This window comes from Streptomyces sp. NPDC014907 (genome assembly GCF_055562975.1).
Window position 1 is genome coordinate 2,842 of the sequence record NZ_JBVHEG010000010.1, and the last position, 98,133, is coordinate 100,974.

Below are 98,133 nucleotides of genomic sequence, written 5' to 3' on the forward strand. Positions count from 1 at the left end.
CCACCGGATTGTTCAGCGGAGCGGCAGTGGCCGGGCCGTCCTCACCGCCGAAGTCCGCCGCCCCGGTCCCGGCGACCGTGCTGATCGTCCCGTCCACCGCGACCTTCCGGACCCGGTTGTTGCTGCTGTCGGCGACGTAGAGGTTGCCCGCGCGGTCCACGGCGAGCCCCACCGGATTGTTCAGCGGAGCGGCAGTGGCCGGGCCGTCCTCACCGCCGAAGTCCGCCGCCCCGGTCCCGGCGACCGTGCTGATCGTCCCGTCCGCCGCGACCTTCCGGACCCGGTTGTTGCTGCTGTCGGCGACGTAGAGGTTGCCCGCGCGGTCCACCGCCAGGGCCTGGGGGCGGTTCAGCCGGGCCGAGGCCGCCGGCCCGCCGTCCCCCTCGGAGCCCGCGGTCCTGGTCCCCGCGACCGTGCTGATCTGTCCGTCGGCCGTGATCTTCCGGACCCGGTGACTGTTGTACTCGGCGACGTAGAGGGTGCCGTCGCCGTCCACCGCGAGCCCGAACGGGACGTTCAACTGGGCGGCGGTGGCGGGGCCGCCGTCACCGCCGAAACCCGTCCTGCCCGTCCCGGCGACCGTGCTGATCGTCCCGTCCACCGCGACCTTCCGGACCCGGTTGTTGTTGCTGTCGGCGATGTAGAGGTTGCCCGCGCCGTCCACCGCCACGTCCCGCGGCCAGTTCAGTTCCGCCGAGGCGGCGGGGCCGTCGTCTCCCCGTGGACCTGCGGTTCCGGTCCCCGCGACCGTGCTGATCGTCCCGTCGGCCGTGATCTTCCGGACCCGGTGATTGCCGTGGTCGGAGAAGTAGAGGGTGCCGGCGCCGTCCAGCGCGATCCCGTACGGATAGTTCAACCGGGCCGAGGTGGCGGGCCCTTCGTCCCCTTCGAATCCGCCGGCCCCGGTCCCGGCGACCGTGCTGATCGGAGGAGCGAAGCCCTTCTCACCGGTGGGCTCCGCGTGGGTGGTGCTCATCGTCGTCCCTTCGTCCGCCCCGCCGCAGAATGCTTCGTTCCGTCTTTTGAAACGCGCAGGAGCGCCCACAGGAGCACCGGCGGGAAGGGCCGCTCCTGAGTGATCCGCGCGACGCGCGTCGTCGGGGCACGCCGTACCGCGGTGAGCCGGTGCGTTCCGTGGCCGTCCCCGGCCGCGGATCCCGTGCCCGCTCCTGCCCCGGGCGGGAAAGGACCGGGCCGGGTGGTGGTTCCCGGCGCGCCGGGTCACCGGCCGGAGGCACGGGCGTCCGGTCAGAGGTTGTACCGGTCGATCCTCAGGACCCAGTTCTGGAAACCCGCCGTCGTGCCGGTCGATGCCTTTACCTTCACGCGGGCGGTGACGTCGCGTTTGGGGAAGGCCGGCTGGAACTCGGCGACACGGATCAGGGTGTGGGAGGACCACTCCGGGTTGCCCCGGGCCGTCACGAACCGGTGGTTGGTGCTGACCGGGGCGGCCTGGTCGTTGCCGAAGAACACGGTGGCGTTGACGACCGCGTTGTGATCGGGGTGGGAGGCGAGGGCCTCGGCACTGAACGTCGCCACGAAGATCGCCCCGTACGAGGCGGCACCCTGCCCGATCTCCAGGTGGATGGTGGCGCCGGGCAGGTCGGTCCAGGTGCCGACCATGGCCTCCCAGCGGGCCTCGTCCCAGACGAGGAGGGTGTCGTCCGGCGCCCGGTTGGTGGCCAGGGGGGTGCGGGCGGGAGCGGGCGTGCTCATGGGGGCGGTTCCTCTGTATCGGCGGCAGGAAGCGATGTCTCGTGCGGAGAACTCCCCATCGGGCAGAGCCGCGATTCCTCCTGCCGGAACGCGGAGCGCTTGAACGCAATCATTCGGCCAGGGAAACGGCGGAGGAGCCGCCCGGCGCCCTGGCCGAAGGGATCAAAAAATGGCGTACTTCATCTCAAGCGGCCCTTCGACGATCAAAGAATCGATTCGGCATTCGCCTCCAAGAACGGCGCGAAGGACGTCCTCCCGCCTCGACGGCCTACAAATCTGTCTCAATCTCCGCCGCCCAAATGGTGAGAGCGCCACTCCACTCATGAGCAGAACCGTCACTTCGAAACAAGACCTCCTGCTTCCACCAACCGGCTACCGGGCCACCGGGAATCACGACACCTCCGCCCGCCACGCCTGCAGAGAATTCCCGGACCACACACGATTCGCCCCCCGGGGGTTCGCACCGGGGCCCCGATGCCCTGTCGGGATCGTCGCAGCCCCGGTCTTCGGAGCCCGGGCCTGCGGTGGGCAGGGCGGGGCATGCAGCGCGGCGCACCGTGGTCCTTGTCGGGGCTTCGTCCTGTCACAGCCCCTATGGCGACGGATACGAAGGGGTGGTCCTGACCGGGTGGAACACCTCACGAGCAGCGTGACGTTCGAGGCACCGGACGATGTCGCGCCGGGTCTTGCCCTGTCGGGTACGGCCCCCGTCGTACCCCTGGGTGCGCGGGCCGAAGCGCGGGCGGATCCGCACGATCCGGCCCGGGGCGCGTTCTCCGCACGGACGGAGGGGGTCGACGCCGGGCCTCCTTCGTCTCGGACCCCGCCCAACCGGCGTCCCTCCTCCGACCCGGAGCGGGTCGCCGCGGGCGCCGGGATCGCGGACCCCGCCTTCCACGAGGTGTACCACCCCCTGCCTGGAGGCCGTCCGGGCCTACCGCGAGGCCGTCCGCGACGAACCGGAGGGCCCGGTCCTCGCCCCGGCCGACTTCGGCTGGTCCGCGCGGGACGGCCGCGAACGCTGCCCGCACCGCGCGGGAGGCGCGGACGCGGCGGGAGCCCGTACCGCCGGCCGCGCTCCCGGCCGACGCCGAGCGCGGGCGTCGCGGGTAGCGTGAGCGCCTGCCGCGGGGAAGGTCCGTGCGGCCGTCCGTGCGAGGGGACCGCGATGAGCGAACCGACGAAGCCCGTGGCCGAGGCCCCGGAGGGCGACCCGCCCACCGACCTGACCGTCCGGGACCTGGTGATCGGGGACGGGCCCGAGGCGCGGCCGGGCAGGGTCGTCCGGGTCCACTACGTGGGGGTCGCGTTCGCCTCCGGGAAGGAGTTCGACTCCTCCTGGGAGCAGGACCGGCCGTTCAAGTTCGCCGTGGGCGGCGGCAAGGCCGTCAAGGGACTGGACCGGGGGGTGAGGGGGATGAGGGCCGGCGGCCGACGCGAGATCGTCGTTCCCCCGCGCCTCGGTTACGGCAGGCAGTCGCCCTCTCCGCTGATCCCGGCGGGCTCGACGCTGGTCTTCGTCGTGGACCTGCTCACGGTCGTGGGCGGACCCGCCGGAACGGGGTCCTGAGGGGTGCCCCGTGAAAGGGGTGTGAGCCGTCGGACGGTTCGCCCGCGGAGGCTCGGTTCCGGTGGGGGACGACCGGCCGTTCCGTCCGGCACGAAGGCGTAATGCGTGAGGACCGACGACGTGACCGGCGGCATCTCGCCGCGTCCCTGACCGAGGACGACATCCCGGCGCTCCTCGAGATCCGGTTCGACGGGGCCGCCCGGCACCTCGCGGCCCTCACCGGCGCCGGGGCAGCCCGCGACGCCAACGCCTTCCGGCGGAAACACCGGGAGATCCCGGCCGACGACGCGATCGTCGACCGGGACGTCGAGACCCACGGTGGGATCGTCGGCAGCGTTCAGCTCGGCGAGCAGGAACCGGTGCGGCTGCTCGAAGGCGCCGGCGCCCGCAAGTCATCGTCCACGATCCACGGCCGGGAAGTCACGCCATCCCGAACGGCCGAATCGACACACCGGTCACGGCCGGCCAGGACCATTCAACAAGACCGTGTCACGAGCTCCGGGGGAGAACCCTCGTGACCGTGAAGACCATCCGGCCGTTCCACCACGCCTGCGGTCACCAGGACGACCGCGACCTGTCCGACCGCCCGGCCGCCGGGCGGGCTTCGCCGAGTGGCTCGCCGAGCAGAAGTGCACCGACCGCCGCGAGACACGAGCCGGCCTCCGTCCCGCACCGCTTCGACCCGCCTGCGGCATCATCTGCTGGCGACGGCTCCGCACCTCATTCGGAAACGATCAGTAAAAACAGCGGGGTTTTTACCGATGGCGGAAAGGCCGCTCTCGAGGACATCCGGTTCCAGGTCCGGGGCTCTGGCTCGGCTTCGGGGCCAGAGCCCCGGAAGGAGCAGCAGATGCTTACGCGACACCCGGAGGCGCTTCTGGGCCTGTGGGAATCGAACGAGGACAGCGCGGGCTGTCGCGGAGTACCCCGCGACTGGCACGGCCCGCGTCGTACCCCTGGGTGCGCGGGCCGAAGCGCGGGCGTATCCGCACGATCCGGCCCAGGGCGCGTTCTCCGCGCGGACGGAGACGAGCCGCAGGCGAACGCCACCACCGGGCATCCTCGCCCCCGCCCCCGTGGCACCGGACGAGGGCGACGGGAGGGAGCCGGCCGGATGACGCCGGTCCCCGTCGGCCGGATGACGCCTCCCGTGGCGGGCGCCGGGCGATTCCCCGCCCGGCGCCCGTTCCCGGCCCTACGGCCGGCGGGAACCCTTGCCCCGCGCGTCGACCGCCCGCGCCACTGCCGCGGCGAAGTCCCGGACGTCCTCTTCCGTGGTGTCGAACGAACACATCAGGCGCACTTCGTTCCGGTTCTTTTCGTCGGGGCGGAGGTCGTACCGTCCGGAAAGCGCGGCCAGGACGGTTCCGGGGAGGACGACGAACACGGAGTTGGCCTCGACCGGCCGGACGACCGTCACCCCTTCCACCCCTGCGAGGAGGGAGCCCAGGCGTTCCGCCATGGCGTTCGCGTGAGCCGCGTTGCGGTGCCACAGGTCTCCGCCGAGAAGCGCCTCGAACTGGACGGAGAGGAAGCGCATCTTGGAGGCGAGCTGCGTGGTGCGCTTGCGCAGGCGGGCCGTGCCCGAGACACGGGACGGGTCGAGGACCACCACGCACTCGCCGAAGAGGAGACCGTTCTTGGTACCGCCGAAGGACAGGACGTCCACCCCCGCGTCCGTCGTGCAGGCCGACAGGGGGACGCCCAGGGACGCGGCCGCGTTCGCGAGGCGTGCCCCGTCCATGTGCACGGCGAGACCGTGCGCGTGGGCGCGCGCGGCGAGATCGCGGACCTCCTCCGGGGTGTAGCAGGTTCCCCGTTCCGTGGCCTGGGTCAGGGAAAGAACCTGCGGCCGGGCGCTGTGCTCGTCCACCGAAGCCTCCAGCAGGGCTTCCACCGCCCGGGGCCCGATCTTCCCGTCCGCGGAGGGGACTCCGAGCAGTTTCAGTCCCGCGACGTGTTCCGGCCCTCCTCCCTCCTCCTGGTTCACGTGGGCCCGCTCGGCGCAGACGACCGCACCCCACCGGCTCGTGACGGCCTGCAGCGCGACGACGTTCGCTCCGGTGCCGTTGAAGACCGGGAAGACCTCGGCGGCGGGTCCGAAATGGCGGCGGAAGGTGTCCTTCAGGCGGGCGGTGTAGCCGTCCTGCCCGTAGGCCCCCTGGTGCCCCCCGTTCGCGAGGAGCAGTGCGGAGAAGACCTCCGGGTGGGCGCCCGAGCAGTTGTCGCTCGTGAAGCCGCGCCGCTCGGGGTCGTGGCGGAGGACCGCGCGGGTGGAGGGCGACGAGCGCCGTGCGGGGGGCGGCACGCGGGCCGGTGGGATGCTCCCGGCGGACGCGTCCCCTCTTCAACCGCCGTCGACGTAGTTCCAGTACGGGTCGACGAGCGCCCCGAGCTGCCGGGCGGTGTGGAGGATGCGCGCGGGCTCCTCCCCACGGGCCAGACCGTACTCGAGGACCTCCAGGGTTCCTTCGGCGACCTCCGGAGGTGGCCGGTCGCCCCAGGACTCCATGTAGGTGAGGACGGGGCGCGGGGCGTCCGGCAGCTCCCGGGAGGCGTCGACGATGCGGGAGAAGAGCGTGCACCAGGTCGAGAGGTCCGTGTGGAGGTAGAGGGCGGCTTCGGCGGGGCCGGCCTGGGTGCCCATCCAGGTCAGGTCGCGCACCACGCGGAAGAGCCCCTGGTCGACCGGCACCGGCGGGATGTCGGGACCGGAGACGCCGACGGACGGAGCCGCCTCGCGCAGCAGGCCGCGCGCGGTGGCGATGGTGTGCTGGACGAACGAGAACATGGTGGCCGGTATCTCGTGGCGGTGCCGGGCCACCAGGAGGGCGTAGGTGGACAGTTCGGCCTCCTGGCACTGGTACTCGGCCAGCAGGATCCTCCTGAAGTGCTCGGGACGGATCCGACCGGACCGCGCCAGTTCGACGAGCCGGTTGCCGCTGACGAACCGTTCGACGTCCGGTTTCGTCGCTTCGACGAGCTGTTCGGGTTCCACGGGGTTCTCCTTTGCCGGTGCGGAGGGGGAGGGAAGGGCCGGGGCGGGACGCGCGCCCGGCGTGATCGTGGCCGGTTCCCGGACCACCGGGCGCCCCCGCTGGATCACGTGCCGCACGCGGCCGACGGCGGTGATGTCCCGGAACGGATCGCCTTCGAGGGCGACGAGGTCGGCGGCGGCCCCGGGGGTGAGGGTGCCCAGGTCGGGCCGGCCGAGGAGGTCGGCCGCGACGCTCGTGGCCGCCCGCAGGGCGCGCAGGGCGGTGTACCCGTGGTCCATCAGGGTGGGGAACTCGCGCCAGTTCTCGGCGTGCGGGAACATCCCGGCGTCGGTCCCGAACGCCGTCTTCACGTCCGTCCGGGCGGGCCGGAGGAGTCCTTCGCGCAGCGCCTCGGCGTGTTTCCGGTAGTTCTCGCGGACGAGGGCGGTGGAGTCGTCCCAGAAGGCGTCGTCGTCGATCCGGTCGAGGAAGCGGGTCTGGACGTAGTGGGTGGGCACCAGGAACGTGCCCGCCTCCTCCATCGCCCGGTAGGTGGGCGGGGTGGCGAAGCAGCCGTGTTCCACGCTGCGCACCCCCGCGGCGACGGCCCGCAGGACGGCGCGGTCGGTGAAGACGTGGGCCGCGCAGGGCAGGCCGAGGTCGTCGGCGGTGGCGACGATGGTCTCCACCTCGACGCGCGAGTAGGAGGTGCTGGTGGGGCTGTCCACCGGTGAGGAGAATCCGCCGCCGCCGGCGAACTTGATCCAGTCGGCTCCCGCGCGGGACTGCTCGCGCACCGCGCGGCGCAGTCCCTCGACGCCCTGGGCCAGGGTTCCGATCCGGTGTCCGTAGCGCTGGGCGAGGTCGGGCTTCTTGTCGCCGTGACCGCCGGGCGGGGACAGGATGTTGGGGGCCGCGAGGATGCGCGGTCCCTCGATCAGGCCGTCCTCGACCGCGTCGCGCAGCGACACGTTGAGGGGCAGGTGGGCGCTGCCGAGGTCCCGGACGGTGGTGAAACCGTTGTGCAGCAGCGTGCGCAGGACGGGTACGGCGGTGAGGGTCTGGTACGCGGCGGGTCCGGTCTCCGCGCTTTCGTCGAGCAGGTGGACGTGGCAGTCGATGAATCCGGGCAGCAGCGTGCAGCCGGGCATGTCGAGGACGTCCGCCTCCGGTCCCGGAACGAGGTCGTGGGCGACGGCCGCGACACGGCCGTCCCTCAGGAGGACGGAGAGTCCTTCGACGGGGGCGTCCGCGACCGCGTCCCACACGCGGTCGGGACGCAGCAGGATCTCCCGGTCGGGGGGTGTGCGCACGAATGCCTCCGGATCGGTGGACACGGCGGGACGGGTACGGGGGGCGGCCTGCGGGCGGCGTGGGCCGGGCGGTGCCGTCGGAGCGCTTCAGGGAGCGAGGAGCGGCGTGTAACGGGGATCGCCCCAGACGTCGCCCGGCCCCGGGTTGCCGGGTTCGGGGCGGGCACCGAGCCGGCGCAGGACCCCCCAGGCGGCGTTGAGGCCCGAGGCGAGGGCGTGATCGAGCCAGCCCGGCGACCAGGAGGTGTCGTCGCCGGCCAGGTAGAGGGCGTTCGGCGGTTCGCCCGGTACGGCCGGTGTCCCGGTGAAGTCCTTGAGGAAGTGGGCGAAGAGGTCCCGCTGGTAGGGGTAGTCGCCCGGACAGGACCAGCGGCACAGGCCGCGGAAGTTCTTCTCGTTCTCCCACGACACCGTCACCGCCTCCCCCGCACGGGCCTGGGCGCGCAGTTCGTCCGCCATGCCGGGGTGGACGGCCGCGAGGTCGCGGACGAAGAGGGCGACCCTCTCCTCCAGGCCGGAAGGGGCGACCTTCACCGCGTCCTGGGCCCAGCTGAAGCTGAGGTCGAGCACGCCCCGGCGGCCCCCGGGGCCGCGCGCGGGTCCGTAGTCCATGGTGTAGGCGGCCCGTGGCAGCCGGTCGGTGAGGGTGACCCCGTCCATGGTCGTCGCCTCCCAGAACGGCCGCTCGACCACGAGGGCGGTCTTGGCGGACTGCCAGTAGGAGAGGCGGCGGACGGCCCTCCACAGCCGGGGGCCGAACACGGGAACGCCGGGGACGGTGGAACGCACCTCGACCCCGGTCTCCAGCAGGCGCAGTTGCGGGGTGAACACCACGGCCGCGAACCGCTCCTCGTGCCCGTCCGCGTCGTGCACCACCACACCGCGCGCCGCGTCCGGTTCGACCTCCAGGAGGCGTACGGCGGGCCTCGGTGCCCCTTCGTTGACCGCTTCCAGGCTGCGCGTCCGGCCGCGTGGGTCGGCGACGGGGCAGGTCCAGAATCCTTCGGCGAGCCGGCTGATGCCGTCGGGCGCGTAGAGGGTGCCGCTCCCCTCGGTGCACAGCAGCAGCCGGAGGATCTCGATCACGCTGATCTCGAAGAAGGAGTCCCACACGGCGGGCCCCACTCCCGCGGTTCCCAGGAGCCGTGCCTGGTCGTGGCTCAGGCCGGCGCCGCCGGGCTCGCGCAGGAAGCGGTAGAAGGACCAGGGTTCGAACCGGCCGAGCACCTGGTTCCAGCGGCGGTGCGCCGCGGTGAGGTCGCGCGCGGCCAGGTCCCGCTGGATCTGGGGGAGGCCGACCCGGGCGAGGGCGCGCCGCCAGCGCGTGTGCGCCTCGCGGAAGCCGTCGTGTCGGTCGTACAGGTCCTGGATCTCCCGGGCGGCGTACTGGACGCCGTCCACGTCCAGCACGGTCAGCGGAGTGACGGGGGCGGCGTAGTTGTCGCGGAACGGCTCCAGGCGGACGCCGAACGTCCGGGCGTACTGGCGCAGCAGGGAGGCGGAGTCGGGGAAGCGCATGCAGCCCAGCTCCACGACGGCGCTGTCCTCCTCCCGGAGGCGCCGGCTGTACATGCGTCCCCCCAGACGCCGGCCACCCGGCCCGTCCGCGCTCCGCTCGGCCTCGTACAGGACGGGGTGGCAGCCGGCCCGCAGCAGTTCGTAGGCGGCGGCCAGCCCGCTGCCACCGGCTCCGACGACGGCGACGCGCGCCCCGGGGGTCTCCTCGGGCAGTCGTCCCATGCGTCGGCCGCCGCCGACGTGCGCGGTGTAGTCGAAGGGGAAGTCGACCTGGAGATCGGTGGCGGGCGGGGGCGTGCTCGGGCTCATCGGTGGCTCCGGAGGGGAAGGGCGGGTGGTTTCCAGGTGTGCACCGGCGCGGCCCCCGCGGCGAGGCGCGCGTAGTGGACCGTCAGTTCCGCCAGTTCGGCGGAGTCCCGTTCGCGTGCGGGGGTCCGGGGGCCCGGCGGTCCGGGCCGTCCGGCTCCTCCGTCCGCCGCGCCGCGCCGCCGCAGCGCTTCGCGCGTCCGCTGTTGCCACCACGCGCCCGTACGGCCCGTCACGACCCGGTGGTGCAGCAGGTCCAGCATGGCGTCGGCCTCGCCGGCGTCCACCGAGAGGAGTGCCAGGCCCTCCCGGGCCCTCGGCAGCAGCTCCTCGACCAGGGTTCCGGCCCCGTACTCGCGCGGCGCCGTTCCGGGCGAGGGCCACCACAGGGAGGCGCCCAGGCCGTCGCGCGCGGCGCGGTAGAAATTGGTCCTGGCGAGGGCGAACGGGAGTTCCCGCGCCACGTCGCGCCCGCCGGCCGTCAGGAAGAGCGTGAGTCCGACGAGGAAGGCGGCGTTCGCGGCCATGTCCAGCGGCGTCGGTCCGGACGGGAGCGCCCGGAACTCGATCCGCAGGTGGCCGAGCGGGTCGTACACCGGCCGGTTCCACCACCACACCGTGCTCAGGTGCAGGCGGAGTTCCTCCAGCGCCGGCCAGTCGCCGGGCGCGTCGTGGCCGTCGGCGGGAGAGACCTCCGGCAGCAGGACGTCGTAATGGCGTACGGCCTCCTCGAACGCCGCGAGAGGACCGCCCCGCATCCATCCGGGACCGAATCCGACCCGGGGGCGCCGGGTGCCGGCACCGGGAGAGCCGCGGTCGCCGAAGCCGTGTTCGTACACCGGGATGCGGGCCTCCTGCCATCCGGGCCGGCCCAGCGGGAAGGGGGAGTTCCCCGCGGCCGCCAGGACCGGTCCTGTGGCGAGCTGGGCGGCGTTGAAAGCGCGGTGGAAGAGGTCCGGGGCGACCGTCAGGTGCACCTGCCAGGAGCAGGCCGCGCCCTGAACCGCCACGGACTCCGCCCTGAGCAGGCCCCGTTCCCCCACGGGCAGGTCGAAGGGCACGGAGCGGCGGTGGCTCCAGGCCCGCTCCAGCGCGTGGTAGCGCGGGAGGTCCGTCAGGGCCCGCGCGGTCAGGTCGGCCGGCGTCAGGGTGGGCAGGGTTCCGATCGGGATCGGTCCGACCCCCCGGTGCCGCGGCGTCGCGGCGGTGGTTCCCGCCAGCGTCCGTGCCGCCTGTGCGGCCAGGGCGGTGAAGGGGCGCCCTCGCGCCGGAACCGGCGTCAGGTTCGCCTCGAGGTTGAAACGGGCCACTTCCAGGGTGAGCGAGTCGTCCCGGGCGGCTTCGCGGACGGCCGCGTTCACCGGGGCCGGACGGCCGTCCGGCCCGATGAGGGAGAATTCGAGCTCGGCCCCCAGCGTGGGCGGAGCCGCCCCGAAACCGGGGTCCGTCACCGCTTTCCCCAGCGAGGAAACGCACTCTGCCAGGCGGGACCGGAACCGTGCGTGGTCCTGCTCCGTGAACGTCACCCGACCGACTTCGCGGCCCATGTCACTCCCCTGTACGGCCTTGTGTCCTTCTCCGGTCCGGTCGTGGTGCGGAGCCGTTCAGTCGAGCGCGGCGACCGCTCGCCACCAGTCCCGCAGCGCCGGTTCCATCCGCACCGCGCTGCGGGTGATCCATTCGTCGGGTTCGTGATGCCCCCTGCCGTACTCGATGACCTCCAGGACGCCGTCCGCCACCTCCGGCGGGTTGTCCCGGTAGGCGTCGACGTACGCCACCATGGCTTCCGGCACCTGTTCCGTCTCGGCGAGGACGTCGGCGAGGACCGCGCAGGAGTTGCACCACAGCGTGAAGTCGGTACGGGCCAGGAGGGCCGCTTCTCCCGCTCCGGCGTGCAGGGCGACCCACGAGATGAACTCGGTGAACCGCCGTACCGCCTCCCGCCGGGGCTCCCGGCGCATCCGGTCGACCGACATGCCCAGCGCGGGCGCGAGCCCGGTCACCATGCGCCGGCGCGCCTTCATCAGCTCGCGCGTGACGAAGGAGAAGAACCCGCCGGGGACCTCGTGCGGGAAACGGGAGATCAGCAGGCCGTAGGCGGTGAACTCCGCCTCCTGCGACTGAAACTCCGCCAGCGCGAAACTCCGCAGATGTTCTTTCTCGATCATCCCCTCCCGAACCAGCGACAGGAACTCATTGGCACTGAGGTGATCGGGAATGTTTATTCCCACGCGGTCGATGAACTCGGTGGCAGGCAAGAGGAAGACCCCCTCGAAGGGAAAATCGCGGCCGGCGACAGGAACGGCACACCGAAATCCACAGGTGGATACGGCCGACAAGGGCCACATTATCGATGCAGCTCTCGGGGCGCCCCGCTCGCACGACCAAGAATTGCCCCCGAAGAGGAGCCTGGCAAGCGGATCGGGTTGCTCCGTCACTAATCCGCTCCCCGGCCGATCACTCAAAACCTGTGGCGAACGGCGATGCGGAGCAGCTGAGCTGCGCAAACCCTCTCCCCTCTCCCTCCGCGCGCCCTCACGGAACAAGGAAGAGAAAAATCCACAGGTGTCCGAATTGCATTCTGCGCAAATTTCACATGGGCAACTTCCGCACCGCACTGCACCGCACCGCACCGCTCCCTCCCCTCCGCCACCCCCAAGAGCCGATTCACAACGAATGACATGCGGGGAACTTCACCCGCGCTCCGGGCATCGCCGTTTTCAGGACAACTTCAGGGAACCTGATTCCCCGGTCGACACCCGCGGCCGACCGCGGAATGCGACGGTGCCGCCCCGATCAAGGCTTCGGCACGGTCGCGTGACGTCCGGTGCGCGAGGACCGTCCGGACGCGGGACGCCCGCGCGGCGGCGGGAACGGTGTCCAGAATCATGGAATTCTCCATGCCCGTGATCCGGGCGGAGGACTGCGCCCGCCGGCGCACCCCTGTGGTTCCCGAACGCGGAGGCCGACGCCCACGGAACCGGGGCCCCAGGCGGCGATCACCTCGGTGCGGTCCAGTTGTCTCCGCCGTTGCGAGGCACCGACGAACCGCGCCGACAGGACGTGATCGAGTACTGCGCGCTCATCGGCGTCCGAGGAGCGCGGATCGACGGAAGGAGGAACCATGCGCCCGTTCCGAAGCGGAGGGGCGATCAGCGCCATGCCGACGGCGACTGCCGCCGAGGCCGCAGAACGGCACTGTGTGGTTGTTTCCGGTAGGGGCCGGAAGGAGGCAGCGGCCGGGAGTACCTCGCGACTGACACGACTTGGCGAAGCCTCGTCAGCACCCGAACACGACGAAGCCCCGGCCCGGTGGCGCCTCCCGGCCGGGGCTTCGTCCTGTCACGAGGTGCCGCGGTCCCCGCGAAGCGAGACGGACCGAGCGCCGCGCACCCTGCGGCATGCGCTCTTCATGGACTGTGTGGACTGTCCTGGAAGGGTCCTACGACCTGTGGAACGTGGCGCCCGGGGAGGGGGCCCCGGGACAAGGACCGGGGCCTGTTCCGGCCCGTCGACGCGGTGCTGCAGGGTGTTCGGCGGTGTCTCGCTCACCCGCCGGCCCCTCTCGTCGCCCACGATCCCCCACATCGCCGGGTCGGACCCAGGAGCGTGGGTCAGTAGACAAGTCCTGGGATGCCGCGCCGCGTGGTGAAGTGCGGCTGCCGAGCGCCGCTCTTGGAAAGGCGTGGCTGTCGGGCAGTCGCGATGCGAAAATCAGTCCGCGACTTGATCCACATCCGCGTCCCGGAGGTCCGCATGGACGTCGTCTCGCTGCTGCCGTTGACCACGTCCCGGTTGTCGCTGCGTCTGTTCGCTCCCGGCGACGCCGACGACCTGTACGCCTACCAGAGCCTGCCGAGCGTGGCGCGCTACCTGTACCGGCCGGCGCACACGCGTGAGCGCAGCGAGCAGGTTGCCGCCGAGCGCGCGGCGCAGACGGCCTGGCGCTCCGACGGGGACAAACTGGCACTCGCTGTCTGCCGACGCGACGAGCCCGGCGTCATGGGCGAGGTGAGCCTCGCCCTGGCCGATGCCCGCGCCGCCCAGGCCGAGATCGGCTGGACCCTCGACCCCGGTCACCAGGGGCACGGCTACGCGACCGAGGCGGCCGCGGCACTGGCCGGGTTTGCCTTCGACACGCTGGGCGTGCACCGGCTCTACGCACGGCTGGATGTGGAGAACACCGCGTCTGTGCGGGTCTGTGAGCGCCTCGGGATGCGCCGGGAGGCGCACCTGGTCGAGAACGACCTCGACGGGGATCGCTGGGGCAGCGAGTACATCTATGCGGCGCTGTCCGCGGATCTTGACATTCGATCAGGCAATTGAGCCCGGCGCCGCTTTTTGTTCGTGATCTTCCTCATGGGAGAGACGCGGCATGTCTGGCGGGGACGGCCTGTTCGAGGTGGATCCGGCGGCGGCGGTGAAGCCGCACGCATTGATCACGAGCGTTGTTGACACGCGGGGGTCTTGATCATGGCGAAGACCTCCGGTGTGGTGGAGATGTCCAGGGCGTCCCTTTCGGGGTTCGGTTCGTGGAAGGGCGTCTACACCCGCTTGCGAAAATGGGCGCTCGACGGCACCTGGGCGCGGGTGTTCACCGCTCTGCTCGCCCAAGCGGACGCCGAGGGGGATCTCGGTCGGGTCGTCGCGGTCGGCTCAACCATTGTCCGCGCCCATCAGCACGCTGCCGGCGCCCGCAAAAAGGGGCTCTGGACGGCGAGCCGGAAGACCATGCCCCCGGCCGGTCCCGTGGTGGGCTGACCACCAAGGCCCACGTGGCCGCGGATGACCACTGCCGGCCTCTCGCTTTCGCGCCAGCTCCCGGGCAGGCAGGTGACGCTCCCGCATTTGAACCGGTCATGGCCACGATCCGGGTGCCTCGCCCACTGGGGCGACCTCGGGCGAGACCGGCCATGGTCCTGGCGGACCAAGCCTGTTCCTCCCGCGCGATCCGTGACCACCTCCGCGGACGCGGCGTCCGGACGGTCATCCCCCAGCCGTCCGACCAGATAGCCAACCGAAAGCGCCGAGGCCGCCACGGCGGGAGGCCGCCCGGCTTCGACAAGGCTGCTTACAGGCAGCGAAACACCGTGGAACGATGTTGGGGGACGCATCGAAAGTGGCGACGGTTCGCTGCTCCTCGAAAAGATCAGTCGCAGTGATGGTCACGAAGGTTGCGGACTCCGGGCCGTGCCGTGGGCCAGGCCGGCCAGTCGTTCCGCGTCGGGGGTGCCGGGTTCGGCCGACCAGAGCACGAGTTGCTGTTCTGGTGCGCCGGCGTAGCGGAAGGTGTCCCAGTCGAGGGTGAGTTCGCCGACGCGGGAGTGGGTGATGCGTTTGCTGCCGAAGTCCTGGTGCGCGACGCGGTGCTCGGCCCACCAGACCCGGAATTGCTGATCGGCGACGGCCAGCTCGCCCACCAGGGCTGTGAGGGCCGGGTCCGTCGGATTCGTTCCGGCTTCCATCCGCAGGACTTCGACGCAGGTGCGGGCCACGTCCTCCCAGTCCGGGTAGATGTCGCGCATCACCGGGTCGGTGAAGACCATGCGGACGTAGTTGCGCTCGGGCTCGGGCACGGCCGAGAAGTCGCACAGCAGCTGTGCTGCCAGTGGGTTCCAGGCGAGGATGTCGAGGCGTGGGCCGAAGACGATGGCGGGGGTGCCGGTGAGCTGGCCGAGCAGCCGGGTCAGGTGCGGGTGCACTTTGGGGCGCGGGGACCGGCGCGGCGTCTTGCGGTGTCCGGCGCGCGCGGCCTGGTCGACCAGTCCTTCCACGTACGTCCTCTGGTCGGCGTCCAGCCGTAGTTCCCGCGCGAGGGACTCGAGTACCGGCGGCGACGGTGCCAGTCGGCCCTGCTCGATGCGTACGTAGTAGTCGGTGCTGATGGTGGCGAGCTCGGCCACTTCCTCGCGGCGCAGTCCCCGCACGCGGCGCTGGGTGTGGGTGCGCTCGGGAAGCCCGACCTGCGCCGGTGTGAGTTCACCACGGCGATGCTTGAGGAACTCACCGAGCTCACGAAGATGCGCGGAATCAGCCATTCCTCCAGCATGGCACCGAGGGAAAAGCTCTGCCTGGGAGAGATCCTTCCCAGGAAGCAGCCCGACCTTCCCGGGCCCCGGCCGTCGGCCGGACAGTGGACACAGGCCCGCAGATCGCCGGCCGGCACTGATTCCCCCAGGAGCAGAACATGAGGACCGACGTCCGGTTCCCCACCAACGGCCTGCAGCTCGCCGGCCACCTCTACCTTCCCGAGGACAGCGACGGCCCGCTCGCCGCCATCGTCATCGGCCACCAGACGACCGGGGTCAAGGAACAGTCCCCGGCGGTGTACGCCACACGCCTGGTCAAGGAAGGCTTCGCCGTCCTGACCTTCGACGCCGCGTTCCAGGGCGAATCCGGGGGCGTGCCCCGCGGCCTGGAGGACCCCTTCCAGCGCGCCGAGGACTTCCGCGCGGCGGTCTCCTACCTCACCACCCGCCCCGAGATCGACTCCGACCGCATCGGCGTGATGGGCGTGTGCGGCTCCGGCGCCTACGCGCCCTACGCCGCCCAGACCGACCACCGGATGAGGGCCGTGGCCGGCGTCTCCGGGACCGACGTTCCCAGCTTCTTCCGCGGTGCCGACCCCGAGGGCTGGCAGCAGATGGTGGCGAACTCCGGAAACCTCCGCAGCGCCGAAGCCGCCGGCGAGCCCGCGGCGACGTTCCCCGCACTGCCCGAGACGGCCGATGCCGACACCCCCGCCCCGGTCGCCGAGTTCATCGACTACTACAAGACGCCCCGCGGCAGGCACCCGCGCTCCACGGGAGACGTGGTCGTGCGCAGCGCGGACCTCCTCGACCAGTTCGACTCCTTCGCCGACGTCGCCAAGATCGCGCCTCGCCCGCTGCTCATGATCGCCGGCACCGAGGCGGTGACCCGCGGGTTCTCCGAGAAGGCCGTCGCCGACAGCCCCGGCAACGCCGAGCTGTTCCTCGTCGAGGGCGCCACCCACGTCGACCTGTACGACCGCGACCAGTACGTGACTCCCGCCGTCGCCAAGCTGGCCGAGTTCTTCAGCGAGCACCTCGGCTGAGCCGGCAAGCGCGAGCGGTCATCCAGCGGACGCCCCGTCCGCGCTGCGGGTAGATCCCCTTGGTCAGGGTGGAACGTCCCCGGCGAGGGTCAGGCGCCCGAGTGTCGCGAAGGTGCTGGTCACAGCCACTCTCCGATGGCTGCGACCAGCACCACGGCCTCGTGGCGAACGGCAAGCCTGTCGTATCTCGTGGCGACCGCGCGATGTCTCTTGAGGCGGTTGGTCCCACACTCGACCGCGTGGCGCTCGCGGTAGTCGACCGGGTCGAAATGAGGCGGCCGACCACCGCGGGGGCCGAGTTTTCGGCGGTTGCGCGCCTGGTCGGCCTTCTCGGGAATGGTGCATCGGATCCCTCGCCGACGCAGGTAGGCGCGGTTCCTGCGGGAGGCGTACGCCTTGTCAGCACGCACCCGATGGGGACGGATGCGTGGCCGGCCGGGCCCAATGCGAGGCACGCAGACCTTCTCCAGCACCGGTTCGAACCGCGGAGGGTCCCCGCGCTGCCCGGCCGTGACCACGAGTGACATGGGCTTCTGCCCCTGTTCGACGGCCAGGTGCAGCTTGGTGGTAAACGCGCCGCGCGAGCGTCCCAACCCGTGACCACGGGGTTGGGTGAAGACGCCACCTGGTGGTTCCTTCTGCAGGTCGCCCCGCTTGCGGGCCCCGGCCGCATGCTGATGGGCGCGGCACACCGCGGAGCAGACGCTCAGATCCCAAGTGATCGAGCCCTTCGCGTCGGCCGGGGACTGGAGCCGGGTGAGGATCCGCCGCCAGGTGCCGTTCCGCTGCCACCGGCGGGACAAGTCGTAGACCCGGCCCACGGTCCGTACTCGGCGGGCACGTCCCGCCACGGAACACCGGTCCGAACCCGGAACCGTATGCCGTCGGTCAACCGCCGCCGAGGCCAGACGGGCGGCCGCCCCGCCCTGCCCCCCCTTCGGCAACCACGGCCCCAGCACCGCCCACTGCTCGTCCGTGAGATCTCCCCGACCCATGAACCACGATCGTTCACAGCCCAAGATCACTTTCGACACACGGCCCAGCGGCTCCCGCCCCGGCCGGACGCCGTAGCCGGAACCTGACGCACCGGCGGTCCCCCGCGTACCACCGCGCCGGTTCCGGGCCGACATCACGTGCTTCGCGCACGCCCCGGTCACGGCGACGCTTCCCGGCGGGCCCTCCGCGTTGCCGTGCGTCGTGAGGTCCGGGCTCGTCCGTTCGCCGGAAGAGCCCGGACGGCCGGTGCCCGGTTACTTGCTGGTGCCGATCCAGGCATGGCTGGTTCCTGCCGGGTTGCAGGTCCACTGCACGGCGTGGGCGTCATGCGCGGTGCTGCCGTCGACGATCGTGGCGCAGAGGCCGCTGCCCTGGTTCACCATCAGCACGCCGCCCGCGGAGCCGGCCCCGGTGCGCCACTGCTGGGTCGCGTGACCGAGGCAGTCGAACTGCTCGAGCACCGCGTTGCCCGAACCGCTCCCGTTTCTCACGGAGAGACACCGCTTGCTCTGGAAGTTACGGATGGAGGACCCGTCCCAGTACCAGTCCTGCGCGTTCGTCCCGGAGCAGTCCCACTGCACGACCGTGGTGTTGTTGTTGAGGCCCGCGGAGTAGGGAACCAGGCATTTCTGGCTGTGGACGTTCTTCAGACGGAACGTACCGACCGGCTGGGCGGTGGGGCTGAAGTCGAACACCATCCGCTGGTTCTGCGCCTCCGAGGCCCGGTGCACCTCGTTCACTCCCCGCACGCGTCCGGCCGAAGCGTCCCAGTCCAGGTTCTGCGTCATGTCGGGCACACTGGTCAGCACGGCGGGCACGCCCCCGGGAGTGGCCTTGTGGACACAGGAGTTCTCGATGTACCCGTTGTTGTAACCGGTCGGGCACGTGCCGCTCAGGAAGAAGTGCCCACCGGTGAAGACGGCACCTTGCATGCTTCCGACCGGCGAAGTCCACGCCCCGATGGGCGTCGAGTCGCCGAAGTCGTCGCCGTCCGCGGAAGCGGGCAACCAGGTGTCCAGGTCGAACGGCCACAGGACGAGGCGACCGCCCGGCGCGGCCCTGTTGTACTCACTGGACAACAGGGCGCCGTGTTCCCGGTCGAAGCTCAGGGAGTTCACGCACGGCTCGACTCCGGTGAGGGGGGTACATCCGGCGCCCGCCGCCTTCGGCGTCCGGTACTGGAGGGTGCGTGGAATCACGTACTGGTAACCGAAGGTCGCCGCCGCGTTTCCGGACCGCTGCAGGTTGTCGAGGCTGTAGACCGCCAGGGAGCCGCCGGAGCCGACGATCAGGTTGTCGCCGTACCACACGACGCTGTCGCCGTGCCCGCCCACCGCCTTCATCGTTCCGGCCCTGTCGACGTTCACCAGCAGCACGTCCGTGTAGTACGGCGTGCTCCCGGCGCGGTCGACGAACCTGAACTTGAGCAGCGAACCGCTGTTGTGCATGGTGACGACTTCCCAGCGGCGGGGCGAGGCCTCGGGCCACCGGCCGTCACTCGTGACGGCCTTGCCGTGGGGAACGGAGAAGCCCTGGGGGTACCAGCCACTGGTACCGCTGTCGTCGCCCGGATCGTCCCAGCAGTACCCGCGGGCCCCCACGCCCGGATGAAAGGGCTCGGGATAGCACAAACCGCTCCTGCCGGCCGCACCCTTACCCGCCAGATCCCGCAGGTCGGCCGGGGAAAGGTCGGTGTTGAGTTCGAGTCCGGTTCTGACGTCGGCGCGGAGGTCCGCTTCCGCGGTCAGTTTGTACTGCGCGTAGGCGGCCGAGCCGATCGGCGAGACCGCCGCCACGTCAGCGTGCGCCGTTCCCGCGCCCGTGGTCGCACCTGCCAGGATCAGGAGGGCGGCCGCGGCAGCCTGTGCCACTCGCCGCGTCCGCTGGTGGAGTTTGACTTTTCCGTACATGCGGACGAACTTTGGCACCCCTGGTACGGCAGCGATCCGGCGGGGTGCCGCATACCTGCCTCCTCCGCGCGAGGGACGTGCCGACCTCGAAGGCCGGCTTCCCACGCCCCCGCCGGGGGCCCGGCCGGAACCGATGTGGTGGGTGCTCGCCCTCGGCCTGGAACTGGCGGACCCGGCCGGGCATCGCGTCATGCCCGGTCATGACCTGTTGACGGGGCGGCTCCTCCCGCCGTGGGTCCGCGCCCGCATCCACTCGGCCGCTCGTGCGCCTCGCACACGTGGCCGGCGCCCGGGATGACGAGGTCCGTCCGGATGTCGAGCGGTTCGCGCGGGCAGCTCTTCGCCCCGTCCCTCGTCCCGTGCGCCCGGGCGGCCCCGTCACCACCTCCGTCGGTGCCCCGGCGGAACGGCGTCGGGGACACCGGGTGGGCGGATGCGGGCGGTACGGGCCGTTCGCCTCCGGGACCGGGCGGCGGGGCGCGCGGCCGGCCGTCCCGTTACCCGTCGGCCGGGGTGGACGGGCGGAGCAGGGAGGCGAGGGAGGCCGCGAGGTCGACGGGGTCGACGGGGAGGGTGACGGCGGCGTCGGCGCGGCTCCAGGTGGCCAGCCAGGCGTCCTGGGGGCGTCCGATGAGCAGCAGGACCGGGGGGCAGTGGAAGACCTCGTCCTTGATCTGGCGGCAGACGCCCATGCCGCCGGCGGGTGCGGCCTCGCCGTCCAGGACGCACACGTCGACGCCGCCCTCGTCCAGGCGTGCGAGGAGCGCGGGCAGGGTGGCGCACTCCACGAACTCGACCGGGGGGACGTCGGCCGCGGGCCTGTTCCCGGCCGCGAGGCGCACCTGCGCGCGGGTGTTCGCGTCGTCGCTGTAGACCAGGACCGTGGCACTCGACCGCATCGTTCCTCCGTGGGGTGGCGGCCGGACCGGTGAGGAAGGGGCCGTCGGCCCGCTTTCGTTGCTCCGTCCGACCCCGCTTCCGTCACTCCGTCCGGGCCGGGCTCCGGCGCGGGGCGAGACGGGGCGCCGGGGGCGGGGAAGCGGTGTTCCGGCGGGGTTTTCCCCACCGTACGCCCCTCCGGGCGGGCGGCGCGGGGGTGACGCGGCGGGCGCGACGGCAGAGACGCGGGAACGGACGTTCAAAAATCTTCGTAGCGGGTATTCCGGACTGTTCGGCACCCGTCGGACGCCCGCGCCCTCCGGACGCGGGTACGCGACCGCGGCTTCACGGCGGTGAGAACCGATGACCCGCTGCAAGACACCCGACTACCGCACCGGTCACCGCGGCCGGCACTGGACCCACGCCCTGCGCTACGCGCAGAAGGCCGGTGCCGTCGTCGTCACCGACGACACCGGGGAACCCGTCACCTACGCCCCCGACCACTCGGGCCCCGGCCGTTTCAGGCCCTGGGTGACCGAGGCCGGTCTCCGGTACGACAGCCATGACGTCCATCCCGAGTGGTGACCGCCGCGTCCCGCCCCGCGCCGCGGCTCCGCCGGGCCCTCCCCGCCCGGCCGCACGCGTCGTCCCACCGGTGGCGCCCGCGTTCCCGTGCCCCGGGGGCTTCGGATTCCGCTGCGCGCCCGGAGGGCCGTCCACGGGACTCCGGGCGCCGGGAGGGGACGGCTGACCGGGCGGAGGCCGCCGCCAGGCGGTTCTCCGCGCCGGGGGCGACATCCGGCCACTCTCAGGAAAGCGCATTCCGCCATGCCCGAGACGACGATTTCCGCATGTCCGCCGCCGTAAAGCCTTCTGATTCTTTTGTCCCAAACGGTTGACGACCCGTCCGGGGTCGCTATTAAGTGTGCGACCAATAAGCACTGGTGGGTGACGAACCAACCGGAGGGCCCATGGCGTCCACGATTCCCGACCCGCAGCACGACGCCCGGCGGGAGCCCGGCGCACCGTCCCCCGACCGGGCGGGCCGCGTCGAGGCCCACGGCATCGACCACATCCCCGACGCGGAGCGCCACGGCAGGCCCCGGGAGCTGTTCTCCGTCTGGGCGGCGGCGGGCGTCAACTACCTGAGCCTGCTGGTCGGCGGCACCCTGATCCTCATGGGACTGTCGCTGTGGCAGGCCCTGGCGGTGATCCTCGTGGGCAACCTCTTCTGTCTGCTCACCGGGTTCCTCGCCGTCTCGGGGCCGGCCGCGGGCGTGCCGAGCGAGGTGGTCACCCGGGCGATGTACGGCGTCCTCGGCAACCGCGTGAACAACGCGGTCGTCGGCTGGCTGATCTCGGTCTGCTACTTCGCCCTCAACCTGTCGGCCGCCTCGGTCGCCGCCTTCTCCCTCGCCGGGAGGGCCGGCATCACGCCGACCACGGGCGTCAAGGTCGCCGTCGTCGTCGTCATCGCCGCGCTGACCCTGGTCATCAGCGTCTACGGGCACGCGCTGATCGTGAAGCTCTACCTCCCGATCACGCTGGTCCTGACCGCCGCCTTCGCGGTCGTCGCGTACGGCGTCCTCGGGCACGCCGACTTCTCGTACGCGCCCGCCGAGCCGCTGACCGGCACCGGCCTGTGGGCGGCCCTCGTCGCCGGGGTCACCCTCGTCGCCTCGGGCGCGCTGTCGTACACCACCAGCTCCGACTTCTCCCGCTACCTGCCCCGCACGGCCTCCGCCAAGGGAATCGCCGGCTGGACCGCCCTGGGCATGATGGTCCCCGGCACCCTCGTCTGCTTCCTCGGAGCGCTCGCCGGGACCGCGGTGGACATGAGCGACCCGCAGACCGCGCTCGAGGGGATGCTGCCCGGCTGGTTCGTCCCCGTCTTCCTCCTCTCCCTGGTGCTCGGCACGATCTCCATCAACGCCCTGACCGCCTACAGCGCCGGTCTCGCCATCCAGGCCGTCGGCATCCGCATCCGCCGCTCCTACAGCGTGGTCGTCGACGGGCTCGCCTCGGTCGCCCTGACCCTGTACGGGCTGCTGATGTCGAACCTCCTGGACACCGTGAACAACGTCCTGCAGCTGTCCGTCGTCCTGCTCGGCCCCGCCATGGCCGTCTACGCCACGGACATCGCGCTGCGCCGCAACCGCTACGACGGCGTCGCCCTCTCCGACGAGAGCCGCACCAGCCCGTTCTGGTACACCGGCGGCGTCAACCCGGCCGGCGTCCTCGCGCTCCTCGCGGGCGTCGCCTCCGCCGCCCTCTGCGTGAACACCCTCTACACCGGGCCGGTCGCCACCGCCCTGGGCGGGATCGACCTCTCCATGCCCGTGGGCATGATCGTGGCGTCGGCCGTCTACGCGGTCACGATGCGGCGCTCCGCCGGCGTCCCCGCCGTGCCGGGACGCGGATGAGCCGCCCCGCGGCCCCCCGGCCGGAGGAGGCGCCCCGCCCGGCCGGAACCGGGCGGGCCGGGACCGGCGGGGCGTCCCGTCGAGCCCGGACCGGCGGGGGGCGTCCCGCCGGTCCGGGCGGGGGTTCAGTCCTCCTCGGCCTCGAAGGCGCGCAGCAGGTCGGCCGCGACGCTCACGGCGATGGTCGCGGGTTCCTTGCCGGTGATGCCGGGCAGCCCGATCGGGGTCTTGATCCGGTCGATGACCGCCTCGTCGTGGCCGCCCTCGGTGGCGAGGCGCTTGCGGAACCGCGCCCACTTGGCCGCCGACCCGATCAGGCCGACGGAACCGAGGCCGGGGGTGCGCAGGGCGGCGTCGCACAGGGCGGCGTCCTCGGCGTGGTCGTGCGTCATGATCAGGACGTGGGTGCCGTCCGGCAGCTCCGCGAGGACCTCCTCGGGCAACAGCGGCGTGTGGTGCACCCGCACCCGGGCCACCGCGTCCGCGAGCACGGCGAGCCGTTCCCCGGCGAGGACGTCCGGGCGGCTGTCGACCAGATGGAGGTCGAGGTCCTGGCGCGCCAGGACGCGGGCCAGTTCCAGGCCGACGTGCCCGAGGCCGAAGATCGCCACCGCCCGCACCACCGGCAGGGGTTCGAGCAGCACGGAGACCGTGCCGCCGCAGCACTGCACGCCGTGCTGGTTGACCACCTTGTCGTTCAGGGCGAAGTCGATCAGTTCCGGCTCCGGCGCGGACGCCGCGATCATCTCCCGGGCCCGGTCGATCGCGACGGCCTCGACGTTGCCGCCGCCGACCGAGCCCCACGTCCCGGTCCGCCCGACCACGAGTTTCGCGCCGGCGTCGCGCGGGGCGTGGCCGCGCACGGCCGCGACGGTCACCAGTACGCCGGGCTCCCGGCGTGCCCGCAGCCGCGCGACCGCGGCGACCCACGTCATGTCAGGCACCGTTCAGCGCTTCGGCGCCGGCCCGGGTCCCGCCGGCGGCGGCGCGCCCGTCCGCGGGGCGGCCGGCGGCCCCCTCGCGGGAGGCGCCGGCCCGGCGGGCCTCCTGGATCGCCCAGTACACCGCCTCCGGCGTCGCGGGCGAGGCCAGTTCGACGCCGGTGCCGTCCGGCCCGAACGCGGCGGCGGCCTGCCGCAGCGCCTCCCGTACCGAGAACGCCAGCATCAGCGGAGGCTCGCCGACCGCCTTGGACCCGTACACCGCGCCCTCCTCGGTGGCGTTCTCCAGCAGCGTGACGTGGAACTCCTCGGGCATCTCCGAGAAGCTCGGCAGCTTGTACGTGCTCGCCGCCCGGGTCAGCAGCCGGCCGCGGTGCGGGCCGTCACCGGTGTCCCAGCGCAGGTCCTCCAGCGTCAGCCAGCCCGCGCCCTGCACGAACCCGCCCTCGACCTGGCCGATGTCGATCAGCGGGGACAGGCTGTCGCCGACGTCGTGCACGATGTCCACCCGCCGGATGCGGTAGGCGCCGGTGAAGCCGTCCACCTCCACCTCGGCCGCCGCGGCGCCGTGGGCGAAGTACTTGAACGGCGAGCCCCGGAAGGCCTTCGCGTCCCAGTGCAGCCCCTCCGTCCGGTAGTAGCCGGCCGCCGAGAGCTGGACCCGCTGGAAGTACGCGGTGCGCACCAGGTCGTCCCAGGCCAGTTCCGTGTCGCCGCCCAGGGCGCGCGCGACGCCCTCGACGATGCGCACGTCCGAGGCGTTGGCGCCCAGCTGGGAGGCGGCCACCCGCAGCAGCCGCTCGCGCAGCTGCTCGCAGGCGTTCTTGATCGCGCCGCCGTTGAGGTCCGCGCCGGAACTCGCCGCGGTCGCCGAGGTGTTGGGCACCTTGTCGGTGCGCGTCGGTGCCAGGCGCACCTTGTGCAGCGGGATGCCCAGCGCGGTTGCGGCCACCTGCATCATCTTGGTGTGCAGGCCCTGGCCCATCTCGGTGCCGCCGTGGTTGATCAGGACGGAGCCGTCCTTGTAGATCAGCACCAGCGCGCCGCCCTGGTTGAAGGCGGTGAGGTTGAACGAGATGCCGAACTTGATGCCGGTGAGCGCGAGCGCCCGCTTGGTGTGCGGGTGCGCGGCGTTGAACGCGGCGATCTCGCGCCCGCGGTCGGCGATGCCCGCGTTCTCCTTGACCTGCTCCCAGACGGCGGAGATCCGCTCGGGCTGCGTGACCGGCTGCCCGTACGGCGTCGTCTGGCCCTGGCCCGGCCGGTAGAAGTTGCGCTCGCGCAGCTCCATGGGGTCCAGGCCGAGCAGTGGCGCGCAGCGGCCCAGGATGTCCTCGATCACCAGCATGCCCTGCGGTCCGCCGAAGCCGCGGAAGGCGGTGTTGGAGACCGTGTTGGTCCTGGCGATGCGGCCGGCGACGCGCGCGTTGGGGATCCAGTACGTGTTGTCGATGTGGCACAGCGCGCGGGCCAGCACCGGCTCGGACAGGTCCAGGCTCCAGCCGCCGTCCGCGGTCAGGGTGGCGTCCAGGGCCCGGATGCGGCCGTCCGCGTCGAAGCCGATCCTCCACGCGGCGTGGAAACCGTGGCGCTTGCCGGACATGGTCAGGTCCTGGGTCCGGTTGAGCCGGAACCGCACCGGCCGGCCGGTGAGTTTGGCGCCGAGCGCGGCGACGGCCGCGAACCCGTGCGGCTGCATCTCCTTGCCTCCGAAGCCGCCGCCCATCCGCAGGCACTGCACGGTCACCTCGTGACTGGGCAGCCCCAGTACGTGCGCGACGATCTCCTGGGTCTCGGACGGGTGCTGGGTGCTGCTCTGGACGAACACCTGCCCGTTCTCGTCGATCTGGGCGAGCGCCGCGTGCGTCTCCAGGTAGAAGTGCTCCTGGCCGGCGAACTGGAACTCGCCGGTGAACACGTGCGCCGAGTCGGCGAAGCCCGCGTCGACGTCGCCGGCCTCCATCACGGGCCGGGCGCCGTGGTAGCTGTCGGCCTCCATCGCGTCCTGGAGGGTGACCAGGGCGGGCAGTTCGTCGACGTCCACCTCGACGGCCGCCGCGCCGAGCCGGGCCGCCTCCAGGGTCTCGCCGAGCACCCAGGCGACCGCGTGGCCGTGGAACATGACCTCGTCGGGGAAGAGCGGCTCGTCGTGCTTCATTCCGGCGTCGTTGACGCCGGGCACGTCGGCCTTGGTCAGGACGCGTACCACGCCGGGCACGGCGAGCGCGGGCCCGGTGCGCAGCGCGGTGATCCGGCCGTGGGCCTTCATGACCTGCACCGGGTAGGCGTGCAGCACGTCCTTGGTGCGGTGGACCAGGTCGTCGGTGTAGAGCGCGGTGCCGGTGACGTGCAGGGCCGCGCTCTCGTGCGGCATCGGCACGCCGACGACGGGCTTCTCGGGTCGCTCGGACAGCCGACTCATGACGACACCGCCTCACGGGTCTGTGCGTACAGCTTCAGCAGGCTCTGGCCGAGCATCGCGGTGCGGTAGCCGGCGCTGGCGCGGTGGTCGCTCATCGGGGTGCCCTGAGCCCGCAGCACCTGCGCCGCGGCCTCGACGGTCCCGGTCGTCCACGGCCTGCCCTCCAGGGCCGCCTCGGCGGCGAGGGCGCGAATCGGGGTGGCGGCCACGCCGCCCAGGCCGATGCGCGCCTTGCGGACGACGCCGTCCTCGATGTCGAGCGCGAAGGCGACCGCCACGCTGGAGATGTCGTCGAAGCGCCGCTTGGCGATCTTGTGAAAGGCCGTGACGGGCGACAGCGGCAGCGGGATCCGCACCGCGCGGATCAGCTCGCCCGGACGGCGCACGCTCTGCCGGTAACCGGTGAAGTACTCGGCCAGCGGGACCACCCGCTCGCCGTCGGCGTCGGCGAGCACCAGCGACGCCTCCAGCGCGAGCAGCACCGGCGGGCTGTCACCGATGGGAGAGCCGGTCCCCAGATTTCCGCCGAGGGTCGCGCTGTTGCGGATGAGCCGGGACGCGAACTGCGGGAACAGCTCCGCGAGCAGCGGGACGTCGCCGTCGAGACGGCGCTCGATCTCGGTGAGCGTCAGTGCCGCGCCGATCTCGATGTGGTCGGACTCGACGCGCAGCTCCCGGAGTTCGGGCAGCCGATCGACGGCGACGGCGCAATCGGCCCGGCGGGAGCCGATGTTGACCTCCACGCCCCAGTCGGTGGAACCGGCGACCACCACCGCGTCGGGACGCTCGCGCAGCAGCAGGAGCGTTTCGGCCAGGGTCTCCTTCCGCAGGAAGGACCTGCCGTCCTGGACGTACTCGGTGGTGACGGGCGGGGGCGGGGACTGCTCGCGGCGCCGTGCCAGCGGGTCCTCGTCGGTGGGCGTGCCGACGGCGAACGCGGCGTCGCGGATCGGGCGGTAGCCGGTGCAGCGGCACAGGTTGCCGCTCAGCGCGTGCAGGTCGAAGCCGTTCGGACCGTGCTCTGCGTCGGCGCCGCCGGCCGCGTCGGAGTCCGCGGGGGCGTGCGCGCAGCGGTCGGGCCGGTAGTACTCGGCGGCCATGCTGCAGACGAATCCCGGCGTGCAGTAGCCGCACTGGGAGCCGCCGCGCACCGCCATCTCCTCCTGCACCGGGTGCAGGACGGGTGCCGTGCCGGGTTCGCCGGCGGTGGCGAGGCCCTCGGAGGTGACGACCTCCTGGCCGTCGAGCGCCGCGGCCGGGACCAGGCAGGCGTTGACCGCCACCCAGTCGGTGGGCTTGTCCACCCCGGGGCGGGCCACCAGGACGGAACAGGCGCCGCACTCCCCCTCGGCGCAGCCCTCCTTGGTGCCGGTGAGGCCGCGCTCGCGCAGGAAGTCGAGGGCCGTGGTGTGGGGGGCGGCCGGCGCGAGGGGGGTTTCTTTTCCGTTGACCGTGATGCGCGCCGCTACCATGACGGGCCTTCGTTCCGGTCCGTGATCGGTCGATTCATCGTGTTCACCAATTTCAGGCAGATTTCTGTGTCCGGACGCGCCGCGCGAAAGAAGGGGGCGCGCGGGGGCACGCGGCGACGGCGTGCCGGGGCGTGGTGAAGGAAAAACCGGGACGTGCCGCGAACGGGCACGCCGGAACGGCGCTTTCAGCAGCCGTGCGCGATCCGGCCCGGCGCCCAGGCCGTGCGGCGGGCGAGGCGACCGAGGTCAGAGAGGGTGTACATCTGCCGGTCGCCTCCTTCCGGGAATCAGGGATCGACGTCCACCGCAAATTAATGGCCGGGAACACCGGGGTCAAGGGTCCCGGTCCGGCCTTTCGGAATCCGGGCGGATTCTTTCGTCAGTATTCGACGCGGTCGGACTTCGCGGTCCACGCCTCGAACGGCTCGGTGCGCTGGGGCATGTCCAGGCGGACGACCTCCATCGGCCACGCCTCCTGGTGCTTCTTCTCGAACAGGTCGTAGAACTTGCGGTCGTCGAAGCCGGCCGCCGCGGCGTCGTCGCGGTCGGCGGAGAACACCAGCCGGTCGACGCGTGCCCAGAGGGCGGTGGACAGGCACATCGGGCACGGCTCGCACGAGGTGATCAGGGTGCAGCCATCGAGGGTGAAGGTGTTCAGCTCCTTGCAGGCGGCGCGGATGGCGTTGACCTCGGCGTGCGCGGACGGGTCGTTCGTCGCGGTGACCTGGTTGTGCGCGGTCGCGACGACCCTGCCGTCCTTGACGACCAGGGCGCCGAAGGGGCCGCCGCCGCCGCGCGCGCTGTCGGTGGCGACGGCGATGGCCCGCCGCATCCATGCCTGCTCGTCCTGGTCGGTGGTCGCGGGGGTCGCGGTCACGATTGCTCCTTGTCGCATGCGGGGGGGGGGAGGACGCGGGGGCCGCCGGGAAGGAGTACGGCGTCCGCCCGCACGGGGGCCGGGTACGAACGGCACCTCCGGCGGGGCCTCCCGTTCGTTCTCCGCCGTCCGGGTTCGTGCGAGCAGTACACAGCCGGGCGGCGGGAACCGGCCAGGCGCCGAAGGCATGAAATACGGGCGGCACGGGGCCGACGCTTCATAGGTTCCTACGAGGGCCGGGGCGGGCCGGGGAACGCGGTGGCTCCGCCGGGGCCGAGGTCCGGGGTCGGCGTCCGGGGCCGGGGGCCGGGGGGCGAGGTCCGGGACCGGATTCCGAGGCCGGGGGCCGGAGTCCGGGGCCGGGGGCCGGGGGCCGCCCGGCCGTCGCGCGCGGTCCGGTGCCGCGTTCACCGCCCCGGGGTCACCCGGCGGACCGGTTCGGCCGCAGGAGCACCGGGCGCAGCCTCTCGTACCCGCGCACCGACACGGGGCGGAGCGCCTTGAGTTCGTACGCCGGCGCGCCCGCCAGTTCGCCCGCGAACGCCGTGTCGACCAGCACGGTGCCGGGGCGGGCCACCGCGGTGAGCCGGGCCGCGATGTTGACCGCCGCCCCGTAGACGTCGCCGAAACGGCTGAGGACGGGACCGTGGGCGAGTCCGGTCCGCACGCGCGGCAGGTCCGGCTCGGCCCCGGCGCGCGCGGTGAGTTCCAGGGCGATGCCGGCGGCCTCGGAGGCCGAGTCGCACACGAAGAGGACCTCGTCGCCGATGGTCTTCACCACCCGGCCCCGGCCCTCGGCGACCACGTCACCGGTCAGGTTCTCGAACAGGTCGATCACCCGGGCGAGTTCGGCGGCGTCCAGCCCGCGGGTCATCCGCGTGTAGCCGACCATGTCGGTGAACCCCACCGCCCGGTCGCGGACTTCGGCGCCCGCGCGGGGCGGTGTCCCCCCGCCCGCCGTCGCGCCTCCCGCGCCGTTCTTCCCCGGCCCCGGACCCGACTCCGGACCCGAGCCCGAACCCGGACCCGAGCCCGGACCGCCGGAGCCCTCCCCGGCCCCGGCGAGCAGTCTCGCGGCGTGCGCCGCGAGGTGCCGGCGCCACACGTGCCTCTGGAGCAGTTCCATCTCCGGCAGCAGCGTCGCGGCGTGGCGGACCAGTTCCTCCTCGTCCACGGGGTGCGCGGAGCCGTGGCCCGCCATCCAGGCCCAGAGGGTGTCGATCTGCCATTCGGCGAGCCGGGACAGATGGTGCCCCAGGGCCCGCGCCATCATCGTCTCGCTCTCCTCGGTGATGAGCCCGGTCCCGATGAGCCGTTCCCCCGCGCGCAGCGCGTCGGCGTCGGCGTCGGTGAACACCCGCGCCTCCTCGTCCGCCGCCGGGAACCCGAGCGCGCGCCAGATCCGCACGGTGCGCCCGGGGTCCACACCGGTCCGCTCGGCGATGTCCCGTCTCGTCCAGACGCGGCCGCCGCCGAGCAGCACCTCCTCGACGGTCCGCCGCGGCCGGCCGGCACCGGGCGGCTCCGCCGGCTCCCCGTCCGGTCGGGCCCCGCTCACGTGGTGTGCACGATCAGCACGTCGAGGCCCGATTTCCTGGCGATGTCGGCGGGCACGGAGCCGAGGATGCGTCCGGCGAGCGAACGCAGGCCCCTGTTCCCGACGACCAGGAGGTCGGCCGAGGCCTTCCGGGCGATCCGTACGAGCGCGGCGACCGGTTCGCCCTGCACGGCGACCGTCCGCACGTTCGCCGCGCCCTGCGCGCGGGCCCGGTCCCCGGCGGTCCGCAGGGTGTCCTCGGCGGGCGCGGAACCCACCACCTGGTACGCCTCGGCACCCAACTGGTCCTGAGCGAGGGCGAGTTCGGGTCCACGCATCGGCAGGTACGCGCAGGCGATCACGAGTTCGGCCTCGCAGACCGCGGCGAGCCGCGCCGCCGTCTCGACCGCCGCGAACGACGACTCCGAACCGTCCGTACCGACCATGACCGTCCGGTAGGCAGCCAAGGCAACCTCCTTACCACAGAGTAAACTTACTTCTAAGTAAGGTAGGCGGGGCCGCTTGGCCCGGCAAGAGGGCGGGGCCCCGGAAGCTCCGGCCCGGGCCCGGCCGTCCGGCCCCGAACCCGCCACGGGACCCTGTCGAACGCACGAGTGATTTGACTGCCACGTCACCCGGAGGGCGCCCGTCCGGTCCCCCCGGTCCCGTACGGGCGGGTTCGCTCGGCAAAGCTTCCGGGCGGGCGAACGGGCGCCGCGAAAGCGTCCCCACCCAGGGGTCGACGGCACCCGCAGGACGTCGACACCTCTTCCGGAGCGGCAGAAATTAGCTCCCGCACATTCGCTTTTTTCCCATCCGCACGAACCGATTCGCCCCGGTGCCACCCCTGAGCCCCCAGGGAGGAGAGGGAGGCGATCACCACAGGGTCCCACCTGGGACTTCTCTCTTCCGATCAAAATCGGTCAGATATGGCAGGTCGACAGCCCGTCTGTATCGCCAATATGCGGGCAGAGACGGATGACAATCTGACATCGGAAGGCCATAACCAGTCCCGCGCAAGAGGCTCGCAGAAGGGAATCGGCTTGCACGGCGGGAACGTCACGCCATGCGAAGCGAATACATCTGATCTGACGATATCGTGGCGTCACCGCACGCGATCCCTCGGCGACGGACCGTGATGCGCATGCCCCTGGACGGTACGCCCCGGGGCCCCGGCACCGTCCGTCGACGACCAGAAAGAAGTCGAGCATGACCCTCGGAGCAGCCAGGAGCCCGATACCGCTCCCCCGGTCGGTCCCCACGGGATCATCCCTTCCTCCCGCCGCGGCGAAACCCCCGGCCCCCCACTGACGGATCTCCGCCGGGTCCGAGCCCCCGGCCGGACGGAGGACGCCCCCGGGCGGCCCCGTCCGGCCCCGGCCGCCGGCGTCCCGGGCCGGCGGACGCCCGCACCCGGAACGGCGAAGGGAGAACCCCATGACAGTGCCACCGGAGGGAGCGCACCGCGAGCACCGCGGTGGCCCCGCCGAACCGAGGAAGAGGAACGGCCGCCCACCGGGCCACCGCGAACCGGCGGGCCGGCGACGGCTCCCGTGCCTCCGGGGCCGCGCCCGGAGCGGCGGCGACCGGACGGAGACCGCCGGGCCTGCCGGACCCGCCGGGACGAACGGAGCCGCCAGCCCCGCCAGCCCTGCCGGACCCGCCGGACCCGCCGGACCCGCCGGACCCGCCGGGACGAACGGCCCGGCGGCCGGGGCGGGGCGGCCGTGAACGGCCCCCCTGCCTCCCGTTCGGCCCTGGCCGCCCTGAGGGTCGGGTTCGAGGCGTTCCGCGAGGCGAACAGGGGCGCCTACGTCCGATACGCCGAGCAGTGGACCCGTGACCGGGTGGAGGCGGAACGGTGTGTCGAGGCGGTGCTCGTCGCCCTGGAACACCGCTGGGTCGGCGTGCTCGGCTCCCACTCCCCCGCCGCCCGGGTCTGGGGAGAACTGCGCGCCGAAGCCGCGCGCCGGGCAACGGACTCCGGCGGCCGGACGAGGCGGTTCCACACCGCCCTCCGGGACGACCAGGCCGACATCGTGCTCCTCCACCGCGACCTGGGGCTGTCCGTCGAGGACGCCGCCCACCTCATGGGCCTGGACGTCCCCGACGCGCGCGCCCTGCTGCGCGGCGCCGAACGGGACCTCCGCGCCGGAAGGGACCCCCGCGCGGAGCGCGACCGCTGACGCCCGGACGGCCGGACGCCCGGATGCCCGGACGGCCGCGCGGCCGTCCTCGCCGGACCGGTGCGCACCCCGCCCGCGGACCGCGCGCCGGCCGTCCTCCCGCCCGTCGCGCGGAGGCCGTCCGTTCCCCCGTACACCCTTCGGGGTGACTAGCCGTCAGCCGCGCGCGCTCCTAGGATGAGCCCTCGTGTCCGGGCACAGCCGGCCCGGACAGGGGTTCAGGGGAGCGTGTATGGCCAACGGGGAGGAATCCCGAACGCGCGTCATCGACACCGAGCGGGCCAGTGCCGCGCGCATGTACGACTGGCTCCTGGGCGGAACGGAGAACTTCGAGGTCGACCGGGACGCGTGCGCCGAGCTCCTCCGGATCGCGCCCAGCACGCAGCAGCTCGCCCGCAACAACCGCGACTTCCTGCGGCGCGTGGTGCGCTACCTCGCCGTCGAGAAGGGGATCACCCAGTTCCTCGACCACGGCAGCGGCCTGCCCACCCAGGACAACGTCCACCAGGTCGCCCAGCGCGTCTCCCGTGACGCCAGGGTCGTCTACGTCGACAACGACCCGATGGTGCTCGCCCACGCGCGGACCCATCTCGACGACAACACGAACACGATGGTCGTCGACCACGACATGCGGGACACCCGCAGGATCAGGGAGGCCACCGACGGCTTCCTCGACTGGGACCGGCCCGTCGCGGCCCTCTTCGTCTCCGTCCTGCACTGCATCCCCGACAGCGACGACGACAGGGACCCGGCCGCCGTCATCAGGGCGGTGTCCGAACTCCTGGCGCCGGGCAGCCACATGGTCATCTGCCAGCTCGTCAGCGACGATCCGGCCGTCCGCGACGGAGTCACCCGGCTCATGGAGGGCGCGACCGGCGGCAACTGGGGACGCGTGCGGGAACCCCACGAGGTGAGGCGCTACTTCGACTCCCTGGAGATCGTGGACCCCCCGGGCCTGGTCGACGTGATCGACTGGCTCCCCGACTCGCCGCCCCCGCCCATGGAGCTGCGGTCCACCGACTGGGTGGAGTGGGGCGGAGTGGGGCGCGTCCGGACACCCCGGTGACCCCACCGCCGCGGAGCGGGCGCGCCGCCTACTCCGGCCGCTCCGCGGCGGCCCGCTTCTCCCAGTACGCGATGGCGCGCTCCAGCGCGCGCACGCTGTCCGCGCGGTCGTAGATGTTCGCCCGGACGTTGAGCAGCAGCTTGCGCGTGCGGTCGAGCTGGACCTTCTGCGTGATGTAGTGCGCGCCGTCCGCGTGCTCCACGTACGCCAGCTCCTGGTGCTCCCCGTCGGCGAACGACAGGTGGAAGACGGGGGTGGGCGGGGCGATGACGTGTTCCGGCACGATGCGCACGTTGACCTTCTCGGTCAGGGTGGCCGTACGGAGGAAACGCATCTGCTCGACCATCATGCCGGCGGTGCCGTAGGGCTGGGAGAGCACCCGTTCGCCGATCAGGGCCGCCAGCCTGGGCATCCCTCCGTCGAGCATGAGCTGCCGCTGCATCCGGAGGGCGACGATGAGTTCGATGTCGCTCTCGGAACGGCCGATCTCTATCATCCGGACCAGCGCACGGGCGTACGCCTCGGTCTGCAGGAGGCCGGGAACGACGCGGGGTTCGTAGACCGTGATCTGCCGCGCGGTCCGTTCGAGCCGGATGAGGCGCCGGAGGAAGGCGGGGGTGACGTCGGCGAACTTGGCGAACAGGTCCTCGTTGCCCGCCTGCTGGTGCAGCTGGTCGAGGTGGGCGCGGTCCTCGCGGGAGACTCCGTAGAAGAGGGCGAGGTCGTTCAGGTCCCGGTACTTGACGGGGCTCTTGCCCAGTTCCATCCGGCTGATCTTCGACGTGGAGGCACGGATGACCCGCGCCGCGTCGGCCAGGGTGTAACCGCGCCGCTCGCGGTGGGAGCGCAGTTCGTCGCCCAGCATGCGGTCGCTCAGACGGTCGCCGGCGGTGTCCTGCAGGGAGACCACGGGCGCGCCGGAGTCGGACCGGTGCTTGGGGGCGGCGGGCATGCGGGCTCCGGGGTCGGGGAAATGCCGGTTCGCACGTCAGAATGCCCGAGGCGAGCCCGCCGCCACAAACCATGGCCAACGCTTTACGAGGCGCTCGCCCTAGACGGTGAGATCGTCGAACTCGTCCCCCTTGACCCCCTGGGTGAAGGCCCCCCACTCGGCCTCCGTGAAGACGAGGGCCGGGCCGTCGGGGTGCCGCGAGTTCCTGAGCGCGACCCCGCCGCCGGGCAGCCCCGCCGCCTCGACGCACTCGCCCGCCCCGATGCTCGCCCGCGCCTTCCGCCAGGCGACGCCCTCGATCGCGTTCCCGGGGACACCGTTCTCCAGCACCGACATGACCGTCCTCTCCGTTCGACGTCCGGGGCCTTCCGGCCACCGACGTGGCGCGTTCCCATATGGGAACCGTCCGCCCCGCACATGCAAGGGTAGGAGGGGGCGCCCGCACAGGCATGTCCCCGAAAGAGTGCACTTCGGGGCCTATTTTCCCCTCACCATCTCGCCATTTCGTCCTTCCGTAGGATTTACGGATGCGATGTCCTCCGGTGCTCCCGAGGAATCCGGAAAAAAGTCGGGCGGGCATGTCGAGAACCCGCGGCCGGCTCCGTCCCCGGGGTGAAGGCGACCACAATGGGTCGCACCAGGACCGAGGAGAGACACCATGGCCAAGTACCTGCTGCTCAAGCACTACCGCGGCGCCCCGGCGGCGGTGAACGACGTACCGATGGACCGGTGGACGCCGGAGGAGATCTCGGCCCACATCCAGTACATGCACGACTTCGCGGCCCGCCTGGAGGAGAGCGGCGAGTTCGTCGACGGCCAGGCGCTCGCCCCCGAGGGATCGTGGGTCCGCTACGACGGCGAGGGGCGTCCCCCGGTCACCGACGGGCCGTTCGCCGAGACCAAGGACCTCATCGCCGGGTGGATGGTGATCGACGTCGACAGCCACGAGCGGGCCGTCGAGCTGGCCGGGGAACTGTCGGCGGCGCCCGGGGCCGGCGGAAAGCCGATCCACGAGTGGCTCGAACTGCGCCCCTTCCTGGCGGCGCCGCCCACCGTCCCGGAATGCCCCCACGGATGAACGAGGCCCTGCTCCGGAACCTCACACCGGGCGTCCTCGCCGTCCTGGTCCGCCGCGGAGCCGACTTCGCGGCGGCCGAGGACGCCGTGCAGGAGGCGCTGATCGAGGCGGTCCGCGTCTGGCCGGCCGACCCCCCTCGGGACCCGAAGGGCTGGCTCGTCACCGTCGCCTGGCGCCGGTTCCTCGACGCGGCCCGCGCGGACACCGCCCGGCGGCGGCGCGAGGGCCTCGTGGACGAGGAGCCGGCCCCCGGGCCCGCGCCCGCGGCGGACGACACCCTCAGCCTCTACTTCCTGTGCGCCCACCCGTCGCTGTCGCCGTCGTCCGCGGTCGCGCTCACGCTGCGCGCCGTGGGCGGACTGACCACCCGCCAGATCGCCCGGGCCTATCTGGTGCCCGAGGCGACCATGGCGCAGCGGATCAGCCGGGCCAAGCGGACCGTCTCCGGCGTGCGGTTCGACCGGCCCGGGGACGTCGCCACCGTGCTGCGGGTCCTCTACCTGGTCTTCAACGAGGGCTACTCCGGGGACGTCGACCTCGCCGCCGAGGCCATCCGGCTCACCCGGCAGCTCGCGGCCGCGGTCGACCACCCGGAAGTGGCGGGGCTGCTCGCCCTCATGCTGCTCCACCACGCCCGGCGCGCGGCCCGGACCGGACCCGACGGCGCCCTGGTGCCGCTCGACGAGCAGGACCGGAGCCGGTGGGACACCGGACTGATCGCCGAGGGCGTCGCCGTCCTGCAGGCCGCCCTCGCCCGCGACCGCCTGGGCGAGTTCCAGGCGCAGGCCGCCGTCGCCGCCCTCCACGCCGACGCGCCCACCGCCGGGGAGACCGACTGGACGCAGATCGTCGAGTGGTACGACGAACTCGTGCGCCTGACCGGCAGCCCCGTCGTGCGCCTCAACCGCGCGGTCGCCGTCGGTGAGGCCGACGGGCCCCGCGCGGGTCTCGCGGCGCTCGCGGAGCTGGAGGGCCCGCTGCCCCGCCGTACGGCGGCGGCGGCCCACCTCCACGAACGCGCCGGTGACGAGGAGACGGCGGCACGGCTGTACGCCGAGGCGGCCCGCGAGGCGCCCAGCCTCGCCGAACGCGACCACCTGAACCGGCGGGCCGCCCGGCTCAACGCCCGCCGGGGCGGGTGACGCGTCCGCCCGGTCAGGGGCTGGTGGCGGAGACCGCGTACACCCGGGGGAAGGCGGGCTCGGTGAGGTCGACGGTGATGTCGGTGACCGGGCGCGGCTTCTCGCGCCCGACGGTCGTCCCCGCCCAGGCCGTGCCCTCGCCGAAGGACCAGCCGGCGATCTCCGCGTCGCGGTCGCCGACGGTGACCCGCCCCTGCGTGAGCCGCGCGCGGCCGGTGCCGGAGTCCGCGAGGAAGGCGTCGAGGCCGGCGGCGGTCGTCGTGAAGCGGACGTACAGCCGGCTGGTCTTCCAGTTGCTGGTCTCGTAGTAGGCGACGTCCCAGGCCCCGGTGGGGATCGGGACCTCGAAGATCCGGCGCTTCATCTGGGAGGGCCAGTTGGCCTGGAGGCCGGCCACCGAGGACTCGCGTTCCTTGTCGCGCCCGCTGTCCCGGCTCTGGCCCGCGGAGATCACGAGGTAGCCGGCCGGGATGCCGACGAGGAGCACGATGATGACGGCCGTCAGCCAGCGGCGGCGGATCATGTGCCGGCGGTCCTCGGGCAGCCCGTCGCGCGGCGGGCGCGGCGGGGCCACCGGGCGGGCCGGGGTCACGAGGGGGGGTCCTCGGGAGCCCGGGCGGCCCGGCCCGGAGTCCCGCTGCGCAGGGCCTGGGCGTAGCGCTCGTACCGTTCGTACCGCTCCACCCGGCGCCGGTTGGCGCGGCGGAAGCGGCGGGCGACGAGCCGGGCGAGGTCGGCGGCGCCGACCATGCCGGCCTCGGGGCCGAGCTGGGCGCGGACGAGACGGGCCTCGGGACGGTAGCCGCGGCCGGTGAGGTGGCGGCGGAAGGACTCCCTGGCGGGGCCGATGAGGAGGTCGTCGGCGGCGGAGACGCCCCCGCCGACGACGAAGCAGGAGGGGTCGAGGGCGGCGGCGAGGTTGGCGATGCCGACGCCGAGCCACTGTCCGATGTCCTGGAACAGCTCGACGCACATGGCGTCGCCCTCGCGGGCCAGCTCGGTGATGAGCGGGCCGGTGATGTCGGGGACGTGGCCCTTCACGCGCTCGATGATGTTGTACGCGACCGGCGAGTCGGCCGCGGCCAGCTCGCGGGCCTCGCGGACGAGCGCGTTGCCGGAGCTGTACTGCTCCCAGCAGCCGCGGTTGCCGCAGGGGCAGCGGTGGCCTCCGGGGACGACCTGCATGTGGCCGAACTCGCCGGCGACCCCGTACTTGCCCCGCTTGACCTGCCCGTCCTCCAGGATCGCGCCGCCGATGCCGGTGCCGAGGGTGATCATGACGAGGTGGTCCTCGCCGCGCCCGGCGCCGAAGCGCCACTCGGCCCAGGCGGCGGTGTTGGCGTCGTTGTCGACCATGACGGGGACGGCGAGGCGGCCCTGGAGGGAGTCGCGGAGGGGCTCGTTGCGCCAGGCCAGATGGGGGGCGAAGAGGACCCGGGCCCGGTCGGCGTCGACCCAGCCGGCCGCGCCGATGCCGACGGCGTGCACGTCGTGCCGGTCGGAGAGGTCCAGGACCAGCTCGACGATGGTGTCCTCGACGACCTTGGGGCTCTTGGACTTGTCCGGGGTCTCCGTGCGCAGCGTCTCCAGGATGTTCCCGTCCGCGTCCACGACGCCGGCCATCACCTTGGTGCCGCCGATGTCGATGCCGACGGTCGGCACCCGGGGCGCCGTCAGGTGGGAGCGCCGCTCCCGGGTGCCGACGGTCCGCAGCACGGTGCCCCGGGCGGAGCCGCGGTGGGCGAGGTCACGGTAGGTACTCATCGGCTTCGATTCTGCCAGGTGGGATGTGCGGAGCCGTTACGCGGCGGAGGGCCGTTCCAGTTCGTGGCGCAGGTCCTCCAGCTCGGTGCCGCCGGCCATCTGCCGGGTCAGCTCGTCCAGGGTGACGGAGCCCTTGGCGTGGCTGCCCGCCATGGCGCCCCGCTTGAGGAGGACGAAACGGTCGCCGACGAGGTGGGCGTGGTGCGGGTTGTGGGTGATGAGGACCACGCCGAGCCCCTGGTCGCGGGCGGCGGCCACGTACTTGAGGACCACCCCGGACTGCTTGACGCCGAGCGCGGCGGTCGGCTCGTCCAGGACGAGGACCTTGGCGCCGAAGTGGACGGCGCGGGCGATGGCCACGCACTGGCGCTCGCCGCCGGAGAGGGTGCCGATGGGCTGGTCGACGTCGCGCAGGTCGATGCCCATCCGCAGCAGGGCCTCGCGGGTGGTGGCGCGCATCAGCCCGACGTCGAGCCGCTTGAGGGGTCCCCTGCCCCTGGTGGGCTCGGAGCCGAGGAAGAAGTTGCGCCAGACCGGCATCAGCGGGACCACGGCGAGGTCCTGGTAGACGGTGGCGATGCCCCGGTCGAGGGCGTCGCGCGGGTTGGCGAGGGTGACCTCCTCGCCCTCGATGCGGAAGGTCCCGGCGTCGTGCCGGTGCAGTCCGGCGACGATCTTGATGAGGGTGGACTTCCCGGCGCCGTTGTCGCCGAGGACGCAGGTGATCTCGCCCGCGCGGACCTCCAGGGAGACCCCTTCGAGGGCCCGGATGTTGCCGTAGTACTTGCTGACGTCGTCCAGCTCCACGAGGGGAGGGGTGCCGGTCGTCACTTGGTCGCCTCCACGCGCTTGCGGATCCAGGCGTTCAGGAGGGTCGCGAGCAGCAGCATCGCGCCCAGGAAGAACTTGAACCAGTCCGGGTTCCACTCGGCGTACACGATGCCCTTGCTGGTCATGCCGAAGATGAGGGCGCCGACCGCCGAGCCGATGGCCGAACCGTAGCCGCCGGTGATCAGGCAGCCGCCGATGACGGCCGCGATGATGTAGATCAGTTCGTTGCCGACGCCCTCGCCCGACTGGACGACGTCGAAGGAGAAGAGCAGGTGCTGGCCGGAGATCCAGGCGCAGAGGGCCACGCCCGCGTAGAGGCCGACCCTGGTGCGGTGGACGGGGACGCCGACCGCGCGGGCCGCGTCGGCGCCGCCGCCGACCGCGAAGATCCAGTTGCCGAAGCGGGTGCGGAGCAGGATCCAGGTAGCGAGCGCGACGAGGCCGAACCACCACAGGATGGTGACCTTGAACTCGACGCCGCCGAGGGTCAGCTGCGAGGCGAAGAGCTTCCGCGCGGAGGAGAAGCCCTCCATGTCGGCGATGGTCTTGGTGGAGACGGTGCCGCTGATCAGCTTGGTGAGGCCGAGGTTCAGGCCGGTCAGCATGAGGAAGGTGCCGAGCGTGATGATGAAGCTGGGCAGCCTGGTACGGGTCAGCATGACGCCGTTGAAGACGCCGATCGCCAGCGTGACGAGCAGCGAGACGCCGACGCCGACCCAGACGTTGGCCGTCATCTGGTAGCTGAACATGGACGAGATCAGCGCGGAGCTGGTGACCATGACTCCGGCGGAGAGGTCGAACTCGCCGCCGATCATCAGCAGGGCGACGGGGACGGCCATGATGCCGATGGTGGAGGCCGCGTAGAGGACGGTGCCGAGGCTGGAGGCGCGCAGGAAGCTGTCCGCGAAGACCGCGAAGAAGACGAAGACGGCGACCGCTCCGACGACCGAGCCCAGTTCGGGGCGGGCGAGGAGCTTCTTCAGCGGGGTCGTGCGCAGCAGCCGCTCGTCCACGTGGTCGACGCCGGACGGGGCGGTGGGACTCATCGGGTGCCCCGATCCGCGTAGGCGACCAGCGCCGGGGCGTCGTCCTTCGTGATGATCTGGGGGCCGGTGAGGACGGGCCTGCCGCCGCCGAGGACGTCGGCGTTGTAGCGGTACAGCCAGAGCAGGTCGACGGCCTCGTACCCCTGGAGGTAGGGCTGCTGGTCGACGGCGAAGCCGAGGGTGCCCGCCTTGAGGGCCGCGGCGACCTTGGCGTTGAGGTCGAAGGTGTCGATCTCGGCCTTGCTGCCGGCGCTCTTCGCGGCCTGGACGGCGGTGTCGGCGAAGGGGGCGCCGAGGGTGACGACGGCGTCGATGTCCTTGTCGGACTGGAGCTTGGCCTCGACGGAGGCCTTGACGTCGGGCATGTTGGTGCCGTCGACGTACAGGTTGACGAGTTCGCCGCCGAAGGTCTTCTTCGCGCCGGCGCAGCGCTGCTCGTGCCCGACGTTGCCCTGCTCGTGCAGGACGCAGAGCGCCTTCTTCTTCCCCCGCTTGTCGAGCTCCTCGCCGACGGCCTCGCCGGCAACGGTCTCGTCCTGGCCGATGTGGGAGAGGGCGCCGTAGGCCTTGGACTGCTCGGCGCCCGAGTTCACGGTGATCACCGGGATGCCGGCCCTGACGGCCTTCTCCACGGCGGCCTTCATGGCGTCGGGCTTGGCGAGGGTGACGATCAGGCCGTCGACGCCCTTGGCGATGTACGAGTCGACCAGCTGCGCCTGCTGCTGGGCCTCGTCGTTGTGGGCGTAGAGGAAGTTGATGTTGTCCTTGACGGCGGCCTGCTTGGCGCCCTTCTGGACGATGTCCCAGAAGGTGTCGCCGTCGCCCGAGTGGGTCACCATGGCGAAGGTCCAGCGGGGGGTGTCGACGGCCGCCCGGCCCTGGGCCTGGGCGGCCTTGCGGGCGTCCTCGGCCCGCTTGCCGCCGGTGCTGCTGCATCCGGCGAGCGCCGCCGTCAGCGCGAGCGCGAGCACGGCGCCGACCGCGGCGCGTACCCCTCCTGTCCGAACCCTGGTCACGAGGCCGTGCCCTCCTTTGTGTCCTTCTGCGTGCATTGCAGTATCGGTCATGCGGGTCGTGGCGTTCGCCGCGGGGCACGTCAGGGGGCGCGGGCGGGCCGCCGGCCGGGCCGGCGCGGTCCGCCCGGGGCGGAGGAGAAGACCGGGGCGCGGGGCACGGAGGGAGCGTAGCCCGGGGCGTCGGCGACGGAAAGCCGTCGCGCCCGGCCGCGCCGCCGGGTCCCCGGCCGTGCGGACGGTACCGCCCGCGCCGGGGGCACGCGCGCCGGACCGGCCGGTACGGGGCGGAGCCGGCCGCGCTCCGGTCCCCCTACGTGTCCTCCGGTTCGTCCAGGAGGCCCGCGTCGTGGACGAGGAGGGCGATCTGGACGCGGTTGTCGAGGCCGAGCCGGGCCAGGACGCGGGAGACGTACGTCTTGACGGTCGGCACGCTCATGTACAGCCCGGCGGCGATCTCCGCGTTGGAACGGCCGTGCCCGACGGCGACGGCCACCTCCCGCTCCCGGTCGGTGAGTCCGGCGATCCGGCCGGCGGCCATGGCGCGCCGGGGCGGCTCCCGCCGCTCCGCGACGTGGGCCATCAGCCGGCGGGTGACGGCCGGGGACAGGACGGGGTCGCCCGCGGCGACCCGGCGGACGGCGGCGACGATCTCGGCGGGCGGGGTGTCCTTGAGGACGAACCCGGCGGCGCCGGCCCGCAGGGCGCGCAGAACCTGCTCGTCGGCGTGGAAGGTGGTGAGGACGACGACCTCGGGGGAGCCGGGACGGGCGCGGAGGAGTTCGGTGGCGGTGAGGCCGTCGACGTGGGGCATGCGGACGTCCATGAGGACGACGTCGGGGGCGTGCCGGGCGACGAGCTCGGGGACGTCCCGTCCGTCGGCGCCCTCCCCGACGATGACGAGGTCGTCGGCGCCGCCGAGCATGAGGGCGAGGCCCCCGCGGACGAGGGGGTCGTCGTCGACGATGAGCAGCCGGATGGTCATGGGGGCCACGGTAGCCAGGCGCGCACGGTGAATCCGCCGTCGGGGGCCGGACCGTGGGCAAGACGGCCCCCGGCGAGGGCGGCGCGCTCGGCGAGCCCGATGAGGCCCTGGCCGGAGCCGGGCACGTGCGGGACGGGTCCGGCGGGGGCCGGGTTGCGGACCTCGACGGTGAGGCCCTCGCCGGGGCGGCCCCGGACGGTGACGGTCACCGGGGCGCCGGGGGCGTGCTTGCGGGCGTTGGTCAGGCCCTCCTGCGCGATGCGGTAGGCGGTGCGGCCGGTGGCGGCGGGGACCGCGTCCGGGTCGTCGACGGTGGTGTCGAGGACGACCTCGGCGCCGGCCTCGCGGGATTCGCCGACCAGCGCGCCGAGGGTGGCGAGGGTGGGCTGGGGACGGTCGCCGTCGCCGTTCTCGCCGGGAGCGCGCAGGACGCCGATGATCTCGCGCAGGTCCTGGAGGGCTTCGTGGGCGCTGTCGCGGATGACGCCGGCGGCGCGGGCGACCTGCTCGGGCGGGGCGTCGGGCCGGAACTCCAGGGCTCCGGCGTGCACGCTGAGCAGGGTGAGCCGGTGGGCGAGGACGTCGTGCATCTCGCGGGCGATGGCCTCGCGGGCGAGCCGCTGCGCCTGGGCCGCGCGCAGTCCGGCCTCGGCCTCGGCGCGGCGGGCGCGTTCCCTGAGGGCTTCGACGAGCTGGCGCCGGGAGCGGACGAGCATGCCCCAGGCGATGACGAGCAGGGTGAGGACGAAGCCGAGGGCGAGGGAGAGCGCGAGGTCGGTGGTGGGATCGGGGCGGAGGAACGTCTGGGCGGTCGAGGTGGCCACGGCCAGCGCGCCGATCCGGGCGACCTCGCGGAAGGGGCGGCGCACGGCGACGCCGAACAGGCTCGCGAGGAGGGCTCCGGCGGCGACCGGCGCCACGGTGTTCACCAGGGAGAGGACGATCGCGAGCCCGGCCGGCCACCGGCGGCGCAGCCAGAGCGCGCAGCAGGCCGCGGCGCCGGCGAGCTGGTCGAGGAGGGTGACGGTCATGCTGGTGTACTGCGCGCTGGTGTCGGCGGCGACGAGGCCGAAGAGCGCGGCGAGCAGGAAGAGCGAGGCGTCCACGATCCAGTCGCGAACGGTACGGCGGGGCCGCCCCGCCCCGTCCCCGCCCGGTTCGGCCGGGTGGGAGGGGAGCGGCCGGCGCCGCCGGTCCGTACGGGTCATGCCCGCAATGTACGCAGCCGGGGCCGGCGCGGGGAGCGCGTGCGGCCGGGGCGGTACCGAAGTCGCGGAGGCCGGTACTTCGGTAGCGGCGGTCGTGGACCGGGGACGGACGCGACCGGTCCCGCGGTCCGGCCATGATCGGCGCGTGAAGAGATTTCTGGAGACCACCGGGTTCCTGCTGACCGTGTTCGGCGTCTGCGGGGTGGTCCGCGAGCTGACGGACGGCTGGTTCGGGTTCATGGGCCTGACCCGGTTCCTGACGGAGAACGTGGGGTTCCTGGAGGGCCGGGAGGTGTTCGCCAACCTCGTGATCGCCGCCCTCGGCGTGGCCGTCATGGTCGCGTCGGACCGGGTGCCGAAGTCCTGAACGGCCGGCGGGCCCGGGGGCGGGACGGCTCAGCGACGGTCGCGGCGTCGCCGTGATCCGAGCGGCCGCCGTGCCCGGGGGCGGGCCGGCTCGGCGACGGTCGCGGCGTCGCCGTGATCCGAGCGGCCGCCGTGCCCGGGGGCGGGCCGGCTCGGCGACGGTCGCGGCGTCGCCGTGATCCGGGCGGCCGCCGTGCCCGGGGGGCGGGTCGGCGGGCGCGGCGCTCTCCGGTGCGGACGGCCCCGCCGGGCGGAAGTCCCGTCCGGCGTCCCGGGCGGCCGCGCGGCGGCCCCACGCGGTGCCGGCGAGCACGAGGGCCGCGCCCGCGAGGCCGAGGGCGCCGGGGCGGTCGCCGGCGACGGCGATGCCCGCGGCGGCGGCCCAGAGGGGTTCCGTGCCCAGGAGGAGGCTGACCCGGGACGGGGAGGTGCGGCGGACCGCCCACATCTGCACGAAGAAGGCGAAGAGCGTGCAGAGGACGGAGAGGAAGAGCAGCCCGGCCCATTCGCGCGGGCCGAAGCCGAGGGCCACGGACCAGGGGGTGGCGCCGGTGCCGGGGAAGGCGGCGATGACGGCGAACACGGCTACGGCGGAGCCGAGTTGCACGGTGGTGAGGGAGAGCGAGTCGGCCGAGCGGATCGCCCCGGTCCGGGACATGGCCAGGACGTGGACGGTCCGGGCGAGGGCGGCGAGCAGCATGAGCAGGTCGCCGGCGGAGGGGGCGGTGAAGCCGCCGCCCTGGGTGAGCAGGACGACGCCCGCGACGGAGAGCGCGGCGGCGGCGAGGAAGGCGCGCGTCGGCCGGACGCCGGTGACGGCGGCCTCGGCGAGCGGGGTGAAGATCATGGTGAGGCTGATGATCAGGCCCGCGTTGGTGGCGGAGGTCCGGACGAGGCCGTGGGTCTCCAGGAGGAAGATCCCGCCGAGGACGAGTCCGAGGACGCACGCGCCGCGCCACTGGGCCCCGGTCAGGGACCGGAGCCCGTTCCACCCGGCGACGACGAGGGCGGGCAGCACCACCGCGAAGCGCAGGACGAGGACGGCGATGACCGTGTGGGTGGTGGTGATGCCCTTGGCCGCGAGGTAGCTGGCGCCCCAGACGGCGGCGACGAGGAGGACGGGCAGGTCGGTGGCCCAGGCCGGGCGCGGGGCGCCGAGGGGGACGGGGGCGGCGATCGGCGGAGCCGTCATGACGGGGTCTCTTCCACTCTCCGGGGGGGTGGAGACTTCGGCGGCTCGCACGTGGAGCGATCACCGTACCGGGCGGGGCGGGCGGTGACCACGCCTTTCAGTAGCTGCCGTACCGAGGACGCCCCTGGAGTTCGTAGGTGTGGAGGGCGACGCCCGCGCCGGTGGTGCGGGCTCCGGTGTGACGGAAGGCGGTGGGGCGGACCCCGTCGGTGAAGAGGCGCCGGCCGGTGCCCAGGACCACGGGGAAGACCAGCAGGTGGAGGGTGTCGACGAGGTCGTGGTCGAGGAGGGTGCGGGCGAGCCCCGCGCTCCCGTGCGTCTGGATCTCCCCCTCGGTGCGCTCCTTGAGGGCGGCGACCTCGCGGGGGACGTCGCCCCGGAGCAGGATGGTCCCGGCCCAGCCGGGCTCGGTGAGGGTGGTGCTGACGACGTACTTGGGGAGGCCGTTGAGCTTGCTCGCGATCGGGTCGTCGGGGTCGGTCCGCTGCGGCCAGTGGCCCGCGAAGATGTCGTAGGTGCGGCGGCCGAGGAGGAAGGCGGCCGGCCGGGCGAAGATCCCGGTCATGAACCGTCCGAAGTCCTCGTCGCCGTACGGCACGGACCAGCCGCCGTGCTCGAAGCCGTTGCCGGGGTCCTCGTCGGGGCCGCCGGGTGCCTGCTGGACGCCGTCGAGGGTGAGGAACTGGGTGAGACTGAGCGTGGCCATGGCGGTTTTCCTCCCGCTTCCGCGGAACGTGGTGTTCCGGAAGCTGTGACCGCTCCGCCGGGCGGAACTCATCGCTCCGCCGCTCCACCGCTCCACCGGCCCCTCGGCCCGCCGTTCCACCGGGGCCGGGGTGGATGTCCGATTGCCGCCGGTGTCCGGACGCCCCGCCGACTTTCATTGAACCCGAAACCACTCAGTACTTCTCGCGGAGGTTCGGGATGTCCACGATGAACGGCACGGCGGTCCTGGTGACGGGCGGCAGCCGGGGGATCGGCGCGGCGACGGCGGTACGGCTCGCCCGGGAGGGCGCCGACGTGGCCTTCACCTACGTCCGGGACGAGGCGCGGGCCGCGGAGGTCGCCGCGCGGATCGGGGCGGCCGGCCGGAAGGCGCTGCCCCTGCGGGCGGACGCGGCCGACGCCGGGGACGCGACGGGCGCGGTGGCCCGGGCGGCGGACGCCCTGGGGCGGCTCGACGTCCTGGTGAACAACGCGGGCGTCGGGCTCCTCGGCCCGCTGGAGTCGCTGGCCCTCGCGGACGTGGACCGGGTCCTCGCCGTGAACGTCCGGGCGGTCTTCCTCGCCTCGCAGGCGGCGGCGGAGCGCCTGCCGGAAGGCGGCCGGATCATCACGATCGGCAGCTGCGTGACCCAGCGGGTACCGGGCCCCGGCGCGACCCTCTACACGACGAGCAAGGCCGCGCTCGTGGGCCTGACGAAGGCGCTCGCCCGCGAACTGGGCGGGCGCGGCATCACGGCGAACCTCGTCCACCCCGGCCCCGTCGACACCGACATGAACCCGGCGGACGGCCCGTACGCGGACGGCCAGGCGGCCCTCACCGCCCTCGGCCGCTTCGGCACCCCGGACGAGGTGGCGTCGATGGTCGCGTTCCTGGCGGGTCCGGAGGGGCGGTACGTGACGGGGGCGGAGTTCTCGGTGGACGGGGGCCACGCGGCGTAGCTCCCGGCGGGCGGCATGGCCGGCCTGAACGGGGGCCCCGGGGCCGGCCGCGCCTCCGTCCGGACCGGGCGTCCCGTTCAGGCCGGCCGGTCCGCCGTGACCAGCCAGGACGTGCCGAGCAGCCGGACGGTGCCGTCCGCCGACTCGTGGGCGCGCAGGTGCTCCTCCAGGGTCCGGCGGGCGCGGGCCCGCACCTCCTCGCCGGCCCGCTCCTTCAGGTGGCGGCCGGGGCCCGTGCACAGGAGGAAGTCCGCCGCGTCCCCGGCCCCGCTCCCCCACGTCCCGTAGGCCCGCGCCCGTTCGACGGTGACGCCGGTGAACCCGGCCCCGGCAAGGACGCTGCGGATCTCGTCCGGGACGGCGAGCGAGAACATCCCGGGCAGGCCCGGCCGCCCGAAGTCACCGACCGGAAGGAGACCGCGCAGGGCCGTCATCGCCACGGCCCACTCGTTGAGCGCGGCGTCGGCCGGGCAGACGAAGGCCAGGCGGCCGCCGGGCCGCAGGGCCCGGCCGATGTTGCCGAAGGCCGCGACGGGATCGGCGAAGAACATCGTCCCGTAGCGGCTGATCGCCACGTCGAACGCGCCCTCACCGAAGGGGTGTTCCTGGGCGTCTCCCTGCTCGAAGGTGACGTTCGTGACGCCCTCGCGTTCCGCGCGGAGGCGCGCCTCGGCCAGCATCGGACCGGACAGGTCGAGGCCGAGCGCGCTCCCCCGGGGTGCTCTGAGCGCGGCGAGCCGCGTGGTCTGCCCGGCACCGCAGCCGACGTCGAGGACCCGGTGGCCGCCGGTGACTCCGGCGGCGTCGAGCAGCGGCGCGTCGAAGCCCTCGTTCACGGCGTTCCAGCGGTCCTGGTGGCGGGCCCAGTGTGCCCCTTCGGGACCGTTCCACGCCTGTGCCTGTTCGGTGTTGACGGTTCCGGACACGGATGCCTCCTGCGGGACGACAGAGAATGGGCGCGCGCCCAAACAGTATGGGCACACGCCCGTACTGGCAATCCCGGCTACGATCCGCCTGGTCGGACAACACGCCCGCCGGGAAGACCGGCGGCGGTACGGGGAGGGTTCATGTCACCGCGCGGAGTGGCGACGCCGGACGTGCGCGAGCGGCTGTTCGCGGCCGCGGAGCGGGTTCTGGCGAACGGCGGTCCCGGCGCGCTGACCAGCCGGGCGGTCACCACCGAGGCGGGGTGTGCCAAGGGGCTGCTGCACGCGCACTTCGCCGGTCTCGACGAGTTCGTCGCGGAGCTCTGTCTCGACCGGTTCGCGCGCACGGCCGCGAAGGCGGAGGGGCTGGCGGCGCTCGTCGGAGGGGGCACGGTGGAGGCGAACCTCGACGCCGTCGTCCTCGTGCTGCTCGGCCCCGGCGGTCCCGCGGTCTCCGGTCTCGCCATGTCCCGCCCCGCCGCCGCGCTGCGCGTCCGCGAGGCCCTGGAGGCGGGGGCGCCCGGTTTCGCCGCGATCCAGGAGGCCATCACGGCCTACCTGGAAGCGGAACGGCGTCTCGGCAGGGTGGCGGACACCGTGGAGCCGTCCGTCGTGGCCCTCGCCGTCGTGGGGACCGCTCACCACCTCCTGATGACCGGCCGGCCGGACGCACCCGATCCGCGCACCCTGATGACCGGGCTCGTGGCCGCCCTGCTGGGGAACTGACGCGGCGGTCCCGTCCCCCGGGGGACAGCGGGGCGCACCGCGCCGCACGGCCGCGCCTCCGGGGAGGGGTCCGCGACGGCCCGGCGGTACGGGCACGGGCCGGCCGGTCGCTCCCGGCGGCGGGAGAGGGCCGGGAGCACACCAGCGGGAGGGGGCCGGGGGCGCACCGGTGGTGCCGGGCCGGTGCGCCCCCGTGGGCCGGGCGGGGTGTCGTGTCCCGCCCGGTTCGTGGGGGGGGGCGGACGGGACGCCCGGCGGTGGGCGGGCCCGGGGTCAGCCGCCCAGTTCCTGGTGACGGGCGGTCAGCCGCGCCGCGCCGGCCTCCGTGAGGGAGCCGAAGAGGCGGAGGCGGGAGATGCCGCCGTCCGGGTAGATGTCGATCCGGACGCGGGAGCCGACCACCGGGGCGTCCAGGACGAAGCGGTGGTTGGTGTCGGGCTGGAGGCGGGTCCGGGGCAGGACCTCGGTCCACTCCTCGGAGCCCTCGGCCGCGACCGAGAGGGCGGCCCAGCCCGCGCTGTTGCCCTTGAGGTAGGCGGTGTCGATCTCGACGGCGCGGATCTCGGACTCGGCGGCCAGGCCGTAGCGGATCCAGTCGTTGCCCTTGTCGCGGCGGCGGCGGGTCTCCCAGCCGTCGTCCATCTTGTGGGAGCGGCCCGGCTGGATGGTGTGGGTGGCCGGGGAGTAGAAGCGGTCGGAGGCGTCCTCCACCCGGCCGCCGTTCTCCAGGGCCGCGAGGTCGAAGGTGCCGAGGGCACCCAGCCACGCCGGGTCGGGGGCGACCTCGCCGTACACGCGGAGGCGGGCGACGCCGCCGTCGGGGTGCTGGTTGACCCGCAGGTGCGTGAAGCGCTGCTCGACGTCGACGGCGAAGCCGTTGGCGGCGTGGCCGCCGACGGCGGTGCGCGGCACGAGCGTCGTCCACTTCACGTCGTCGGCGAGGAGTTCCCCGGGCGAGGGGGAGCCGGCCACGGAGGCGGCCTCGACGGAGACGGCCTGCGGGTAGTTGCCGCGGAAGTGGGCGGTGTCGACGACGACGCCGCGGATCACGCCGGGCGCGCCGAGCCGTACGAGGGCCCAGTCGTGGTCGTCCTCGGTGGGGTGGGGCTCCTCGGCGGAGACGCCGCGGCGGCGGCGGGTCTCCCAGCCGTCCATGACCTTGCCCTTGTGGCCGAAGTGCTCCGGGTCGAACTGGGCGGCGCCGGGCTTGAGCAGGTTCTCGCGCTCCGCGAAGAACTCGTCGTTGGCCGCGATCACGCCCGCGCCCAGACGCCGGTCCGCGAGGTTCGCGTACTGGGTGAAGGGGAAGTCGGCCGTGCGGTAGTCGGCGTACGGGTCGCCGCCGCCGTAGGGGCGGGCGTCGCCGGTGAAGGAGGGTATGCCGGTGCTCACGGGTCAGTTGTTCCTTTCGAGGAGGCGGCCGGAGGGCTCGGCGAGGACACCCCGGTGGGCGATCCGTTCGCCGCGCAGCCAGGTGGAGGTGACGACGCCGCGCAGGGTCCGGCCCGCGTAGGCGGTGATCCGGTTGCGGTGCTGGAGCTCGGCCGGATCGACGGTGAAGGTGGCTTCGGGATCGAGGACGGCGAAGTCGGCGTCGCGGCCGGCCTCGACGGCGCCCTTGCGGTCGAGCCCGGCGAGCCGGGCGGGACCGGTGGACATCCAGCGGACGACGTCCTCCAGGGTGTGGCCCCGGCGGCGGGCCTCGGTCCAGATCGCGGGCAGGCCGAGCTGGAGGGAGGAGATGCCGCCCCAGGCGGAGGCGAAGTCGGGCGTCTTGAGGTCGGCCGTGGACGGCGAGTGGTCGGAGACGACGCAGTCGATGACGCCGTCGGCGAGGCCCTGCCACAGGGCGTCCTGGTTGGCGGCCTCGCGGATCGGCGGGCAGCACTTGAACTCGGTGGCGCCGTCCGGGATCTCCTCGGCGGTGAGGGTGAGGAAGTGCGGACAGGTCTCCACGGTGACCTTCACGCCCTCGGCCCGGGCGGCGGCGATGACCGGAAGGGCGTCGGAGGAGGAGAGGTGCAGGACGTGGACGCGGGCGTCGAGCCGGCGGGCCTGGTCGATCAGGTTCTCGATGGCCGTGTTCTCGGCGTCGCGGGGGCGGGAGGCGAGGAAGTCGGCGTACGCGCCACCCGGCCGCTGGGGTGCGGCGGCGAGGTGGTGCGGGTCCTCGGCGTGCACGATCATCAGGCCGCCGAAGCCGGCGACCTCGGCCAGCGAGACCGCCAGGCGGTCCTGGTCGAGTTCGGGGAACTCCTCCACGCCGGAGGGCGAGAGGAAGCACTTGAAGCCGAAGACCCCGGCGTCGTGGAGCGGCCGCAGGTCCTTGACGTTGTCGGGCAGGGCGCCGCCCCAGAAGCCGACGTCGATGTGCGCCTTGGTCCGGGCGACGTCCCGCTTGACGCGCAGGTTCTCCACCGTGGTGGTCGGCGGCAGCGAGTTGAGCGGCATGTCGAGCAGGGTGGTGATGCCGCCGGCGGCGGCGGCGCGGGTGGCGGTCCAGAAGCCCTCCCACTCGGTGCGGCCGGGGTCGTTCACGTGCACGTGGGTGTCGACCAGGCCGGGCAGGACGACGTCGTCGCCGACGTCCTCCAGCCGGGCTCCGGCGGGGACCCCGGCGTCGTACGGCAGCACGGCCGCGATCGTCCCTCCGGAGACGGCGACCGACGCCGCGCGCGTCCCCTCGGGGGTGATGACGCGCGTCGAGCGCAGGACCAGGTTGACGTCCACCCGTACCCCTTCTTCCGGTTGTTCCCGTGCGGCCCCGTGCCGTCCCGTGCTCCGGGAGAGCGGCCCGGAGGGCGCGCGGGAGGACGCTCCGGGAAAGTGCCCCACGGAGAAATTCAACGAACTGTTGAAGGAGTCTTCACTTCCGGACGACGCGCCGTCAAGAGTCCTCCCCCGGTGCGGACGGCCGCCGGGACCGGCTTGTATCTTTCCACAAAGTGGAATGCAAATTTCGCAAGGCAGAACGTAGCTCCGCACGGACCAGGGGGCACCGGGCCACCGCCGACACCGGACGAACACCCCCTGACCGGCACCGACGCCGGGACCGGGGCCGTGTGCGCCGACCGTCGGCCCGGTAGGCTGCTGCCTTGCCCGCCCGCCCCGAAAGGACCGTGACGTGCCGACGTCCAGCGCCAGCACCACCGACGCCGCCAAACCCGCCGCGAGCGGAGGCGTCCAGTCCCTCGAGCGCGCCTTCGACCTCCTGGAGCGGATGGCCGACGCCGGGGGCGAGGTGGGCCTGAGCGAACTCTCCGCCAGCAGCGGCCTGCCGCTCCCCACCATCCACCGCCTGATGCGCACCCTGGTCGCCTGCGGCTACGTGCGCCAGCAGCCCAACCGGCGGTACGCGCTCGGCCCCCGGCTCATCCGGCTCGGCGAGTCCGCCTCCCGCCTCCTCGGCACCTGGGCCCGGCCGTACCTCGCCCGGCTCGTCGAGGAGACCGGCGAGACCGCGAACATGGCGCTGCTCGACGGCGACGAGATCGTGTACGTGGCGCAGGTGCCGTCCAAGCACTCGATGCGCATGTTCACCGAGGTCGGACGGCGGGTCCTGCCGCACTCCACGGGCGTCGGCAAGGCGCTGCTCGCGCACACCCCGGCGGAGGAGGTGCGCGCGCTGCTCGCCCGCACCGGCATGCCGGCCGCGACCGAGAAGACGATCACCACGCCCGAGGGCTTCCTGGACGCGCTCGCCGCGGTCCGCGAGGCGGGGTACGCGATCGACGACAACGAGCAGGAGATAGGGGTCCGTTGCCTCGCGGTCTCCGTGCCGGACTCCCCCACCGCCGCCGCGATCTCCATCTCGGGCCCGGCGGGCCGGGTCACCGAGGCGGCCACGGAGAAGATCGTCCCGGTCCTCCAGGAGGTCGCGCGCGACCTGTCCGCGGCGCTGGCGAACACGGTGGGCGGCGGGGCGGCGTAGCCTCCCGGGGCGACGCGTCCTTCCCGGGAACGGCGCCCCCGGCGAGCGGTGACCGCGCCGGTACCGGGTCCGTACGCGCCCTCGTGCCCACCGGTGGGACCGGCGGACACGAGGGCGGAGAAAACGGCGGACACGAGGGCGGAGAAGACGGAGGACGGGGCGGAGGAGGCGAAGGGCGGGGCGGGCCCGGAGGCCCGGTCTCAGCCCGTCGCCACCGGTTCCGCGAGCCGCCCGTCCCGGACCGTGACCGCGCGGTCCGCCCGGGACAGATGGGCGCGGTCGTGGGTGACCAGGACCGTCGCCGTGCCCCGTTCCGCCGTGAGGCGGACGAGGAGGTCCATGACCGCCGCTCCCCGCTCGTGGTCGAGCGCGCTGGTGGGCTCGTCCACCAGGAGGACGGACGGCTCGTTCATCAGCGCCCGCGCGATGTTGACGCGCTGCCGCTGACCGCCCGACAACTGGTGCGGCCGGCGGTCGGCCAGGTCCGCGAGACCCACCGCGCCGAGCAGGTCCAGTGCCCTTCCCCGCGCCGCCCCCGGAGAACGCCCCGCCAGGTGCGCCATCACCTGCAACTGCTCCGCCGCGCTCAGCGACGGCAGCAGGCTGGGCTGCTGGAAGACGATTCCGATGTGCTCGCGCCGCAGCTCCGCCCTGGCGGCCGGGGTGAGCGCCCCCGTGTCCGTACCGGCGACGGAGACCCGCCCCCGGTCCGGGGTGACGAGGGTGGCGGCCACCGCGAGGAGGCTGGACTTGCCGGAACCGGAGGGACCGACGACCGCCGTGAGCACGCCGGCGGGGACGGTGAGGGAGACGGCGTCGAGGGCGGTCAGCCGGCCGTCGCCGTCCGGATAGGTGAGGGTGACGTCGTCCAGGACGAGGCTCATCGGATGCTCCGGGGGGTGACGGGGAGCGCGGGGAGCGCGGGGCGGGCCGCCGGGCGCCGCGGAGGGCGGCGGCGGAGGGGAACGGTCGGGTTCACCGGACGCTCCCGAGGGCGGTGAGGGGGTCGACGGCGGTGATCCGCCGGACGGACAGGGCGGCGCCGAGGACGCCGAGGACCACGATGACGGCGGCCGGGCCGAGGACGGTGAGCGGTTCCAGGACGAAGGGCACGTCCCCCCCGCCGATCAGGGCGCCGATGCCGACCGCGAGCGCGGTGCCGAGCAGGGTGCCCGCGGTGAGCATGAGGACGGCCTGCCCGAGCGCGTCCCGCAGGAGGTACGGGGTGGAGGCGCCGAGCGCCTTGAGGACGGCGACGTCACCGCTGCGCTGGATGGTCCAGACGGTGAAGAAGGCCCCTATGACCAGGGCGGAGATGGCGAAGAGGAAGCCGCGCATGAGCTGGAGGGAGCCGTTCTCGGCCTGGTAGGACCCCAGGGCGGCGAGGGCGTCGTCGAGGGTCCGCGCCTCCGTGCCGGCCGCCTCGTCGCCGGCCGCCCAGTCGACCCCTCCTCCCCCGCTCAGGGCGATGACGGTGGCCTGTTCCCGGGCCGCGCCGCCGCCGTTCCCGAGCTTCCGCCAGTCGTCGAGGGAGGTCCACACCACGGGGGTGTGGCTGTACGAGGCGTCCCCTGAGACGGCCGCGACGGCGACCTCCAGGGGGCCGAGCCGTACGGAGTCGCCGGGGCCCGCGCCCAGCTCCCGCGCCGCCGACTCCGACAGGACCGCCTTCCCGGCGGCGACGGGACCGGGGGCGAGTCCGGACCCCGGTTCCGCGCCGAAGGCGGAGACGGCGGCGGTGCGGTCCCCGGCGACGGCGTTCAGGGTGCGGATGCCGAGCGGCGCCGCGCCCGTCACCCCGGGCCGCCGCGCCCACCGGCGCCACTGCTCCTCCGTCACCGCCGACTGGGTGAAGGAGGCCGACCGGCCGGCCGGCGGCGCGGCGAAGGCCAGCCGGTCGGCGGGCAGGCCGGTGATCGCGGAGACGTTCTCCCGCGCGAGCCCGGCCGTCAGTCCCGACAGCAGTCCCACGAGCAGGGTGATCAGTACGATCACCGTTCCCATGAGGGTGAAACGCCCTTTGGCGAATCCGATGTCTCTCCATGCCACGAACATGTCGACCAGAGTGGCCCGCGCCCCTCCTCCGGGGCATCGCGCCGCGGATGGCCCCGCGGTCAAACTTTCGGTTGAGCCGGGACCGCCTCCCGCTGTCTACGCTGGGGAATCATGGCTCCGCGTTCCCTCACCCCCGCCCCGCTCGTGCTGCGCCTCTGCCTGCACCTCCTGATGGCGGGCCTGCTCGTCCTGGCGGCGGTGCGGGCGCACTCGGCCGCCGGGACGGCCGCGGCGGCGGTGACGGGCGCGGTCTACGCGGCCGGGTCGCACCTGCCGCCGGTACGGAGCTCGCAGCGGGCGGCGGGCGTCTGGCTGGGGGCCCTGGGGGCGTCCTGGCTGGCGATGCTCTGCCTGACGCCCGAGGCGCTCTGGGTGGCCTTCCCGCTCTACTTCCTCCAGCTGCACCTGCTGCCCGCCCGCTGGTCGCTGCCCTCGGTGGCGCTGACGGCGGGCGCGGCGATCCTCTCCTACGTGGGGCACGGCGCCGCGCTCAACCCGGGGGTCTTCATCGGGCCGCTGCTCGGCGCGGGCGTCGCGGTGGCGACGGTCCTCGGCTACCAGGCCCTCTACCGGGAGAGCGAGCGGCGGCGCCGGCTGATCGAGGAGCTGATCGCGACGCGGGCGGAGCTGGCGGCGGCGGAGCGGCACGCGGGGACGCTCGCCGAACGGGAACGGCTCGCCCGGGAGATCCACGACACGCTCGCGCAGGGCCTGTCCTCGATCCAGCTGCTGCTGCGGGCGGCCGAGCGGGCGCTGCCGCCGGACTCCCCGGCCGCCGGGCACATCGACCGGGCGCGCCGGGCGGCGCAGGACAACCTGACGGAGGCGCGGCGCTTCGTGCGGGCGCTTTCGCCCTCGGACCTGGAGCACGGTTCCCTGGCGGCGGCCCTGGAGCGGCTGTGCGAACCGGGGGCGGGCTCCGGTCCGTACGGGCCGGGGGCGGGCCCCCGGGTCCGGTTCTCGGCGAGCGGCACGCCGGTGGAGCTGCCGACGCCGTACGAGGTGGCGCTGCTGCGGATCGCGCAGTCGGCGCTCGCGAACACGGTCCGGCACGCCTCGGCGTCGCGGGCGGAGATCACCCTGTCGTTCATGGGCGCGTCGGTGACGCTGGACGTGGTGGACGACGGGCGGGGCTTCGATCCCGGCTCCGTGCGCCCCTCGTCCGAGGGCGGCTTCGGGCTCCCCGCGATGCGTTCGCGGGCGGAGTCGCTGGGCGGCACCTTCACCGTCGAGTCCGCGCCCGGCCAGGGCACCGCCGTCGCCGTCTCGCTGCCCCTTCCCGCCGGAGGGCCCGGGGCCTCCGGGCACTCCTCCCCCGCCGGGGGCCCCGGGGCCCCCGCTTCCGCCGGAGGTTCCGCATGACCATCCGTCTCCTGCTCGCCGACGACCACCCGGTGGTGCGGGCGGGTCTGCGCGCGGTCCTCGACACCGAACCGGACTTCGCGGTCGTCGGGGAGGCCGCCACCGCCGAACGGGCGGTGGAACTGGCCGCCGCCGGGGGCGTGGACGTGGTCCTGATGGATCTGCAGTTCGGTTCGGGGGCGCACGGTTCGGAGGCGACGGCGGCGATCACGGCGGCGCCGGGCGGGCCGAAGGTGCTGGTCCTGACGACGTACGACACGGACGCGGACATCCTGGCGGCGGTGGAGGCGGGGGCCTCCGGCTACCTCCTGAAGGACGCGCCGCCGGAGGAGCTGGCGGCGGCGGTCCGGACGGCGGCGGCCGGGCAGTCGGCCCTCGCTCCGGCGGTGGCGCACCGGCTGATGGACCGGATGCGGACCCCGGCGGAGGCGCTGACCAAGCGTGAGCTGGAGGTGCTCCAGCTGGTCGGCGAGGGCCTGTCGAACCAGCAGATCAGCAAGGCGCTGTTCCTGAGCCAGGCGACGGTGAAGTCCCATCTGGTGCACGTCTTCGCGAAGCTGGGCGTGGACTCCCGCACGGCGGCCGTGGCGGCGGCGACGGCGCGGCGCCTGATCCGGCGGTAGGGGACGGCACCGCGACCGGCGGGCCGGCCGGCGTTCCCGGAATCCCCGGACCGGAATCCCCGGACCGGGAGTCCGGCCCTGGGGCCCGGTCCTGGGGGTCGGTCCTGGGGGTCGGTCCTGGAGGCCCGGTCCCAGGGGTCCGGCCCCGGGGGCCGATCGGCGGCTCTCCCGTCTCCGCCCGGCCCGGGGCCCACGGCTTCCGGCCGGCGGCTGACGTTCCGTCAGCCTCCGGTGCCCCGCTCCGGCGGCGGGCCGAAGAGCTCGACGGCCCGGCGGACTCCCGCGAGGCCGTCCGCGAGCGCGCTGACGGAGCCGACGCAGCCCGCGACGATCAGCAGGGAGCGGCGCAGCCGCCGCACCTCGGGAGCGCCGGCGAGCGCCATGGCGTCGAGTGCGGCCAGTTCCCCCTCGGCGATCTCCCGGTCGGCGAACTCGGCGCGGTGTGCCGCCAGTTCACGCCGGAGCCGGGACACCGCGATCCGCAGTTCGGCCACCCTGGGGTCCACGACCTCGCCGCCCACTCGCCTCTGCCCCGCGCTTCGCAACATGGCTCTCCCCCTCGCACGACCTTGTGCGCAGAACGACACACCCCGACCACCCGGCACGCTCGGGACCGGCCCGCGAAAAGGCGGCCGGGCGCCGCGAGTCGGGCCAGTAAACTCCTTCGCCACCCTCCGCGCCACCCCCCGCAAGGCTGATTCGGGGGCCCGCGCCGTCACGTCCGCCGGGGTATGCAGTTCCCGTGACGACCACAGATTACCGAACACACGATCGATTTTCTGACCGTTTCTCCGGGGTGGCCGGACTCCTGCTCGCCGCCGGGGGCGGACGCCGGCTCGGGGGCCGCCCCAAGGCGCTCCTCACCCACCGGGGCCGCCCCCTGGTGGAACACGCGGCGGGGGTACTGCGCGCGGCCGGGTGCGAGGTGGTGCACGTGGTACTCGGAGCGGCGGCCGGCACCGTGCGGGAACGGGCCGGACTGCCCGGATGCGTCCTGGTGGAGAACCCGGACTGGGCGGAGGGGATGGGCTCCTCGCTGCGGGCGGGGCTCGCGTCGCTCGCCGCCGATCCGCGCGGAGCGGACGCGGCGCTCGTCCTCCTGGTCGACCAGCCGGGGATCGGGGTGGAGGCGGTGGCCCGGGTCCGGGCGGCGTACGCCTCGCGGGACTCGCTGGCGGCGGCCTCGTACGACGGGCGGCGGGGCCACCCGGTACTGCTCGGCGCCGGGCACTGGGCGGGCGTCGCCGAGGCGGCGACGGGCGACCGGGGCGCGCGGGACTACCTGGCGGCGCACCGGGACGCGGTCACGCCGGTGGACTGCTCCGACGTGGCCGACCCCCACGACATCGACACCCGGGCGGATCTGGCGCGCCTGGAGTGAACCCGGGCCGGGCGCGCGCCCGGCACCGGGCGCCATGTTCTGTCGATCCGGAGAATCTCGACATCAACAAACGATTGAACTTCCACGATGAGGAAACTAGTATCCACTGATCAGAAGCGCCTGCTACCCCGGACGGCGCTCGCGGCCGCGTCCCGGCACCGGTGGCACTCCGTGCCGTCCGGTGGCGCCCGGCGGCCGCACGGCACCGCCCGCGAAGTCCGCCGAAGGAAGTGACCGTTCATGTCCGCACCAGCGCCGTCCCCCCTGGCCGTCGTCGACGCCGAGCCCCTGCCGCGCCAGGAGGAGGTGCTCACCGAGGCCGCCCTGGCCTTCGTCGCCGAACTGCACCGGCGGTTCACCCCGCGCCGGGACGAACTCCTCGCCCGCCGGGCGGAACGCCGCGCCGAGATCGCCCGCACCTCCACCCTGGACTTCCTGCCGGAGACCGCCGCGATCCGCGCCGACGACTCCTGGAGGGTCGCGCCGGCCCCGGCCGCCCTGAACGACCGCCGGGTCGAGATCACCGGCCCCACCGACCGCAAGATGACGATCAACGCGCTCAACTCCGGCGCGCGGGTCTGGCTCGCCGACTTCGAGGACGCCTCGGCGCCGACCTGGGAGAACGTGGTCCTGGGGCAGCTCAACCTGATCGACGCGTACACCCGGAACATCGACTTCACGGACCCGCGCTCGGGCAAGTCGTACGCCCTCAAGCCCGCCGGGGAGCTGGCCACGGTCGTCATGCGGCCGCGCGGCTGGCACCTGGAGGAGCGCCACCTCACCGTCGGGGGACGGCCCGTGCCGGGCGCGCTCGTCGACTTCGGCCTGTACTTCTTCCACAACGCCCGGCGCCTGATCGACCTCGGCAAGGGCCCGTACTTCTACCTGCCGAAGACGGAGTCGCACCTGGAGGCCCGCCTCTGGAACGAGATCTTCGTCTTCGCCCAGGACCACGTCGGCATCCCGCGGGGCACCGTCCGCGCCACGGTCCTCATCGAGACCATCACGGCCGCGTACGAGATGGAGGAGATCCTCTACGAGCTGCGCGACCACGCCTCCGGCCTGAACGCGGGCCGCTGGGACTACCTCTTCTCCATCGTCAAGAACTTCCGTGACGGCGGAGCCAAGTTCGTCCTCCCGGACCGCAACGCGGTCACGATGACCGCCCCGTTCATGCGCGCGTACACCGAACTCCTCGTGCGCACCTGCCACAAGCGGGGCGCGCACGCGATCGGCGGCATGGCGGCCTTCATCCCGTCCCGCAAGGACGCCGAGGTCAACAAGGTCGCGTTCGAGAAGGTCAAGGCCGACAAGGACCGCGAGGCCGGCGACGGCTTCGACGGCTCCTGGGTCGCCCATCCCGACCTGGTGCCGATCGCGATGGCCTCCTTCGACGCCGTCCTCGGCGAGAAGCCGCACCAGAAGGACCGCCTCCGCGAGGACGTCTCCGTCGCGGCCGGCGACCTGATCGCGATCGACACCCTCGACGCGAAGCCCACCTACGACGGCCTGCGCAACGCCGTCCAGGTCGGCGTCCGTTACATCGAGGCGTGGCTGCGCGGCCTCGGCGCCGTCGCCATCTTCAACCTGATGGAGGACGCGGCCACCGCCGAGATCTCCCGCTCCCAGATCTGGCAGTGGATCAACGCGGGCGTCGAATTCGAGCACGCCGGAGAAACGGTGAAGGCCACCCCGGAGCTGGCCCGCGAGGTCGCGGCCGGGGAACTGGCCGCGATCCGCGCGGAGATCGGCGAGGAGGCCTTCGCGGCAGGGAAGTGGCAGCAGGCCCACGACCTGCTCCTGCGCGTCTCCCTCGACGCCGACTACGCGGACTTCCTGACGCTCCCCGCGTACGAGCAGCTGGCCGGCTGACCGCACGGCGGCCGGACACTCCACCGGACGGGGCTCCGTCCCCGGTGCCCGCGCGGGCACCGGGGACGGAGCCCCGTCGCACGTCCCGCCTCCGCGCGGGTGCCGCGCCGGCGGAGGACGCCGTCCGCGCCCCTGACGACGGCGGTGACGGCGGTGACGAACGGGCGTACCGGAGCGGCGGCCGGGGCACGCGGGACCCGGCCGGGAGCCGGCGCCCCGGCGCCTCACGGCGGGGCGGCCCCGGCGGTGACCGTCACGGGAGCGTGATGCCGAGCGGCCCGAGGACCCGCCCGGTCTCGTGGCGGTCCGCCGCCGCCATCGCGCGGACCAGGGCGGCGGAGCCGCCGGGCCAGGTGGCCGCGGCCCGGTCGAAGGCCGCGCGGCGGGCCTCCAGGGGACCCTTCTTGGCGGGGAGCGAGTCGAGGACGCACAGCGCCCGCGCCGAGAGGGGCACCTGGATCGGATCGGCCTCCTCGCCCCGGGCCTCCAGGGCCCGGAGGGCGTACGCGCCGAGCACCGGATCGCGGAGGGCGGCCCGCAGCGCGTCCGGCGGGGCGGCGGAGGTGTCCAGTGCGGCGAAGAGCCGCCGGACGGCGGCCGCTTCGGAGGTGCCGGCGTGGACGGTGCCGAGCGCGCCGAGGAGCCGGGACCAGGCGTGGGCGGTGTTCGCGCGCGCGTGGAGCCAGGCGGCGAACACGCGCGCGGCGACGTGCGCGGGCCAGCCCGCGGCGGCGTCCACCAGGACGGGCGCGGACCAGGCGGCGGCCCCGGCGGCGTCGGGCGCGGCGACCCCGCGCACGCCGAGGAGGTAGCGCACGGTGCCCGCGCCGCGCGGGGTGAGCCCGAAGGCGTCGCCGGCGCGGAAGACCAGACCGGTGGCGGCGAGCCGGTCGAGGACGGCGGCCAGGTCCCGGGCCGGTCCTTCGAGCCGGGCCCGGCCGGCCTCGTCCAGGTCCGGCGTGCCGAGCAGCCGGGCCAGTTCCGGCACGGGCGGGACGGCGTACGCGCCGGAGACGCCGTCCGGCACCGCCACGGGCAGGTCCTCCAGGGCCGGGTCGACGTTCCAGTCCTCGTACTCGGCGGCCTTGCGGGCGACGGACTCCGCGGAGCAGCCGCGCCGGTAGACCACGTACAGCAGGTGCGGGGCCTCTCCCCCGTACGGTTCGAACTCCTCCTCGGCCAGCTCTTCGACGGCGGCGAGGAGGGCGTCCGCGTCGTCCTCGACGGGCCCCGGCTCGACGGCGGGCGGCGGGGGCACGGGGACGGCGGGGTCACCGTGGTGGTCGAGGTGTTCGTCGAGGAGGGCGTCGGCCAGGTCGAGGTGGGGGAAGGCGCCGGGTCCGGGCGCGTAGTGCGCGTACGGTCCGGCGAGCTGTTCGGCGAGCCCGGCGGCGGTCCACCGGTCCTGGAGCGCGGCGGCCACCCGCCCGATGCCGGCCGCGACGGCGTGGTCGGTGAGGAGCGGCCCCGCGGGCGGCGGCGCCTCGGCGTCCCGTACGTACGCGCGCGTCAGCGCCTCGGTGAGCAGGGTCTCCGCGAGGGCGGTCCGCCCCATGAGACCGGCCCGGTGCACGCCGTCGGGGAGGGGCGCGCCGTCGAGGGCGGGCAGCCTGCGCCGTACGTCCTCGGGGTCGGTGAGGTCGGCGCCGCAGGTCCGCAGCAGGGAGGCGTACCAGCGGTGCCAGGTGAGGTTCCCGGGGTCGTTCATGGCCCGTTCGAAGTCGGGCACGGCGTCCGCGACCGCCCGGGCGATCCGCTCGGCGCACTCCTCGTCGAAGCGGGCGGCGAGCGCTCCGAGCACGGCGGGACAGAGCGTCAGGTCACCGGGCGGCAGGTACACGAACGCCGGCAGGTCCTCCACGAGGAGCTGCCGCGCCAGTTCGGGCGTCGGCTCGGGCACGCCCGTCCCCCGGTCGGCCCCCCGGAGCGCGAGGAGTCCGAACACCGCCTCGGCGGCGCGCGCGAACGCGGGGTCGCGGCGCTCGGGCTGCCCGTCGAGGAAGCCGTCGAGCCCGGTGTTGGTGAGAACGGTCTCGGCCACGCCTACCAGGGTAGTTCCGGGCGGGCGGTTCCGGGCGGCAAGGACCGGGGGGCAGGTGTGTCGCGGGGACGGAGGAGCAACGGGGCGGAGGCGGGGGCGCGACAGGCGGAGGCGGGGCGGGGACAGGCGGAGGTGGGGGCGCGACAGGCGGAGGCGGGGCAGGAACAGGCGGAAGCGGGGCGGGGACAGGCGGAGGCGGGGACAGGAAGCGCGCGGGGCGGGGTGGGGACAGGAAGCGCGGCAGGCGGAGGGCGGGACACCGGGGATCGGGGGCGGGACACCAGGGGTCGGGGCCGGGGGCACGGGGGGGCGGCCGGTCCGGGCCGGTTCAGCGCACCACCACCGTCCTCGGTGCCGAGAAGTCGCCCCAGGTGCCGTCCGGGAGCCGGGCGCGGAGGGTGACGGTGTGGCGGGTGCCCGGGGGGTCGGTGACCTGGAAGGTGTAGGCGGCACGGCCCCGGGGCGGTTCGGTGCCCCAGACGATGGTGGTGGCGAAGCGGCCGTCGAGGTGGAGTTCGTGGTGGGTGACCGGGGCGCCCGTCTTCGGCGGGGTCCAGGCGAGGGTGATCCCGCCGCCCTTCGCGGCGGTGGCGGCGAGGCCGGTGGGGGCGGTGTTCGGGGGCGCGCCCGGAGCGGGGGCGGTGGTGAGGTCGACCGCGTCGCTGTCCGGGGAGGAGTTCTCGGCGGCGTCACGGGCCCGGACGGTGAACGCGTAGGCGGTGCCGGGGCGCAGGCCGGTGACGTGGGCGTCGGTGGCGGTGCCCGGGACCGTGTGGACGCGGGCGTCCGCCTGGTAGACGTCGTACGCGGTGACCCCGGTGTCGTCCCGGGCCGGGGACCAGCGGAGGGTGACGGCTCGGCTGCCGTCGGGGGCGGCGCGGAGGCCGGACGGGGCGGTGGGGGGCGTGCGGTCCTCGGCGGCGGCCGGGAGGGTGGTGGCGGTGACGGTGGCGCTGCTGGGCGAGGTGTGGCCCGCGGCGTCGCGGGCGCGGACGGTGAAGCGGTGGGAGGTGGCCGGGGCGAGTCCGGTGACGTCGGTCATGAGGGTGGTGGCGGGGAGGTCCTTGACCTTGCGGCCGTCGCGGTGGACCTCGTAACCGGTGACGGCGCGGTCGTCGGTGGCCGCGCTCCACATGACGTGGACGGTGCTCGCGCTGCCCGCCGTGGCGGTGACGCCGGTGGGTGCGGTGGGGGGCCGGGTGTCCCCGGGCTCGGGGGCGGTGGTGGAGCAGGCGGTGAGCGCGAGCGCGAGGAGCGCTCCCAGGGTCGCCGGGAGCCTGGTGGAGAGCGGGTGTCGCACGGGCGGGCCTCCGTCCGTCGGAAAGGTCCAGACCTATATCCCACAGCCTGACCGGGCCCGACAAGGGGGCGCCGTCGGGAAGGAAGCCGCGGACGGGAGCGCGCCCCACGGAAACAAGGCCGTCGGGGGCGTTGTCAGTGGCGTGCGCTTCACTTAATTCGTCACTCTCCGTAGTCGATCCTTGGGGGAAACATGACGGACCGTACGACCTATGTGTCGCTCGCCGGGGTGCGCGGGCGCGGCTGGACCGACGCGATGGTGCGGGACCTGCTCGGCACGCCCGACGTGCAGGGACGCGATCCGCGCCGCTGGTCCCTCGCGCCGGTGCGGCTCTACCTGCTCGCCCGGGTGGAGACCGTGGAGCGGACGCCCGAGTTCGCCGGGGTCTCGGCGCTCTCGCGGGCCCGTTCCGCCGCCGGGGCGTACGCCGAGCGGCGGCGGGCCGCCGTCCTGGCCGCGATCCGCGCGGAACCGATCGAGGTGCCCCGGCTCCCCCGCCCCGAACTGGAGCGGCGCGCGGTGCGCCACCGGCACGCGCTGGGGGCCCGGAGTCCGGGGGCGGGGGCCGGGAGGGAGGCGGGAGCGGCACCGGGCCGGGCCGGGGTGCCCGCCGGGGCGCTCGTGCGGTGGCAGGTGAGCTATCTGCGGCACGCCCTCTCCCGGTACGAGACGCTGCTCGACGGGCTGTACGGCGAGACCGGCCGCGGTGAGGCCGAACGGCTCCTGCGCCGGCGGCTGTACGAGGCGATCGCCGCCGCCTACCCGTCGCTGGCCCGGGAGTGCCGGCGGCGGACGGCGGTGGAGGGGTGAGCGCGCGGGCGCCGGGGGACGGTCGCGGCCCGGGGCGGACGGCGCGGCCCGGGCCCCGGTGGCGCGCGCCGTGGTCCCGGGTCCCGTCTCCCCGGCCGCCCCGCCTCCCCCGCCGTCCCGTACGCGCCCCGGCCCCGGGCCCCGTGGCGGGCGCGGGGACCGGGGTGGCCGGTGGGACGGTGGCCGGGACGGGGAGCGGGGTCAGTGGACGTGCGCCGCCTTCACCGCGCGGCTGCCGGAGATCTCCTCGCCGGGCTCCATCGGAGCGGTGACCTCGTCGTCGTTCTGGCGCCGGCCCAGGTGGTTGAAGACCACGTTGAGCAGGACGGCGGCGACGCAGCCGGTCGAGATCCCGGAGTCCAGGATGATCCGCGCGGTCTCCGGGAAGGAGTGGTAGAAGCCGGGCTCGGTGATCGGGATGATGCCGACGGCCAGGGAGACGGCCACGATCAGCACGTTGTTGTCCTTCTCCAGACCGGCCTTGACGAGGGTCTGGATGCCGCTGGCGGCGACCGAGCCGAAGAGGACGACGCCCGCGCCGCCGAGGACCGGCCGGGGGACGACCGAGATGAGCGAGGCCGCGACCGGCGAGAGGCCCATCAGGACCAGGAAGCCGCCGCCGCAGGCGACGACGAAGCGGCTGCGGATGCGGGTCATGGCGACCAGTCCGATGTTCTGGGCGAAGGCGCTGCACATGAAGCCGTTGAAGAGGGGGCTGAGCGCGGAGCCGAGGGTGTCGGCGCGCAGTCCGGCCGCGATGGTCCTCTCGTCGGCGGGCCGCTCGACGATCTCGCCGAGCGCCAGCATGTCGGCGGTCGACTCGGTCATGGAGACCAGCATGACCACGCACATGGAGACGATCGCGGCGAGGGCGAACTGCGGGGCGCCGAAGTGGAACGGCGACGGGAAGCCGACGATGTCCGCCCCGGTCACCGGGGAGAAGTCGGTGACGCCGAACGGTACGGCGATGAGGGTGCCGGCGACGAGACCGAGCAGGACGGCGATCTGCTTGAGGAAGCCCCGGGTGAAGCGGCGCAGGAGCAGGACGACGACGAGGGTGATGCCGGCGAGGGAGAGGAAGGTGGCCGAACCGTAGTCCGGGGCCTTGGGGTTGGGCCCCTGGGCCCAGCCGAACGCCACCGGGAGGAGGGAGACGCCTATGAGGGTGATGACGGTGCCGGTGACGACCGGGGGGAAGAACCGCACGAGCCGGGAGAACCAGGGCGCCGCGAGGAAGCCGAGGAGCCCGGCGACGATGATCGCGCCGAAGATCACGGGAAGCGCGTCGGTCTTGTTCTCGGTCGTGTCGATGATCGCGAGCATCGGGGCGACGCCGGCGAAGGTGACGCCGTTGACGAACGGCAGGCGGGCGCCGATCTTCCAGACCCCGAGGGTCTGGAGGAAGGTGGCGAGACCCGCGGTGAAGAGGCTGGCGCCGGTGAGGAAGGTGAGTTCGGTGCCGGAGAGGCCGACGGCCGCTCCGACGATCAGGGGCGGGGCGACGACGCCCGCGTACATGGCGGCCACGTGCTGGAGACCGCTGGTGAGCATCTTCAGCGGGGGCAGCGTCTCGTCGACGGGATGCCTCTCTCGGTCGTCGGGGGCGGAGCCTGCGTCTTGTGCGTTGCGAACCTGGGGCTTGGCGGCCACGGCGGTTCCTCCGGTCGGGTGCACGTCGGCGGTGACGTGGGTGTCAGGGAGGTGGTGCGGTGTGGTGCGGTGCGGCGCGGTGTGCGGAAGATGCGGCTCGTCGCGTACGGGGTGTCCGGCGGACGGTGCCTCGCGGGGTGGGGCGGTGCCGTCGCGGGAGGGGCGCGGCGGGCGGACGGGTGCCCGGTGGGGGTGCGGGCACGGCTCACCGTCCCGGGAGGCGCCGTACGTCTTCCGCGTACGGTGCCTCCCGGTCGGGCTGCCGCGGGCCCGTTCGGGTCCGCGGCGACCGGCCGGGGGCCGTCCCCCCTCGGCCGGATTCCGTGGGGAGGGTCAGGGCCGGGCCGCGATGCGGGCCAGGCGCCGTGCCTCCGTGCGCGCTTCGCGCGCGACGGCGTCCTCGTCGACCGTGAGCAGCCGGCCGTTCTCGACGATCTGCCGGCCGTCGACGAAGGAGGCGGTGACCGGGGCGGGCGCGCCGAGGACGAGGGCGGCGACCGGGTCGGCGATCGTGGAGTGGCCGAGGCCGTCGAGCCTCCAGAGGACGAAGTCGGCGAGCTTGCCCGCCTCCAGGGAACCGGTGTCGCCGGCGCGGCCGAGGACCCGCGCGCCGCCGTGGGTGCCGAGGCGCAGGGCCTGACGGGCGCTCAGCGCGGCCTCGCGGTGGACGCCGAGCCGGTTGACCAGGAGCGCGTTGCGCAGCTCCGTGTGGAGTTCGCCGGACTCGTTGGAGGCGGTGCCGTCGACGCCGAGGCCGACGGGGACGCCCGCCGCGAGCATGTCCGGCACGCGGGCGATGCCGGCGGCGAGGCGCGCGTTGGAGGAGGGGCAGTGGGCCACGCCCGTCCCCGTGCGGGCGAAGGCGGCGATGTCGGAGTCGTTCATGTGGACGCAGTGCGCCATCCACACGTCCTCGCCGAGGAAGCCCGTGGACGCGAAGTAGTCCGTCGGTCCCCTGCCGAACAGCTCGCGGCAGAACGCCTCCTCCTCCACGGTCTCCGAGCCGTGGGTGTGCAGGCGCACGCCCAGGCGGCGGCCGAGCGCGGCGCTCTCGCGGAGCAGTTCGGTGGAGACCGAGAAGGGGGAGCAGGGGGCGACGGCGACCTGGGTCATCGCGTCGGAGGAGGCGTCGTGGTACCGCTTCACCGTCTCCTCGGTGGCGGCGAGCGCGCCCTCGGTGGTCTCGACGGCGAAGTCCGGCGGCAGGCCGCCGTCCTTCTCGCCCCGGTCCATGGAGCCCCGGGCGAGGGTGAAGCGGACGCCCGTCTCGGCGGCGGCGGCGATGACGGTTCCGGAGAGGTCGCCGGAGCCCGCCGGATGGATGTAGTGGTGGTCCGTGGCGGTGGTGACGCCGCCGCGGGCCATCATCGCCAGCGAGCCCCGGGCGGCGGCGCGCACCATCGGCTCGTCGATCCGCGCCCAGGTCGGGTAGAGCGCGACCAGCCAGTCGAAGAGGTTGTGGTCGGTCGCGAGGCCCCGGGTGATCCACTGGTAGAAGTGGTGGTGGGTGTTGACCAGGCCGGGTGTGACGAGGTGCCCCGTGGCGTCGATCCGCCGGACCACGTTCTCCAGGCCCGCGGGGGCCGCGCCGGCCCCGACGGACTCGATCCTGTTGCCGGCGACGACGAGGTGTCCGGAGGCGTACTCGGTGTCCTCCGCGTCGACGGTCGCGATCGCCGCGTTCTCGACGACGATCCGCTGGGGAACTGTCGAAGGTGCTGCCATGACGGTGCTTCCTTCATTCCTCGGAAGTGGGGCGGGCACGGCGGGACCCTAGGAGGATTCGAGTGCCGGGGCCGTGCGGCTCCGGGCGCCGAGATGGTGGAAGAACAGGTTGAGCAGGACCGCGACGAGGGCGCCCGCGCTGATGCCGGAGCCGAGGACGGTCTGCGCCCAGGCCGGGAAGCCGGCGTAGAAGGTGGGGGCGGCGAGCGGGATGATGCCCGCTCCGAGCGCGACGGCCACCAGGACGATGTTGGAGCTGTCGTCCAGTCCGGCCTCGGAGAGGGTGCGGATGCCGCTGACGGCGATCGAGCCGAAGAGGACGATGCCGGCGCCGCCGAGGACGGGCATCGGGACCGTGGAGACGACGGCGCCGAGGACCGGGAAGGCGCCGAGGACGAGGAGGGCGCCGCCGGCGACGGCGACCACGTACCGGGAGCGGACCCGGGTCAGCGAGACGACGCCGACGTTCTGGGCGAAGGCCGAGGTCGGGAAGCCGCCGAAGACGGGGCCGAGGAGGGTGGCGACGCCGTCCGTGCGCAGGCCCCGGGTGATGGTCCGGCCGTCGGTGCGCCGCTCGCAGATCTCGCCGAGGGCGAGCATGCCGGCGCTGGACTCCGTCATCAGGACCAGCATGACGATGCACAGGGAGAGGATCGCGGCGGGCTGGAACTCGGGGGCGCCGAAGGCGAAGGGCGCGGGCAGGGCGGCGACGGGCGCCTCGCGCAGGGCGCCGAAGTCGGCCATCCCGAAGGGGATCGCGGCGAGGGTGCCGGCGAAGAGGCCGAGGAGGAGGGCGATCTGCCGGACGAAGCCCCTGCCGAAGCGCTGGAAGAGCAGGATGACGACGAGGGTGAAGGCGGCCAGCGCCAGGTACTTCATGGCGCCGAAGTCGGCGGCGAGCCGGTCGCCCCCCTGGGCCCAGCCGACGGGCACGGGCATCAGGGTGACCCCGATGAGGGTGATGACGACGCCGGTGACGAGCGGCGGGAAGAAGCGCAGGAGCCTGCCGAAGAAGGGTCCGACGGCGAGGCAGAAGACTCCGGCGACCATCACCGCGCCGTAGATGGCGGGCAGTTGGTGGCCGGGGGCGCTCGTCTCGGCGATGGCGAGCATCGGGGCGATGCCGGCGGACGAGGCGGCGTTGACGAACGGGAGCCGGTTGCCGGCGAAGCGTCCGAGGCCGAGGGTCTGCAGGACGGTCGCGCATCCCGCGACGAGGAGACTGGCCGCGATGAGCCGGGTCATGCCGGCCGTGTCCAGGCCGACGGCCTGGCCGATGATGAGCGGAGGGGTGACGACGCCGGCGTACATGGCGGCGATGTGCTGGAGTGCCGCGGGGACGAGCCGCGGGGCGGGGAGCTTCTCGTCCACCGGGTGGCAGGCTGCCGGGGTGGACGGCGGGGTGGAACACGGGCCTTCGGCGGGTGCCGGCCCCATTGCGGGCTGTGCCATGGGATTCCCTCCGGTCCGGTGCGGTCCCCGCCCGGTTGCGGGCGGGGACCGGCCACTCGGATGCCGCTTAGAGGTTGGTCATGTCGACCGGGATCTGCGCCGTGGCTCCGTCACGCAGGACGGTGGCCTCGATGAGGCCGTACATGCGGTCGGCGGCGTAGTAGACCTCGTTGTCGTTCTTCAGGCCGAAGGGTTCGAGGTCGACCAGGAAGTGGTGCTTGTTGGGGAGCGAGAAGCGGACTTCGTCGATCTCCGGGCGGTGGTTGATGATCCGCGTGGCCATCTGGTAGAGCGTCTGCTGGAGGGAGTACGAGTAGGTCTCCGCGAAGGCCTCGAGCATGTGCTTCCTGGTCTGCTCGTAGGACCGCTCCCAGTGGGGCATGCGCTGGTCGTCGTCGGTCCAGTTGAACCGCCAGCGGCCGGACACCTGGGTGGCCAGGATGCGGTCGTACGCCTCCTGGAGCGTCGTGTACTTGTCCTTGATGTAGCCCCAGAACTCCGAGTTGGTGGAGTTCATGACGACGAGGTCCTTGAGGCCGGAGATGACCTCCCACTTCTCGCCGTCGTAGGTGACCTGGGTGACGCGGGTCTCCTGGCCCTTGCGGACGAAGGAGTGGTTGACCTCGTCGGCGCCGATGAAGCGGGAGTTGGCGTCGGAGGAGGCGATGCGCTCCCAGGCGTACTCCTCGATCCTGATGCGGGCCTGCTTGATCGGCTCCTGGCTCGACACGAAGTGGCGGGCGAGGTGGATGCCGAACTGCTCGGCGGACTCGATGCCGTACTCCTTGGCGAACGCGAAGACGGTGTTCTTCGTCGTGTCGGTGGGGAGGCAGTGGGCGTTGGAGCCGGTGAGGTGGACGTCGCTGAGGTCGCCGGAGAGGGCGACGGAGACGTTCAGGTCCTTGATGTGGTGGGTGGCGCCGTCCCGCGTGATCTTGACGACGCGGTTCTCCGCTTTGCCGTACTGGTTCTGGCCGAGGATCACAGGGTGGGCAGGGCGGGAAAGGGGTGTCATGTCTGCTAGCTCCCTCGGTAAACGGAGTAGCCGAACGGGTTGAGCAGCAGCGGTACGTGGTAGTGCTCGCCCGGCACGACGGCGAACGTGATCGCCACCTCCGGGAAGAACGCACCGGCCGTACCGCTGTCCCGATTCGCGGGGGCGTCCTGCTGCGCCTCGGCTTGCTTGTTCTGCTTGCTCAGGAAGTACGCCTCGGTGTCGAAGTCGAGGCGCACGTGGGTGGTTCCCTCCGGCAGGGCCGGCAGGTCCTTGCAGCGTCCGTCCGCGTCGGTGGCGGAGCCGCCGAGCGCGGTCCACTCCGCGCCGGAGCCGGCGCGGGCCGCGAGCCTGACGGCGACGTCCCCGGCGGGGCGGCCGGCGCTGGTGTCCAGGATGTGGGTGGACACCGAGGCGGTGGTGTCGGTGCTCATGCGGTGTTCTCTTCCTCTACGAGACGGGCCAGCCGGATGCGGTTGATCCTGCCCAGTTCGGTGCGGACGGTTTCCCGCTCCTCCTCGGGCGAGTGGGCGATCCGTTCCCGGGCCGCGTCCCGCATCTGTTCTCCGGTCCTGCCGGTGGCGCAAATGAGGAAGACGTGCCCGAACCTTTCCTGGTAGGCCAGGTTGAGTTCGAGCATCTCGGCCTTGAGTTCCTCGGAGGCGCCGGCCATTCCGCTCTGTTCGCGGGAGGAGGTCGGGTCCCCGGCCTTCGGACGACCGATCGGCGGGTGCCCCGCCATCGCCTCGGCCAGGTCCTCGGCGGTCAGCTCGGCCATGGCGGCGTCACTGGCGAGGAAGAGGGCTTCGGCGGTGGTGTACGGGCGGCGGGCGAGGATCTTGCTCCCCCACGCCGAGCTGGCGCACACCTCGTGGAGCGCGGCGGCGGCCTCGCTCTCCGCCGAGGTGTTGAACCGGGTGAGGCCCGGTGTCGTACCTGAAGTCACGGGAAGCCTCCGTGGCTGTTTTTCGCTGTGCGTCGGACGGGCTGCGGATAGCTAACGCCCTCCGCCACACGACGTCAACAGTTTGTTGAAAAGTTGGTCACGCAAAAGCCGTCGTCCCGACATCCGGACGACGGCTTGCGGTCACGCGTGCCCAACTAGTCTTTCCCGGCGGTCTTTTCCCTGTTCAGAGCGGTTTCCCGGTTCAGGTAGTTGTAGACGGTGAAGCGGCTGACGCCGAGCGCGCCCGCCACCGTCTCCACCCCGTGGCGCACGGAGAAGGCGCCGCGCGCCTCCAGGACGCGGACGATCTCCTGCTTGGACTTGCGGTCGAGCTCCGACAGCGCCGTCCCGTGCCGCCGCTCCATCGCCGCCAGGATGTGGTCCAGGGACTCCGAGAGCTGCGGGAGGCGCACGGCGAGCACGTCCTCCCCCTCCCAGGACAGGACCACGTCGTCGGCCTCGGCCCGCCCGGGTTCGAGCAGTTCGGCGCCCATGGCGTCCACCAGGGGTTTCACCGCGGCGATCAGGGGGTGTTCGTTCACTTCTCGCCCCCCTCGGCCGCGCCGCTCTTCCCGGCCCCGCCCTCCCCGATCACGTTGACCTGGAGCGAGACGCGGGTGGCGCCGGCCGCGAGCGATTCGCGGAGCAGCGCGCCGACGGCGGCGAGCACCGCGTCCGCGCCGCCCTCCGCCGTGTTGCCGAAGGGGCCGACGTCGACCGCGTCGAGGTCGGCCGACCGGAGGACCTCACGGGCCACGACCGCGTGCGCCGGCGCCTCGTCGAGGTCGAAGGGTTCGGTCGTGAACTCCACTTTCAAACGCACCATGCCCCCACGCTACGGCCCCCGCCCGGCCCGGCGGGAGCCCCGGACCTGCGGGGACCTCTTGACAAGCACGCCCGGCACCTTGCAGCATTCCGTCAGACAGAAACTTACTTCCGCGATACGGAAGGAGCGCCCACCCCTCATGACCCGCTTCCCGACGGACGCCGTCACGGACCAGCGCTTCGATGTGAACCTGTCGATCCTCTTCACGGAACTCCCGCTCCTGGAGCGACCCGCGGCCGCCGCCGCGGCGGGCTTCACCGCGGTCGAGCTGTGGTGGCCCTGGATCGACGACGCCACCCCCGGACAGAGCGAACTCGACGCGCTCAAGAAGGCCCTCGACGACGCCGGCACCCAGCTGGTGGGCCTGAACTTCTACGCCGGACGGCTCCCCGGCCCGGACCGCGGAGCCCTCTCCGTGCCCGGTGAGGAGTCGGACCGCTTCCGCGCCAACGTCGACGTGGCCGCCGGCTTCGCCGCCTCGGTGGGCTGCAAGGCGCTCAACGCGCTCTACGGCAACCGCGTCGAGGGCGTGGATCCGCAGGTCCAGGACGCCCTCGCCCTGGAGAACCTGGTCCTGGCCGCCCGCGCCGCCGACCGCGTCGGCGCGATCCTCCTCGTCGAGACCCTCAACGAGCCGGAGTCGCCGCTCTACCCGCTGGTGAGCGCCCCCGCCGCGATCGAGGTCATCGACAAGGTCAACGCGGCCACCGGCCTCGGCAACGCCAAGTTCCTCCTCGACGTCTACCACCTGTCGATGAACGGCGAGGACGTCAGCCGGGTCATCGCGGAGTACGCGGACAGGACCGGCCACGTCCAGATCGCGGACAACCCGGGCCGCGGCGCGCCGGGCACCGGCGACCTGCCCCTGGAGCGGCTCCTCGGCGAGCTGAGGAAGGCCGGTTACGACGGCTGGATCGGCCTGGAGTACAAGGCCGCCGACGCCGCCGCGTCCTTCGGGTGGCTCCCGGCCGAGGCCCGCGCGGCCCGCTGACCAGCACCCCCTCCCCGTACCACCAGAGCTTTCCGAGAGGCACCCTCATGAGCACCCTTCCCAAGGTCGCGTGGATCGGCCTCGGCATCATGGGTTCCCCCATGTCCGAGAACCTCCTCAAGGCCGGCTACCCGGTCACCGGCTTCACCCTGGAGCAGGACAAGCTGGACCGCCTCGCCGCGGCCGGCGGCACCGCCGCGGGCTCGATCGCCGAAGCCGTCCGGGACGCCGACGTCATCATCACGATGGTGCCCGCCTCCCCGCAGGTCGAGGCGATCGCCTACGGCCCCGACGGCATCCTGGAGAACGCGAAGCGGGGCGCGCTGCTCGTCGACATGTCGTCGATCACCCCGCAGACCTCGGTCGACCTCGCCGAGAACGCCGCGGAGAAGGGGATACGCGTCCTCGACGCCCCGGTCTCCGGCGGCGAGGCCGGTGCCGTCGAGGCCGTCCTCTCGATCATGGTCGGCGGCGAGCGGGCCGACTTCGACGAGGCCCTGCCGATCCTGGAGGCCCTCGGCAGGACGATCGTGCTGTGCGGTCCGCACGGCTCCGGCCAGACGGTGAAGGCCGCCAACCAGCTCATCGTCGCGGTCAACATCCAGGCGTGCGCCGAGGCCGTGGTCTTCCTGGAGAAGTCCGGCGTGGACCTCGGCGCCGCCCTCGACGTCCTCAACGGCGGCCTGGCCGGCTCGACCGTCCTGACCCGCAAGAAGGACAACTTCCTGAACCGGGACTTCAAGCCGGGCTTCCGCATCGACCTGCACCACAAGGACATGGGCATCGTCACCGACGCCGCCCGCGCCGTCGGCGCCGCCCTCCCGGTCGGCGCGGTCGTCACCCAGCTCGTCGCGTCCCTGCGCGAGCAGGGCGACGGCGGCCTGGACCACTCGGCCCTGCTCCGCGCCGTCGAGCGCCTCTCCGGCCGGCAGGTCTGATCCCCCGCCCCGCTCCCGGGGCCCCCGATTTCCGGCCGGCGGCGGTGCCGACACTTGTCCTGTCGCGCCCAGGCGCCGCCGCCGGCCGGAACACCACACTTCGATTTCAACAAACTGTTGACGTTTTTCGAGTGGCGTCCTTACGCTCCTCACCACTTCAGCAGTGCATCCCGTACGGAAGGTCGACCCGACGAAATGACGCAGCGCGTGCTTACGACCGAGTCCGGCGCCCCCGTCGCCGACAACCAGAACTCCGCCACCGCCGGCGTCGGTGGTCCCCTCCTCCTCCAGGACCAGCACCTGCTGGAGAAGCTCGCGCGCTTCAACCGCGAGCGCATCCCGGAGCGCGTGGTGCACGCCCGCGGCTCCGGCGCGTACGGGTACTTCGAGGTCACCGACGACGTCACCGGCTTCACGAAGGCCGCCTTCCTCTCCGGGACCGGCAAGCGGACCGAGACCTTCGTCCGCTTCTCCACCGTGGCCGACTCGCTCGGCGGCGCGGACGCGGTCCGCGACCCGCGCGGCTTCGCGGTGAAGTTCTACACCGAGGAGGGCAACTACGACCTCGTCGGCAACAACACCCCGGTCTTCTTCATCAAGGACCCCCTCAAGTTCCCCGACTTCATCCACTCCCAGAAGCGCGACCCCTTCACGGGACGCCAGGAGCCGGACAACGTCTGGGACTTCTGGGCCCACTCCCCCGAGGCCACCCACCAGATCACCTGGCTCTTCGGCGACCGCGGCATCCCCGCCTCGTACCGCCACATGCACGGCTTCGGGTCGCACACCTACCAGTGGACCAACGAGGCCGGCGAGGCCTTCTTCGTCAAGTACCACTTCAAGACGAACCAGGGCATCCGCAGCCTCTCCGCCGAGCAGGCCGCCGAACTGGTCGGCAAGGACGCCAACTCGCACCAGACCGACCTGCTCCAGGCGATCGAGCGCGGGGTCAACCCCTCCTGGACCCTCTACGTCCAGATCATGCCGGCGGCCGAGGCGGCGGACTACCGCTTCAACCCGTTCGACCTCACCAAGGTGTGGCCGCACGCCGACTACCCGCTCCGCCGGGTGGGCCGCCTGGTCCTCGACCGCAACCCGGACAACGTCTTCGCCGAGGTCGAGCAGGCCGCGTTCTCCCCGAACAACTTCGTGCCCGGCATCGGCCCCTCGCCGGACAAGATGCTCCAGGGGCGCCTCTTCGCCTACGCGGACGCCCACCGCTACCGCCTCGGCGTCAACCACACCCTGCTGCCGGTGAACGCCCCGAAGGCGACCACGGCGCAGAACTACGGCCGGGACGGCCTCATGGCCACCCGCAACGGTTCGCGCCACGACAAGAACTACGAGCCCAACTCGTACCAGGGCCCGGCCCAGACCGGCACGCCGCTCTCCGCGCCGCTCGCGGTCCACGGCTGGACCGGCACCCACGAGGCGCCCGCGCACGTCAAGGACGACGACTTCTTCCAGGCCGGCGAGCTGTACCGCCTGATGTCCGAGGACGAGAAGGGCCGGCTCGTCGCCAACATCGCCGGCAGCCTCGCGCAGGTGTCGCGCGAGGACGTCATCGAGAAGAACGTCGCGCACTTCGCCGCCGCCGACCCGGAGTACGGCCGGCGCGTGGCCGAGGCGGTCGACGCCCTGCGCGAGCACTGATCCACGAAGACACCCAGGCTGCGTACGGCACCCGACGGGAGGTCAGTGCCGTACGCGGTCCGGAACACCGGCCCGCATGAGGGGTGGCCGGCGATCCGGACAGCGTGAGGACCGCGGCGGCGCCGAGCCAGTGCGGTGGCCAGGGCACCCGGCCCCCCTTCCTGACCTGAAGGAAGGGGCGGCCGTGACGCCCGTCGGCGCCGCCGCGGTCCCAACGCCCCCCCTGCCGGGGGAACCCCGGGACTCCGCCCGGTGGTGCGAACGTCCTGTCGCGCCCGCCCAGCTCGCACCACCGGGCGGTCATCGAGCGGAAGAGCGCGGAACCAGACCCACGGTCCCTGGTTCCGCGCTCTTCCCCTTTCCTCCCCCCTCCCGGTCCGCCCGCGCCAGCAGGAACGTCACGGCGAGCGAGGCCAGGGCCAGGAGCACCATTCCGGTCCGTGGCGAGGCGTACTGGGCGAGGGCGCCGGCGAGCGCCGCGCTCAGCCCCTGGAACGCGAGCGTTCCCGAGGAGTGCAGACCGAGGGCGTGACCGCCCAGCTCCTCCGGCACCAGCTCCATCAGCCGTTCCTGGTGCAGCAGGCTCGCCCCGTACCCCACCGCCGACACCGTGACGAGCGCGAGCGCGAGCGGAAGCCCGGGGTCGAGGGCGAAGAGGAGGAACGGGGCCGCGAGCAGCGCCTGGAGCGGGAAACGGAGCCGGCCGCGCAGCCGCGCCGGTACGAAGCGGCCGACGGCGGTGTCCCCGGCCAGCATGCCGAACGCGCCGCAGGCGAAGAGCGGCCCGGCGTGCCCGGGGTCGTACGGCACGAACAGGGACTCGCAGCCCACGATCAGCCCGTTGGGCACCCAGAGCGCGAGGTAGCAGCGGCGGCGGGCGGGCGCGGACAGGAGCCGCGCGTTGGTGCGCCAGGTCTCGGCGACGGAGGGCCGTCCCCCGGCGCGCGGCGGGCGCGCCGCGAGGCCGAGGCGGGCGAGCAGGGCGGCGGCGAGGTACAGCACGGCGCCGGCGAGGACCGCGCCGCGCGGCGAGAGCAGGGCGACGAGGAGCCCGCCGGCCACGAAGCCCCCGATCTGGCAGGCGCCGGCGGCCATGTTCGTCACCGAGCGACCGAGCAGGTACTCCTCGCGCGGAAGGATCTCGCCGAGGAGCCCGTACCGCACCCCGCCGCCCAGCGAGGCGGCGAGCCCCTCGGCGAGGAGGACCGCGAAGACGGCCCAGGTCGGCAGGGCGGGAAGGGCGAGGACGGCGGTGCCCACCGCGAAGAAGAGGGCGATTCCGGAGAGCGCGGCGCGCGGCGGCAGCCGGTCGGCGGCGGAGAGCAGGGTGGTGGCGCCGAGGAGCTGGGCGAGCGAGGGGCCGAAGAGGGCGAGCGCGGAGAGGAAAGGGGAGCCGGTGGCGTGGAAGACGAGGGTGGCGAGACCGAGCCCGGCCACCGTCTGCGCGGCGGTGTGCGCGGAGCCGGTGAGGAAGAGCGGGGTGAACCCGGGGGTGCGGAACAGGGCGCGGTAGCGGGACATGCGGGAAGTCTCGGAGAGACCCGGCGCGCACCGTTATCTTTTCGCGCGGAGGCGAAACACAGGGTGCGGGAGGCGGCGGAATGGGCTGGTGGCGGATCGGGACCGACTCGCTCGCGGGCGGCCGTTTCGTGCTCTCGCCGCTGGCCGAGACGATCGCCGCGCTCAAGGTCCTGCACGCGGCCGCGGCGTCCCATCCGGGCGAACGCGCCTGGCTGGAGGCGTCGTTGCCCTCCTACCGGGCGCGCCTGGCGGCCGAACCCCTCGACGCCCTGCTGGTGCGGTCGGCGATCGGCCGCACCTGGAACGCGGACTTCCTGACCCCGACGCCCCTGGGCGGGGGCGAGCCGTCCTTCGAGGAGGAGGTGGAGGCCGTGCGCGCCGCCGACCCGGCCGGCGCGGTGCCGCAGCTGGCCGTCGCGCTCGGCGGGCCCGTGCCGGAACCGCTGTGTTCGGCGCGCGATCTGCCCGGACGGATGGCGGAGGTCCTGACGTGGGTGTGGCGGGAGACCGTGCTGCCGGAGTGGCCCCGGCGGCGGAGGGTCCTCGAAGCGGACGTGACGGCCCGGACCGCGCGGCTGGGCCGGGGCGGCTGGGCGGCGGCCCTGGACGAACTGTGCCCGGGGAGGACGCGCTGGCTGGGCGACGGCCGGCTCCAGGTCAACACCCGCGCCCACCCGCCGCGTTCGGTGGACGGCGGCCGGCTGTTCTTCGTTCCGGTGACCCCGGCCACGGGCTGGGTGTCCTGGGAGGGCACGGAGCGGTTCGCGGTGGTGTACCCGTGCGCGGGCGTCCTGGCGGACGCCTCGGGACCGGTCGTGCCACAGGCGCTCGGCGCGCTGCTCGGCCCGGCGCGGGCGGGGGTGCTCGTGCGTCTCGAAACCCCGTTGTCCACGAGCCAGCTGGTGGCCCTGACCGGCCAGGGCCTCGGCTCGGTGGGCCGGCACCTGAAGGTGCTGCGGGAGGCGGGACTCGTGCGGCGGGGCCGGGCGGGCCGGTCGGTGCTGTACGCGTGGACGGAGGCGGGCGCGGTGCTCGTGCGGGCGCCGGGGTGAGCACGGGGCGGCCCCCGTCCCGGCGTTCGGGGGGACGGGGGCCGTGGTTCCGGCGGGCCGCGGCGCGCCGCGGGCGCGGGATCAGACCCGGAGGGCCCTGATCGCGGTCGGCGCGTGACCGGGCTCGGTGGCCAGTTCCTCGAACTCGGTGACGTCGCTCATGTCGGCCGTCCGGCTCATCGCGATGTTGGTGACGCGCTCCAGGATCGCCTCGACGACGACCGGCACCCGGTGCTCGACGGCCAGCTTCCTGGCCCGCTCCAGGGCCTCGCCCAGCTCGTCCGGGTCCTGGACGCGGATGGCCTTGACGCCGAGGCCCTCGGCGACCTTGACGTGGTCGACGCCGTAGACGCCGATCTCCGGGCTGTTGATGTTCTCGAACTCCAGGTTGACCTCGAAGTTGATGCCGAGGCCGCCCTGCGCCTGGCGGATGAGGCCGAGGTAGGCGTTGTTCACGAGGACGTGGACGTAGGGGACCTTGTGCTGGGCGGCGACCGCCAGCTCCTCGATCATGAACTGGAAGTCGTAGTCGCCGGAGAGCGCGACGACCGGGGTCTCCGGGTCGGCGGTGGCGGCGCCGATGGCGGCCGGGACGGTCCAGCCGAGCGGGCCGGCCTGGCCGCAGTTGATCCAGTGGCGCGGCCTGTAGACGTGCAGGAACTGCGCGGCGGCGATCTGGGAGAGGCCGATGGTGGTGACGTAGCGGGTCTCCGGGCCGAAGGCCCTGTTCATCTCCTCGTAGACGCGCTGCGGCTTCATCGGGATGTCGTCGAAGTGCGTGCGGCGCTGGAGGGTGGCCTTGCGCTCCTGCGCGGAGGCGGCCCAGGCGGTGAAGTCGGGGAGGCGGCCGGCGGCCTTCCACTCCCCGGCGACCTCCAGGAAGAGTTCCAGGGCGGCCCTGGCGTCGGAGGCGACGCCGTAGTCCGGGGCGAAGATCCTGCCGAGCTGGGTGGGTTCGATGTCGACGTGGACGAACTTCCGGCCCTCGGTGTACGCGTCCAGGTTGTAGCCCGTGTGGCGGTTGGCCCAGCGGTTGCCGATGCCGAGGACGAAGTCGGACTCCAGGAAGGTGGCGTTGCCGTAGCGGTGCGCGGTCTGGACGCCGACCATGCCGGCGGCCAGCTCGTGGTCGTCCGGGATCGTGCCCCAGCCCATGAGGGTGGAGATGACGGGGACGCCGGTCAGCTCGGCGAACTCGACGAGCAGGTCGGAGGCGTCGGCGTTGATGACGCCTCCGCCGGCGACGATCAGCGGGCGCTCGGACTCCAGGAGGAAGGAGAGGGCCTTCTCGGCCTGGGCGCGGGTGGCGCGCGGCTTGTAGACCGGCAGCGGCTCGTACGTCTCCGGGTCGAACTCGATCTCGGTGAGCTGGACGTCGATCGGCAGGTCGACGAGGACCGGGCCGGGGCGCCCCGAGCGCATGAGGTGGAAGGCCTGCTGGAGGACGCCGGGGACCTGCGCGGCCTCCAGGACGGTGGTGGCGGCCTTGGTGACCGGCTTGGCGATGGTGGCGATGTCGACGGCCTGGAAGTCCTCCTTGTGGAGCTTCGAGACCGGGGCCTGGCCGGTGATGCAGAGGATCGGGATCGAGTCGGCGCTCGCCGAGTACAGGCCGGTGATCATGTCGGTGCCGGCGGGGCCGGACGTGCCGACGCAGACGCCGATGTTGCCGGCCTTGGCGCGGGTGTAGCCCTCGGCCATGTGGGACGCGCCCTCGACGTGGCGGGCGAGCGTGTGGCCGATGCCGCCCACGTTCTTGAGCTCGCGGTAGAAGGGGTTGATCGCCGCGCCGGGGACGCCGAACGCCTGGGTGACGCCTTCGCGCTTGAGGATCTCGACGGCCGCTGCGGCGGCGGTCATACGGGGCATGGGAGTACTCCTGCTTCGGCCGGGCGGATCCAGGAGGTTCCCTCCGCCGGGAGGCTCACCTCGCTGTTTCCGTAATGCGGAAATACTGTTCTGCTATACGGAAGCAATGTAGGCGGGGTGGCGAAGAACCGTCAAGAGAGGTCCGCCCGCCGGGACGGGCGGCGCGCCCGCGCCGCCCGGAGGAACCGAAGTGGCCGAACAGCCTCCCCCGGGACGGCGGATGGGTGGACGATGGGAGCGAGCGACAGGGGGTTGGGTTGTGGGCGATTCCGTACCGGTGCGCTGCCCGGAGTGCCTGAGCACACGGGCGTACGCGGCACCCGCCTTCCCCTGCGCGTGCGGGAGCCCCGTGGCCGCCCCGGTGGCGGCGGGCGCGGCGGAGCCGATCACGCGCCGGAACTGGGCGGACGAGTGGGTCACCGTCCGCTGCGGCGCCTGCGGCCGGCGGGGCGACTGGCCCCACCCGGAGTTCGCCTGCCCGTGCGGCACGGTCCTGCGGGTGCCGGTCCGGACGGCGGACGACGGGGGCCGGGACGGTACGGCGGGAGGGGGGCCCGCGGGCGGCCCGGAGCACGACGCCGCCCCGGCGGCCACCGCGGAGGCGTCGCGTCCCCCGGGCGGACACGCGCCGGACGGGAGGAACCCCTCCGGCGCGGGGCCCGGCGCGGGAGCCGGACCCGGGCGGTACGGCGCGGGACCGGGACCGGACGGACCCGGCGGGCCGGCGGCCTCCCCCGACGGCCCCCGGAACGGACCGTCCTCCGGGGCCGCCCGGCGCCGTGCGGCGGGACCCGGCTCGGAGTGGTTCGGCACGGGCCCCGGCCCGCTCCGTTCCGGCGGCCCCGGCTCGGGCTCCGGGTCCGGGAGGACGGAGTCCGGCCGCGCGGACGGTGCGCGTGCGGACGGCAGCGGACCGGACGGTGCGCGTCCGGGCGGGACGAGCGGGGGCGGTGCGCGTCCGGACGGCATGAGCGCGGACGGTGCGAACACGGGCAGTACGAACGCGAGTGGTACGCGTCCGGACGGTACGAGCGGGGCCGGCCCGGTCCGGGCCGGCGACGGCGGCGCCCCCGGGGAGCGGGGTCCCGGCGGGCCGCCGCGCACGGGGCCGCACCGCGCGTTCGCCGGGCGCCCGCCCGCGCACATCCCGCCGCCTCCCGTGGTCCCGCGCCCGGGACCGGGACGGGGCGCGTTCCGGCCCGTGACGATCAGGACGGCGCGGGACGCGGTGGCCGCGGCCGCCGGGTACCTGCGCTGGCTCGGGTTCCGGGACGTCGTCCAGCCCGAGGAGCGCCCCGCGTCCGGGGTGGACCTGCGGGCCCCGGGGCTCGTCGCCCAGGTGGACCCGACCACCCGGCCCGCCGGGCTGCGGGCGGTCGAGTGCCTCTGGCTCAACGGCCTGAACGCGTCCGCCGTGAGCGTGTTCTTCTCGCTCGCCGGTTACACCCCGGAAGCCCGTTCCCGCGCCGCCGAGATCGGCCTGCCGCTCTTCGTGCTCGATCTGACCGGGACCCCGCAGCCGGTCAACCACGCAGCCGACGAACTGGCCGCGGGCGGCGCCGGCTCACCGTAGGACATACGCAGGGCATACGGAGGACGGACGGGGAACGCGCCGGGAACGTACGGGGGCACACCGGGAGCACGCGCGGAACGCGCCGGAGACGTACGGGTGGTGCGCCGGGAGCACGCACGGAGCGCACCGGAGGCACGCCGGGACGCGCACCGGGAACACGCCCCTCCGTTCCCCTCCGCACCACCTCGGCATGCGAAATCGGCCATTCACGCGTGACGATCACGCTCCGCCGGGCACAACACCCTTGGGGGGTGGACGTCATGGGGACGGGGACGTGGTGGTTCATCGGAGCGGCCTGGGGCGGACTGCTGCTCGCCGCCGCGCTGTTGCGAACCCGCAGCGGGGAGAGCGGGGAACGGGACACGGACCACGTGCCGACACCGCAGGCGCTCGCGCTGCTGCGGGGCGGGCGGCGGGCCGCCGTCACCGTGGCGCTGGTGGCGCTGCACCAGCGCGGAGCGGTCGCGGCGGGCCGCAAACATACGATTCGGGCCAACGGCGGGCCGGGCCGGACCCGTGACCCCGTACAGCTCGGCGTGCACGGGTCGCTCCGCCGCGCCCTCGCGCTGGGGGAGATCGCCCAGCGGCCGGAGGCGCGGCGGGCCGTGGAGGCGCTGAGCGGCGAACTGCGGGGGGCCGGGCTGCTGCGGCCGGTCCCGAGGCTGCGGGCCGCGCGGGTCCTGCTGTGCTGCGTGCCGCCGACCGTCCTCGTGGGGGCGTTCGCGACCGGGGCGTCCGGCGCGGACCTCGCGGTGGCGCTCGCGGCCGGGGCGCCGCCGGCCCTGGGCGCGGTGGCGCTGCTGCGGCTGCCCGTCACGACCGGGGCGGCGCGGCGGCTGCTCGCCGGGCTGCGGGAGCGGTACCCGCTGCCGGCCCACCGGCAGGAGGTGACGGACGGGGGCCTCGTCCAGTTGTACGTGGCGCTGTACGGCGATCCGGCCCTCGCCCTGTTCCTGCCCCGCTTCTCACGGGACGGGGGGCTGCTCGACCGGCCCCGGGAGGAGGGGCGGGACCGTCCGGCGGCCGGCGGCCCCGCGCGGTGAGGGCACGTCGCGCCGTGTCCGCCCGCGCCGTCCCGCGTCATACTGGCGCATGCGCATCAGAGCGGCCGCCCCGGCCGAACTCCCCCTGCTCCAGGACATCGAGCGGGCGGCGGGCGAGCCGTTCCGCTCCCTCGGCATGGCGGCGGTCGCCGACGACGACCCGCCGGCCCTGGACGTCCTGGAGACGTACCGCCGTGCGGGCCGGGCCTGGGTGGCGGTGGACGGCGCCGACCGTCCGGTGGCGTACCTGATCGCCGACACGGTCGACGGCGCCGCCCACATCGAGCAGGTGTCGGTGCGTCCGGACGCCGCCCGCCGGGGCGTCGGCCGCGCCCTGATCGAACACCTGGCGCGGGACGCCGCGCGCGAAGGCCTGCCGGCGCTGACGCTGACGACCTTCGCCGAGGTCCCCTGGAACGCCCCGTACTACGCCCGGCTCGGCTTCCGCCCGCTCGCGGACTCCGACCCGGCCCTCACCGAGGGGCTGCGCGCCGTCCTCAGGGCGGAGGCGGCCCACGGCCTGGCGGCCTGGCCCCGGATCTGCATGCGCCGGGACCTCACCGCCGTGCCCCGGTGACCCGGGTCGAAGATTCCTCGCCAGTCGGGCACGAGTCGTCCCGGTCCGGGGATTCCACCGTTGTCGGTGACCGGTGACCGGCGGGCCGGTGACCGGCGGGCCGGTGACCGGCGGGCCGGTGACCGGCGGGCCGGTGACCGGCGGGCCGGTGGCGTCGTCGCACGACGGCCCGGGCGCCGGCCCCGGGGCCGTGGATCGTGGACGAGTTCCTCCACGAAGCGGCCGCCCACTGCCGGCGAGTCCCCGACCCGGGTCGCCAGAGGCGGGCGGTCCGGCGGGGACGGAAGGGCCGGAAGGTTTGCCCGAAGGACTGCCCCGCCGGAGCTGGCGGGGGCGGCGGCGGGCATGTTCCATGGGCGGCGCCGCTTCGTGGAAGGAATCACCCCGTTGACCCAGTACGAACGTCCCGCCGGCCGGGCCGCCGACAGGCACGCCCCGGCTCCCCGGACGCCCGTTCCCTCCCGCCAGGCCGGCATCCTCGGCCTCCAGCGCTCGGTGGGGAACGCCGCCGTGCTGCGCGTGCTCCAGCGGAGCGGACACGCGTACGCCCAGCCCTCCGTGCAGCGCCAGGCGCAGGGGGAGGAGCAGCACCGGCACGGTGCCGGGTGCGGGCACCAGCAGGACGTGCAGCGGTCCGCCGCCGCTTCCGGGGGGCCGCAGGTCCAGCGGCTCATCTATGACTCCGTGGACAACGGCGCGACCGAGGAACTGTTCCTGGAGACCGAGGAGGAGGCTCGCGCGCATTACGAGAGCCGGGGCGTTCCCCAGGAGGTGGTGGACCGGCTGGCGGCGCTGGCGGGGAACGAGGACCAGTTCCTGACGCAGGACGAGGCGATGACGATGTCACGGAACGCCGTCACCGGAGCGATCAACGTCATCACCCCGCAGGAGGCCAACTTCCTGGTCGATCTCGCGAAGAACCGCATGGGTGGGGTGTCGGCCTACGACCCGGACATGACGGGTGTGGCGCAGGGAATCCTCGACAACATCTCGCTGGGGAGGGGGCTCGCCCCCGGGTCGGTGGTGGCGAACAGGGATTCCATCACCGGGTTCGGCCACCACCGGTCGCACACCGACATCTTCGTGCCGCACCCGGGCCCCTGGGTCCACCTGGCGCCGCCCCACGACCTCGCCACCTGTCTGGAGCATGTGATGGGGCCGTCGAGCCATGCCTCCGTGCTGACCGACAACGAACCCACCCAGGGGTTCGGACAGACGCTCATCGACAACATCGACGCGATCAACGCGGCCCATGCCGGCGATCCGGACTACGTCCCCCTGACCTACACCGTGACCGAGGAGAACGTGCAGGAGGGCCAGCCGGTCGACCTGGGGGTCCGGTCCAACGTCCCGTACAACACCGTCCACCGGCCCGAGTACCGGGTGATCCGGGTCTCCCGTGCCTGAGCGGCGGCACGGGAGACGGGTCCGCCGCCGTGTCTTCCGTGCCGCCGGCGCGCCGGCACGAGCATGGGGCGGAAGAAGTGGACCGGGGTCCGGCTGAGGTGCGAGCGGTGCGGGAGGCCCGCGTCCCGTGCTCCGCCTCACCGGCACCCCCGACGAGCCCGGGACAGTCCTGTACGGCCGCGCCCCTCTCCGGCGGAGTGCCTCCACCGGCGAGGCCGTCGAACTCGTCCTCGCCGAGCGCATGGCCCCCGCCGCACGATGCGTCCCGACGGCCGGCGGCGTCATGATCCACCCGCCTCGGCTCACCGGCTTCCGGCGTACCGCTCCCGCAGCTCCACCTTCCGCACCTTGCCGCTCACCGTCATCGGGAACCCGGACAGGATCTCCACCCGGCGGGGGACCTTGTAGGGGGCGAGCCGGTCGCGGCAGAAGTCCCTGATCTCCTCCGGGGTGGGCGGGTCGGCCGGGTCGCGCGGGATCACGCAGGCCAGGATCTCCTCGCCGTACCGTTCGTCGGGGACGCCGACCACCTGGACGTCCGCGATCTTGGCGTGGCCGTGGAGGAACTCCTCGATCTCGCGCGGGTAGACGTTCTCCCCGCCCCGGATGATCATGTCCTTGATGCGGCCGACGATCCGCACGTAGCCGTCCTCGCGCATCACCGCCAGGTCGCCGGTGTGCATCCAGCGGCCCGCGTCGATCGCCTCGGCGGTCTTCTCCGGCTCGTTCCAGTAGCCCAGCATCACGCCGTAGCCGCGGGTGCACAGCTCCCCCGCCGTGCCGCGCTCCACGGTCAGTCCGCTCGCCGGGTCGACGATCTTCACCTCGACGTGCGGCATGACCCGGCCGACGGTGCCGGTGCGGCGCTCCAGGTCGTCGTCGCGGCGGGTCTGGGTGGAGACGGGGGAGGTCTCGGTCATGCCGTAGCAGATCGACACCTCCGCCATGTTCATCTCGGCGACCACCCGCTTCATGACCTCCGCCGGGCACGGCGAGCCGGCCATGATCCCGGTGCGGAGGGTGGACAGGTCGTACGTCGCGAAGTCGGGGAGGTTCAGCTCCGCGATGAACATCGTCGGCACCCCGTACAGCGAGGTGCAGCGCTCCTCCTGGACCGCCCGGAGGGTGGCGGCGGGGTCGAAGGAGGGGGCGGGGATCACGATGCAGGCGCCGTGCGAGGTGGCCGCGAGATTGCCCATGACCATCCCGAAGCAGTGGTAGAACGGCACGGGGACGCAGATCCTGTCGTCCTCGCCGTAGGCGATCATCTCCCCGACGAAGTAACCGTTGTTGAGGATGTTGTGGTGGGAGAGCGTGGCCCCCTTGGGGAAGCCCGTGGTCCCCGAGGTGTACTGGATGTTGACGGGCTCGTCGCAGGAGAGCGGTTCCGGGCACAGTTCCCCGGGCGTGCGGGTGAGGAACGCGTCCCAGCTCGCGTCCCCGAAGTACACCGCCTCGCGCAGCCCCGGGCATTCTCCCCGTACCCGGTCGACCATCGCCCGGTAGTCGCTCGTCCGGTGGGCGAGCGAGGCGAAGAGCAGGGAGACGCCCGACTGGTTCAGCACGTACGCCAACTCGTGGGCGCGGTAGGCCGGATTGACGGTGACCATGACGGCGCCGACGCGGGCGGTGGCGTACTGGACGAGGACCCACTCCGCGCGGTTCACCGCCCAGACGCCGACCCGGTCGCCCTTGCGGACACCGCTGCCGAGCAGCGCGCCGGCGATCCGGTCCACGTCCGCGCCGAACTCCGCGTAGGTCCAGCGGCGTCCGGCGGGGACGTCGACGAGCGCCTCGCGGTCGGGCCAGGCGGCGACGGCCCGGTCCAGGTCGGCGCCGATGGTGTCGCCGAGGAGCGGGGTGGTGGAGGTGCCGTGGGCGTACGAGAGTTCCTTCGGCGTGCTCACGCGAGGTCCCCCTCGGTGTACTCGGTGCCGCCGCCCTCGGCGGTGAGACGGCGCAGCTCCACCCGGCGGATCTTCCCGGAGACGGTCTTGGGCAGCTCGGCGAACTCGATGCGCCGGATGCGCTTGTACGGGGCGAGGACCGCGCGCGCGTGCGCGAAGAGGACCTTGGCGGTCTCCTCGCCCGGCTCCCAGCCCGCCGCGAGCACCACGTACGCCTTGGGGACGGCGAGCCGCACCGGGTCGGGGGCGGGGACGACGGCGGCCTCGGCGACGGCCTCGTGCTCCAGGAGGGCGCTCTCCAGCTCGAAGGGGCTGATCTTGTAGTCGGAGGCCTTGAAGACGTCGTCGCTCCGGCCGATGTAGGTGATGTACCCGTCCTCGTCCCGCGCGCCGATGTCGCCGGTGCGGTAGTAGCCGCCGGCCATCGCCTCCGCCGTGCGCTCCGGGTCGCCGTGGTAGCCGGCCATCAGGCCCACCGGGCGGTCGGACAGGTCGAGGCAGATCTCGCCCTCGTCCGCGTCCGGGCGGCCGGTCACCGGATCGAGGAGGGTGACCCGGTAACCGGGGCTGGGGCGGCCCATCGAGCCCTCCTTGAGCCGCTGTCCGGGGCTGTTGGAGACCTGGACGGCGGTCTCGGTCTGGCCGAAGCCGTCCCGGACGGTGACGCCCCAGGCGCGCCGGACGGCCTCGATGACCTCGGGGTTGAGCGGTTCCCCGGCGGCGACGACCTCGCGCGGCGGGGTCGTGAGCTGCCCCAGGTCGGCCTGGATCAGCATCCGCCACACGGTCGGCGGGGCGCAGAAGCTGGTGACGCCGTTCCGTTCCATCTCGTCCATGAGGCGGACCGGGTCGAAGCGCGTGTAGTTGTGGACGAAGACGGTCGCCTCCGCGTTCCACGGCGCGAAGAGGTTGGACCAGGCGTGCTTGGCCCAGCCGGGCGAGGAGATGTTGAGGTGGACGTCACCGGGCCGCAGGCCGATCCAGTACATCGTGGAGAGGTGCCCGACCGGGTACGAGGCGTGGGTGTGCTCGACCAGTTTGGGGCGGGCGGTGGTGCCGGAGGTGAAGTACAGCATCAGCGTGTCGTCCGCGCGGGTGACGCCGTCGGGCTCGAAGGCGTCCGGCTCGCGGGCGGCGTCCTCGTAGGCCAGCCACTCCCCCGTCCCGTCGCCGCCGACCGCGATCCGGGTGTAGTCGCCGGGGACGTCGTCGAACTTGGCGGTGTCCCCGGCGCGCACGACGACGTGGCGGGCGCCGCCCCGGTCGACGCGGTCGCGCAGGTCGGCGGGGCCGAGGAGGGGAGTGGCGGGGATGAGGACGGCCCGCAGCTTCATCGCCGCGAGGGCGGTCTCCCACAGTTCGGCCTGGTTGCCCAGCATGACGACGATCCGGTCGCCGGCGCGCACCCCCCGGCCCCGGAGCCAGTTCGCGACTCTGCTGGAGCGGGCGGACATCTCCGCGAAGGACACCTTCGTCCCGGAGCCGTCCTCCTCGACGATGTGCAGGGCGGTGCGGTCGTTGCCCTCCGCGACGACGTCGAACCATTCGAGCGCCCAGTTGAACCGCTCGGGCCGGGGCCACACGAAGCCCTCGCGGGCCGTCTCGTAGTCCTCCCGGTGGGTGAGCAGGAAGTCCCGGGCGGCCCGGAACTCCTCGGTCGCGCTGGTCGCCGTCATGTGTCCTCCTCGTCGCGGGCCGGTCCAGGACATCGTGTAATCAGTGACCCCGGTCCCACCACCCCCCGTCCGGGGAGGAATCCCCGGACGGGGGCCCGCGGACCCCGTGCGGGTCACCCTTCCGGGTCGCGGAGGACGATCTCGTACGGCACGCCCGGCCGGCCCGTGATCCGCAGGGTCCGCTCGGCCTCGGCGGCGAGGGCCTCGCCCTGGGCCCGGGTGGGGCGCTCGAAGGGCTCGACGGTCAGGGTGGTCCGCTCTCCGCCCTCGTCCAGGTACCAGCGTCCGGCGAGGAACCCGTCGAGGAGGAAGGCGCGGAGGGCCCGGTTGCCCTTCCAGATGCGGGAGCGGTCCCCCGGCGTGATGACGCGGGCGCGGTCGGCGTGCGAGAGGAGCAGGTTGTCGTACTCGGGGAGGAACCGGGGCGGGGCGGGGACGTCCCCGTCGGGGCGGGGCGCGTCGGGGAGGTCGAAGAGTTCGGTGCCGCGCTCGTCCCGGAAGACCAGGAGCCGGGGCCGCAGGCGGTCGAAGGCGGTGCGGAGCCCGGTGAGCCCGCACCAGGTCTGCATGTCCCTGACGGAGGCGGGCCCGAAGGCGCGGAGGTAACGCGGCACGGCCTCGTCGCGGCCGGCGTCCGGGTCCGCGGTGTCCTGGGGGGCGGCGTCCCCGAACCACGCGTCCGTGGTCGTGAGCGCGACCCGCCCGCCGCGCCTCCAGAGGCCGCGCGGGGTGACCTGGACGAGGGGGAGCAGACAGCGGGCGGCGGTGGAGAGGGAGGTGGGGTCGGCGCCGGGCCACTCCTTGAGCAGTTCCCCGCGCAGTTCCGCGGGGGTGCGGGGCCGTTCCTCGACGAGCGCGCGGGAGAGGGCGGCGAGCCGGCCGAGGTCGACGCCGTCGAGACCGCCCCGGGAGACGAAGAGGGCGAGTTCGCGGTCGACGGCGCCGGGCTGCGCGAGCCGGCGGAGGGCGACCGCGTCGCGCGCGGTGTGGGTGTGCACGGTGGAGCGCAGGGTGACGATGCGGGCGACGGCGCGGGACTCCATGAGTGCGGACAGCTCCTCGGGCCGGAAGCCGTCGAGGCGGGCGGCGAGCGCGTAGTACGGGGGTCCGGCCTCCTGGGCCTGGAGTCCGACGAGGTGGTCGACGGCCTCCCCGGCGCCGAGCGGGGAGCGCCGCAGCAGCAGCTGGCGTGCGAGGGTGGCGCGGTTGAGGGCACGGGTGCCGAGCACGGGAGGGGTCGTCCTGAGGGCCATGGCGGGCACGCTACCCACCCTTGCGGACAGTTCCGGTCCGCAAGGGTGACGGTGCGGACGCGGGCGGGCGGATGCCCTCGCCGACGGGCCGACGGGCCGCGCGGCGGGGACCGGGGACCCGGCCGACCCGCCGGCGGCACGCGCGCGTAGCGTGGGGCGCACGTCGGCTCCATAGCCCCTCACCCCTGGAGATCCGCCTGTGACCAGCGCCGCACCGACCCGCACCTCCGTCGTGGAGTCCCTCATGGAGCGCTTCCCGGGGATTCCCCCGGAAGCCGTGTTCAAGGAGGACCTGCTGCGCGGCGGGCTCGCCTTCGACCCTTCCGCGCTGTCCGGCAACGAGGGCGGCGAGGTGAAACCGAAGTCGTACTTCATCTTCTCCTTCGACCACCGGACGCTGCCGGAGCTCGGGGAGGCGGCGCTGAACCGTCCGCCGGAGGAGATCGTGCTGACCGGCGGCCCGTACGGGCTGCGCCGCACGGTGGTGTCGGTGCGGGTCAACCCGTCGTCGCCGTACCGGGTCGCGCCGGACGCCGACGGGGCGCTCGCGCTGTTCCTGGACGGGGCGCGGATCGCGGACGTCGGGCTGCCGCCGATGCCGGAGTACTACCGGCATCCCCTGTCGAACGGCAAGTCCGTGATGGAGGTGGCGCCGACCATCCAGTGGGGCTACCTGATCTATCTGACGGTCTTCCGGGTGTGCCAGTACTTCGGTGCCAAGGAGGAGTGCCAGTACTGCGACATCAACCACAACTGGCGCCAGCACAAGGCGGCGGGCCGCCCGTACACCGGGGTGAAGCCGGTGGACGAGGTCCTGGAGGCGCTGGAGATCATCGACCGGCACGACACGGCCCGCGCCTCGACCGCGTACACCCTGACCGGCGGGGCCGTCACCTCGCAGGTCGGCGGCAAGGACGAGGCCGACTTCTACGGGCAGTACGCGCGGGCGATCGAGGAGCGCTTCCCCGGCCGCTGGATCGGCAAGGTCGTCGCGCAGGCCCTGCCCAAGGCCGACGTGCAGCGCTTCCACGACTACGGCATCCGGATCTACCACCCGAACTACGAGGTGTGGGACCGGCGCCTGTTCGAGCTGTACTGCCCCGGCAAGGAGCGCTACATCGGCCGGGACGAGTGGCACCGCCGCATCCTGGACTCGGCCGAGGTCTTCGGGCCGCGCAACGTCATCCCGAACTTCGTCGCCGGGGTCGAGATGGCGCGTCCCTCGGGCTTCCTCACCGTGGACGAGGCCATCGCCTCCACCCGCGAGGGGCTGCGGTTCTTCATGTCGCGCGGGATCACGCCCCGGTTCACCACCTGGTGCCCGGAGCCGACGACGCCGCTGGGCCGCGAGAACCCGGACGGGGCCCCGCTCGAGTACCACCTGCGGCTCCTGGAGGCGTACACGGAGACGCTGCGGGAGCACGGGCTGACCGCCCCGCCCGGTTACGGGCCGGCCGGTCCCGGGCGCGCGGTGTTCTCGGTCAGCTCGTTCATGGACGCGCTGGCGCCGGAGCCCGGTTCCGGGGACTGAGGAGTCCCCGGAGGGGCGGCCCGGACCGCCGGCGGCACCGGCCGCCGGCGGTCCGGGCGCGCACCCGTCCATGCGCCCGCCCGTCCGTGCGCGCACCCGTCCGGGTGCGTCCGGAAGGGTGGCCAGGGCGGGTCCGCGCGCGGGCCGGGCCCGTCAAAGACGCAGCTGCCTGGCCTCGAACCGGCCCTCCCCGAGGACCAGGACGAAGGAGACCTGCTGCCCCTCCGAGAGGGTCCGGCTCTCGTCCTCGATGTCGTCGGCACTGAACCAGATCTGCTCATCGGAACCGACGGGCACGACGAACCCGTACCCGCCGAGACGGTTGAAGGAGTGCACGAACCCTTTGCTTCTTTCTTCCACCGCGGCCTCCTCCTCGGTGCCGGTGACGCGATCGGGGTGTCCCGGCCGGGTGGTCCGGCCGGGACCGCGTCTCAGAGGAGATCTACCCCGCCCGTCCGGGCTTCGCCCGCCGGTGCGCCGAGCAGTCCCGGACATCTCGTAGAATATTCAACAGAGGTCCGGTGCGGGAGATCCCCCGTGTCCGGCACCGGACCTCGCCCCCCGCGTCCCGCCCGTGCCCCCGCCCGGGTACGCGATCCGCGCCGCGATCCTGGCGATGCGCGCCGCCGTCTCCCGGGGAGGGTCCACCGGCTGGACGATGTGGCTGACGGTGAGCCGCACGACCGCCTCGACGGCGAGTCCGCGCGACTCCTCGTCCACGTCGGGCCACGCCTCGGCCGCGTACGCGTCGAGCATCGCCATGGCGGTGCCGAAGACCGGTTCCGGGCGGGTCGTGAGGTAGGCGAGCAGGTCGTCCCCGCCCTCCCGCGCCGCGACCAGGACGCTCCTGATCAGCGGATCGTCCACGACCCGCTGGAGCGTGTACCCGATCCCGGCCACCGCGGCCGCCTCCAACTCGCCCCGGTGGCCGTCGAGTTCGCGCTCGATGCCGACCAGGAAGCCCTCCAGCTCGCGCTGGACGAGGGCGGTGCCGATGGACTCCTTCGAACCGAACTCGTTGTAGAGGGTCTGACGGCTGATGCCGGCGTCCCGCGCGACGGAGGTCATGCGCAGCCCGCCCCAGCCCTCGGCGGCGACGAGGCGGTGAGCGGCGTCGAGCACCTGCTCGCGCAGCAGGGAGCGGACGCTCTCGCGGAAACGTGTCATCGTCCCCTCACTTTATCGACCGGACACCGCCCCGAGCAGGGGCCCGCACGGGCTCTCCGGGCCGGTTCGGACCCCCGGGGCGCGGCCCTCAGAGCGCACTGCCGCCCGTCACGTCCAGGTACTGGCCGGTGATCCACCGGGCGTCGTCCGAGACGAGGAAGGCGACCACGTCGGCCACGTCCGCGGGCGTCCCGAGCCGGTTGAAGACCGAGAGCGCGGCGAGGGCGGCGCTCGCCCCGGGCGTCGCCCTGCGCCGCGCGTTCATGTCCGTCGCGATGTACCCGGGCGCCACGGCGTTGACCGTGATCCCCCGGGGCCCCAGCTCCTTGGCGAGGGCGAGCGTCATCGTGTCGACGGCCCCCTTGGTCATCGCGTACGTGACGGAGTCGGGGAAGGCGTGCTTCGTCACCGCCGAGGAGATGTTGACGATCCGGCCGCCGTCCCGCAGCAGGCCGAGGCCCCGCTGGATGAGGAAGAGCGGGGCCTTGACGTTGATCGCGACCAGCCGGTCGAAGACCTCGGTGGTGAGCTGGTGGATGCGGCCGGAGCCGCTGGCGCCCGCGTTGTTGACGAGGATGTCGAACCCGGGTCCCGCGTCCCGCTCCGCGAGGCCGGCCGCCAGCCCCGCGTAGAAGGTGTCGACGGCGTCCGGCGCCTCCAGGTCCGCGCGGAACGGGAAGGCCCGGCCGCCCTTCTCCCCGATGGCCCGCACCGTCTCGCGGGCGGCCTCCTCGTTGCTGCCGTAGTGCACGGCGACCAGGGCGCCGTCGGCGGCGAGCCGCTCCGCGATGCCCCTTCCGATGCCGCGGCTCGCCCCGGTGACGATCGCGGTCCTGCCGGCCAGCGCGGACATGTCGGTGACGCCTTCTTTCGGTTCGGTTCGGGCGGGAGTGGTCGGGGTGTGTTCGGGAGGGGCGGTCGGGGTGCGGTCGGGATGCGTTCAGGAGGGGGCGAGCAGGTCCCGGTACCACGCCGCGTGGTCCGCGAACCCCGTGGCGAAGTCCGGCCCCGGGTCGCGGCCGAAGTCCCGCCAGGGGCGGTCGTCGGCGAACCAGTGGTCGGTGGCGAGCAGGGCGAGGTGGTGCAGGGCGACGGGATCGTCCGCGAGGAGGGCGCGCGCACCGGCGGTGTCCGTCGCGGGCCCCCGTCGCGGGGTTCCCCGGCGGGCGAGCAACTCCTCCCCCACCGCGAGCAGTTCCGCGACGGGCACCGGCGCGGGGTGGTTCACGTGGTAGGCCCCGGGCCGGGTGCGGGGGGAGAGCGCCGCGCCGACCAGGGCGCCCGCCAGGCTCTCCACGTCGATCAGGGAGTGCAGCGAGGCGCCCCCGTCGAGGGGACCGGGCAGCGCCGAGAGGAGCCGGACGACACCGGGCACCAGCTGCCGGTCCCCGGTGCCGTACACCAGGTGGGGGCGCAGGACGGTCCCCCCGGCCTCCGTGACGTGCCGTTCGCCCGCCGCGCGGGTGCGGCTGGTCGCCGAGACGGGGGCGATCGGAAGGGTGCCGGGGGCGGCGGCGCGGAAGGGGCCGCGGCCGTGGACGGAGGCCGTGCTCAGGGCGACGATCCGGGTCACCCCGGCCCGTACGGCCGCGTCGACCAGGGCCCGGGTGCCCTCGTCGTTGACCGCGCGGGCCGTCTCCTCGTCCCCGCCGATCGCGGAGGCGCAGTGGACCAGGACGTCGATCCCCTCGCAGGCGCGGCGCAGGGAGGCGGGGTCCCGGAGGTCGCCCCGGACGGTCTCGACGTCCGGGGCGCCCGGCGGGGCGGACGGCGGCGGGGCGGACGGGCGGCGGGCGAGCAGCCGTACGCGCGCGCACTCCGCCTCCTTCGCCGCGGCCGCCGCCACCCGGCCGCCGATGAATCCGGTCGCGCCGGTGATCAGAATGCGAGCGCCCATCGTTCCGTTCCGGTTCAGGCCGCCGACCGGGCGGCGGGGCCGAGTCCGGCCACCACCGGTTCCCGGGACGGGGAGGGAGAGCCGAGTGTGCAGAGGAAGACGGGGGTCCCGTCCTGCCGCCCGGTGACCCGGACGGCGGCCGGCGGGCCGGCGGGGGAGGCCACGACCTCGGGCTCGATCCAGCAGGGGCTGTCGAGTTCGACGTAGCGCGAGAAGGAGAGCTCCATGACGGCGGGGAGGTAGGCGGTGTCGCCGGTCGCCAGCATCGCCGCCTGCCGGGCCGCTTCGAGGAGGAGCATGCCGGGGACGTGGTCGTTCGGGCGGCGGAAGAGCGTGGGGTGGGCGGTGTTGATCCGCAGCCGCCACCGGCCGGGGCGGTCGCCGGGCGCCAGGACGACGTCCTTGGCGTCCTCGCGGCCGACCAGGTGCGGGGCCACGCCGGGTATCAGGGGGACCGGGCGGCCGAGGGCCGCCATCCGTCCGCCCCGCACGCGGCGGTACGCCGGGGCCGAGGTGCAGCGCGCGGTGCCGCCCCCGGTGGCGAACGGCCGTCCGTCCCGGGTCAGTACGACGCCGGTGCGCAGGCTCCGGACCCGGTCTCCGCGCCGGTCGAGTTCGGGGAAGGTGATGTCGGCCGTGATGTCGGAGGAGGGCCCGTCGAGGACGAGCGCCTCCGGGTCGGCGGCGTAATTCAGCTCCCACATGACGAACTGGTCGTCCACGGGTACCGCGAGTTCGGCATGAGCGACGAGCATGGTGGCCTGACGTATCGTCTCGGCCACCAGGACGGGGTCGTAACGGCCCCCGGCCACCGGAGAGAAGAAGGGATGCGAGGCGGACCAGCGCGCGGAGACGGAGTAACGGTTCTCCTGCCGCCGCGTCCAGCCTGTGGGAATGATGTCGGCCGGGTCCGCGCGATGGACGAACTCCCCGGGGACGGGTGTCGTCGCCCCTCGACGGCTCTGTTCCATGGCTTCCCCTCGCGTCACGGCACGCCCCGGGTGGCAAATCCACCCGGCGTAGGATACGTACAGCGCGGTTTTCTTTTCAATGCTTCACGTCACACGTTGAGCACAGACAGCGAGACAGCGGGAGGCGCCTTGGCGCAGCAAGCGCGTGCAATCCGTACCCGGCGGATGATTCTGGAGTCGGCGGCCGCCGTCTTCGCGGAGCGCGGTTACGAGCGGACGACCATCGGGGAGATCCTGGTGCGCGCCGGGGTGACCAAGGGAGCGCTTTATTTCCACTTCGCCTCCAAGGAAGACCTCGCTCTCGGTGTGCTGGACGCCCAGATGCTCGACGAGCCGCTCAGCCCGCAGCCCATCAAGGTGCAGGAGCTGGTGGACCAGGGCTTCCTCCTCGCCCACCGGCTGCAGCGCGACCCCCTGGTGCGGGCGAGCGTCGCCCTGGCCCTGGACAGCGGCGCCACGGGCGTCGACCGGGCCGCCCCGTTCCGGGCCTGGATCGACCAGGTGTCGGAGGTCCTGACGGTGGCCAAGGTGCGGGGCGAACTCCTCGTCCACGTGGACGTGACGGACACCGCCGAACTGTTCGCCGGCGCCTTCGCGGGAATCCAGACGATGTCTCAGATCCTTTGCGAGCGGAATGATCTGACCCACCGAGTCCTGGTCCTGCTCCGGCATGTACTGCCGACCATATGCACCCCGGCCCTGCTGACCCGTCTGGAGATGAGCGAAAGCCGCGCACGGCAATTGGCCGCAGAATACGACGCGAGCCGGCTCCGTCACGAAGAAGGAAATCTCGCGGAAACGCACACCCAGTAAACCGACCGGTCGGTTTCTCCAGCGCCCCGCCGCACACCGCGCCGGGGCGCTCTGGCGTCGTGGTACTGAGTGTGCTTTGCTGAGGGTACTCAGTGCCACACGCGTCTAGGGGAGCTCCACATCATGGGCAAGGACTTCGACCTGTATCGGCCTTCGGAGGAGCACGAGATGCTCCGGGAGTCGGTGCGTGCGCTGGCGGAGGCGAAGATCGCGCCGTTCGCGGCGGTGGTGGACGAGGAGGGGCGGTTCCCGCAGGAGGCCCTGGACGCGCTGGTCGCCAACGACCTGCACGCGGTGCACGTGCCCGAGGCCTACGGGGGCGCGGGGGCGGACGCGCTGGCGACGGTGATCGTGATCGAGGAGGTGGCCCGGGTGTGCGGGTCGTCCTCGCTGATCCCGGCGGTCAACAAGCTGGGGTCGCTGCCGGTGGTCCTGTCGGGTTCGGAGGAGCTCAAGCAGCGGTTCCTGGCCCCGCTGGCCCGGGGCGAGGCGATGTTCTCCTACGCCCTGTCGGAGCCGGACGCCGGCTCGGACGCGGCCGGGATGAAGACCCGCGCGGTCCGCGACGGCGACTCCTGGGTCCTCAACGGCGTCAAGCGGTGGATCACCAACGCCGGCGTCTCGCAGTACTACACGGTGATGGCCGTCACCGACCCCGACAAGCGCTCCAAGGGCATCAGCGCCTTCGTCGTCGACAAGGACGACGAGGGGGTCTCCTTCGGGGCGCCGGAGAAGAAGCTCGGCATCAAGGGCTCCCCGACCCGCGAGGTCTACCTCGACAACGTCCGCGTCCCCGCGAGCCGCATGATCGGCGCGGAGGGCACCGGGTTCGCCACCGCCATGAAGACCCTGGACCACACCCGCGTCACCATCGCCGCCCAGGCCATCGGCATCGCCCAGGGCGCCCTGGACTACGCCAAGGGCTACGTCACCGAACGCAAGCAGTTCGGCAGGCCCATCGCCGACTTCCAGGGCGTGCAGTTCATGCTCGCCGACATGGCCATGAAGCTCGAAGCCGCCCGCCAGCTCACCTACGCCGCCGCCGCCAAGTCCGAACGCGTCGACGGCGACCTGACCTTCTTCGGCGCCGCCGCCAAGTGCTTCGCCTCCGACACCGCCATGGAGGTCACCACCGACGCCGTCCAGCTCCTGGGCGGCTACGGCTACACCCGCGACTACCCCGTCGAACGCATGATGCGCGACGCCAAGATCACCCAGATCTACGAAGGCACCAACCAGATCCAGCGCATCGTCATGGCCCGCAACCTCCCGTAACCACCAGGCCGTTGAGCTGTTGAAAGGAGACAGGCCGTGACCCTGAAGATCGCTGTCTGTGTGAAGTACGTCCCCGACGCGTCCGGCGACCGCGGTTTCGCCGACGACCTGACGACCGACCGCGAGGCCGTCGACGGCCTGCTCTCGGAGCTGGACGAGTACGCCGTCGAGCAGGCCCTGCGCATCGCGGAGGAGGCCGACGACGCCGAGGTCACCGTCGTCACCGTGGGCCCGGACGACGCCAGGGACGCCCTGCGCAAGGCGCTGTCGATGGGCGCCGACAAGGCCGTCCACGTCAACGACGAGGACATCCACGGCTCCGACGTGTTCGCCACCTCCGCGATCCTCGCCAAGGCCCTGGAGAGGACCGGCTTCGACCTGGTCGTCTGCGGCATGGCCTCGACCGACGGCACCATGGGCGTGCTGCCCGCGCTGCTCGCCGAGCGGCTGGACCTCCCGCAGGTCACCCTGCTCTCCGAGGTCTCCGTCGAGGACGGCACCGTGCGGGGCCGCCGGGACGGCGACGCCGCCACGGAGCTCCTGGAGGCCCCGCTGCCGGCCGTCGTGTCGGTCACCGACCAGTCCGGCGAGGCCCGTTACCCCTCCTTCAAGGGGATCATGGCCGCCAAGAAGAAGCCGGTCGAGGAGCTGGACCTGGACGACCTGGGCATCGACGCCGGCGAGGTCGGCCTCGCCGGGTCCTGGACCCTGGTCGACTCCGCGACCGCGCGTCCGCCCCGCACCCGGGGCACGATCGTCACCGACGAGGGCGACGGCGGCAAGCAGCTCGCCGCCTTCCTCGCCGCCCAGAAGTTCATCTGATCCGCCGCCGGCCGGACACCCACACAGGAGCAACGAATCATGGCTGAGATCCTGGTCCTCGTGGACCACGCCGACGGCACGGTCCGCAAGCCGGCCCTCGAACTGCTCACGATCGCCCGCCGCATCGGCGAGCCCTCGGCCGTCGTGCTCGGCGCCGGCGAGGCCGCCGCGTCGATCGCCGCGACCGCCGGCGAGTACGGCGCGGCCACCGTGTACGTCGCGGACGGCGCCGAGTTCGCCGAGCGGCTCGTCGTGCCGAAGGTCGACGCGCTCACCGGGATCGCCCGGGAGAAGGGGGTCGCCGCCGTTCTGGTGACCTCCTCGGGCGAGGGCAAGGAGATCGCGGCCCGCGTCGCGCTCCGCCTCGGCTCCGGTCTGATCACCGACGCCGTGGAGCTGGAGGCGGGCGAGAACGGCCCGGTCGCCACCCAGTCCGTCTTCGCCGCCTCGTACCAGGTCAGGTCGACGGTCTCGCGCGGCGTCCCGGTCATCACGGTCAAGCCGAACTCCGCCGCCCCGGAGGCCGCTCCGGCCGCCGGCACGGTCGAGAACGTCGCCGTCGCCTTCGGCGGCAACGCGGCGAAGGTCGTCTCGCGCACCCCGCGCGTCTCCACCGGCCGTCCCGAGCTGACCGAGTCCGCGATCGTGGTCTCCGGCGGCCGCGGCGTCGGCGCGGCCGAGGGCTTCGGGGTCGTCGAGAAGCTGGCCGACTCGCTCGGCGCGGCCGTCGGCGCCTCCCGGGCCGCCGTGGACGCGGGCTGGTACCCGCACGCCCACCAGGTCGGCCAGACCGGCAAGCAGGTCTCGCCGCAGCTGTACGTCGCGGCGGGCATCTCCGGCGCGATCCAGCACCGGGCCGGCATGCAGACGTCGAAGACGATCGTCGCGGTCAACAAGGACCCGGAGGCCCCGATCTTCGACCTCGTGGACTACGGCGTGGTCGGCGACCTCTTCGAGGTGCTCCCCCGGCTGACGGACGAGATCGGCGCCCGCTGATCCCTCCGGCACCGGAAAGGGGCGGGGGGGGGGGGGGGGGGGGGGGCCCCCCCCCCCCCCCCCGCCGGGCGGGGGGGGGGGGGGCGCCCCCCCCCCGCCCCCCCGGGGCGGCCCCCCCCCCCCCCCCCCCCCCCCCCCCCCCCCCCCCCCCCAC

Annotated in this window: 84 protein-coding genes and 3 pseudogenes; 33 read left to right on the forward strand and 54 right to left on the reverse strand. The window is 73.4% G+C overall.

Translation table 11 applies throughout. From position 1 onward, the window contains the following. Positions 1–976: NHL repeat-containing protein (locus tag ACZ3IL_RS23185; protein WP_467392931.1), on the reverse strand; the 976-nt coding region annotated here is incomplete at its 3' end. Between the two features lie 272 nt (positions 977–1,248). Beyond that, a complete protein-coding gene (locus ACZ3IL_RS23190) occupies positions 1,249–1,716 on the reverse strand; it encodes a hypothetical protein (RefSeq protein ID WP_467392933.1) in 468 nt (155 codons plus the stop codon). A gap of 1,168 nt (positions 1,717–2,884) precedes the next feature. Between ACZ3IL_RS23190 and ACZ3IL_RS23195 the strand changes: the two genes are divergently transcribed. Together ACZ3IL_RS23195 and ACZ3IL_RS23200 are read left to right on the forward strand one after the other, a co-directional pair. Next, entirely contained in the window at positions 2,885–3,286 is a 402-nt protein-coding gene (locus ACZ3IL_RS23195; protein WP_467392935.1) for an FKBP-type peptidyl-prolyl cis-trans isomerase, read from the forward strand. A 101-nt stretch (positions 3,287–3,387) separates the two neighbouring features. After that, positions 3,388–3,804, forward strand: coding sequence for a hypothetical protein (locus ACZ3IL_RS23200; RefSeq protein WP_467392937.1), 417 nt, complete (start codon positions 3,388–3,390; stop codon positions 3,802–3,804). A 677-nt stretch (positions 3,805–4,481) separates the two neighbouring features. Here ACZ3IL_RS23200 and ACZ3IL_RS23205 read toward each other — a convergent pair. From ACZ3IL_RS23205 to ACZ3IL_RS23225, 5 genes are all read right to left on the reverse strand, one after another. Beyond that, positions 4,482–5,594, reverse strand: a complete 1,113-nt coding sequence (locus tag ACZ3IL_RS23205) for a threonine aldolase family protein (protein WP_467392939.1) — start codon at positions 5,592–5,594, stop codon at positions 4,482–4,484. 39 nt (positions 5,595–5,633) lie between these two features. After that, positions 5,634–7,577: a metal-dependent hydrolase family protein gene (locus ACZ3IL_RS23210; RefSeq protein ID WP_467392941.1), complete on the reverse strand. Its 1,944-nt coding sequence runs from the start codon at positions 7,575–7,577 to the stop codon at positions 5,634–5,636. Positions 7,578–7,664: 87 nt separating this feature from the next. Next, entirely contained in the window at positions 7,665–9,404 is a 1,740-nt protein-coding gene (locus ACZ3IL_RS23215; protein ID WP_467392943.1) for a flavin monoamine oxidase family protein, read from the reverse strand. Further along, positions 9,401–10,852: a glutamate-cysteine ligase family protein gene (locus tag ACZ3IL_RS23220; RefSeq protein ID WP_467392945.1), complete on the reverse strand. Its 1,452-nt coding sequence runs from the start codon at positions 10,850–10,852 to the stop codon at positions 9,401–9,403. Before ACZ3IL_RS23220 ends, ACZ3IL_RS23215 begins: the two co-directional genes overlap by 4 nt. A 153-nt stretch (positions 10,853–11,005) precedes the next feature. After that, positions 11,006–11,569 (reverse strand): hypothetical protein, encoded by a 564-nt coding sequence (locus ACZ3IL_RS23225; protein WP_467392947.1) that lies wholly within the window; start codon positions 11,567–11,569, stop codon positions 11,006–11,008. A 1,588-nt stretch (positions 11,570–13,157) separates the two neighbouring features. Between ACZ3IL_RS23225 and ACZ3IL_RS23230 the strand changes: the two genes are divergently transcribed. Both ACZ3IL_RS23230 and ACZ3IL_RS23235 read left to right on the forward strand, forming a co-directional pair. Continuing rightward, positions 13,158–13,727: a GNAT family N-acetyltransferase gene (locus ACZ3IL_RS23230; protein ID WP_467392949.1), complete on the forward strand. Its 570-nt coding sequence runs from the start codon at positions 13,158–13,160 to the stop codon at positions 13,725–13,727. Between the two features lie 198 nt (positions 13,728–13,925). Then, positions 13,926–14,536, forward strand: a pseudogene (locus tag ACZ3IL_RS23235) (IS5 family transposase); the annotation flags it as partial. A 30-nt stretch (positions 14,537–14,566) separates the two neighbouring features. On the opposite strand, the gene ACZ3IL_RS23240 reads toward ACZ3IL_RS23235, so the two are convergent. Beyond that, positions 14,567–15,439 carry a helix-turn-helix domain-containing protein gene (locus ACZ3IL_RS23240; protein WP_467392951.1) on the reverse strand — a complete coding sequence of 291 codons (873 nt, stop codon included), beginning with the start codon at positions 15,437–15,439 and terminating at the stop codon, positions 14,567–14,569. A gap of 149 nt (positions 15,440–15,588) precedes the next feature. On the opposite strand from ACZ3IL_RS23240, the gene ACZ3IL_RS23245 reads away from it, so the two are divergent. Continuing rightward, positions 15,589–16,476, forward strand: a complete 888-nt coding sequence (locus tag ACZ3IL_RS23245; protein ID WP_467392953.1) for an alpha/beta hydrolase — start codon at positions 15,589–15,591, stop codon at positions 16,474–16,476. A gap of 119 nt (positions 16,477–16,595) precedes the next feature. Here the strand turns inward: ACZ3IL_RS23245 and ACZ3IL_RS23250 are convergent. The 3 genes and pseudogenes from ACZ3IL_RS23250 to ACZ3IL_RS23260 form a co-directional block, all read right to left on the reverse strand. After that, positions 16,596–17,471: pseudogene (locus ACZ3IL_RS23250) on the reverse strand (IS5 family transposase). Between the two features lie 255 nt (positions 17,472–17,726). After that, positions 17,727–19,343 (reverse strand): RICIN domain-containing protein, encoded by a 1,617-nt coding sequence (locus tag ACZ3IL_RS23255; RefSeq protein WP_467392955.1) that lies wholly within the window; start codon positions 19,341–19,343, stop codon positions 17,727–17,729. A 536-nt stretch (positions 19,344–19,879) separates the two neighbouring features. Continuing rightward, positions 19,880–20,281 (reverse strand): hypothetical protein, encoded by a 402-nt coding sequence (locus ACZ3IL_RS23260; protein ID WP_467392957.1) that lies wholly within the window; start codon positions 20,279–20,281, stop codon positions 19,880–19,882. Between the two features lie 343 nt (positions 20,282–20,624). On the opposite strand from ACZ3IL_RS23260, the gene ACZ3IL_RS23265 reads away from it, so the two are divergent. Then, positions 20,625–20,846, forward strand: a complete 222-nt coding sequence (locus ACZ3IL_RS23265) for a hypothetical protein (RefSeq protein WP_467392959.1) — start codon at positions 20,625–20,627, stop codon at positions 20,844–20,846. A 386-nt stretch (positions 20,847–21,232) separates the two neighbouring features. Beyond that, positions 21,233–22,684, forward strand: a complete 1,452-nt coding sequence (locus ACZ3IL_RS23270; RefSeq protein ID WP_467392961.1) for a purine-cytosine permease family protein — start codon at positions 21,233–21,235, stop codon at positions 22,682–22,684. Positions 22,685–22,809: 125 nt separating this feature from the next. Here ACZ3IL_RS23270 and xdhC read toward each other — a convergent pair whose 3' ends face one another. The 6 genes from xdhC to ACZ3IL_RS23300 all read right to left on the reverse strand — a co-directional run bounded on the left by xdhC (position 22,810) and on the right by ACZ3IL_RS23300 (position 30,400). Beyond that, positions 22,810–23,619, reverse strand: a complete 810-nt coding sequence (xdhC, locus tag ACZ3IL_RS23275; protein ID WP_467392963.1) for a xanthine dehydrogenase accessory protein XdhC — start codon at positions 23,617–23,619, stop codon at positions 22,810–22,812. 1 nt (position 23,620) lies between these two features. Then, the gene (gene xdhB / locus ACZ3IL_RS23280) at positions 23,621–26,047 is read right to left on the reverse strand and encodes a xanthine dehydrogenase molybdopterin binding subunit (RefSeq protein WP_467392965.1); all 2,427 of its coding nucleotides are present in this window, start codon (positions 26,045–26,047) and stop codon (positions 23,621–23,623) included. Further along, positions 26,044–27,519, reverse strand: a complete 1,476-nt coding sequence (locus tag ACZ3IL_RS23285) for a xanthine dehydrogenase small subunit (protein ID WP_467392967.1) — start codon at positions 27,517–27,519, stop codon at positions 26,044–26,046. The genes xdhB and ACZ3IL_RS23285 overlap by 4 nt, the downstream gene beginning before the upstream one ends. 379 nt (positions 27,520–27,898) lie before the next feature. Beyond that, positions 27,899–28,396 carry a nucleoside deaminase gene (locus tag ACZ3IL_RS23290; RefSeq protein WP_467392969.1) on the reverse strand — a complete coding sequence of 166 codons (498 nt, stop codon included), beginning with the start codon at positions 28,394–28,396 and terminating at the stop codon, positions 27,899–27,901. A 421-nt stretch (positions 28,397–28,817) separates the two neighbouring features. Next, on the reverse strand, positions 28,818–29,954 hold the full coding sequence (locus ACZ3IL_RS23295; RefSeq protein ID WP_467392971.1) for an adenylate/guanylate cyclase domain-containing protein: 1,137 nt from the start codon (positions 29,952–29,954) through the stop codon (positions 28,818–28,820). After that, positions 29,951–30,400: a universal stress protein gene (locus ACZ3IL_RS23300; RefSeq protein WP_467392973.1), complete on the reverse strand. Its 450-nt coding sequence runs from the start codon at positions 30,398–30,400 to the stop codon at positions 29,951–29,953. The genes ACZ3IL_RS23295 and ACZ3IL_RS23300 overlap by 4 nt, the downstream gene beginning before the upstream one ends. Before the next feature lie 1,260 nt (positions 30,401–31,660). On the opposite strand from ACZ3IL_RS23300, the gene ACZ3IL_RS23305 reads away from it, so the two are divergent. Next, positions 31,661–32,119, forward strand: a complete 459-nt coding sequence (locus tag ACZ3IL_RS23305) for a hypothetical protein (RefSeq protein WP_467392975.1) — start codon at positions 31,661–31,663, stop codon at positions 32,117–32,119. A 232-nt stretch (positions 32,120–32,351) separates the two neighbouring features. Next, positions 32,352–33,185 carry an SAM-dependent methyltransferase gene (locus ACZ3IL_RS23310; protein WP_467392977.1) on the forward strand — a complete coding sequence of 278 codons (834 nt, stop codon included), beginning with the start codon at positions 32,352–32,354 and terminating at the stop codon, positions 33,183–33,185. Between the two features lie 28 nt (positions 33,186–33,213). Here the strand turns inward: ACZ3IL_RS23310 and ACZ3IL_RS23315 are convergent, their stop codons facing one another. Together ACZ3IL_RS23315 and ACZ3IL_RS23320 are read right to left on the reverse strand one after the other, a co-directional pair. Next, a complete protein-coding gene (locus ACZ3IL_RS23315) occupies positions 33,214–34,137 on the reverse strand; it encodes a helix-turn-helix domain-containing protein (RefSeq protein ID WP_467392979.1) in 924 nt (307 codons plus the stop codon). Between the two features lie 99 nt (positions 34,138–34,236). Continuing rightward, complete coding sequence (locus ACZ3IL_RS23320; RefSeq protein WP_467392981.1) at positions 34,237–34,473, reverse strand: DUF397 domain-containing protein; 237 nt, start codon at positions 34,471–34,473, stop codon at positions 34,237–34,239. Between the two features lie 322 nt (positions 34,474–34,795). Here ACZ3IL_RS23320 and ACZ3IL_RS23325 point away from each other — a divergent pair, with 322 nt between their 5' ends. Continuing rightward, positions 34,796–35,215, forward strand: a complete 420-nt coding sequence (locus tag ACZ3IL_RS23325; protein ID WP_467392983.1) for a YciI family protein — start codon at positions 34,796–34,798, stop codon at positions 35,213–35,215. Beyond that, positions 35,212–36,357: an RNA polymerase sigma factor gene (locus ACZ3IL_RS23330; RefSeq protein ID WP_467393294.1), complete on the forward strand. Its 1,146-nt coding sequence runs from the start codon at positions 35,212–35,214 to the stop codon at positions 36,355–36,357. Before ACZ3IL_RS23325 ends, ACZ3IL_RS23330 begins: the two co-directional genes overlap by 4 nt. A 13-nt stretch (positions 36,358–36,370) precedes the next feature. Here the strand turns inward: ACZ3IL_RS23330 and ACZ3IL_RS23335 are convergent, their stop codons facing one another. The 7 genes from ACZ3IL_RS23335 to ACZ3IL_RS23365 all read right to left on the reverse strand — a co-directional run bounded on the left by ACZ3IL_RS23335 (position 36,371) and on the right by ACZ3IL_RS23365 (position 43,204). Continuing rightward, complete coding sequence (locus tag ACZ3IL_RS23335) at positions 36,371–36,949, reverse strand: hypothetical protein (protein WP_467392985.1); 579 nt, start codon at positions 36,947–36,949, stop codon at positions 36,371–36,373. Then, a complete protein-coding gene (locus ACZ3IL_RS23340; protein ID WP_467392987.1) occupies positions 36,946–38,121 on the reverse strand; it encodes an ROK family glucokinase in 1,176 nt (391 codons plus the stop codon). The genes ACZ3IL_RS23335 and ACZ3IL_RS23340 overlap by 4 nt, the downstream gene beginning before the upstream one ends. Before the next feature lie 36 nt (positions 38,122–38,157). Then, the gene (locus tag ACZ3IL_RS23345) at positions 38,158–38,952 is read right to left on the reverse strand and encodes an ATP-binding cassette domain-containing protein (RefSeq protein WP_467392989.1); all 795 of its coding nucleotides are present in this window, start codon (positions 38,950–38,952) and stop codon (positions 38,158–38,160) included. Continuing rightward, positions 38,949–39,998 carry an ABC transporter permease gene (locus ACZ3IL_RS23350; protein ID WP_467392991.1) on the reverse strand — a complete coding sequence of 350 codons (1,050 nt, stop codon included), beginning with the start codon at positions 39,996–39,998 and terminating at the stop codon, positions 38,949–38,951. The genes ACZ3IL_RS23345 and ACZ3IL_RS23350 overlap by 4 nt, the downstream gene beginning before the upstream one ends. Next, on the reverse strand, positions 39,995–41,014 hold the full coding sequence (locus tag ACZ3IL_RS23355; RefSeq protein ID WP_467392992.1) for a sugar ABC transporter substrate-binding protein: 1,020 nt from the start codon (positions 41,012–41,014) through the stop codon (positions 39,995–39,997). Before ACZ3IL_RS23355 ends, ACZ3IL_RS23350 begins: the two co-directional genes overlap by 4 nt. Positions 41,015–41,324: 310 nt before the next feature. Further along, entirely contained in the window at positions 41,325–41,996 is a 672-nt protein-coding gene (locus ACZ3IL_RS23360) for a response regulator (RefSeq protein ID WP_467393296.1), read from the reverse strand. Then, complete coding sequence (locus tag ACZ3IL_RS23365) at positions 41,993–43,204, reverse strand: sensor histidine kinase (protein WP_467392993.1); 1,212 nt, start codon at positions 43,202–43,204, stop codon at positions 41,993–41,995. Before ACZ3IL_RS23365 ends, ACZ3IL_RS23360 begins: the two co-directional genes overlap by 4 nt. A gap of 145 nt (positions 43,205–43,349) precedes the next feature. Between ACZ3IL_RS23365 and ACZ3IL_RS23370 the strand changes: the two genes are divergently transcribed. After that, entirely contained in the window at positions 43,350–43,571 is a 222-nt protein-coding gene (locus tag ACZ3IL_RS23370) for a hypothetical protein (protein ID WP_467392995.1), read from the forward strand. A gap of 276 nt (positions 43,572–43,847) precedes the next feature. Here the strand turns inward: ACZ3IL_RS23370 and ACZ3IL_RS23375 are convergent. Together ACZ3IL_RS23375 and ACZ3IL_RS23380 are read right to left on the reverse strand one after the other, a co-directional pair. After that, a pseudogene (locus ACZ3IL_RS23375) lies at positions 43,848–44,762 on the reverse strand (DMT family transporter); the annotation flags it as partial. A 97-nt stretch (positions 44,763–44,859) separates the two neighbouring features. After that, positions 44,860–45,468 carry a dihydrofolate reductase family protein gene (locus tag ACZ3IL_RS23380; RefSeq protein WP_467392997.1) on the reverse strand — a complete coding sequence of 203 codons (609 nt, stop codon included), beginning with the start codon at positions 45,466–45,468 and terminating at the stop codon, positions 44,860–44,862. Positions 45,469–45,686: 218 nt separating this feature from the next. On the opposite strand from ACZ3IL_RS23380, the gene ACZ3IL_RS23385 reads away from it, so the two are divergent. Continuing rightward, entirely contained in the window at positions 45,687–46,427 is a 741-nt protein-coding gene (locus tag ACZ3IL_RS23385) for an SDR family oxidoreductase (protein WP_467392999.1), read from the forward strand. A 77-nt stretch (positions 46,428–46,504) separates the two neighbouring features. Here ACZ3IL_RS23385 and ACZ3IL_RS23390 read toward each other — a convergent pair whose 3' ends face one another. Then, positions 46,505–47,353, reverse strand: coding sequence for a class I SAM-dependent methyltransferase (locus ACZ3IL_RS23390; protein ID WP_467393001.1), 849 nt, complete (start codon positions 47,351–47,353; stop codon positions 46,505–46,507). A 141-nt stretch (positions 47,354–47,494) separates the two neighbouring features. Here ACZ3IL_RS23390 and ACZ3IL_RS23395 point away from each other — a divergent pair, with 141 nt between their 5' ends. Further along, on the forward strand, positions 47,495–48,079 hold the full coding sequence (locus tag ACZ3IL_RS23395) for a TetR family transcriptional regulator (RefSeq protein WP_467393003.1): 585 nt from the start codon (positions 47,495–47,497) through the stop codon (positions 48,077–48,079). A 273-nt stretch (positions 48,080–48,352) separates the two neighbouring features. Here ACZ3IL_RS23395 and alc read toward each other — a convergent pair whose 3' ends face one another. Together alc and allB are read right to left on the reverse strand one after the other, a co-directional pair. Beyond that, a complete protein-coding gene (gene alc, locus ACZ3IL_RS23400; protein ID WP_467393005.1) occupies positions 48,353–49,471 on the reverse strand; it encodes an allantoicase in 1,119 nt (372 codons plus the stop codon). Between the two features lie 3 nt (positions 49,472–49,474). Further along, a complete protein-coding gene (gene allB, locus ACZ3IL_RS23405; RefSeq protein ID WP_467393007.1) occupies positions 49,475–50,809 on the reverse strand; it encodes an allantoinase AllB in 1,335 nt (444 codons plus the stop codon). A gap of 394 nt (positions 50,810–51,203) precedes the next feature. Here allB and ACZ3IL_RS23410 point away from each other — a divergent pair, with 394 nt between their 5' ends. Then, positions 51,204–52,010: an IclR family transcriptional regulator gene (locus tag ACZ3IL_RS23410; RefSeq protein WP_467393009.1), complete on the forward strand. Its 807-nt coding sequence runs from the start codon at positions 51,204–51,206 to the stop codon at positions 52,008–52,010. A 200-nt stretch (positions 52,011–52,210) separates the two neighbouring features. Here ACZ3IL_RS23410 and ACZ3IL_RS23415 read toward each other — a convergent pair whose 3' ends face one another. Continuing rightward, positions 52,211–52,894 carry an ABC transporter ATP-binding protein gene (locus ACZ3IL_RS23415; protein ID WP_467393011.1) on the reverse strand — a complete coding sequence of 228 codons (684 nt, stop codon included), beginning with the start codon at positions 52,892–52,894 and terminating at the stop codon, positions 52,211–52,213. A 91-nt stretch (positions 52,895–52,985) separates the two neighbouring features. Then, entirely contained in the window at positions 52,986–54,065 is a 1,080-nt protein-coding gene (locus ACZ3IL_RS23420; protein WP_467393013.1) for an ABC transporter permease, read from the reverse strand. A 111-nt stretch (positions 54,066–54,176) separates the two neighbouring features. Here ACZ3IL_RS23420 and ACZ3IL_RS23425 point away from each other — a divergent pair, with 111 nt between their 5' ends. Both ACZ3IL_RS23425 and ACZ3IL_RS23430 read left to right on the forward strand, forming a co-directional pair. Then, on the forward strand, positions 54,177–55,427 hold the full coding sequence (locus ACZ3IL_RS23425; RefSeq protein ID WP_467393015.1) for a sensor histidine kinase: 1,251 nt from the start codon (positions 54,177–54,179) through the stop codon (positions 55,425–55,427). After that, a complete protein-coding gene (locus ACZ3IL_RS23430; protein WP_467393017.1) occupies positions 55,424–56,050 on the forward strand; it encodes a response regulator in 627 nt (208 codons plus the stop codon). Before ACZ3IL_RS23425 ends, ACZ3IL_RS23430 begins: the two co-directional genes overlap by 4 nt. Before the next feature lie 221 nt (positions 56,051–56,271). Here the strand turns inward: ACZ3IL_RS23430 and ACZ3IL_RS23435 are convergent, their stop codons facing one another. Continuing rightward, on the reverse strand, positions 56,272–56,598 hold the full coding sequence (locus ACZ3IL_RS23435; protein WP_467393019.1) for a DUF5955 family protein: 327 nt from the start codon (positions 56,596–56,598) through the stop codon (positions 56,272–56,274). A 194-nt stretch (positions 56,599–56,792) separates the two neighbouring features. Between ACZ3IL_RS23435 and ACZ3IL_RS23440 the strand changes: the two genes are divergently transcribed. Together ACZ3IL_RS23440 and aceB are read left to right on the forward strand one after the other, a co-directional pair. After that, the gene (locus tag ACZ3IL_RS23440) at positions 56,793–57,431 is read left to right on the forward strand and encodes a nucleotidyltransferase family protein (RefSeq protein ID WP_467393021.1); all 639 of its coding nucleotides are present in this window, start codon (positions 56,793–56,795) and stop codon (positions 57,429–57,431) included. Between the two features lie 240 nt (positions 57,432–57,671). Further along, complete coding sequence (aceB, locus tag ACZ3IL_RS23445; RefSeq protein ID WP_467393023.1) at positions 57,672–59,303, forward strand: malate synthase A; 1,632 nt, start codon at positions 57,672–57,674, stop codon at positions 59,301–59,303. Between the two features lie 253 nt (positions 59,304–59,556). Here aceB and ACZ3IL_RS23450 read toward each other — a convergent pair whose 3' ends face one another. Both ACZ3IL_RS23450 and ACZ3IL_RS23455 read right to left on the reverse strand, forming a co-directional pair. Further along, a complete protein-coding gene (locus ACZ3IL_RS23450) occupies positions 59,557–61,344 on the reverse strand; it encodes a hypothetical protein (RefSeq protein ID WP_467393025.1) in 1,788 nt (595 codons plus the stop codon). A gap of 328 nt (positions 61,345–61,672) precedes the next feature. Then, positions 61,673–62,644 (reverse strand): fibronectin type III domain-containing protein, encoded by a 972-nt coding sequence (locus tag ACZ3IL_RS23455; RefSeq protein ID WP_467393027.1) that lies wholly within the window; start codon positions 62,642–62,644, stop codon positions 61,673–61,675. Between the two features lie 192 nt (positions 62,645–62,836). On the opposite strand from ACZ3IL_RS23455, the gene ACZ3IL_RS23460 reads away from it, so the two are divergent. Further along, positions 62,837–63,454 carry a hypothetical protein gene (locus ACZ3IL_RS23460; RefSeq protein ID WP_467393029.1) on the forward strand — a complete coding sequence of 206 codons (618 nt, stop codon included), beginning with the start codon at positions 62,837–62,839 and terminating at the stop codon, positions 63,452–63,454. A gap of 201 nt (positions 63,455–63,655) precedes the next feature. On the opposite strand, the gene ACZ3IL_RS23465 is transcribed toward ACZ3IL_RS23460, so the two are convergent. From ACZ3IL_RS23465 to ACZ3IL_RS23500, 8 genes are all read right to left on the reverse strand, one after another. Further along, the gene (locus ACZ3IL_RS23465; protein ID WP_467393298.1) at positions 63,656–65,005 is read right to left on the reverse strand and encodes a nucleobase:cation symporter-2 family protein; all 1,350 of its coding nucleotides are present in this window, start codon (positions 65,003–65,005) and stop codon (positions 63,656–63,658) included. 432 nt (positions 65,006–65,437) lie between these two features. After that, the gene (locus ACZ3IL_RS23470; RefSeq protein WP_467393031.1) at positions 65,438–66,829 is read right to left on the reverse strand and encodes an 8-oxoguanine deaminase; all 1,392 of its coding nucleotides are present in this window, start codon (positions 66,827–66,829) and stop codon (positions 65,438–65,440) included. Positions 66,830–66,877: 48 nt separating this feature from the next. Further along, on the reverse strand, positions 66,878–68,281 hold the full coding sequence (locus ACZ3IL_RS23475; protein ID WP_467393033.1) for a nucleobase:cation symporter-2 family protein: 1,404 nt from the start codon (positions 68,279–68,281) through the stop codon (positions 66,878–66,880). 67 nt (positions 68,282–68,348) lie between these two features. After that, positions 68,349–69,296, reverse strand: a complete 948-nt coding sequence (gene pucL, locus ACZ3IL_RS23480) for a factor-independent urate hydroxylase (RefSeq protein ID WP_467393035.1) — start codon at positions 69,294–69,296, stop codon at positions 68,349–68,351. A gap of 5 nt (positions 69,297–69,301) precedes the next feature. Then, positions 69,302–69,709 carry a hydroxyisourate hydrolase gene (gene uraH, locus ACZ3IL_RS23485; RefSeq protein WP_467393037.1) on the reverse strand — a complete coding sequence of 136 codons (408 nt, stop codon included), beginning with the start codon at positions 69,707–69,709 and terminating at the stop codon, positions 69,302–69,304. Further along, positions 69,706–70,221, reverse strand: a complete 516-nt coding sequence (gene uraD / locus ACZ3IL_RS23490) for a 2-oxo-4-hydroxy-4-carboxy-5-ureidoimidazoline decarboxylase (RefSeq protein ID WP_467393039.1) — start codon at positions 70,219–70,221, stop codon at positions 69,706–69,708. The genes uraH and uraD overlap by 4 nt, the downstream gene beginning before the upstream one ends. Before the next feature lie 155 nt (positions 70,222–70,376). Further along, positions 70,377–70,715, reverse strand: a complete 339-nt coding sequence (locus tag ACZ3IL_RS23495; protein ID WP_467393300.1) for a helix-turn-helix domain-containing protein — start codon at positions 70,713–70,715, stop codon at positions 70,377–70,379. 44 nt (positions 70,716–70,759) lie between these two features. Beyond that, on the reverse strand, positions 70,760–71,044 hold the full coding sequence (locus ACZ3IL_RS23500; RefSeq protein WP_467393302.1) for a YkoF family thiamine-binding protein: 285 nt from the start codon (positions 71,042–71,044) through the stop codon (positions 70,760–70,762). Between the two features lie 142 nt (positions 71,045–71,186). Here ACZ3IL_RS23500 and ACZ3IL_RS23505 point away from each other — a divergent pair, with 142 nt between their 5' ends. From ACZ3IL_RS23505 to ACZ3IL_RS23515, 3 genes are all read left to right on the forward strand, one after another. Further along, positions 71,187–72,038: a TIM barrel protein gene (locus ACZ3IL_RS23505; RefSeq protein ID WP_467393041.1), complete on the forward strand. Its 852-nt coding sequence runs from the start codon at positions 71,187–71,189 to the stop codon at positions 72,036–72,038. 47 nt (positions 72,039–72,085) lie between these two features. Beyond that, positions 72,086–72,976, forward strand: a complete 891-nt coding sequence (locus ACZ3IL_RS23510; protein ID WP_467393043.1) for a 2-hydroxy-3-oxopropionate reductase — start codon at positions 72,086–72,088, stop codon at positions 72,974–72,976. Between the two features lie 195 nt (positions 72,977–73,171). Beyond that, complete coding sequence (locus ACZ3IL_RS23515) at positions 73,172–74,629, forward strand: catalase (protein ID WP_467393045.1); 1,458 nt, start codon at positions 73,172–73,174, stop codon at positions 74,627–74,629. A 300-nt stretch (positions 74,630–74,929) separates the two neighbouring features. Here the strand turns inward: ACZ3IL_RS23515 and ACZ3IL_RS23520 are convergent, their stop codons facing one another. Then, positions 74,930–76,150: an MFS transporter gene (locus tag ACZ3IL_RS23520; RefSeq protein ID WP_467393047.1), complete on the reverse strand. Its 1,221-nt coding sequence runs from the start codon at positions 76,148–76,150 to the stop codon at positions 74,930–74,932. Between the two features lie 80 nt (positions 76,151–76,230). On the opposite strand from ACZ3IL_RS23520, the gene ACZ3IL_RS23525 reads away from it, so the two are divergent. Then, positions 76,231–77,202 carry an ArsR/SmtB family transcription factor gene (locus ACZ3IL_RS23525; protein WP_467393049.1) on the forward strand — a complete coding sequence of 324 codons (972 nt, stop codon included), beginning with the start codon at positions 76,231–76,233 and terminating at the stop codon, positions 77,200–77,202. Positions 77,203–77,283: 81 nt separating this feature from the next. Here the strand turns inward: ACZ3IL_RS23525 and gcl are convergent, their stop codons facing one another. Then, a complete protein-coding gene (gene gcl / locus ACZ3IL_RS23530; protein ID WP_467393051.1) occupies positions 77,284–79,071 on the reverse strand; it encodes a glyoxylate carboligase in 1,788 nt (595 codons plus the stop codon). Positions 79,072–80,272: 1,201 nt separating this feature from the next. Here gcl and ACZ3IL_RS23535 point away from each other — a divergent pair. From ACZ3IL_RS23535 to ACZ3IL_RS23550, 4 genes are all read left to right on the forward strand, one after another. Further along, positions 80,273–80,644, forward strand: coding sequence for a hypothetical protein (locus ACZ3IL_RS23535; protein ID WP_467393053.1), 372 nt, complete (start codon positions 80,273–80,275; stop codon positions 80,642–80,644). A gap of 260 nt (positions 80,645–80,904) precedes the next feature. Next, a complete protein-coding gene (locus tag ACZ3IL_RS23540; protein WP_467393304.1) occupies positions 80,905–81,687 on the forward strand; it encodes a TIGR04222 domain-containing membrane protein in 783 nt (260 codons plus the stop codon). A 49-nt stretch (positions 81,688–81,736) separates the two neighbouring features. After that, positions 81,737–82,264, forward strand: a complete 528-nt coding sequence (locus ACZ3IL_RS23545) for a GNAT family N-acetyltransferase (RefSeq protein WP_467393055.1) — start codon at positions 81,737–81,739, stop codon at positions 82,262–82,264. Positions 82,265–82,651: 387 nt separating this feature from the next. Beyond that, positions 82,652–83,671, forward strand: a complete 1,020-nt coding sequence (locus tag ACZ3IL_RS23550; RefSeq protein WP_467393057.1) for a hypothetical protein — start codon at positions 82,652–82,654, stop codon at positions 83,669–83,671. 302 nt (positions 83,672–83,973) lie between these two features. On the opposite strand, the gene ACZ3IL_RS23555 is transcribed toward ACZ3IL_RS23550, so the two are convergent. The 3 genes from ACZ3IL_RS23555 to ACZ3IL_RS23565 all read right to left on the reverse strand — a co-directional run bounded on the left by ACZ3IL_RS23555 (position 83,974) and on the right by ACZ3IL_RS23565 (position 88,507). Then, on the reverse strand, positions 83,974–85,578 hold the full coding sequence (locus ACZ3IL_RS23555; protein ID WP_467393059.1) for an AMP-binding protein: 1,605 nt from the start codon (positions 85,576–85,578) through the stop codon (positions 83,974–83,976). Beyond that, the gene (locus ACZ3IL_RS23560) at positions 85,575–87,254 is read right to left on the reverse strand and encodes an AMP-binding protein (RefSeq protein ID WP_467393061.1); all 1,680 of its coding nucleotides are present in this window, start codon (positions 87,252–87,254) and stop codon (positions 85,575–85,577) included. The genes ACZ3IL_RS23555 and ACZ3IL_RS23560 overlap by 4 nt, the downstream gene beginning before the upstream one ends. A 113-nt stretch (positions 87,255–87,367) precedes the next feature. After that, complete coding sequence (locus tag ACZ3IL_RS23565) at positions 87,368–88,507, reverse strand: winged helix DNA-binding domain-containing protein (protein ID WP_467393063.1); 1,140 nt, start codon at positions 88,505–88,507, stop codon at positions 87,368–87,370. Between the two features lie 244 nt (positions 88,508–88,751). On the opposite strand from ACZ3IL_RS23565, the gene ACZ3IL_RS23570 reads away from it, so the two are divergent. Next, complete coding sequence (locus ACZ3IL_RS23570) at positions 88,752–90,038, forward strand: radical SAM protein (protein WP_467393306.1); 1,287 nt, start codon at positions 88,752–88,754, stop codon at positions 90,036–90,038. A 153-nt stretch (positions 90,039–90,191) separates the two neighbouring features. Here ACZ3IL_RS23570 and ACZ3IL_RS23575 read toward each other — a convergent pair whose 3' ends face one another. The 5 genes from ACZ3IL_RS23575 to ACZ3IL_RS23595 form a co-directional block, all read right to left on the reverse strand. Next, positions 90,192–90,398 (reverse strand): cold-shock protein, encoded by a 207-nt coding sequence (locus ACZ3IL_RS23575; protein ID WP_467393065.1) that lies wholly within the window; start codon positions 90,396–90,398, stop codon positions 90,192–90,194. Positions 90,399–90,545: 147 nt separating this feature from the next. Next, complete coding sequence (locus tag ACZ3IL_RS23580; protein ID WP_467393067.1) at positions 90,546–91,205, reverse strand: TetR/AcrR family transcriptional regulator; 660 nt, start codon at positions 91,203–91,205, stop codon at positions 90,546–90,548. A gap of 88 nt (positions 91,206–91,293) precedes the next feature. Then, on the reverse strand, positions 91,294–92,058 hold the full coding sequence (locus ACZ3IL_RS23585; RefSeq protein WP_467393069.1) for an SDR family NAD(P)-dependent oxidoreductase: 765 nt from the start codon (positions 92,056–92,058) through the stop codon (positions 91,294–91,296). An 87-nt stretch (positions 92,059–92,145) separates the two neighbouring features. After that, positions 92,146–93,102, reverse strand: coding sequence for an NAD-dependent epimerase/dehydratase family protein (locus ACZ3IL_RS23590; protein WP_467393071.1), 957 nt, complete (start codon positions 93,100–93,102; stop codon positions 92,146–92,148). Between the two features lie 14 nt (positions 93,103–93,116). Then, positions 93,117–94,073, reverse strand: coding sequence for a ScbA/BarX family gamma-butyrolactone biosynthesis protein (locus ACZ3IL_RS23595; protein ID WP_467393073.1), 957 nt, complete (start codon positions 94,071–94,073; stop codon positions 93,117–93,119). A 129-nt stretch (positions 94,074–94,202) separates the two neighbouring features. Between ACZ3IL_RS23595 and ACZ3IL_RS23600 the strand changes: the two genes are divergently transcribed. The 4 genes from ACZ3IL_RS23600 to ACZ3IL_RS23615 all read left to right on the forward strand — a co-directional run bounded on the left by ACZ3IL_RS23600 (position 94,203) and on the right by ACZ3IL_RS23615 (position 97,979). Beyond that, complete coding sequence (locus ACZ3IL_RS23600; protein ID WP_467393075.1) at positions 94,203–94,886, forward strand: ScbR family autoregulator-binding transcription factor; 684 nt, start codon at positions 94,203–94,205, stop codon at positions 94,884–94,886. Positions 94,887–95,009: 123 nt separating this feature from the next. Beyond that, entirely contained in the window at positions 95,010–96,161 is a 1,152-nt protein-coding gene (locus ACZ3IL_RS23605) for an acyl-CoA dehydrogenase family protein (RefSeq protein ID WP_467393077.1), read from the forward strand. Positions 96,162–96,197: 36 nt separating this feature from the next. Further along, a complete protein-coding gene (locus ACZ3IL_RS23610) occupies positions 96,198–96,983 on the forward strand; it encodes an electron transfer flavoprotein subunit beta/FixA family protein (protein WP_467393079.1) in 786 nt (261 codons plus the stop codon). A gap of 39 nt (positions 96,984–97,022) precedes the next feature. Beyond that, positions 97,023–97,979, forward strand: coding sequence for an electron transfer flavoprotein subunit alpha/FixB family protein (locus tag ACZ3IL_RS23615; protein WP_467393081.1), 957 nt, complete (start codon positions 97,023–97,025; stop codon positions 97,977–97,979). The last annotated feature ends 154 nt before the right edge of the window (positions 97,980–98,133 follow it).

What these genes read in the sequence shown, in the direction of transcription:
- ACZ3IL_RS23190 (WP_467392933.1), bottom strand. Translation starts at nt 1,716, where the DNA reads ATGAGCACGCCCGCTCCCGCCCGCACCCCCCTGGCCACCAACCGGGCG.
- ACZ3IL_RS23195 (WP_467392935.1), top strand. Translation starts at nt 2,885, where the DNA reads ATGAGCGAACCGACGAAGCCCGTGGCCGAGGCCCCGGAGGGCGACCCG.
- ACZ3IL_RS23200 (WP_467392937.1), top strand. Translation starts at nt 3,388, where the DNA reads ATGCGTGAGGACCGACGACGTGACCGGCGGCATCTCGCCGCGTCCCTG.
- ACZ3IL_RS23215 (WP_467392943.1), bottom strand. Translation starts at nt 9,404, where the DNA reads ATGAGCCCGAGCACGCCCCCGCCCGCCACCGATCTCCAGGTCGACTTC.
- ACZ3IL_RS23225 (WP_467392947.1), bottom strand. Translation starts at nt 11,569, where the DNA reads ATGATCGAGAAAGAACATCTGCGGAGTTTCGCGCTGGCGGAGTTTCAG.
- ACZ3IL_RS23230 (WP_467392949.1), top strand. Translation starts at nt 13,158, where the DNA reads ATGGACGTCGTCTCGCTGCTGCCGTTGACCACGTCCCGGTTGTCGCTG.
- ACZ3IL_RS23240 (WP_467392951.1), bottom strand. Translation starts at nt 15,439, where the DNA reads ATGGCTGATTCCGCGCATCTTCGTGAGCTCGGTGAGTTCCTCAAGCAT.
- ACZ3IL_RS23245 (WP_467392953.1), top strand. Translation starts at nt 15,589, where the DNA reads ATGAGGACCGACGTCCGGTTCCCCACCAACGGCCTGCAGCTCGCCGGC.
- ACZ3IL_RS23260 (WP_467392957.1), bottom strand. Translation starts at nt 20,281, where the DNA reads ATGCGGTCGAGTGCCACGGTCCTGGTCTACAGCGACGACGCGAACACC.
- ACZ3IL_RS23265 (WP_467392959.1), top strand. Translation starts at nt 20,625, where the DNA reads ATGACCCGCTGCAAGACACCCGACTACCGCACCGGTCACCGCGGCCGG.
- ACZ3IL_RS23270 (WP_467392961.1), top strand. Translation starts at nt 21,233, where the DNA reads ATGGCGTCCACGATTCCCGACCCGCAGCACGACGCCCGGCGGGAGCCC.
- xdhC (WP_467392963.1), bottom strand. Translation starts at nt 23,619, where the DNA reads ATGACGTGGGTCGCCGCGGTCGCGCGGCTGCGGGCACGCCGGGAGCCC.
- xdhB (WP_467392965.1), bottom strand. Translation starts at nt 26,047, where the DNA reads ATGAGTCGGCTGTCCGAGCGACCCGAGAAGCCCGTCGTCGGCGTGCCG.
- ACZ3IL_RS23285 (WP_467392967.1), bottom strand. Translation starts at nt 27,519, where the DNA reads ATGGTAGCGGCGCGCATCACGGTCAACGGAAAAGAAACCCCCCTCGCG.
- ACZ3IL_RS23310 (WP_467392977.1), top strand. Translation starts at nt 32,352, where the DNA reads ATGGCCAACGGGGAGGAATCCCGAACGCGCGTCATCGACACCGAGCGG.
- ACZ3IL_RS23315 (WP_467392979.1), bottom strand. Translation starts at nt 34,137, where the DNA reads ATGCCCGCCGCCCCCAAGCACCGGTCCGACTCCGGCGCGCCCGTGGTC.
- ACZ3IL_RS23320 (WP_467392981.1), bottom strand. Translation starts at nt 34,473, where the DNA reads ATGTCGGTGCTGGAGAACGGTGTCCCCGGGAACGCGATCGAGGGCGTC.
- ACZ3IL_RS23325 (WP_467392983.1), top strand. Translation starts at nt 34,796, where the DNA reads ATGGCCAAGTACCTGCTGCTCAAGCACTACCGCGGCGCCCCGGCGGCG.
- ACZ3IL_RS23330 (WP_467393294.1), top strand. Translation starts at nt 35,212, where the DNA reads ATGAACGAGGCCCTGCTCCGGAACCTCACACCGGGCGTCCTCGCCGTC.
- ACZ3IL_RS23340 (WP_467392987.1), bottom strand. Translation starts at nt 38,121, where the DNA reads ATGAGTACCTACCGTGACCTCGCCCACCGCGGCTCCGCCCGGGGCACC.
- ACZ3IL_RS23350 (WP_467392991.1), bottom strand. Translation starts at nt 39,998, where the DNA reads ATGAGTCCCACCGCCCCGTCCGGCGTCGACCACGTGGACGAGCGGCTG.
- ACZ3IL_RS23360 (WP_467393296.1), bottom strand. Translation starts at nt 41,996, where the DNA reads ATGACCATCCGGCTGCTCATCGTCGACGACGACCCCCTCGTCCGCGGG.
- ACZ3IL_RS23365 (WP_467392993.1), bottom strand. Translation starts at nt 43,204, where the DNA reads ATGACCCGTACGGACCGGCGGCGCCGGCCGCTCCCCTCCCACCCGGCC.
- ACZ3IL_RS23380 (WP_467392997.1), bottom strand. Translation starts at nt 45,468, where the DNA reads ATGGCCACGCTCAGTCTCACCCAGTTCCTCACCCTCGACGGCGTCCAG.
- ACZ3IL_RS23385 (WP_467392999.1), top strand. Translation starts at nt 45,687, where the DNA reads ATGTCCACGATGAACGGCACGGCGGTCCTGGTGACGGGCGGCAGCCGG.
- ACZ3IL_RS23395 (WP_467393003.1), top strand. Translation starts at nt 47,495, where the DNA reads ATGTCACCGCGCGGAGTGGCGACGCCGGACGTGCGCGAGCGGCTGTTC.
- ACZ3IL_RS23415 (WP_467393011.1), bottom strand. Translation starts at nt 52,894, where the DNA reads ATGAGCCTCGTCCTGGACGACGTCACCCTCACCTATCCGGACGGCGAC.
- ACZ3IL_RS23420 (WP_467393013.1), bottom strand. Translation starts at nt 54,065, where the DNA reads ATGTTCGTGGCATGGAGAGACATCGGATTCGCCAAAGGGCGTTTCACC.
- ACZ3IL_RS23425 (WP_467393015.1), top strand. Translation starts at nt 54,177, where the DNA reads ATGGCTCCGCGTTCCCTCACCCCCGCCCCGCTCGTGCTGCGCCTCTGC.
- ACZ3IL_RS23430 (WP_467393017.1), top strand. Translation starts at nt 55,424, where the DNA reads ATGACCATCCGTCTCCTGCTCGCCGACGACCACCCGGTGGTGCGGGCG.
- ACZ3IL_RS23435 (WP_467393019.1), bottom strand. Translation starts at nt 56,598, where the DNA reads ATGTTGCGAAGCGCGGGGCAGAGGCGAGTGGGCGGCGAGGTCGTGGAC.
- aceB (WP_467393023.1), top strand. Translation starts at nt 57,672, where the DNA reads ATGTCCGCACCAGCGCCGTCCCCCCTGGCCGTCGTCGACGCCGAGCCC.
- ACZ3IL_RS23460 (WP_467393029.1), top strand. Translation starts at nt 62,837, where the DNA reads ATGACGGACCGTACGACCTATGTGTCGCTCGCCGGGGTGCGCGGGCGC.
- ACZ3IL_RS23465 (WP_467393298.1), bottom strand. Translation starts at nt 65,005, where the DNA reads ATGCTCACCAGCGGTCTCCAGCACGTGGCCGCCATGTACGCGGGCGTC.
- ACZ3IL_RS23470 (WP_467393031.1), bottom strand. Translation starts at nt 66,829, where the DNA reads ATGGCAGCACCTTCGACAGTTCCCCAGCGGATCGTCGTCGAGAACGCG.
- ACZ3IL_RS23475 (WP_467393033.1), bottom strand. Translation starts at nt 68,281, where the DNA reads ATGGCACAGCCCGCAATGGGGCCGGCACCCGCCGAAGGCCCGTGTTCC.
- pucL (WP_467393035.1), bottom strand. Translation starts at nt 69,296, where the DNA reads ATGACACCCCTTTCCCGCCCTGCCCACCCTGTGATCCTCGGCCAGAAC.
- uraH (WP_467393037.1), bottom strand. Translation starts at nt 69,709, where the DNA reads ATGAGCACCGACACCACCGCCTCGGTGTCCACCCACATCCTGGACACC.
- ACZ3IL_RS23495 (WP_467393300.1), bottom strand. Translation starts at nt 70,715, where the DNA reads ATGGGCGCCGAACTGCTCGAACCCGGGCGGGCCGAGGCCGACGACGTG.
- ACZ3IL_RS23505 (WP_467393041.1), top strand. Translation starts at nt 71,187, where the DNA reads ATGACCCGCTTCCCGACGGACGCCGTCACGGACCAGCGCTTCGATGTG.
- ACZ3IL_RS23510 (WP_467393043.1), top strand. Translation starts at nt 72,086, where the DNA reads ATGAGCACCCTTCCCAAGGTCGCGTGGATCGGCCTCGGCATCATGGGT.
- ACZ3IL_RS23515 (WP_467393045.1), top strand. Translation starts at nt 73,172, where the DNA reads ATGACGCAGCGCGTGCTTACGACCGAGTCCGGCGCCCCCGTCGCCGAC.
- ACZ3IL_RS23520 (WP_467393047.1), bottom strand. Translation starts at nt 76,150, where the DNA reads ATGTCCCGCTACCGCGCCCTGTTCCGCACCCCCGGGTTCACCCCGCTC.
- ACZ3IL_RS23525 (WP_467393049.1), top strand. Translation starts at nt 76,231, where the DNA reads ATGGGCTGGTGGCGGATCGGGACCGACTCGCTCGCGGGCGGCCGTTTC.
- gcl (WP_467393051.1), bottom strand. Translation starts at nt 79,071, where the DNA reads ATGCCCCGTATGACCGCCGCCGCAGCGGCCGTCGAGATCCTCAAGCGC.
- ACZ3IL_RS23540 (WP_467393304.1), top strand. Translation starts at nt 80,905, where the DNA reads ATGGGGACGGGGACGTGGTGGTTCATCGGAGCGGCCTGGGGCGGACTG.
- ACZ3IL_RS23545 (WP_467393055.1), top strand. Translation starts at nt 81,737, where the DNA reads ATGCGCATCAGAGCGGCCGCCCCGGCCGAACTCCCCCTGCTCCAGGAC.
- ACZ3IL_RS23560 (WP_467393061.1), bottom strand. Translation starts at nt 87,254, where the DNA reads ATGACGGCGACCAGCGCGACCGAGGAGTTCCGGGCCGCCCGGGACTTC.
- ACZ3IL_RS23565 (WP_467393063.1), bottom strand. Translation starts at nt 88,507, where the DNA reads ATGGCCCTCAGGACGACCCCTCCCGTGCTCGGCACCCGTGCCCTCAAC.
- ACZ3IL_RS23570 (WP_467393306.1), top strand. Translation starts at nt 88,752, where the DNA reads ATGGAGCGCTTCCCGGGGATTCCCCCGGAAGCCGTGTTCAAGGAGGAC.
- ACZ3IL_RS23580 (WP_467393067.1), bottom strand. Translation starts at nt 91,205, where the DNA reads ATGACACGTTTCCGCGAGAGCGTCCGCTCCCTGCTGCGCGAGCAGGTG.
- ACZ3IL_RS23585 (WP_467393069.1), bottom strand. Translation starts at nt 92,058, where the DNA reads ATGTCCGCGCTGGCCGGCAGGACCGCGATCGTCACCGGGGCGAGCCGC.
- ACZ3IL_RS23590 (WP_467393071.1), bottom strand. Translation starts at nt 93,102, where the DNA reads ATGGGCGCTCGCATTCTGATCACCGGCGCGACCGGATTCATCGGCGGC.
- ACZ3IL_RS23595 (WP_467393073.1), bottom strand. Translation starts at nt 94,073, where the DNA reads ATGGAACAGAGCCGTCGAGGGGCGACGACACCCGTCCCCGGGGAGTTC.
- ACZ3IL_RS23605 (WP_467393077.1), top strand. Translation starts at nt 95,010, where the DNA reads ATGGGCAAGGACTTCGACCTGTATCGGCCTTCGGAGGAGCACGAGATG.
- ACZ3IL_RS23615 (WP_467393081.1), top strand. Translation starts at nt 97,023, where the DNA reads ATGGCTGAGATCCTGGTCCTCGTGGACCACGCCGACGGCACGGTCCGC.